Annotated in this window: 72 protein-coding genes and 1 pseudogene; 23 read left to right on the forward strand and 50 right to left on the reverse strand. The window is 60.1% G+C overall.

The genetic code is table 11. The features are described from left to right. The first annotated feature begins 138 nt into the window (after positions 1 to 138). Entirely contained in the window at positions 139 to 1,566 is a 1,428-nt protein-coding gene (locus DW037_RS00900; RefSeq protein ID WP_158571892.1) for an IS110 family transposase, read from the forward strand. Here DW037_RS00900 and groL read toward each other — a convergent pair. From groL to DW037_RS00915, 3 genes are all read right to left on the reverse strand, one after another. After that, on the reverse strand, positions 1,563 to 3,200 hold the full coding sequence (gene groL, locus DW037_RS00905; protein WP_006234938.1) for a chaperonin GroEL: 1,638 nt from the start codon (positions 3,198 to 3,200) through the stop codon (positions 1,563 to 1,565). The genes DW037_RS00900 and groL overlap by 4 nt on opposite strands. Positions 3,201 to 3,296: 96 nt before the next feature. Next, positions 3,297 to 3,590 carry a co-chaperone GroES gene (gene groES, locus DW037_RS00910; RefSeq protein ID WP_022094351.1) on the reverse strand — a complete coding sequence of 98 codons (294 nt, stop codon included), beginning with the start codon at positions 3,588 to 3,590 and terminating at the stop codon, positions 3,297 to 3,299. A gap of 918 nt (positions 3,591 to 4,508) precedes the next feature. Next, entirely contained in the window at positions 4,509 to 6,146 is a 1,638-nt protein-coding gene (locus DW037_RS00915) for an amidohydrolase (protein ID WP_233503852.1), read from the reverse strand. 168 nt (positions 6,147 to 6,314) lie between these two features. Between DW037_RS00915 and DW037_RS00920 the strand changes: the two genes are divergently transcribed. Further along, on the forward strand, positions 6,315 to 7,778 hold the full coding sequence (locus DW037_RS00920) for a M20 family metallopeptidase (protein WP_117629271.1): 1,464 nt from the start codon (positions 6,315 to 6,317) through the stop codon (positions 7,776 to 7,778). A gap of 140 nt (positions 7,779 to 7,918) precedes the next feature. Here the strand turns inward: DW037_RS00920 and DW037_RS00925 are convergent, their stop codons facing one another. From DW037_RS00925 to DW037_RS00975, 11 genes are all read right to left on the reverse strand, one after another. Beyond that, the gene (locus DW037_RS00925) at positions 7,919 to 9,331 is read right to left on the reverse strand and encodes a zinc-ribbon domain-containing protein (protein WP_118372642.1); all 1,413 of its coding nucleotides are present in this window, start codon (positions 9,329 to 9,331) and stop codon (positions 7,919 to 7,921) included. 54 nt (positions 9,332 to 9,385) lie between these two features. Beyond that, positions 9,386 to 10,408, reverse strand: coding sequence for a YitT family protein (locus DW037_RS00930; protein WP_117584120.1), 1,023 nt, complete (start codon positions 10,406 to 10,408; stop codon positions 9,386 to 9,388). A gap of 206 nt (positions 10,409 to 10,614) precedes the next feature. Further along, a complete protein-coding gene (locus tag DW037_RS00935; RefSeq protein ID WP_055251999.1) occupies positions 10,615 to 11,130 on the reverse strand; it encodes an Asp23/Gls24 family envelope stress response protein in 516 nt (171 codons plus the stop codon). A gap of 44 nt (positions 11,131 to 11,174) precedes the next feature. Continuing rightward, positions 11,175 to 11,552, reverse strand: a complete 378-nt coding sequence (locus tag DW037_RS10720; protein WP_233503061.1) for a DUF2273 domain-containing protein — start codon at positions 11,550 to 11,552, stop codon at positions 11,175 to 11,177. Beyond that, the gene (locus tag DW037_RS00945) at positions 11,545 to 12,090 is read right to left on the reverse strand and encodes a hypothetical protein (protein WP_117640268.1); all 546 of its coding nucleotides are present in this window, start codon (positions 12,088 to 12,090) and stop codon (positions 11,545 to 11,547) included. Before DW037_RS00945 ends, DW037_RS10720 begins: the two co-directional genes overlap by 8 nt. A gap of 166 nt (positions 12,091 to 12,256) precedes the next feature. After that, the gene (locus tag DW037_RS00950) at positions 12,257 to 13,063 is read right to left on the reverse strand and encodes a YebC/PmpR family DNA-binding transcriptional regulator (RefSeq protein ID WP_117584122.1); all 807 of its coding nucleotides are present in this window, start codon (positions 13,061 to 13,063) and stop codon (positions 12,257 to 12,259) included. A 164-nt stretch (positions 13,064 to 13,227) separates the two neighbouring features. Continuing rightward, the gene (locus DW037_RS00955; RefSeq protein WP_233503853.1) at positions 13,228 to 15,411 is read right to left on the reverse strand and encodes a DUF6020 family protein; all 2,184 of its coding nucleotides are present in this window, start codon (positions 15,409 to 15,411) and stop codon (positions 13,228 to 13,230) included. A 145-nt stretch (positions 15,412 to 15,556) separates the two neighbouring features. After that, complete coding sequence (gene lgt, locus DW037_RS00960; protein ID WP_117584123.1) at positions 15,557 to 16,378, reverse strand: prolipoprotein diacylglyceryl transferase; 822 nt, start codon at positions 16,376 to 16,378, stop codon at positions 15,557 to 15,559. A 109-nt stretch (positions 16,379 to 16,487) separates the two neighbouring features. Further along, complete coding sequence (locus DW037_RS00965; RefSeq protein ID WP_035137589.1) at positions 16,488 to 16,766, reverse strand: NifU family protein; 279 nt, start codon at positions 16,764 to 16,766, stop codon at positions 16,488 to 16,490. A 170-nt stretch (positions 16,767 to 16,936) separates the two neighbouring features. Continuing rightward, positions 16,937 to 17,461, reverse strand: coding sequence for a dCMP deaminase family protein (locus tag DW037_RS00970; protein WP_117584124.1), 525 nt, complete (start codon positions 17,459 to 17,461; stop codon positions 16,937 to 16,939). Positions 17,462 to 17,543: 82 nt separating this feature from the next. Continuing rightward, positions 17,544 to 18,395 carry a type III pantothenate kinase gene (locus tag DW037_RS00975; protein ID WP_117770097.1) on the reverse strand — a complete coding sequence of 284 codons (852 nt, stop codon included), beginning with the start codon at positions 18,393 to 18,395 and terminating at the stop codon, positions 17,544 to 17,546. Positions 18,396 to 18,684: 289 nt separating this feature from the next. On the opposite strand from DW037_RS00975, the gene DW037_RS00980 reads away from it, so the two are divergent. After that, positions 18,685 to 20,388 carry an OPT/YSL family transporter gene (locus tag DW037_RS00980; RefSeq protein ID WP_118372643.1) on the forward strand — a complete coding sequence of 568 codons (1,704 nt, stop codon included), beginning with the start codon at positions 18,685 to 18,687 and terminating at the stop codon, positions 20,386 to 20,388. Between the two features lie 201 nt (positions 20,389 to 20,589). Here the strand turns inward: DW037_RS00980 and DW037_RS00985 are convergent, their stop codons facing one another. Beyond that, positions 20,590 to 23,994 (reverse strand): CAP domain-containing protein, encoded by a 3,405-nt coding sequence (locus DW037_RS00985; RefSeq protein WP_118372644.1) that lies wholly within the window; start codon positions 23,992 to 23,994, stop codon positions 20,590 to 20,592. Then, on the reverse strand, positions 23,915 to 24,097 hold the full coding sequence (locus tag DW037_RS10540; protein WP_158556519.1) for a hypothetical protein: 183 nt from the start codon (positions 24,095 to 24,097) through the stop codon (positions 23,915 to 23,917). Before DW037_RS10540 ends, DW037_RS00985 begins: the two co-directional genes overlap by 80 nt. A 307-nt stretch (positions 24,098 to 24,404) precedes the next feature. On the opposite strand from DW037_RS10540, the gene DW037_RS00990 reads away from it, so the two are divergent. Next, the gene (locus tag DW037_RS00990; protein WP_117584128.1) at positions 24,405 to 25,544 is read left to right on the forward strand and encodes a DUF389 domain-containing protein; all 1,140 of its coding nucleotides are present in this window, start codon (positions 24,405 to 24,407) and stop codon (positions 25,542 to 25,544) included. A gap of 125 nt (positions 25,545 to 25,669) precedes the next feature. Here DW037_RS00990 and DW037_RS00995 read toward each other — a convergent pair whose 3' ends face one another. The 10 genes from DW037_RS00995 to DW037_RS01040 all read right to left on the reverse strand — a co-directional run bounded on the left by DW037_RS00995 (position 25,670) and on the right by DW037_RS01040 (position 38,911). After that, on the reverse strand, positions 25,670 to 26,119 hold the full coding sequence (locus DW037_RS00995) for a hypothetical protein (protein ID WP_147329328.1): 450 nt from the start codon (positions 26,117 to 26,119) through the stop codon (positions 25,670 to 25,672). Positions 26,120 to 26,600: 481 nt separating this feature from the next. Further along, positions 26,601 to 31,391 (reverse strand): 2-hydroxyacyl-CoA dehydratase, encoded by a 4,791-nt coding sequence (locus DW037_RS01000; RefSeq protein WP_117584130.1) that lies wholly within the window; start codon positions 31,389 to 31,391, stop codon positions 26,601 to 26,603. Between the two features lie 11 nt (positions 31,392 to 31,402). Next, positions 31,403 to 32,113: a TetR/AcrR family transcriptional regulator gene (locus DW037_RS01005; RefSeq protein WP_040358972.1), complete on the reverse strand. Its 711-nt coding sequence runs from the start codon at positions 32,111 to 32,113 to the stop codon at positions 31,403 to 31,405. A gap of 121 nt (positions 32,114 to 32,234) precedes the next feature. Next, entirely contained in the window at positions 32,235 to 33,098 is an 864-nt protein-coding gene (locus DW037_RS01010; protein WP_233505713.1) for an HAD-IIB family hydrolase, read from the reverse strand. A 109-nt stretch (positions 33,099 to 33,207) separates the two neighbouring features. Next, on the reverse strand, positions 33,208 to 34,470 hold the full coding sequence (locus tag DW037_RS01015; protein ID WP_117629937.1) for an MFS transporter: 1,263 nt from the start codon (positions 34,468 to 34,470) through the stop codon (positions 33,208 to 33,210). A 100-nt stretch (positions 34,471 to 34,570) separates the two neighbouring features. Then, positions 34,571 to 35,233, reverse strand: coding sequence for a TetR/AcrR family transcriptional regulator (locus DW037_RS01020; RefSeq protein ID WP_158551690.1), 663 nt, complete (start codon positions 35,231 to 35,233; stop codon positions 34,571 to 34,573). Positions 35,234 to 35,307: 74 nt separating this feature from the next. Further along, positions 35,308 to 35,646: a P-II family nitrogen regulator gene (locus DW037_RS01025; protein WP_117629936.1), complete on the reverse strand. Its 339-nt coding sequence runs from the start codon at positions 35,644 to 35,646 to the stop codon at positions 35,308 to 35,310. Between the two features lie 208 nt (positions 35,647 to 35,854). Further along, the gene (locus DW037_RS01030) at positions 35,855 to 37,132 is read right to left on the reverse strand and encodes an ammonium transporter (RefSeq protein WP_118289319.1); all 1,278 of its coding nucleotides are present in this window, start codon (positions 37,130 to 37,132) and stop codon (positions 35,855 to 35,857) included. Between the two features lie 198 nt (positions 37,133 to 37,330). Beyond that, on the reverse strand, positions 37,331 to 38,350 hold the full coding sequence (locus DW037_RS01035) for a putative ABC transporter permease (protein ID WP_233505712.1): 1,020 nt from the start codon (positions 38,348 to 38,350) through the stop codon (positions 37,331 to 37,333). Positions 38,351 to 38,353: 3 nt separating this feature from the next. Next, on the reverse strand, positions 38,354 to 38,911 hold the full coding sequence (locus DW037_RS01040) for an HD domain-containing protein (RefSeq protein ID WP_117584135.1): 558 nt from the start codon (positions 38,909 to 38,911) through the stop codon (positions 38,354 to 38,356). Between the two features lie 228 nt (positions 38,912 to 39,139). On the opposite strand from DW037_RS01040, the gene DW037_RS01045 reads away from it, so the two are divergent. The 6 genes from DW037_RS01045 (at position 39,140) to DW037_RS01070 (ending at position 45,700) form a co-directional block, all read left to right on the forward strand. After that, on the forward strand, positions 39,140 to 40,921 hold the full coding sequence (locus DW037_RS01045) for a 1-deoxy-D-xylulose-5-phosphate synthase (protein ID WP_117629934.1): 1,782 nt from the start codon (positions 39,140 to 39,142) through the stop codon (positions 40,919 to 40,921). 456 nt (positions 40,922 to 41,377) lie between these two features. Beyond that, the gene (locus tag DW037_RS01050) at positions 41,378 to 42,373 is read left to right on the forward strand and encodes a glutamate ABC transporter substrate-binding protein (RefSeq protein WP_055251966.1); all 996 of its coding nucleotides are present in this window, start codon (positions 41,378 to 41,380) and stop codon (positions 42,371 to 42,373) included. Between the two features lie 138 nt (positions 42,374 to 42,511). After that, on the forward strand, positions 42,512 to 43,171 hold the full coding sequence (locus DW037_RS01055) for an amino acid ABC transporter permease (protein WP_022094657.1): 660 nt from the start codon (positions 42,512 to 42,514) through the stop codon (positions 43,169 to 43,171). Continuing rightward, entirely contained in the window at positions 43,168 to 44,001 is an 834-nt protein-coding gene (locus tag DW037_RS01060) for an amino acid ABC transporter permease (RefSeq protein ID WP_117785903.1), read from the forward strand. Before DW037_RS01055 ends, DW037_RS01060 begins: the two co-directional genes overlap by 4 nt. 36 nt (positions 44,002 to 44,037) lie before the next feature. Then, complete coding sequence (locus DW037_RS01065; RefSeq protein ID WP_118372645.1) at positions 44,038 to 44,802, forward strand: amino acid ABC transporter ATP-binding protein; 765 nt, start codon at positions 44,038 to 44,040, stop codon at positions 44,800 to 44,802. Positions 44,803 to 44,890: 88 nt separating this feature from the next. Continuing rightward, positions 44,891 to 45,700 carry a gamma-glutamyl-gamma-aminobutyrate hydrolase family protein gene (locus DW037_RS01070; protein WP_118372646.1) on the forward strand — a complete coding sequence of 270 codons (810 nt, stop codon included), beginning with the start codon at positions 44,891 to 44,893 and terminating at the stop codon, positions 45,698 to 45,700. Positions 45,701 to 45,805: 105 nt separating this feature from the next. On the opposite strand, the gene DW037_RS01075 is transcribed toward DW037_RS01070, so the two are convergent. The 3 genes from DW037_RS01075 to DW037_RS01085 form a co-directional block, all read right to left on the reverse strand. Next, positions 45,806 to 46,162, reverse strand: coding sequence for an Hpt domain-containing protein (locus DW037_RS01075; RefSeq protein ID WP_199578285.1), 357 nt, complete (start codon positions 46,160 to 46,162; stop codon positions 45,806 to 45,808). 23 nt (positions 46,163 to 46,185) lie between these two features. Further along, entirely contained in the window at positions 46,186 to 48,066 is a 1,881-nt protein-coding gene (locus DW037_RS01080; RefSeq protein WP_118372647.1) for a diguanylate cyclase, read from the reverse strand. Positions 48,067 to 48,277: 211 nt separating this feature from the next. Continuing rightward, positions 48,278 to 49,075: an alpha/beta fold hydrolase gene (locus tag DW037_RS01085; RefSeq protein ID WP_117584147.1), complete on the reverse strand. Its 798-nt coding sequence runs from the start codon at positions 49,073 to 49,075 to the stop codon at positions 48,278 to 48,280. Positions 49,076 to 49,300: 225 nt separating this feature from the next. Here DW037_RS01085 and DW037_RS01090 point away from each other — a divergent pair, with 225 nt between their 5' ends. The 3 genes from DW037_RS01090 to DW037_RS01100 all read left to right on the forward strand — a co-directional run bounded on the left by DW037_RS01090 (position 49,301) and on the right by DW037_RS01100 (position 52,194). After that, the gene (locus DW037_RS01090; protein WP_117584148.1) at positions 49,301 to 50,077 is read left to right on the forward strand and encodes a radical SAM protein; all 777 of its coding nucleotides are present in this window, start codon (positions 49,301 to 49,303) and stop codon (positions 50,075 to 50,077) included. Between the two features lie 160 nt (positions 50,078 to 50,237). Beyond that, the gene (map, locus tag DW037_RS01095; RefSeq protein WP_117584149.1) at positions 50,238 to 51,125 is read left to right on the forward strand and encodes a type I methionyl aminopeptidase; all 888 of its coding nucleotides are present in this window, start codon (positions 50,238 to 50,240) and stop codon (positions 51,123 to 51,125) included. A gap of 133 nt (positions 51,126 to 51,258) precedes the next feature. Continuing rightward, positions 51,259 to 52,194 carry a D-2-hydroxyacid dehydrogenase gene (locus DW037_RS01100; RefSeq protein WP_117584150.1) on the forward strand — a complete coding sequence of 312 codons (936 nt, stop codon included), beginning with the start codon at positions 51,259 to 51,261 and terminating at the stop codon, positions 52,192 to 52,194. A gap of 179 nt (positions 52,195 to 52,373) precedes the next feature. On the opposite strand, the gene DW037_RS01105 is transcribed toward DW037_RS01100, so the two are convergent. From DW037_RS01105 to DW037_RS01115, 3 genes are all read right to left on the reverse strand, one after another. Then, positions 52,374 to 52,865, reverse strand: coding sequence for a PIN domain-containing protein (locus tag DW037_RS01105; protein ID WP_117629925.1), 492 nt, complete (start codon positions 52,863 to 52,865; stop codon positions 52,374 to 52,376). Continuing rightward, the gene (locus DW037_RS01110) at positions 52,858 to 53,238 is read right to left on the reverse strand and encodes a translation repressor RelB (RefSeq protein WP_117584152.1); all 381 of its coding nucleotides are present in this window, start codon (positions 53,236 to 53,238) and stop codon (positions 52,858 to 52,860) included. Before DW037_RS01110 ends, DW037_RS01105 begins: the two co-directional genes overlap by 8 nt. 215 nt (positions 53,239 to 53,453) lie before the next feature. After that, entirely contained in the window at positions 53,454 to 54,839 is a 1,386-nt protein-coding gene (locus DW037_RS01115) for a M18 family aminopeptidase (RefSeq protein WP_233503855.1), read from the reverse strand. A 161-nt stretch (positions 54,840 to 55,000) separates the two neighbouring features. Here DW037_RS01115 and DW037_RS01120 point away from each other — a divergent pair, with 161 nt between their 5' ends. The 3 genes from DW037_RS01120 to DW037_RS01130 all read left to right on the forward strand — a co-directional run bounded on the left by DW037_RS01120 (position 55,001) and on the right by DW037_RS01130 (position 58,678). After that, positions 55,001 to 56,086, forward strand: a complete 1,086-nt coding sequence (locus DW037_RS01120; RefSeq protein ID WP_117584153.1) for a carcinine hydrolase/isopenicillin-N N-acyltransferase family protein — start codon at positions 55,001 to 55,003, stop codon at positions 56,084 to 56,086. 140 nt (positions 56,087 to 56,226) lie between these two features. Beyond that, positions 56,227 to 57,306 carry a 6-phosphofructokinase gene (locus DW037_RS01125; protein WP_117584154.1) on the forward strand — a complete coding sequence of 360 codons (1,080 nt, stop codon included), beginning with the start codon at positions 56,227 to 56,229 and terminating at the stop codon, positions 57,304 to 57,306. Between the two features lie 433 nt (positions 57,307 to 57,739). After that, positions 57,740 to 58,678, forward strand: coding sequence for a helix-turn-helix domain-containing protein (locus DW037_RS01130; protein WP_117563855.1), 939 nt, complete (start codon positions 57,740 to 57,742; stop codon positions 58,676 to 58,678). Between the two features lie 514 nt (positions 58,679 to 59,192). Here the strand turns inward: DW037_RS01130 and DW037_RS01135 are convergent. Continuing rightward, positions 59,193 to 61,958, reverse strand: a complete 2,766-nt coding sequence (locus tag DW037_RS01135) for an ABC transporter permease (RefSeq protein WP_233505711.1) — start codon at positions 61,956 to 61,958, stop codon at positions 59,193 to 59,195. 5 nt (positions 61,959 to 61,963) lie between these two features. After that, positions 61,964 to 62,665 (reverse strand): ABC transporter ATP-binding protein, encoded by a 702-nt coding sequence (locus tag DW037_RS01140; RefSeq protein WP_117629924.1) that lies wholly within the window; start codon positions 62,663 to 62,665, stop codon positions 61,964 to 61,966. A 109-nt stretch (positions 62,666 to 62,774) separates the two neighbouring features. On the opposite strand from DW037_RS01140, the pseudogene DW037_RS10870 reads away from it, so the two are divergent. Next, a pseudogene (locus DW037_RS10870) lies at positions 62,775 to 62,915 on the forward strand (hypothetical protein); the annotation flags it as partial. 162 nt (positions 62,916 to 63,077) lie between these two features. Here the strand turns inward: DW037_RS10870 and DW037_RS01150 are convergent. The 5 genes from DW037_RS01150 to DW037_RS01170 all read right to left on the reverse strand — a co-directional run bounded on the left by DW037_RS01150 (position 63,078) and on the right by DW037_RS01170 (position 68,457). Continuing rightward, positions 63,078 to 63,752: a TIGR00266 family protein gene (locus tag DW037_RS01150; RefSeq protein ID WP_117629922.1), complete on the reverse strand. Its 675-nt coding sequence runs from the start codon at positions 63,750 to 63,752 to the stop codon at positions 63,078 to 63,080. A 148-nt stretch (positions 63,753 to 63,900) separates the two neighbouring features. Next, positions 63,901 to 64,401 carry an ATP-binding protein gene (locus DW037_RS01155; protein WP_117629921.1) on the reverse strand — a complete coding sequence of 167 codons (501 nt, stop codon included), beginning with the start codon at positions 64,399 to 64,401 and terminating at the stop codon, positions 63,901 to 63,903. Between the two features lie 196 nt (positions 64,402 to 64,597). Then, on the reverse strand, positions 64,598 to 65,173 hold the full coding sequence (locus DW037_RS01160) for a methylated-DNA--[protein]-cysteine S-methyltransferase (protein ID WP_233505710.1): 576 nt from the start codon (positions 65,171 to 65,173) through the stop codon (positions 64,598 to 64,600). Between the two features lie 695 nt (positions 65,174 to 65,868). Continuing rightward, the gene (locus DW037_RS01165) at positions 65,869 to 66,894 is read right to left on the reverse strand and encodes an aspartate-semialdehyde dehydrogenase (protein ID WP_117584158.1); all 1,026 of its coding nucleotides are present in this window, start codon (positions 66,892 to 66,894) and stop codon (positions 65,869 to 65,871) included. Positions 66,895 to 67,068: 174 nt separating this feature from the next. After that, positions 67,069 to 68,457 carry an aspartate kinase gene (locus DW037_RS01170; protein ID WP_118372648.1) on the reverse strand — a complete coding sequence of 463 codons (1,389 nt, stop codon included), beginning with the start codon at positions 68,455 to 68,457 and terminating at the stop codon, positions 67,069 to 67,071. Between the two features lie 104 nt (positions 68,458 to 68,561). On the opposite strand from DW037_RS01170, the gene thrC reads away from it, so the two are divergent. Next, positions 68,562 to 70,079: a threonine synthase gene (gene thrC, locus DW037_RS01175; protein WP_117584160.1), complete on the forward strand. Its 1,518-nt coding sequence runs from the start codon at positions 68,562 to 68,564 to the stop codon at positions 70,077 to 70,079. Between the two features lie 202 nt (positions 70,080 to 70,281). Continuing rightward, positions 70,282 to 71,163 (forward strand): homoserine kinase, encoded by an 882-nt coding sequence (gene thrB, locus DW037_RS01180; protein ID WP_117584161.1) that lies wholly within the window; start codon positions 70,282 to 70,284, stop codon positions 71,161 to 71,163. Between the two features lie 258 nt (positions 71,164 to 71,421). On the opposite strand, the gene yihA is transcribed toward thrB, so the two are convergent. From yihA to pflB, 11 genes are all read right to left on the reverse strand, one after another. After that, positions 71,422 to 72,012 (reverse strand): ribosome biogenesis GTP-binding protein YihA/YsxC, encoded by a 591-nt coding sequence (gene yihA, locus DW037_RS01185; protein ID WP_117629919.1) that lies wholly within the window; start codon positions 72,010 to 72,012, stop codon positions 71,422 to 71,424. A gap of 39 nt (positions 72,013 to 72,051) precedes the next feature. Beyond that, positions 72,052 to 72,792 (reverse strand): 5'-methylthioadenosine/S-adenosylhomocysteine nucleosidase, encoded by a 741-nt coding sequence (gene mtnN / locus DW037_RS01190; RefSeq protein WP_117583513.1) that lies wholly within the window; start codon positions 72,790 to 72,792, stop codon positions 72,052 to 72,054. Positions 72,793 to 72,872: 80 nt separating this feature from the next. Further along, positions 72,873 to 73,991, reverse strand: coding sequence for a serine hydrolase (locus DW037_RS01195; RefSeq protein ID WP_158571893.1), 1,119 nt, complete (start codon positions 73,989 to 73,991; stop codon positions 72,873 to 72,875). A gap of 294 nt (positions 73,992 to 74,285) precedes the next feature. Further along, complete coding sequence (pflA, locus tag DW037_RS01200) at positions 74,286 to 75,104, reverse strand: pyruvate formate-lyase-activating protein (protein ID WP_117583515.1); 819 nt, start codon at positions 75,102 to 75,104, stop codon at positions 74,286 to 74,288. Between the two features lie 186 nt (positions 75,105 to 75,290). Beyond that, the gene (locus tag DW037_RS01205; protein ID WP_233503811.1) at positions 75,291 to 76,145 is read right to left on the reverse strand and encodes a DegV family protein; all 855 of its coding nucleotides are present in this window, start codon (positions 76,143 to 76,145) and stop codon (positions 75,291 to 75,293) included. Positions 76,146 to 76,421: 276 nt separating this feature from the next. Then, positions 76,422 to 77,870 carry a glycoside hydrolase family 32 protein gene (locus DW037_RS01210; protein ID WP_117583517.1) on the reverse strand — a complete coding sequence of 483 codons (1,449 nt, stop codon included), beginning with the start codon at positions 77,868 to 77,870 and terminating at the stop codon, positions 76,422 to 76,424. A gap of 95 nt (positions 77,871 to 77,965) precedes the next feature. Beyond that, a complete protein-coding gene (locus DW037_RS01215; protein WP_117583518.1) occupies positions 77,966 to 79,417 on the reverse strand; it encodes a PTS transporter subunit EIIC in 1,452 nt (483 codons plus the stop codon). A gap of 45 nt (positions 79,418 to 79,462) precedes the next feature. Further along, positions 79,463 to 80,845 carry a family 43 glycosylhydrolase gene (locus DW037_RS01220; protein ID WP_117583519.1) on the reverse strand — a complete coding sequence of 461 codons (1,383 nt, stop codon included), beginning with the start codon at positions 80,843 to 80,845 and terminating at the stop codon, positions 79,463 to 79,465. A gap of 183 nt (positions 80,846 to 81,028) precedes the next feature. Next, complete coding sequence (locus DW037_RS01225) at positions 81,029 to 82,039, reverse strand: LacI family DNA-binding transcriptional regulator (RefSeq protein ID WP_022094949.1); 1,011 nt, start codon at positions 82,037 to 82,039, stop codon at positions 81,029 to 81,031. A 301-nt stretch (positions 82,040 to 82,340) separates the two neighbouring features. Continuing rightward, positions 82,341 to 82,592, reverse strand: coding sequence for an autonomous glycyl radical cofactor GrcA3 (grcA3, locus tag DW037_RS01230; RefSeq protein ID WP_117583521.1), 252 nt, complete (start codon positions 82,590 to 82,592; stop codon positions 82,341 to 82,343). 85 nt (positions 82,593 to 82,677) lie between these two features. After that, positions 82,678 to 84,729: a formate C-acetyltransferase gene (gene pflB, locus DW037_RS01235; protein WP_117629918.1), complete on the reverse strand. Its 2,052-nt coding sequence runs from the start codon at positions 84,727 to 84,729 to the stop codon at positions 82,678 to 82,680. A gap of 551 nt (positions 84,730 to 85,280) precedes the next feature. On the opposite strand from pflB, the gene DW037_RS01240 reads away from it, so the two are divergent. The 4 genes from DW037_RS01240 to DW037_RS01255 all read left to right on the forward strand — a co-directional run bounded on the left by DW037_RS01240 (position 85,281) and on the right by DW037_RS01255 (position 91,550). After that, positions 85,281 to 85,730 carry a MarR family winged helix-turn-helix transcriptional regulator gene (locus DW037_RS01240; RefSeq protein WP_117629917.1) on the forward strand — a complete coding sequence of 150 codons (450 nt, stop codon included), beginning with the start codon at positions 85,281 to 85,283 and terminating at the stop codon, positions 85,728 to 85,730. Beyond that, positions 85,727 to 88,093 carry an ABC transporter ATP-binding protein gene (locus DW037_RS01245; RefSeq protein WP_117629916.1) on the forward strand — a complete coding sequence of 789 codons (2,367 nt, stop codon included), beginning with the start codon at positions 85,727 to 85,729 and terminating at the stop codon, positions 88,091 to 88,093. The genes DW037_RS01240 and DW037_RS01245 overlap by 4 nt, the downstream gene beginning before the upstream one ends. After that, the gene (locus tag DW037_RS01250; protein ID WP_117629915.1) at positions 88,093 to 89,949 is read left to right on the forward strand and encodes an ABC transporter ATP-binding protein; all 1,857 of its coding nucleotides are present in this window, start codon (positions 88,093 to 88,095) and stop codon (positions 89,947 to 89,949) included. The genes DW037_RS01245 and DW037_RS01250 overlap by 1 nt, the downstream gene beginning before the upstream one ends. A gap of 569 nt (positions 89,950 to 90,518) precedes the next feature. After that, positions 90,519 to 91,550, forward strand: coding sequence for a 3-deoxy-7-phosphoheptulonate synthase (locus DW037_RS01255; protein WP_117583526.1), 1,032 nt, complete (start codon positions 90,519 to 90,521; stop codon positions 91,548 to 91,550). The last annotated feature ends 50 nt before the right edge of the window (positions 91,551 to 91,600 follow it).

Raw genomic sequence — 91,600 nt, forward strand, 5'->3', positions numbered from 1 at the left:
CCGCGGCGAGCCGAGACCGCCGCATGACCTAATAGGAGCATGGAGCGATACCGCGGACCCGAACAACCGCATTCTATCGCGCCCCGTCAGTGTGCCGTCTGCCCGGTCCAGGCGAGCACGGAAAGAACGGAGCGAGACATGAGAACCGAATCGACACCCGGCGCCCGCGGGCCGGTCTTCTGCGGGGTCGACACCCACGCCGACTCGCACTGGCTGTACGTCCTCGACTGGAGGGGCCGCAAGGTCCTGTCCCGCCAGTTCCCCGCCGACGCGGCGGGATACGAGGCGCTCGCCGGGGCGATCGCGGCGGCCGGGGAGCCGGCCTGCGTCGCGATGGAGGGGACGTCGTCCTACGGGGCGGGCCTCACCAGGCACCTCGCGTCGCTGGGGATGCCCGTGCGCGAGGCGCTCTCCCCGGCGAGGACGCAGAGGAGGCGCCCGGGACAGGGAAAGTGCGACGAGGCGGACGCGGAGAGGGCCGCCCGCGCGGCGATGTCCGGCTCAAAGCTCGGGACCCCCAAGAGCCAGGACGGGTGGGTCGACGGGGTGCGCTGCATGCTCGCGGCGCGCTCCGGGGCGGTGAAGGCGCGGACCTCGGCGATCAACACCGCGAGGTCCCTGCTCACCACCGCGCCGGAGGGGCTCAGGTCGAGGTTCCGCGGGGTGGCGGGGCCGAGGCTGATGGAGGTGCTCCCCTCCGTGCGCGCCGAGGGCGCGCTGGGCGCCGCACTCGGCGCGCTGGCGGACCTGTGGGCGGCGGCGCGCGACGCGGCGCTCGACATGGAGCGCGCGATCGAGGCGTCCCTGGAGGAGAACTGCCCCGCGCTGCTGGCTATGTACGGGTGCGGGCCCGTGAGCGCGGCCAAGCTCGCGGTCGCGGCCGGGGACAACCCGGGCAGGCTGCGCTCCGAGGCGTCGTTCGCGGCGATATGCGGCGCCTGCCCCATCCCCGCCTCGAGCGGCAAGACCGTGAGGCACAGGCTCAACAGGGGCGGCGACCGGCAGGCGAACAGCGCGCTGCACGAGATCGCGAGGCAGAGGGTCATGCGCGACCCCGAGACCGCCGAGTACGCCGAGAGGGCCAGGGCGCGGGGGAAGAGCGACAGGGAGGTCATGAGGTGCCTCAAGCGCTACGTGGCCAGGGAGGCGTACCGGGCGCTGATGCACCCGCACGAGATCAGGAGGCCCGAGGACGCCTCGGAGCTCGTGGCGGCCAGGCGCGCGGCGAAGGTCAGCCAGGTGAGGGCGGCGTCCATATTGGGAACCAGCGAGAAGTACATCTCGATGCTGGAGAGGGGCCAAAGGGAGCTCAAGCCCATAAGGAGGGCCTACGAGGCATGGGTCGAGGCCGGACTTCCGCTCGATTGGGACAGGCAAGCCTTCGAGGCCGAGCGCAAAATGGATTCTAAAAAAACACCTTGCCAAATAGGAGCGTCAGGACGCAAAGAGGCTCCGCAGCGCGAAGCGCGATGCGGAGCCTCTTTGCATGTCCGAGGACGTTCCGGAGGGAAGCCCCCGTCACGCCCCCGGATTCCCGGTGGGAGTTCTAGACCTTGTCGGCCTTAGTACATACCGCCGCCCTGCTGACCAGCGGTAGCAGCAGCGATAGCGTCCTCAAGCTGAGTGTTTTTGGGCACATCGGAGACGGTGGCCTCGGTGATGAGGATCAGGCTGGCGACAGAAGCAGCATTCTGCAGGGTGACGCGGCTGACCTTGACGGGGTCGAGGACGCCCATCTCGATCATGTCGCCCCACTCGCCGTTGGCAGAGTTGAGACCCTGGCCGGCGGGCAGCTCGGCAACCTTGTCGACCACGACAGCGCCCTCAAAGCCAGCGTTCTTGGCGATAGTAGCGACCGGAGCGGTCAGAGCCTTCTTGACGATATCGACGCCGATCTTCTCCTCGGGGTCGTCGATCTCGACAGCATCGAGCGCAGGAGCAGCGTCCATGAAGGCGACGCCGCCACCGGCGACAATGCCCTCCTCGACAGCAGCGCGGGTAGCCTGCAGGGCATCCTCAACGCGGTGCTTGATCTCCTTGAGCTCGGACTCGGTAGCAGCGCCGACCTTGATGACGGCAACGCCACCGGAGAGCTTGGCCAGGCGCTCCTGGAGCTTCTCACGGTCGAAGTCAGAGGTGGTGTTCTCCATCTCGCCCTTGATCTGAGCGATGCGGGCGTCGATGGCCTCCTTGGAGCCGGCGCCGCCGACGACGACGGTGTTGTCCTTGGAGATAGTGACGGACTTAGCGGTGCCGAGCATATCGGCGGTGATGTCAGCGACCTTCACGCCCAGCTCGTCCAGAGCAGCCTGGCCACCGGTGAGGACGGCGATGTCCTCCAGGATGCGCTTGCGGCGATCGCCGTAGCCCGGGGCCTTGACGGCGCAGACGTTGAGAGCGCCACGGATCTTGTTGAGGACCAGGGTCGGCAGAGCCTCGCCGTCGATGTCCTCAGCGATGATGAGCAGGCCACGGCCGGCGCGCTGGACAGCCTCGAGAACAGGCATGATGTCCTGAACGCTGGAAATCTTCTGGTCGGTGATGAGGATGTACGGATCCTTCATCACGGCCTCCATGCGGTCGTTGTCCGTGACGAAGTAAGCGGAGACATAGCCCTTGTCGAACTGCATGCCCTCGACGGTGTCGATGGTGATGTCGAACGTCTGGGAATCCTCGACGGTGATGACGCCGTCCTTGCCCACGACCTCCATGGCCTCGGCGATCTTCTCGCCAACCTCGGGGTCACCAGCGGAGATGGTGCCGACGGAAGCGATCTGCTCCTTGGTCTCGACCGGCTTGGCCTGCTTCTTCATCTCGGCGACGGCGGCGTTTACAGCCTTGTCAATGCCGCGACGGATGGCCAGCGGGTTGGCGCCGGCGGCGACGTTGCGCAGGCCGTCGTTGACGATGGCCTGGGCGAGCAGGGTTGCGGTGGTGGTGCCGTCACCCACGGTGTCGTTGGTCTTGGTGGCGACCTCCTTCACCAGCTGAGCGCCCATGTTCTCGATGTTGTCCTCGAGCTCGATCTCCTTAGCGACAGAAACGCCGTCGTTGGTGATGGTCGGGGCACCGAACGTGCGCTGCAGCGCAACGTAGCGGCCCTTGGGGCCCATGGTGACGGTAACGGCGTCGGCCAGAGTGTTGACGCCCTTGGCGAGCTTAGCGCGGGCATCGGTGTTGAACGTAATGTTCTTTGCCATGGTGAGTAATCCTCCAAAAGAAATGTGACTCGCGTCGCCGCTTCCGAGTCCTATGCGACGATCGCGTTCAAAGACGAATCAGAGATTCTGACGAGACTAGGCCTCGACGACGGCGTAGATGTCGTCGGCGCGCATGAGCAGATACTTCTCGCCGTCGACCTTGACCTCGTTGCCACCGAACTTGCCGTAGATGACAACGTCGCCAACCTTGACGTCCATGGGGATGCGCTCACCCTTGTCGTTGACCTTGCCGGCGCCCACGGCAACGATGGTGCCGCGCTGCGGCTTCTCCTGAGCGTTGCTGGCGATGTACAGACCAGAAGCGGTCTTCTGCTCGGCCTCGTCGGGCTTGACCAGGACGCGATCTGCAAGCGGCTTCAAAGACGACATGCTTGTTTCCTCCTTTGTGGGCCGCGCGGTCATGCCGCGCGGGTTAACCCTTTTTGTTTGCGTACGCGTTGAATGGTACCCACGAATGGCGGGTTATACAACACGGAGTCAAAAAATCTTATTTTTTGGCACTTAGATTTTCTGAATGCCGGGGGATAACTTAGCGATGCCTCCCGTGTGGCTCCGGAGGGGCGGGGCATAAGGTTTCCTGCTCGGGCAGTCCTGCTCGCACGAAGGCCACATTAAGTGGCCTTCGGCTCGTGCGGAACTCGCGATAAACCTTATGCCCCGCCCCTCCGGAGCCACACGGGAGGCAGGTTAACTAATTCGGGCCCGGCATTCAGAAAAGTCAGTGCAGCAAAATGGCGATGCGGATAGGAATGTGGGCATGGTCTTCGCTGCGCGCACGGGTCCCCTGGGGAGCACCGTGCATTTTTGGGAGTATTCAGCAAGCCAGGACGGCTGCATACGCGCCGGACATACCTTATTGGTCCCAAGAACGCCTTCAGCGGGCGGTTTTGGTCGGTGGGCAGACCCCGTTGGGACAAATGGGCGTACTTCGCGCCGTACCGGAGCCCAAAATGACGTCAATCTCCGTAACGTTACTCAGCCGCAGCGGCACCGGCAGAGCTCGCGGTGCTGAATACTCCGTTTTTTGCACGGCCCAGGCGGGGGTACATCAGGACCGGAAAGAACATCTCAGCTTTTTTATGCAATCTGCAACTGGAAGTATGCAAAACACCATGAGGTTTCACTGCTGATGTCCAAATTGAACGCACGGAGCAGCACCTCAACCCCGCGCCCAAATCCAACAGAGCAGGGACGCACATGGCGGATCCTCACCGAAACGCAAACGCGGCTCGAGCGCCATCCCAAAATAAGCTGCCCGAGCCGCGTTTAACGGTAAGACATGAATACTTAGCGCTCGTAGATCAGGTTGCCGGCTAGGTAGGTGGCTTGGACTTTGGTGGCTTGGAGTTCTTGGGGGTCGATGGTGAGTGGGTTTTGGTCCAAGACTACCAGGTCGGCGTATTTACCGGGTTCCAGGCTGCCGAGGTTTTGCTCGTCGCCCGCTGCATAGGCGCTGCCCAGAGTGTAGTTGCGCAGAGCCGTTGCCGCATCGATGCGCTCGCTCGGCAACCAGCCGCCCTCGGGCCAGTGGCTTTTGGGGTCCTGGCGCGTGATGGCCGTGTAGAGCACGTTCATGCTGGTAACGGGCGTGATAGGGCTGTCAGTTCCGAAGGCTTGGCGGATGCCGCGCTGCTTATAGGTTGCGAACGGCCACATGATTCGGCTTCGCTCCAGGCCAAAGTCGCGCTCTGGGCCACCCGGATCGAGCGTGATGTGGCAGGGCTGGCTCGAGGCGACCACGTTGAGCTTGCGCAGGCGATCGATGTCCTGGGGCAGGAGGTTCTCCAGATGCTCGAGTGTGTTATGGCCGTGCTGGGGCAGGCCGTAGAGCTCTGCCGCCTCCTCAAAGATATCGAGCGCAGCATGGATGGCACCGTCGCCGATGACGTGGATACGCACAGTGTGGCCGCGCTCCGCGGCCGCCAGAACCAGCTTACGCATGCGCTCGGCAGGAACTGTCAGACGGCCCTGGTCGCCCGGGAAGCGCGGATTGGTATAGGGCTCGGTGAGATATGCCGTGTGTTCGCTCGACACGCCGTCGAAGAACTGCTTAAAGCCTGGCGCCGAGAGCAGCGCGTTGTTCGCGTAGCGGGTCTGTAGCTCTTCCAAGCGCGATTGGTCATCCAGCAGCGTGGGAAACAAATGGGCGCGGATGCCCAGCTTGCCGGCTGCCTGCAGTTTGTCGTAGACATCGTCGCGGATAAAGTCGCAGCCCGGCATGGGCATGAGCGACATATCGCATATCGAGGTGATGCCCTGCTCGGCCATCCGCCTCATTTGATCGGCGTAAGCGCTTGCGATGCGATCCTCGCCCAGCCACTCAAGGCAGCGCGGTAGCAGCTGCATGGCAGCCGCCTCGTGAGCAATGCCCGTGAGCTCGCCGCTTGCGTCCTTGTCGTAGCCACCGCCCGCTGGCGGCTCGCTGTCGCGCGTGACGCCGAGCGCCTCGAGTGCGCGGCTGTTGAGCCACAGCGTATGGCCGTCGCCCGAATACATAACGCAGGGGCGATCGGGGAATGCCGCATCGAGCGACGCCTTGGTAGGATGCTCGGGCGGGTCCCAACGGTAGTCGCGCCAGCCCTGCGTCACAACCCAAGCGTCATCGGGCAGGTCCTGGGAAAACTCGAGCGCGTGTTGCACCAGCGCCGCCTCGGACGTGCCCATATCCATGAGCATGTACGGCGAGGAGCCGACCGAGGTATGGAAGAAGTGCAGATGAGCGTCATGGAAACCTGGGCAGACAAACTGCTCGCCGTAGTCGATAACCGGCGTGGCGGCAGGCGCGGCGGCAATCACGTCATCGGGCGCACCGACTGCGACGATACGGTCGCCTGCGATGGCAATCGCCAGCTCGCGGGCGGTATCGATGCCGTCTTGCGCGGTAAAGACGTTCTTGGAGCGGATAATCCGATCGATATGTTGCATGGGCATCCCCATCTCTGGCAGGAAATTCAACACCCCCGAGTGTACTCCCCCGCCCTTGTAACAAAACCCCAAGCGGCAAACGGCAACTTTACCAGCCCTAGCGGCAGGTGGCATACTGGAGAGAGCCTGTACGATTTTGCGATCAACCCAGCAAGGAGCAAATCGACCATGACGAAGACCAAGGCACAGCAGATTATGGCGGCGACCGAGGCTCGCGCGGCTGACGACGTCACCGCAGCCATCAAAGATATCGCTACCGAGTTTGAACCCTATATCATCAAGCAGCGCCGGCACTTCCATAAGCACCCGGAGCTGAGCCTTGCCGAGGAGCGCACGACCTCCGACATCGCCAACCAGCTCGACGCCATGAATATCCCCTACGAGCGTCCGCTCAAGACCGGCTTGGTGGCAACGCTTCGCGGTACCGCGTCGGATGCCTATCGCGAGGACGGCACGCCACGCCGCCGCATCCTGCTGCGCGCCGACATCGACGCCCTGCCCGTCACCGAGCAGACCGGCGAGGAGTTTGCCAGCGTCAACGAGGGCTGCATGCACGCCTGCGGCCACGACTGCCACATCGCCATGATGCTCGGCACGCTGCAAATCCTGCGCCATATGACCGACGACATCCACGGCGAGATCCGCATCGTCTTCCAGCCCAGCGAGGAAAACGGCCAGGGCGCCAAGCTCATGATCGGCACGGGCGTGCTCGACGGCGTCGATGGCGCCTACGCCGCGCACATCTGGAGTGAGGTCGACGCCGGCACCGTGAGCTGCGAGCCCGGACCGCGCATGGCCAATACCGACTGGTTCCGCATCGACGTCCGCGGCACCTCGTGCCACGGCGCCATGCCCCAGCGCGGTCACGACGCCGTTATGGTTGCCGCCGAGATCGTCAACGCTCTGCAGACCATCGTTTCGCGCGAGATCAGTCCCTACGAGCCGGCCGTCATTACCGTCGGCGAGCTGCACGGCGGCACCGCGCGCAACGTTATCGCCGGCACGGCCTACCTCGCCGGCACGGTGCGCACCTACGGAGATTCGACCCACGAGGAAATGCCGGAGCTCATGCGCCGCATCGTGGAGCATACCGCGGCCGCCTTGGGCGCCGAGGCAGAGCTCACCGACTACACCATCGCCAATTACAAGGTCGAAAACGATGCCGCCTCGAGCGAGCGCTGCCGCCAGGCAGTAATCAAATGCCTGGGCCCCACCGGCCAAGGCCATTATCGCGGCACACTCTCGGGTGAGGATTTTTCAGAGTACCTGCGCCGCGTACCGGGCGTGCTCGCCTTTGTTGGCACGCGCAACCCCCAGATTGGCGCCACGTACGCCCAACATTCTTGCTTCTACAAGATTGACGAGTCGGTACTGGCCAAGGGCTCCATGGTGGCCGCCCAATATGCCATCGACTTTTTGGCCGAGCCCACACAAGAAGAGCTCGACGGCCCCACGATTGCCGCGGTCGCCGAGACCAATCCCGACCTGGCAGCCAAACTGCGCTCTGCCAAGGCCACGGCCGCCGAGGCCCGCGACGCCATGCACGATGCCCGCACGGCGCGCCATGCCGCCATCAAGGGCATCCATGATGCACGTGCCGCCGCTCGCCGCGAGGAGAAGCACGACGAGTAGTCGATCCACGACCATCTCGCAGTCATAGCCGCATCGCGATATCAAAGCGGGGGCGGACGCTTCGGCACGTCCGTCCCCGCTTATTTGTCAAGCGCTATTTCTACCGTTTCTACCCCGTCCCCAAATGGCAGGTGGCAGGGTTACTCGTCCTGCGGGTCCTCGTCGGAGCTTGGCGCAGGCTCGGGCTCAGGCACGGGCTCAGGCGCAGGCTCGGGCTCCGGTTCCGGCATGGGCGCGGGCTCGGGCTCAGGCACGGGCTCAGGTTCAGGCTCAGGCACGGGCTCGGGCGCGGGCTCGGGCTCGGGCTCGGGCGCAGGCGCCGCAGCGGAATCGGATACGGGCGCTGCGTCGGTGCTAAAACCAGCCGGAGCAGACTTCTTCTCAAACGGCAGCACAAAGGTCAGGACGTCATCCTTATCCTCATCAGCCCATTCAGCTGCATAACGCGCTACCCAATAGCCAACGGCACGATGCTTGAGCATCTTGCCAAAGACCGTAAGGAATACCGTGACAAACGCCGTCAGCACCAAGAACAATACGAGCGTGATGCCACCGCCGGTAACAAGCGCCTCAATAGCCGAAGGACGGTAGTAGTAGTTATACATACCGACAGAGGCAATGGCGCCGAAGACGAGCGTCAGGATCCATGTGACAACGTTGGCGACCAGACCCGTCAAAAACTCGGGAAGGAACGAAGCGCAGAACAGCTTGGTCTTGTTGTGCTTAAACGCCGCCCAGACCTTGTCGAGCGAAAACGCGCTCTCGACACGACCGGTCACCGCAAAGTGCATCACGGCAATGTCGGCGAACATCTTAAAGAAGACCCCCAAGACCGCCGTGGCAATCATAGCCAGGACAAGCAGGCCAAGCGAGCCAAACAGCGCTGCCTCGAGTGCATAGGAGCCGTAATACGAATACGAGCCCGCGGCGCCAATTACCACGCTCTCCACCAGCGAAAGCACTACACCGATAACGGGAATGGCAGCGATAACCTCGAGCACGACCGAGATAACGCTCGAAAAGACTCCGAGGCCAAACGACGTGGAACGCATGAGTGGACGATCCATACCGCCATCAACCTTGAGCGACAGATCGCGACCCCACTCAATACCAAAGCCGGAACCACACACGCTCGCAATGCAAGCTGCCAAAAAGCCGATGGCAGCTGCAATGCCGCCAATAACGGGAATAAACAGCACGAGTACCGACACAACACAAATCAGCGCCGGTAAAAAGGCAATCTGGCACACGCGCTGCAGCACGCCCGGAGTCTTGGTCATATCCTCAAACGCCTGAGCCACACAGCCCTTGGACGCATTCGCCACGGGCGGTTGCGGAACAAACTGCTGGGGCTGACCCTGAGGGGCAGAGGCTGCGGCACCGGCATTGGGGGCACCACACGCACCACAGAACTTATCGTTGTCGCCCATGGGGGCACCACACTGCGAACAGAACATCGAGATCATCCCTTCGTATCTTGAGCGAATCATCTGGATCGCAAACGATGTCTTTAGCATCATTATCACCCAATGTGGGGACAAATACTCCACCATGACGCATTTGCAATGCGCAGGGCGCTATTCGATTGTTTGATGAGCTCGACCGCGTTAGTTCGTTCCGCGGAAACCCTTGCCGACGATCTCGGAGCTGTCGACAATCGTGATAAAGGCACCCGGATCGACTTCGCGCGCATAGCGGCGCAGCTGCACGGCCTCGCGACGGCTTAGCACGCTCATGATCACCGTCACGCACTTGCCCGAGAAAGCACCGTAGCCGCGGCTGATAGTCGCCGTACGGTTGAGATGCTTGACGATAAACTCCTCGACCTTAAGGGGCTCGGAACAAATGACCGTGCAGACTTTGCGCAGGTGAATGCTCTCGATGGCCTTGTCGACCACAAGCGTCTTGGCAAACAGGCCGAGCACGCAGTACAGACCGACGCGCGGACCGTACAAGAAGGCCGCGATGGTCACGATGCCGATATCGACCAACAGCAGCGCACGGCCGATCTCAAGCGTGGTGCGGCGTTTGAGAATCATGGCGAGGATGTCCGTGCCGCCCGTCGAGGCACCAATATCAAAGACGATGGCGCTGCCGAGCGCCGGCAGAATCACGGCAAAGCACAGGTCGAGCCACATATCGCCCGTCATCGAGACATCGGTCGGAATAAAGAGCTCAAACAGCGAAACATAGGCGGACAGCGCAAACGAGGCAAAGACACTCCACAGGATTGCCTTGCGCTCCAAAAAGATAAAGCCCAGAACGACCAGGACCGCATTGATAATCCACATAAAGACGCCGACGGGCAGGGTCGGGAACAGCGTGGACAGAATGACCGACACGCCCGAGGTGCCGCCAAAAGCAAAGTGATTAGGGGTTTTAAACGCGACGATGGCAAAGGCCGTGAGGATCAGGCCCAAATTGAGCTCGGCAAAAAAGCGCGGAAAGCCCGGCTCCTGGCTGCGCTTGCGACCAGCGCGCTCGCCCCGCTCGATAACATCGCGATCGACCACGCGTTCCATCGGCACTACGGGAGGACGATGCACCTCCTCGGCAGCACGCGACGCCGCCTCTGCCGCAGCGGCCTCAATTGCCCATGCCTTGCTTTCTGTTTCGTGCTCGTCGGCCATTACGGCAACCCCTCGTTAACAATTTGGAAACAATGCGCCCATTAGAGTAACGCGGAACGTGGGGATTGCAACCCTTAGTTAGACGAGCGGTATGACTATATCGGGAGCGTACAAAAACGGCCGGCCACGCTTTTGCTTGCGCGGTCGGCCGTTTAATGTTTTCGCAGATAAAACCTGCCAAAACAAACCTGTCCCTTTTTGGAAGGTTATTCGTGCTGGCTGGTGCGGTGCTCGTACTCCTCGGGGGTGATGACATCCTCGATGCGCAGGTTGACGCCCGCCACCTCAAGGCCAGTCATCGCGGCAAGGCGCTCGGTGACACGTGCCTTAACATCGTCGAAGATCGCGGGCGCATAGGCGCCGTACTCGATGATGACGGAGATGTTGACGACCACGCGATTATCGTCGGTGACCTCGACCGTCACGCCCTTGGTCAGATTCTCGGCACCAAACTGCTCCTGCACAAAGTGCATGAGGTTACCCTTCATGCCCAGAACGTGCGGAACCTCGCGGGTGGCCATGGCAACGATCTTCTCGATCACGCCGTTGGAATAGGTCAGCGAGTCCTCGGACTCATCCGCTTCCTCGTCGTCCTCATCCGTATCGGACTCGGCCTCGACGAGAGCCTCATCCTCGAGCGTCACATCCTCAGCTTCGGCGACGACCGCCTCGTTCTCCTCGAGCTCGGTATCGGCTACATCGACCTTCGTATTAAAAGCCATGGTTCCTCCTTATGCCCGCCGCGGATGCGACAGTCGAATACATATTAGCGGCCGCTAAACAGACGGCCGAAGAAGTTGACGATCCCGTTCTCGCCGTCGCGAATTTGGCCGATCACAGCGCCGATCAGCACGAAGAATGCAATGACGAGCGTGTCCCACAGGCCCAACGTGAGCACCAACACGGCGAGGATAAAGCCGGCGACGGCGCCGAGCGTGGTGTTGGGATGACGCACAGCATAGCTCCAGACGGCAGCGCCCGTACCCTTGATGAGACCCATAGCCTCGTCAAAATCCGCGGCTGCCGCGTCTTGTAACTCGGTTGCCTCTGCTTTGGAATCAACAGGTTCGCTCGCCGACGTGGCGCTCTGGTCAATCGTCAGGCGCGGCGTACGAGCGGTCTTATCTTGATTGGTATCACTCACCGGAAACCTCCACGGTCTGGACGGTAGTCTTGGACGGCAAAAAACGGACGCGCGCGGTCGTACCCGGCGCGCCGAGCATGGTATCGCAGGCTTCTTCGATGCGCTGCTGCATCGCGGTAGCCAGAGATGCCACGTCCTTATCGTCAAGCGCGATAGCCTCGACCTTAAAACGGACGTGCGAATCGTCGGGGCCTTGGACGCGAGCCTCGACATGCTCGACCATCACGCGGTCGTCGCGCTCGGCAGCAACCCTGGCGCACGAAGAAAGCGCCGCAAGGGTAACCTCGATATTGCGCTCCCCCGCCGGATGCACGCAGGACGGTTCGCGACGGGCGAACATCAGGCGGAAAAAGCTCAGCAGTACGCCGATCGCCACGACGCCGGCGCACGCCGTCACGACGATGCGCGGCATGGGGTCGCGCATCAGCAGCATAAAGCGATACGTATACGGCCCCCAAAACTGGCAGACAAGCGTACCCAGTGCCACGATGGTGGCGGCAAGATACACGATCGCTAGGGCTCGTTTGAGTACGCGCACGCGGCGCTCCCTTCAAATCTCGGCTCTCGAAATGCAGAACGGTTCGCATCATTATAAAAGAGCCGGGTCCGGTGCTCTACGCACGCGGATCCGGCTCATCTATTCCACGAGGCTTGCATGCTCGCTTCATTATGCCCAGATATGCACGGCTCAATCCGTGCTGGCGCTACTCCTCCTCGAGGGCAGCGATGACCTCGTCGGTCATGTCCATGGTGCTGTAGACGTCCTGGACGTCGTCGAGCTCCTCAAGACGGTCGATGAGGCGCTGGACCTTCTTGGCGTCGGCGCCGGAAACCTCGGTCGGGGTGGTCGGGACCATGGTGGTCTCGGAGCCCTTGACCTGGACACCCTGCTCCTCGAGCGCCTTGGAGACAGCCATGACCTCGTTGGCAGCAGTCCAGACGATCCACTCCTCGCCGGCATCCTCGTAGTCCTCGCCACCGGCCTCGGCGATAGCCATCATGAACTCATCCTCGTCACCGGCAGCACCGTTGGCGATCATGGTCTCCTTCTTGGCGTTCTCATCCAGGATCTCCTTGGCGACGACGATCTGGCCCTTGCGCTCAAACTGGAAGGCGACGGAGCCGGAGGTGCCCAGGTTGCCACCAGCGTGGGAGAAGGCGGAACGGACATCAGCGGCGGTACGGTTGCGGTTGTCGGTCAGGCAGTCGACGTAGACGGCGACACCGGCGGGACCGTAGCCCTCGTACACGATGTTCTCGTAGACGGCGGCGTCAGCACCCGAACCAAAAGCCTTGTCGATAGCGGACTTGATCTTGTCCTTAGGCATGGACTGAGCCTTGGCCTTGGCAACGGCAGCGGCGAGGCTGGCGTTGTTCTCGGGCAGCGGGTCACCGCCGAGACGGGCAGCAACAGTGATGTTGCGGCTGAGCTTGGAGAAGAGGGCGGAACGCTTGGCGTCCTGCGCGCCCTTACGATGCTTGGTTGTGGCCCACTTAGAGTGTCCGGACATACGTGTCTCCTATCGGTTTCGACCTAAAGCCCAGCGCAGATGCTCGGGCAATATAAACAAACGTCGTTATGATATACCTACTAGCCTGCGAGATAAACCCCAAAATGAAGGCGTCGTGATGATGTCCCCTTTGGTGCAAAGAAACCTGACCCCAATGCACCAAGTTAGGACCAGAGGAAGTCGCTGCGGGTGACGGTGGCGCCGATGGCGAAGGGCATGCAGGCGATGACCGGATACAGGTAGCGCATGTAGGTCGAGCCGTTGCACGGACCAATCAGGCACACGGCGAGCACGCCCAACAGCGGCACCCAGATCGCCAGCGCACGCCATGAATGACGACGCAGCAGGTAGACCACCACGGCAATCATGATCCACACATAGGTGGCCGAGCTCATGGTGAGCGAAATAAACGGGATGCGCTGCACCGCCACACGGTACAGATTGATCAGGTGGTCGCACCAGCGCACCACGTTGCTGTCAACCGGATGGAAGTCGAAGTACTTGAGGTTGTCGGGACGCGCCATGATCTCGGCACTACGCGCCGTGCTGTAGACCCAGGCATCGCGGGCACTCGGATAAAAGTAGCCGTAATAGTTATTGATGAGCGCCGAGATATAGCACTCGGGATCCTTTTTGAACATCTGCGCCCAGACCTCAAAATAGGCCTTGATGTCCTCCTGCGAGGCGTACTCGTTAAAGCAGTTCTTGACGGCATCGGACTTGTCAGGGTTGTAGCGGCGGCCCAGGTTCTCGTACTTGAGCACGCGATCGATCACGACGCGCTCCTCGTCGGTCACCAAGCCGTCGCAAGGAGCCTCCGCGATAGTGCCGTCCTCCTTTACCGTGGGGTTGACACCCGAGTTGAGGCCATCGTGCTTTTGAACGAAACGAGCCGTCTGCTGGAACGGAATCGAGAGAATTTCGCGCTTGGAGCCGGGCGTGATGTCGTGCGCCGGCATAAAGACCTTGGTGAAGTACATATTAGAGGCAAGGCAGAGTACGAGCACCGCGAGGACGCCAACCCAGCGGAAGCGCGGCGTGGCGCATGAGACCGCGGTGCCCGTCTGCTTAGCCGCACGACGAGCGACATGTACATCCCATGCGCAAAACGCCGCCGCAATCACGCAGGCCGCCAACGGAAAGACCAGGCCGCCATTGCGCAAAAACGTGGAACCCATGGCAGCCAGCGCAAGCAACAGCCAGTCGTGGCGCGCAAAGAGCACGGGGGCTTTCTCGCCCGCCCGCTCGACATTGGCATCACGACGGGGCAAGCCACATGCCACGAGCTTGACGGTCTGTACCAGCAGCACCAAAAACGCGTCGGCAAAGAGCACGTCTTTGGTGAGCAGGGCCGCGTAGTTAGAGAACATCGGCATAAACGCAAAGAACAGCAGGATCGCACCGCGAACCGGCAGGCTCACGCCCAGTTTGCGCAGCGACGAAATGGAATAGGCCATGCAGGCAGCCGTGATGACAAATTGAGCGCAGGTATAGATGATGAGGCCCGCGTTAGCGCTGTTGAACAGCGAAAGCCCCAGCTGCACGCACGAGCCGATGATAGCCGTGTGCACGACCGGGTGATGCCCGTTGAGCAGGACATTGGGGTTGAGCAGGCGCAGGTAGTCGCTCGTGCCGTTGGGATAGTTGAACCACTGGCGAATCTGCGCACCCGTATCTCCCATAAAAAGGCCGGGCAGCGAAGCGATGAGCGTGGGCGCCCAGGCGATCATAAGCACCAGGAAGGGCCCGGCAAAGGGATGGGCCGAGAGCACGGCGTGAGCCACACGCCATACGCGGCCAAAGTGCGCTTCGGAAAACGGAATGCGCCGAGAGCTCAGCCAATCTAGACACTCAAAAGCCAGGTAGAAGGCAACGATCGCCAAGAGCATCCAGCCCGCGCCGCCAATCCAGGCACAGATGATGCGGGCCTTGTCGCCAAGAACAATCTCGGCCGAGTCGGTGAGGTCGTAGCTGCGGCCGAACACCATGCAGATGGCGAAAAACAGCGACGGCAGAATGATCGACGGGCGCCAGGTGTCGCCACGGCCAAAGAATACGTAGCGAAACGGCAGCGTGAGCAGGCAGGCAAGCGCAAGCAGCATGACCGCGTCGGTATGGCCGGCAAACGAGAGGAGCACCTCGTAGCACACGTACAGCATGCCCGAGGCTTTGGGGTCAATCGCCAAGACTGCGTTGCTCGAGACCGGCGCGGGATCGATGGAAAACGCCGTGGTCGCCAACAGCGCGAGCAGAAATGCGATGAGCGTCTGCTTGGCGGGGTAGCGCTTAAACCAGACGATGCGGGCAGCGTCGCGCGCAGCCGTTGTGGAGAGGTCGGAATCCTTCACAGTCCGAAAGCCTTTCTAGAAACCTGCCAAAAAGGGACAGGTTTATTTTGGCAGGTTTTATCTGGGGAAACGTTACGGTTCTGTCATCGTTGCCTAGCAAAACCACCACAAAGGTGCCTGTCCCCTTTGTGGTGGTATGTGGCGGTTAGGCGTCGAGATAGATGCGCTGGGGACGGTTGCGGTGACGGGCAAAGATGATGAGCGCCAGGCCCGCAATTACGAGTGGCAGGCTCAGCAGCTGACCCATGGTGATGACGCCGCCCAGCAGATAGCCCAGCTGGGCATCGGGCACGCGCACAAACTCAACGAGAAAGCGGACGATGCCGTACCCCATCACGAACACGCCCATAAACGTGCCCTGGGGCAGCAGCGGCTTTTTGCGGCTGAGCACCTGCAAAATACAGAAGAGCACGACGCCCTCTAGGAATGCCTCATAGAGCTGGGAAGGATGGCGCGGCATATCGCCCGCGGTGCCGCCAAAGACCACACCCCAAGGCAGATCGGTCGGCTTACCCCACAGCTCGCCGTTGACGAAATTGGCACAACGGCCCAGGCATAGGGCCAGCGGGGCGCCGATCACGGCAAGGTCGGCGACGGTCCAGGCGTCGAGCTTATACATGCGGCACACGATGATGCCGCCCAAGATGCCGCCCACCAGGCCGCCGTGGAAGCTCATGCCGCCCTCGTTGGTGGCAAAGATCTCGAGCGGGTGGGTCCAATAGTAGCCATCGCCGTAAAAGACGACGTAAAACAGGCGCGCGCCGATGATGAGGCCAAAGACCGCGCCGACCACGACGCTCGTCAGGTCATCGATCGTAATGTCGAAGCCCCAACGACGCTGCGTGCGGTACATAACGACCGCCGTGAGCAGAGCACCGACCACGTAGGCCAGGCCGTACCAGTAGATGGTGATGGGGCCCGCCGAGATCGCGACGGGATCAAGCATATGGTAGAGGTCGTTGAGCATATCGATCCCCCTGCTCCCTACATACAAATGCGGCCGCGGGCCTTACGCTCGCAGCCGCATATTTGGGCGTAACGTCTATGCGAAGCGTACCGTCCGCAGCTTTCGCATCTTAGAACGGCGCGTACTCGTCGTACAGGTCCTCGGCCTCGCCGGAAGCATTGACCTGCTCAACGCGGGTAACGCCGGGCACATGCTCCTTCAGGATGCGCTCGATACCCATGGAAAGAGTTAGCGAGCTCATGGGGCAGCCGGCGCAGGCGCCCTGCAGCTCCAACTTGACAACACCCTCGTCGTCGACGCCCACATACTCCATATCGCCGCCATCGGCCTGCAGGTTGGGGCGAATCTCTTCAAGAACCTTCTTAAGCAGCTCTTCGTTAACAGCCACAGGGGCTCCTTTCTCACAATAACGCGGGCACGCCCGCGGACAGGGGCTATGTTACTACAGCCATGTACCCGCTTAGGCGCCAGCCATGCGTGCGGACACGACTTTCACGAGCAGTCAATTTGGGACGGGGCTCTTTTGGCTGTTTTGCCGCCAGCTGGCGTTGGCACGCGCTACTGCCGAGCCTGTCCCCCGGTACCAATCTGGACATCGACGATGACCTGGCGGTAGCTGATGCCGCAGGAGTCGAGAATGCGGCGGCTGATACGGCCGTCATCGGTGTCGGCATATTTATTGTCCAGGTAGACGACCTCGCCCACGCCCACCTGCGCCAGGATCTTGGCGCAGTCGTGGCACGGGAACAGCGTGACGTAAACCGTGGAACCCTCGAGGTCCTTGAGCGAGCCACGGTAGTTGAGCACGGCGTTGGCCTCGGCATGGACCACGTAGTTGTGCTTGTCCTGCAGCGGGTCATCGCTCGTACCCCACGGGAAAAAGTCGTCGTTGAGCGCCGAGGGCGTGCCGTTGTAACCCACCGAAAGGATGCGGTGGTTGGTGCTGGCGATGCACGCTCCCACCTGCGTGTTGGGGTCCTTGCTGCGGCGCTGCGCGGCGATGGCCACGCTCATAAAGAACTCGTCCCAGCTAATAACGTCGCGGCGCTTGCCCGACGCGGTTTGATGAAGATCGTCCGACATGGCAGACACCTCCGCAATCGCAATAGTTTGGCCCATTGTAGCAGGTGAAAGGTAGGGGCGCTTATCCCACCAGCCCCTCGCCCTACGCGCAGCGGGGCTTTTGGTTGATGCGGTAGAGCTCGGCGAGACCCCGCAACGTCAGCGCGTCGTCTACCGTCAGGCTATGGCCGACCAGCGCCGCAAGTGCCTCGGCATCGTCGCCGGTAATGACGATGGGCACATCGCCCTCCCCCGCGGCCTTGGTCGCGCGCATCTCGGCAAGCACCATGTCGAGCATTCCGTCGATGCGGGCTACCTCGCCCAAAACCACACCCGAGCGCATGGCCTCGCGCGTGTTGCGTCCGATGACGTGCGTTGGCGCCGAGGGCTCAACCTGGGGTAGGCGCGCTGCTGCCGCCGAAAGCGAACGGGCGCCGAGGGCCAGGCCTGGCGCGATAACGCCGCCCACAAAGGTACCGTGCACGTCGATGACCTCGATATTGGTCGTCGTGCCCAGGTCAATCACGATGCACGGCGAGCCGTAGACGGCGCGGGCCGCCACGGCATCGGCGATGCGGTCGGGGCCGATCTCGGCCGGATCGTCGTAGTGCACGGGTATGCCGGTCTTAAGTCCCGGCCCCACGGTGAGCACGCGCCCCGTGCAGGTGCGGGAAAGTGCCGCCTTCCACGGGCGCTCGAGCGCCGGGACTACACAGCTCAGCACGGCCGCGGCGGGTGCAAGCACCCCGGGCACACCTGCATCGGCGGCGAGCGCGCCCATGACCTGCATAAGTCGCATGCGCGCTTCGTCGGCCGTAATGCTCGACGGCGTCGTGATCTCGCATGTCGCAAGCGGACATTCCTGCGCCGCGGCCGAATCCTCTGCAAACAGGCCAAAGCGAATGAACGTGTTGCCCACGTCGACCGTCAATATATATGCGCACCCATTAAGCATCGTCGGCGCTCCTTTCGTCTGCCCAGCAGTATATCCCGATGATTATTCTGGGACGGGGATTTAAAAATCATTGCGTACCTGATGATTTTTAAATCCCCGTCCCAGAATAATCATCCTTCGGCTTCGTTTGGGATAGCTAAAAAAGCCCAGTCCCAAATTAACTGCCGTGCCGCTATACTGGTGCGCGGTCGTTTGCGAGTTCACGCGGCGACCCTTGGTAACCCGACTTCCCGCGCCGTATCCGTAACGGCGCTCCCGGGGGAAGCGGATATACGCAAAGGAGTTTTATATGAGCAATCCCTCGAACCGCGCTTCGATGCGCGGGCAACTCACGCTGCGCGGCGTCGTCATCGGCGTCCTTGGCTGCGTGATCATCACGGCAAGCTCGGCCTACACGGCCCTCAAGATGGGTGCACTCCCCTGGCCGATTATTTTCGCTGCCGTCATCTCGCTGTTCTTCCTGAAGCTCATGGGTGACGCCAGCCTCAACGAGGCCAACGTCACCCACACCATCATGTCCGCGGGCGCCATGGTCGCCGGCGGCCTGGCGTTTACCATCCCGGGCGCCTGGATGCTGGGCTATGCCGACCAGATCAGCTGGCTCGACATGTTTATCGTGGCACTCGCCGGCACCATCTTGGGCCTGCTGGCAACGGCGCTCATCCACCGCCACTTTATCGTGGACGCCGCGCTGGAGTTTCCCACCGGCAATGCCGCAGCTCAGACACTGCGCGCCACCGAGGCCGGCGGCAAGACCGGCAAGCAGCTCTTTGGCTCCATGGCCATCGCAGGCATCTACAGCGTGCTTCGCGACGCTCTGGGCGTGGTGCCCAGCATGCTGTGCACGCTCAATATCCCCGGCGTGACCTTTGCCATCTATAACTCGCCCATGCTGCTCTCCATCGGCTTTTTGGTTGGCTTCGCCCCGGTTGCCTTCTGGTTTGCCGGCGCGCTGCTAGGTAACTTTGGCATCATCGTGGGCGGCACCGCTGCCGGTCTATTCGACGTTGTGACTGCGCAGGGCATCGTCAAATCGCTCGGCATGGGCCTCATGATGGGCTTTGGCGTCGCCGTCGTCCTCAAGGACATCCTGCCGCAGGTCGCCGGCATCGCCCGCGGCCTCGCCGCCGACAGCTCCAGCGACACCGACGAGCAGTCGCTCATCTCGGGCTCGCTTAAGCTCGACGCCGGCATCATCGGCCTGGGTACTGCCGCCATCGCCGTGATCGTCGCCATCGCGCTCGACCTTGGCCCCGTCCCGGCCGTCATCGTCACGCTGTTCACCTTTGTCACCACCATCATGAGCGCGCAGAGCTGCGGCCAGACGGGCATCGACCCCATGGAGATCTTCGGCCTCATCGTCATGCTCATCGTGGCTGCCTTCGCACAGATCGCCCAGGTCAAGCTGTTCTTTATCGCCGGCATCGTGGCCGTGGCATGCGGCCTTGCGGGCGACGTCATGAACGACTTTAAGGCCGGCGCCGTGCTGGGCACCAATCCGCGTGCGCAGTGGATCGGCCAGGCCATCGGCGGCATCGTGGGCGCCCTGGTCGCCGCTGCCGTCATGGTCGCGCTTGTCACCGCCTATGGTCCGGATGCTTTCGGCCCCGACAAGAGCTTTGTGGCCGCGCAGGCAAGCGTCGTCGCCGCCATGGTCTCGGGCATCCCGAGCGTGCCGTGGTTCGCAGGCGGCTTTATCGCCGGCATCGTCATGTACTGGCTCGGCATTCCGGCCATGATGATCGGCCTGGGCGTGTACCTGCCGTTCTACATGTCACTCACGGCATTCCTGGGCTCCTGTATCAAGCTCGCCTACGACAAGTGGTCCGCCCACCGCGACGCCACAGCTGGTCTTTCTGACGAGGAGATGGCTGCCAAGGACGCCGCCTTCCAGGAACAGGGCTTGGTCGTTGCCAGCGGCCTGCTCGGCGGCGAGTCCATCGTCGGCGTTATCCTGGCGTTTGTCTCCGTGGGCTTAAGCCTGCTGGGCTAAGCTGAGCAGCTGCTCGACAGCAACCATATTGTCTACGATTTGCCCGGTCGGTAGCTTTCGCGGCTACCGACCGGGCTTTTTGATACCAACGCAAAGAAAGGCCGGCGCGCTGCGTATGACAGCGCGCCGGCCTTATCGGTTTAGCTATCGAAGCGTTCCTGCTATGAACCGAAGTTCGTTGCAGAATCTACGCTCGAAACGCTACATCTGCTTGCGGCGACGATCGCCCAGCGTCACACCCGCAGCCACGAGTGTAATACCGCCGATAACGAAGACCTCGCCCGCAAGCGCAGAGTCATCACCGGTCTGGGCGAGCGCGGCAGGCGCGGCCTGTTTCTTGGCAACGGGGGCCTTTGCAGCAGTCTGCGCAACCTGAGGCTTGGCCTGCGGCTCAGCCTTGGGATGATACTTGTCGTACTCGGCCTGCGCGGCAGCCAGGGCATCCTTGGCATCGCCAAGCTCGGCAAGCGCGGCGGCATAGGCGTCGTTGGCATCGGACAGCTTGGCATCGGCATCGCTCAGAGCAGCCTTGAGGCCAGCGGCGGCATCGACGGCGGCCTTATAGCGAGCGTAGGCAGCGTTCAACTTGACCAGCTTCTCGTTGCCCGTCGTGCCCGCGGCAAGGGATGCCTTGTGGTCGACAGCCTCAAGATCGGCCTTGAGTGCCTCGTCGTTGGCAAGCTCGGCCTTGGTCTTGACGATCTCGAGGTTCGCATCGACGACGGCTTCGTTGGCGGCCTCGAGCTGCTTCTGGGCATCGGCGACACCGGCGACGGCAGCGTCATAGGCGGCCTTGGCGTCGTCGACCACCTTCTGAGCGCCGGCGAAGCGCTCGAAGGCCTTGTGTGCGGTGGCAAGCTCGCCCTCGGCGGCCTTAGCCTTCTCCTGTGCGTCGGACAGGGCCTGCGTCTTGGCGGCAACTGCCTGCTTGGCGTCCGAAAGAGCGGTCGCGGCGTGCGCATCTGCGGCCTGAGCCTTGTCAACGTCAGCCTGGGCAGTGTCGTCGGCCTTCTTGGCCTCGCCTAGCGTGCCCTGCTTGTTCGCAAGGTCCGTATTGGCGGCATCGCGCTTGGCGGTAAGGTCCTTGACCGAAGCAGTGGCGTTGTCATACGCCTCATTGGCCTGATCGGACTTTGCCTTGGCGGCATCGCGGGCGCTGCGAGCCTTCGCCTTGTGAGCAGCGGCATCGGCTGCCTTCGTCTTGCTGTCAGCAAGCGCGGCGTTTGCCTTATCGAGAGCTGCCTGGGCAGTAGCGGCCTTGCTCTTGGCGGCATCGAGGTTCTGCTTGAGGGACTCGATGTCGATTCCGCCGAGTGCGTCCTTCGCGGCGTCGTATGCCGTCTTCGCGGCGGCGGTGTCGGACTTAGCCTTCTCGTACTCACCCTTGGCGGTGTTCATGTTCACATCTGCTGCGGTGAAAGCGTCCTGGGCGGCATCCTGCCCGTTTACAGCTGCGAAGTAAGCTTTCCTAGTAGTTCCAAAGTTCTTCTGCGCCTCGGCGAGCTTGCCCTGAAGCTCCTTGAGCTGCGCCTTCTGCGCCTGCGTGCCGCCAGCGTTATAGGCAGAGTCGATGTAGTCGTTCACGAGCTTCTTGAACTCGGAGACAGTGAAATCAGCCTGAGTATCATCAGCGCTGTAATCGAATACGGTTACCTCGGAATCGGTGTTCTTACCGCTACCGGTCGCGATACCGATAGCCACCGTAGCGGAATCGATAATGTTGAGATAGTGCCCGCAGGTGTCTCCTCTTTGATTGCCATTCTTATCTTTTGTACCGTGATACACATCGTAATAGTTTTGGTAGATATAGTACGAATCATAGCGATGAGCCATGAGATCTTTGCCGGCCTCGCTATCCACACCGTACTTTTTAATCCAATTCTCGTAATTAACCTTCTCCTGAGTGTAGAGGCCGGTATAGGGCCATCCGAGAGTGTCCTCAGTCTCGCCGCCGGTATATGCGCCGCCGCCGCCAGCAAGGTTTTCCCCATTGTCGAAGTAACAGTCCGAGTGTCCCCAGATGTTCGATGAATATGATGCATTAAGGGCGGCTGCCACAGTCATGCGGAGGCTGACGCTGAGCGCCGACTGACCGTTCGCCTTGCGGAGGTTGTTCTGGGTGTCGAGATATGTCAGGGCGTTGCGCATCTGCTCCAAGGAAAGCGGGTTGGTGTCGCGAGACATGTCCTGATCGACGTACTGGTCATACCATTCGGCCTTGTCAGCGGCACCGGTCAGCATCGATACGGCGTCCTGGGCGTTCTTTTTCTGCGTGGCTGTGAACTGGCTGCCGTCGCTAATATAGTTCATGAAGCCGAGTATACCTTGGCTGATGACTTCCTGGTCAACGGTCATGTTGGACTTGAGGTCAGCAATCTGCTGCTCAAGAGCCTCAACCTGGACATTAGCAGCGTCATAAGCCTTTTCCGCGGCGTTCGAAGCAGCGCAGGCTGCCTCCCACTCGCTGCGCTTCTGCTTGCGAACTTCGACAAGCTTATCGTACTCCGCCTTCTTGTCGGCCTCGGTCTGCTGGGCCTGCTCGTATGCCGTCTTCGCGGCGTCACGCTTACTGGCCGCGTCCTTGTACTCCTTGTTTGCCGCATCGTATGCAGACTGGGCAGATGCCACAGCAGCGTTGGCGGCGTTGGCCTTCTCCTGCGCGGCAGCGACGGCAGCCTGGGCGGCCTGCAGATTTGTCTGTGCGGTGGCGTCGGCATCCGTCGCGACATTGAGCTCCGCCTGCGCGGTCTTGAGCTCACCAGCAGCAGCTTTCTTGGCGGCCTCAAGCGCACTCAGGTCAACACCCGTACCCGAGACGGCAGCATCGAGCGCGGCCTGCGCCTGGTCGAACTTCTGCTGGGCGTTATCGCGCGCGGTGGTTGCGGCTGCGAGAGCAGCGGCAGTCTCCTGCTTCTTGGCCTGGGCAGTCGTCAAAGCTGCCTCGGTATTCTGCTTTTCCTGCTGGGCGCTGGCCTCGGCAGCCTTGGCCTGGTCCAGATTGTCCTGTGCAGTAGTAACGGCCTTATTGGCGTCATCGAGCTTTGCCTGCGCGTCCTCGACGGCCTTCTTGGCGGCCTCGTACTCGTCCATACCCATGGCCTCGAGCTTGGCCTGGGCATCATCGAGGGCCTTCTTGGCCTCATCCTGCTTTGCCTTGGCGTCCTTGAGCGCCTGGGTCTTATCCTCGACACTCTTGTTGGCCTGTTCGAGCTGATCGTTCAGGTTGCCCAGCTTCTTCTGCTGCTGCTCAGTCTTTTCGACGGCTGCCTTAAGCTCGTCGATCTTCTCCTGAAGCGCGGCTACCTCGGCCTCGTTCTGCTCGGCGGCGTTATCGGTCACGGCCTGCGAGGCCTGATTCTTTTGCTGCTGCGCTTGCTTTTGAGACTGGCCCGCCGCGTCGGCCTTCTTCTGGGCGGCATCGTAGGCGGCCTGAGCGTCCTTGAGCTGCTTTGCCGACTCCTCGGCCAGCTGGGCAGCCGTCTTTACGACCGCTTGGTTACCGGCGGCAACGGTGTTCTCTACAGAACTACCCCCCCTGAACAGAATCGCCGTTACCGGTTGACGGTGCGGCGATTGCCGCCAGCGGCGACATGAGCGGCTGAGCAATGAGGCCCGCCGTCAAAACGGTTGCGACGGCGCGGTTAGCAACGCCCTTGACGTTGACGGCCTTGGCCCGAGGCTCAAAGTGCTGTGGACTGTAGTTTGCCATGGCTTTCTCCCTTTGACACGGATGTATCCATACGCTTCAAAATGTAGGAGCTGATTTTTGAATTCTGTTGCGCAACATTGGTCACCAGCGGATTTTTTGAAATTCGCGCTCTCGTGCTTCACAATTTCGTCACATATGTAGGAGCTGGCGCATCATATTCTTGCGGGATCGAATTGAGCCTGTGATTTGCATTTGCTCCCGCGTCATCCGCCCTATCGGATTCCGCATCCAACAGACACCCCGCCCGCCACGGTGTAGAGTAAGGGCGACGGGCGGGATACGCGGCCCTTGCCAAAACGAGGTGGACATGGAACTCGATAAACAACAGATCAAGCGGCTGCGCGAACGCCATCACCGGCGCCACGGCATCCGCCCTGCCCATAGTGAGGCCATGGAGAACGCCACCCGCTTCCTAAAGCGCGCATTCAACATTCGCGAGGGACGCGCGCCCTATCACGTGATCCGCAAGCGTTTTGTAAACGGGGCGCGTCTGACCGGCTCCCACCTATGCATCCTCATCATCGCCATGTTGATCGCGAGCATCGGCCTCGATATCGATTCGGACATCGCCATCGTGGGCGCCATGCTCATCTGCCCGCTCATGGGCTCGGTTCTTGCCATGGCATACGGCATTGCCACGCTCGACCGCGAGATTACCGTCGAAGCCGTCGCCAGCCTTGCGCTGCAAATGGCCTTTTGCCTGGTCACATCCACGTTGTACTTTAAGCTCTCGCCCCTTGGCACCACCACGGCCGCCATTATCGACAATTCGACACCAACTGTCTGGGACCTCGCTGTCGCGCTCGCCGGCGGCTTTGCAGGCGGCCTGGGCAACTCGCGCGACCAGGAACCCGCCACGCTCATCGCCGGTGTGGCCGTGGCGACCGCGCTCATGCCACCCCTGTGCGCGGCGGGCTACGGCATCGCCATCGCAAGCGGGTCGCTGTTTCTCTCGGCGCTTTACGAGTTTGGCATCAACGTGGTCTTTATCGCACTGGCTGCCGAAGCCGTACTACTTCTATTGCGTGTGCCGCTCAAGCGCGACCTCAACGGCGACGGTATTGTGACTGCTGAGGAAAATGCCGAGGTCGACGAGCTGTCACGCAAGGTGCGCCGCCGCATTATTGTGGGCACGGTGATCTTTGCCATCCCCTGCATCGTTATGACCGCGGGGTCTATTGGCTCGGCGCAGGTCGGCGTGCAGGACGGCTACGGCGTCACCGAGACCACACGCGAGCTTGCCGCGGTGCTGCCGGGCTTTAAGGATTACACCGTCGCCGTCGAGACCTCGGCCACCGAAGGGGACGAGGAAGGCATTGTAGAGCGCGAAATCGTCGCCCACGTGACGACGAGCGAGACACTCGGGGCACACGACCGTCACGTCGCCCGCAAGCTCATTGACCTCAACGTGCCCGAGCTCGATCGCGTGGAGTTTGATGTGAAGTGATGCCGGCGCGGGATGAATGCTCGCACGGACGCAAGCCACGACAAGGCACAGACGCGATACGGACACGAGCAAATTGCGGGGTGCAGTTCACACCCGAGCCCCGCTCGCTGTTTTATTGCCGTGAATCAACTGTCCGCATCGACATCGCCAGACTCCACCGTAAACGCCGGACCGGTACTCACCAGATAAAAACGGGTCACCCTGGTATCTCTAAATAGGTAGAGCAAGCCCTGATCGCGTCGGCGTGACAAGTACGCCACGTGGACCGCACCGAATTCTTCACCGTTTTCCTTCTTTAATATCAGGATGTTGGGGTCATCCGTACGCTTAAACTGCCCGTCTGTGCAGATTCCGTCTTGGTCGACCAGCTGCCATCGACAGTTGTCCTCCTCAAGAAAAGCCAGGGTTTCCCGACTCGTTTTGTCATCCCGATAGTAACCGTCAATGGCAAAGCCTTCGGAAACGCATTCCTGCATATAGGATGTTTCTCGATTTATAGCAAACTGCCCTGCAGCGCCCAGGAGCACAGCCAGGCAAACCACCGCAAGGGTTATCGAAATAACACGGCGATCCATGTTAGCCCAACCGATAGTTGTTTAACGGAGCACAAAACATACCCGGAACCTCCGATATCAGGGCAAACGTCACCTACGGCCTGCCGGCAATCATATGTTTCCAACATCAAACCATATGGTTACAACTCGTTGGAGATAGGTTCCATGAACGGACGATAATTTGCGGCGAACGGCCACATATGTTCATTATCTCAGGGTTCTGGAGGCAATTTTTGGTGCCACCGAGACGTTGTTTTCGGAAGTATGCGGCAAATTCCGGAGCCCTCGAGCACACCCCGGTTTTTCACCAATAAAACCGCAGGTACAAAGCTTGGGCATATCCAGTGTGCTCGGCCTATTCAAATTTTGCCGCATACTTCCGAAATCCGAGTCCGCTGAAGGCGCCTGCAACGCTATTTACGCAACATATGTGCAATAAAAACGGGTGGCAGCCGGTACGGCTACCACCCGTTTGTCTCATATCCAGCACAAAGCAGGCCAGTTACTTCTTAATGCCGCGTCCCAGGCGCTCGGCGACCGATGCCACGGCCTCCTCGCTGGCCGGCCCGCAGCTCACACAGCCGTCATGAGCACGCATCTGGCCGGTGACCTCGTCCATCGCGAGCGGCGCCACCTTCTCGAGCTTAAAGCCCTTACCGGCGCGCATGTTCTCCTTGGCCACACTGATCATGAGCTTAATACGGTTGAGCTGGTTGACCTCGGATGCACCGGGGTCGTAGTCCACCGCGACGATGTTGCTCTCGGGGTGCTGACGGCGCAGCTCCTTGATCACGGCCTTACCCACCACATGGTTAGGCAGGCACGCGAAGGGCTGCGTGCAGATGATGTTGGGCGCGCCATGATCGATCAGGTCGAGCATCTCGGCCGTGAGCAGCCAGCCCTCGCCCATGTTGTTGCACACCGAAAGCACCGTGCGGGCCTTGTCGGCCATGGTGCCGATGCGCTCGGGTGCCTCGAAGCGGCGGGACTTCTCGAGCATCTCCTCCACCGGCGTGCGCATCCAGTCCACAAGCTTGATGAGCGCCTGCATGCCCGCACGCGTCGTGGCAGAGCTGCCTAGCTCGTCTTTTTGCAACTCAGCATTGCTCATGGAGTACAGAAAGAAGTCGAGCAGGCCCGGCACCACGGCCTCGCAGCCCTCGCGCTCGATGACATCGACCACGTGGTTGTTGGCCGTGGGGTGGAACTTGACCAGGATCTCGCCGACCACGCCCACACGTGGCTTGGTGCCCTCGCCCACGAGCGGCATGGTGTCGAACGCGCGGATGGCCTCGCGGCACAGCTTGGTGTAGTTGTGCCTGTTGAACTTAGGCGCCAGCTTGCGGGCGCGCGCCATGTACTCCTCGTAGAGCGCGTTGGCGGCACCGGGCGTAGCCTCGTACGGGCGGCAACGATAGAGCATCTGCATCATCACGTCACCAAAGAGCACCGCGTAGACTGCTTGCTTGAGCAGCGCCGGCGTAATCTTAAAGCCGGGGTTGTCCTCGCCGAGCGCCACGGCCGAAAGCGAGATCACCGGGATCTCGGGGTGGCCGCTCTCGCGCAGGGCCTTGCGGATGAGCGCGATGTAGTTGGTGGCACGGCAGCCGCCGCCGGTCTGGCTGATAACCACGGCCGTCTTGGACAGATCGTACCTGCCGCTCTCGATGGCCTCCATAATCTGGCCCGTTACCAGGATCGACGGGTAGCAAATGTCATTGTTCACGTAGCGCAGGCCGGCCTCGACGGCATCGTGATCGGTCGAGGGCAGCAGCTCCAAGTTGTAGCCGGCACCGCGGAACACCTCTTTGACCAGGTCAAAGTGGATCGGCGCCATCTGCGGGCACAGGATGGTGTAGCCCTCCTCGCGCATCTGCTCGGTAAAGGGCACCTTGGGCCACGCGGTCGAGGCGCTTTCACGCTGCGCCTCGAACGTGTACTTGCGGCTCGCGAACGCGGGGGCATCCTTGGAGGGAGCCACCGGCGCGGCATCGCCCTGCTCGTAGGCCTCGCCCGCGGCCGTGGCCTCGGCCAGGCGCTCGGCCTCCTGGTCCTTAAGCGCGGCCATGAGCGAGCGGATGCGGATGCGCGCGGCACCCAGGTTGGATACCTCGTCGATCTTGAGCACGGTGTAGATCTTGCCGCTGGCTTCCAGAATCTCCTGCACCTGATCGGTGGTCAGGGCGTCCAGACCGCAGCCGAAAGAGTTGAGCTGGATCAGGTCCAGGTCGTTGCGCATCGTCACAAAACGGGCGACGGCGTACAGGCGGCTGTGGTACATCCACTGGTCGACGACGCGGATGGGGCGCTCGGGCTTCACGAGATGCGCGAGCGAATCCTCGGTAAAGACAGCAAAGCCAAAGCTCGAGATAAGCTCAGGCAGGGCGTGGTTGATCTCGGGGTCGTTATGGTAGGGGCGGCCGGCGAGCACAATGCCATGGCCACCGTGGTCCTCGACCCACTTAAGGGCCTCCTCGCCCATGGTCTGGATGTCCTCGTGGAAACGCGCGTCGGCCTCAAAGGCGGCGTTGACGGCGGCATCGACCTCGGAGCGCGTGATCTTGGGTCCACGCACGCGACCGCGACCGGCTTGCGCATCGGCCACACGGTCGACGGCGAGCACCTGGTACAGACGGCGCTTGAGCTCGGTCTTATCGTGATAGGGCACAAACGGGTACAGGAACTCGATGTTCTGCTCGCGGATCTCGTCGATGTTGAGCGCCAGCGCCGTGGGATAGCTCATGACGATGGGGCAGTTGTAGCAGTTACCGGCGGTCGGGTCCTCCTTGCGCTCCCAGCGCACGCACGGCATCCAGATAAAGTCGACGTCACGGTCGATGAGGTTCATCACATGGCCGTGGCTCATCTTTGCCGGGTAGCACACGCTCTCGGACGGCATGGACTCGATGCCCGCCTGGTAGGTCTTCTTGCTCGACTGGTCGGACAGCTGCACGCTAAAGCCCAAGCGCGTAAAGAACGCATGCCAGAAGGGGTAGTTCTCGTACATGTTGAGCGCGCGCGGGATGCCGACGGTACCACGCGGGGCCTCGTCGGGGCTCAGTACCTCGCGGTCAAAGAGCAGCTCGTTTTTCTTTTTGAAGAGGTTGGGTGCCTCGGTCTTCTGCTTTTTGTGGCCGGCGCCCTTCTCGCAGCGGTTGCCGGTGATAAAGCGCCTGCCGCCGCCAAAGTCGTTGACGGTAAGCTGGCAGTTGTTAGAGCAACGGCCGCAGCGGACGTGCTTTTGCGTCACAGTGAGGTGCGCGATGTCCTCGGCCGAGAGGATGGTCGAGGTGCCGTCGGCGCCGGCGCGATCGCGGGCGAGCAGGGCCGCACCATAGGCGCCCATGCATCCGGCGATGTCGGGGCGCACGGCGTGCACGCCGGTGAGCTGCTCAAATGCACGCAGCGTGGCGTCGGACATAAAGGTGCCGCCCTGGACGATCACCTGGCTGCCGATCTCCTTGGGGTCGCGCAGCTTAATGACCTTGAACAGGGCATTCTTGATGACGGAATAAGACAGGCCGGCCGCGATGTCGCCCACCGTGGCGCCTTCCTTTTGCGCCTGCTTGACGCGCGAGTTCATAAAGACCGTGCAGCGGCTGCCCAGGTCGACGGGGGCCTTGGCATGGATGGCGGCATCGGCGAACGCGCGCACGTCCATGTTCATAGAGACGGCGAAACTCTCGATAAAGCTACCGCAACCCGACGAACAGGCCTCGTTGAGCATGATGTGCTCAATCACGCCGTCCTTGACGCGCAGGCACTTCATGTCCTGGCCGCCGATGTCCAGGATAAACTCGACGCCGGGCAGGAATGCCTTGGCGCCGCGCAGGTGCGCGACGGTCTCGATCTCGCCGGAATCGGCCTTGAGGGCCTCGATGAGCAGCGCCTCGCCGTAGCCCGTGGTGGTCACGTGGCCGATGGTGCAGCCGGCAGGGATGTGATTGTAGAAATCGGCCATGATGACCTTGGCCGTGCCCAGGATGTCGCCGTTGTTGTTGCCGTACCAGGTGTGCAACAGCTGGCCGTCCTCGCCCACGAGCGCGGCCTTCATGGTAGTGGAGCCGGCGTCGATGCCGATGAACACGCGGCCGGTGTAGCCGTCGAGCTTACCCTTGGGGACGACTTCCTGGTCGTGGCGGTTCTTGAACTCGGCAAAGTCCTCGTCGGTGGCAAAGAGCGGATCCAGGCGCTCGACCTCGGCACCCTGCGTGTCACCCAGGCTGTCGATGGCCTCGATAAGCTGCGGGAACGTGCTGAGCTTGTTGGACTCGTGCGCCATGGCAGCGCCGCTCGCCACAAACAGGTGGGCGTTTTGGGGCACAATGCGGTGCTCCTCGTCCAGGTTGAGCGTGAGGTAGAAGCGGTGGCGCAACTCGGAGAGATACTGCAGCGGGCCGCCCAGGAAGGCGACGTTACCGCGAATGGGACGGCCGCACGCCAGGCCCGAGATGGTCTGGGTCACGACGGCCTGGAAGATGGAAGCGGCGACGTCCTCGGGGCGGGCGCCCTCGTTGAGGAGCGGCTGCACGTCGGTCTTGGCAAAGACGCCGCAACGGCTGGCGATGGGATAGATGGTGGTGGCGTTGGCCGCGAGCTCGTTGAGGCCGCTCGCGTCGGTGTGCAGCAGAGTGGCCATCTGATCGATGAACGCGCCCGTGCCGCCGGCGCAGGTGCCGTTCATGCGCTGCTCGATGCCGTTGTCAAAGTAGATGATCTTGGCGTCCTCACCGCCCAGCTCGATGGCGACATCGGTGGCCGGGATAAGGGTCTCGACGGCGCGTTTGCTGGCGATGACCTCCTGGACAAACTCCAAGTCGAGCCACTGGGACAGCAGCAGACCGCCCGAGCCGGTGATGGCGCAGGTCATCTGGGCCGTCGGCAGCACAGTCGCGGCGCCCTCGAACAGATCGCGGGCGCAGGCACGGACGTCGGTGTGGTGGCGCTGGTACTTGGCGTAGACGATCTGGTTGTCATCGTTGAGCACGGCAAGCTTGACGGTGGTGGAGCCCACGTCGATGCCCAGGTGCAGGTTGCCGCGGGCGGCCTCGGGGTTGAAGATCGCGCCTTCGGGGGCGTGGGCGGCGGTGGCGGTTACGGACTCGGCAACGTTGGGCGTGGCTGCGTCAGCGGTGAGCGTCTCCCCTGCCGCGTTCTTGGCATCGGCAACTGCCTCGGCAACTTTCTCGGCAGCCGCGGTCGCGGCCTTCTGCGCGGCGTCCACCACGGCGGGCGCGGCCTCGCGTGCGGCAGCGACCATACGATCCTTGATGCCCTCGACGAGTTTGCTCATTGTCTCTCCTCTTAGTTGTTGGACTCGACGGTTGCGGCGGTGTCGGCCGCGTCCTCGAGCTGCAAGTTCAATAGCTTCATGCCGTATTCCGGCACGTTGATATCGATGGGTTGGCCATACAGGTCACCAGGGCGCACAAAAGCGAGCACCGTCATAATGCGCGCCATGGCCTCGGGCGATTCGGTGAGCCCACGCTCAAACCAGCGCTGAATCATGCCGACCTCGGCGCTCACGACGTAGGTGACGTAGTAGTCAAAGAACGTGCCCAGCGCCAGGCCCAAAATGCCCGTCTGCGCACGCGGCACCACAGCCTCACGCGCGGTGTCGATGATCCTTTTAATGAAGGCCTGGTCGCCGCCCGGACCCAGCAGCGCACCGATTAAGTCGCGGTTGGCCGCAAGATAGCGCAGCAGTTCAACCGAACCGGGCGCCGGCTCGAGTTCATCGATGTTGTGGTAGAGATCGGGCAGCTGAGCTGCGGTGATGAGCTCAATGCGTTCACGGATCTCGGCCAGCAAGCCGTCCTCGATTTGATTGATGAAGTCGGGGATATCGCGGTAGTGCGAATAGAACGTGCGGCGCGTAAGGCCGGCGCGCTCGGTGAGCGACGCGACATTAATGCGCGAAAGGTCGCCGCTTTCGGCAAGCTCGCTGGCAAGTGCCTGGCGAAGGGCACGCTGCGAGCGAAGGGACCGGCGATCGCATTTCTCGAGCTGGGACAAGCGTCCTCCTTGTTACTCAGCCTGTGCGCTATTGCACAGTGCGAGTATTATTGCACACCGTGTGCATCAACACGTAAAGGCAATATTTGGAATGTGACGAGGGGGCAGTCCCTTTGTCACATTATTCGATGATGGTGCGGGAGCTCTGCTTATGCATGGTGGCGAGCATGTGTTTGGGGACGGCGTGGACCATGCAGCTGCCGATAGTTGCGCTCGCGGCGACCTTGGCTGCATCGCTAGCGTTTTTGGTCGCGTAGCTGTGGCGGAAACGCTTGAGCATGGCGATGTCGTTTCCGCCGTCGCCATAAACCGCGACCTCGTCCTCGGCAATGCCGTAGTAGCCCGCCAGCCAGGCCACACTCTCGCCCTTGTTACACGCCACGTCCGTGATCTCGAACATCACCGGATCGAACGGCGCGTTGACCACACGGTCCGAGCGCTCGGCAAGATACGCCTTAAGGTCGCGCTCCAGCTCGGGCGAGGTCACGCGACAATTGATCTTGCATACATCGTGGCGCAGGATGTCACCGATCGACTGGTCGAAATACTGCTCCTCGTGATACCCGCCGCGCGCACGCATGCCGCGCATCACGATGCGCTTGATGGGACTGTCCTTTTTAAAGCCCGCCTGATGCATCTCGAACGAACCGCTCGAGTACATGCCATCGGGCGTGGAACAATCAAAGCAAATGTCCGGGAACGCCTTGAGCAGTTCCTCAGTGACCTGCGGATCGATGGTCCAAGTCTTGAGCACCTCGCCATGGCTGTCGCGCACGATGGATCCATTGGAGCAGCAGGCGTCAAGCGCCAAGCCCGTAAAGCCATGCTCGCCGATCGGCAACGTCGAGCGTCCAGTCGCGGGAACCACGTGCAGGCCAGCCACAGCCAGCTCGCGAATGGCGCGGCGGATGGTCCCATCCGCCTCGTGCAGGGCGTTCAGCAGCGTTCCGTCTAAGTCACTCGCGAACATCTTGATCATGGACATGCCTCTCCTTCGTCTGCCCGATATTGTAGACGAAGGAGAGGCATGTCCAAACAATGCCGTCCCGGCGCGGCGTACCACCGCCTTCACAAATTCACGGTGCCCCAGCGCGTTAAGACAATCGCCGCAATCGATTTTTCAGCCGATAAAACAGAGCCGTCGTCAACGTCAGCACCGCCAACATGGCTGCGAATACAATCGCCGGTGTCCATCGATCATATGCAACCCCGTACGTCAATTGGCCGATAGGTATTGCGCAGGAAAGGACCATGTAAACGACCGAAAGCACTTTTCCGCAGAGCTCAGTCGGCGCTGCCCGCTGAACAAACGCGATGATTTCAACCGACGCAATGCTCGCCCACACCATGACCCATGCCGAACCAACCACAAACACGGTGAGCATGCATGCATCTGCGCCGAACAGTAGCGTGACAATGATCGGTGCGACTCCAAAACAGATCATCGCAACATATCGACATATGCCATTGAAAGAAAAACGATGCGGCCAAATGCCGACCAAGCCACTGCCGGCAAGACCACCCAAGCCCATAGCCACCTCAACTATCCCAACGCAGGACGATTGCATGCCGAGATGCTTTGTAACAATAATGGGAGCGCCAATCATTAGCCCAACCAACGCAAGGTTCAAAACTGCCGCAAGCAAAATCACAGCGACCAATAATGCATTTTGCAACAGATACCGAATCGACTCCCGAAAATCGTTTCGGCATGTCGTACGAGTCGCGCCGTCTCCCATCGTTTCAAATGAGGCATTTTGCTTGAGCGCGCCCCCAAACAAGAGAGCTGAAATCGCAAACGCCACCGACGCGGTTGTGCAAAGAGCATCGATGCCAAAGTACCCATAGACTGCCGTCCCGACCACAGGGCCCAAGATATTGCTCACCATGGTCATCTGCGAAACCAATGCAGTGGCCCGCTCAACCTTCTCTTCACCCGCCATGCGCACCGTCTCAATTTGGAGCATTGGCTTCAGCAGCGATTGAGAACCATATTGAACACAAAGTATCGCTACTACGACGACCGCAAGAGGCAATGAGTGCTTCATGGGGATAGACAGCAGTGATGCAGTCATCAGAGCAATGCCGAGGGACACGAGGACCTCGCGATGTCTTCCCCTATCCGCCAAGATTCCGCCAACCGGAGTTGCAAGTACGCCGGGTATGAACGCTATCGCCGCGACGACGCCATATAACGTTGACGATCCACTGCGATCGAACAAGTAAAGTGGATACGCAAAGCACAGCGCCGACAGCATCGAATACGTGCACAGCTGCGCAACCAGAAGTTCCGCGAGCCTGATTGACCGCACTGTTTTTGATTTCAACGAGACACCGACGTCTCTCAGCCCAGCCATAAGCCCACCCCCTATACATACCACTAGTATGTATTTAATGACTTGAAAAGGGCAGCCGTGGCTACCCTCACAAATCAATTACATACCGTTGGTATCTATATTACCACCCGGCGCGGTCCCATACGCCCCAAATCTGCGCCGTTGTCTGAAGCACTTCATTACCCAAATCGAGCCCCACCGCGGCAGCCATCTGCGCCAAACATTGTGCGCGAGCGAGCATTCGCTCCTTGGGCTCGAGCGGACGGAACAATGGCAGCAGCCAAAGATTCGCCAACAACGATACGGCCTCCGCCGCTTCGCGCGGGCATTCGCACGCAATGGAGCCGTCGGCGATGCCCTCCTCGATCACTGGCAAGAGACAGCCATCGGCCGACTCGTCAAATGAGCCCTGGTACTGCATCGCCAGTAGGCGCGAGCTTTTTACCGGATCTGCTGCAGGACGCATACGTGCCCATAGCTCAATTTGTGGAACAACGGACTCGGGAGCGTACAGTCGCTTGAGCTTTTGGGCTCCGGTCATATTACCGACGCCAAGCATCGAGCGGCGGTGCTCAACAATCGGAGTCATCGCCCGATCAAACGCGGCGTTGAAAATCTCTTCTTTGCTCTTGAAGTGATGATAGACAGCGCCCTTGGTCATGCCGTCGAGACGGTCAACGATATCTTGAATACTCGTCCCCTCATAACCCTGTGCGCAGAATAGCTCCAGTGCCGCGTCGAGAATCTTCGCGACCGTCTCCTCGGGATATTTATTGCGACCCATAATCCGCCCATCCGCAACGCAAGCCTTGTGCCTCATTGCAGCATTTTAACGTTGCGGATGGCAGACGGTCGATTCTACACCGCGGCGGGGCCATGTTCGCCGGTGCGAATGCGGATGACTTCCTCGACCGGCTCGACCCAGATCTTGCCGTCGCCGACGGCGCCGGTGCGGGCGGCATTGCAGATGATGTCGACAATTCCGTCGACATGTTCATCGGCGCAGATGAGGGTGAACTGCACCTTGGGGATGGTATTGACGAGCAGTTCGTTGCCGCGCACGTATTCCTTCCAGCCATGCTGTGCACCGCAGCCCTGCACCTGGTTGATAGTCATACCGCGAACATCAGCAGCAAACAGCGCATCTTTGAGAACCTCAAGCTTCTCAGCACGAACGATCGCCGTAATTTTCTTCATAGTGAATTCCTCTCAATAATCAACGTATCCCTTTACATGAGACGCGGGTTTCCCAGGTGCCGTAAACCAACCTCAGAGATCAAAAAAGTTCAACTGACTGGTCTTAGCAGGTTTCCCAAGTGCCGCAGATTGCCGTGAAAGAGGAGCGAAGCGTACTTAAGTACGTGAGCGACGATTGAACGGCAAGGTGCGGTGCTTGGGGAAGCTGCTAATCGAGTCCGGAGAATGAGGGGTATGCGCTCTCGCCGTGCTGACTCGCATCCAGGCCCAGCGCCTCGTCGGCCTCGTCCACGCGCAGGCTACCGTGGAACAGCGCCTTGACCACCGCGGCGATCACCAAGTCGAGCATCAGCACAATAACGACCGTCACCACAATGCCCAGAACCTGCGAGACAAGCAGCGACACGTCGCCCGTGTAGAACAGGCCGCCCTTACCGGTCCACGAGAGCTCCGGCACGCAGAACAGGCCCGTGAGCACACCGCCCAAGATGCCGCCGATACCGTGGCAACCGAACGCGTCGAGCGCATCGTCGTAGCCGAACTTGGTCTTAAGATGGCTGATGGCCAGATAGCAGACGGGCGATACGATCAGGCCCATGACCAGCGCCGCCCACGGCTCGACAAAGCCCGCACCCGGCGTAACCACCACAAGGCCCGCAACCAAACCGGTGCTAGCACCCACCAGCGTGGGACGATCGGTGTGCACGCGCTCGACGACAAGCCACGAGACCATGCCCGCCGCGCTGGCCGTCACGGTGTTGAGGATGGCGAGTGCCGCCACGGCGTCGGCCTTAAACTCGCTGCCGCCGTTAAAGCCAAACCAACCAAACCAAAGTAGACCGGCGCCCAGCGCCACAAACGGCACGTTATGCGGACGGTAGCTCACCATGCCAAAGCCGCGACGACGGCCGAGCATTAAGCAGAGAATCAGGCCCGTGAGACCGGACGAAATGTGTACCACGTCGCCGCCGGCAAAGTCGAGCGCGCCGATGATGTCGCCGATAAAGGAACCATCGCCGCCCCAAACCATGTGGGCGAGCGGCGCATAGACCACGAGCAGCCAAATGCCCAGGAAGGCCGTCATGGCACCAAACTTAACGCGGCCTGCCAGACTGCCCGTAACGATAGCGGCGGTGATCATGGCAAACGCCATCTGGAAGGCGATGTTGATGATCTGAGGGTAGACGGCACCATCCGCAGCATTGCCCTCGGCCGCCTGCAGCACCTGGTTGAGCACCGGCAGGCACAGCAACTGGTCAAAGCCGCCAATAAACGGGCTAGAACCGTCGCCACCGTAGGCCAGCGACCAGCCGGCAACAATCCACAGCACACCAACCAGGCCAATGGCGCCAAAGCACATAAGCATGGTGTTGATGACATTTTTGCGCCTGGACAGGCCGCCATAGAAAAACGCCAGACCCGGTGTCATTAAAAACACGAGCATGGTGCAGATGAGCATAAACGTTGTCGATCCCGTATCGTACATTCGCTCCCCCTTGGTCGCATGAACGTTGTCGGCGCTCATGATGCGGCCGAGGGGCAACTGGTGTAGACCAGATACGGCGTTGTTAAACGCTGCGTTGTCGAATGGAAACGGCACCGCAATCTTGGAAACGGCGCGGCAACGGACGCGAAACGAACGGGAAACGTGCGAACGAGAAGGGCGCGCTTGGCTCCGCTCTGGCTAGCGCCGGAACAGCTCGCGGGCTCGGTCGCGGAGGTCGGTAGCTCGAATGACACCCTCGTAACGATTGATGCACAGACGCGGGAAGGCGTTAAAGAAGCGTAGGTCGCGGCGGCTGAGTGACACGCTCGGTACCGGGCGGCTCATGCGCTTGCCGGCAAGGCGACGACCGAGCGACGGACGCGGCATACTCGGCGCGGCATCGGCCACGCGGCGGGCAGCGAGCGCCAGGCCGCGAGCACCATCCGAGATAAACGTCGGCATCGAAGTCTTCTCGCGCAGGGCATCGAGCGCCGCGTCGCCCAGCTCGGCCAGCCAAGCGTTAACGGCGCGACCGCGGATATGCGTCTGCGCCACCGAGTCAATCGCCGAATCGGGAATACGTTCGAGCATAGAGTCGGAGGCGTCGGCAAGCGACTCATTGATGCGGTCGGCAAGGTCGGCACGCACACGCTCAAGCTGATCGGACAGACGCCGCCAGCTCGCCAACGAGCACACCGCATCGACCATCATCGCGACCGCGACGATAAAGGCGGCCAAGCGCACGATTAGCACCGGCAGATGGCCAAGCAGCCCCAGCAATGCCGGCTCCACTAAACGGCAAATACACAACGCACCCAAGCCAAACGCGCAGGCCCAGTACAGGCAGATGCGTCCGTGCAGGTTAAACGGCAGATGCGAGTAATCCCAAAACCGGGCACCCGTCGTTTTTTCCAACAGCACGCCCACGCTATATTCGATCACGCTGCATACGAGCGCGGCAGCGACAAACTGGCTCGAGGCGTCTGGGATTCCACGCAGCAGCAACCAGCACGCAATGCCGCCCGCACCGTAGATGGGACAACACGGCCCTAGCAAAAAGCCGCTGTTGGCAAAGCGTCCGTGGTTGAGCATGGCGCAGACTGTCGACTCCCATACCCAGCCGCAAAAACCGTAGAAGGCAAACGAGAGTACCAGCGCCGAGAGCGGACAGGCGGCAAGCGTCGCGCCGTCAAATGCCATGTCGATCGCGGTTCCCACCGTCTACCCACTCCTCTTTTCGTTCGATTCTTTGCTCGAGCCGTCACTCGGGCCCTCGTTCAAATCGTTCGCGCCGCCTTTGCGCGGCAGACGGCCGGCAATCGTCTCGCGCAGTGCGCACCATTTATCCGCCAGGCACACAATCCATGCCTCACGACACGTCGGCGGCACCGGTACCAGCGGAAACATATGCCGTACGATAATATTCCGCTCGCGCGGCGTCAGCTCAAAATCTTCCTCCGCACGCGCCAAGGCAAAAAACGGGTGACGAAAGCCATGCAGTCGATGGCTTGGGTCGGGATCGTGCCAGTCATAGAGAAAGTAATCGTGCAGCAGGGCCCCGCGCAGCAGCGATAAGCGGTCGACGGAGATACCGACGCGGCCCAGGCGCTCGGCAAAGGACAGACTTGCCCGCGCTACCGAGGTCACATGCGTATAGACCGTCACATCGCCATGTTGGATAAACTCATGCATCAGGTCCAAGCGGCCCGCCTGGGCAAGCTGACGGGCGGCATCGTCGACCTCGCGCGCGATTTTCTCGGCACGAACGGTATCGGACATGCGGCCTCCTTCCGGCGGCGCTCGGCGGCAAGCCGCGGCCTGCGCGCAATGAATAAAATCATCATCGAATTTACCAGTATGGCATCGGACAAAACGTTTTGCCCCACCAGTTGGCGAATTACCGCGCCGCCGTCACATATCAAACGCCAAAATGTGCGAGACTGTCTTGTGCAATTGTGCCGGCCGAGGGAGTGCCGGCGCACGATTCGCATGGAGTAACCCACAACGATGCTGCTTACGCAAACGACAACGCCCGAGGACGTCAAGGCTCTCGATCGCGCCGAGCTTCCGCTGCTCTGCGGCGAGATCCGCCACGCCATCCTCGAAAGCTCCGCCGCCGTCGGCGGGCACGTTGCCCCCAACCTGGGCGTCGTTGAGCTTACGGTTGCGCTCCATCGCGTGTTTAACTCCCCCACCGACAAAATTGTCTTTGACGTGTCGCACCAGACCTATGCCCACAAGGCGCTGACTGGGCGCGCGTACACCTATATCGACCCGGCACGCTACGGCGAGGCCTCTGGCTTTGCCAATCCCGACGAGTCCGAACACGACCTGTTCGCCATGGGCCACACCTCCACATCGGTGAGCCTGGGCTGCGGCTTGGCGCACGCTCGTGACCTGGCGGGCGATGCGTACAACGTCATCACCATCATTGGCGACGGTTCGCTTTCGGGCGGTCTGGCGTTTGAGGGCTTTAACAATGCCGCCGAGCTCGACAGCAACCTGATCATCATCGTCAACGATAACGACCAGTCCATTGCCGAGAACCATGGCGGCCTGTATCGCAATCTGGCCGAGCTGCGCGCCAGCAACGGCACCTGTGAGCGCAACGTTTTCCGCGCGATGGGGCTCGACTACCGCTATCTGGACGCCGGTAACGATGTGTTGGCCCTGGTCGACGCGCTGCAGGAACTGCGCAATATCGATCATCCCATCGTGCTGCACGTCTCCACCGCCAAGGGCAAGGGCTTTGAGCCGGCCCAGAACGACCCCGAACGCTGGCATCACGTGGGTCCGTTTGACATGGCAACTGGACGCAAGCTCTGCCCGGGCCATCCGAGCGAGCCTGCGCCGCGCACCTATGCCGACATTACGGGCGAGGCGCTCAGCGCCGCCATCGAGCGCGATTCGCAGGTCGTGGGCATCACGGCCGCCACGCCCTACATCATGGGCTTTACACCCGAGCTTCGCGCTGCCGCCGGCAAACAGTTCGTCGATGTGGGCATTGCCGAGGAGCACGCCGTGACCTTTGCCACCGCGCTTGCGCGCTCGGGCGCCAAGCCGGTCTTTGGCGTGTACGGTACGTTCTTGCAGCGTGCCTATGACGAGCTGTGGCACGACCTGTGCCTCAACGACGCCCCGGCGACCATCCTTGTATTCGGCGCGTCGATCTTTGGCACCACATCCGAGACGCATCTTTCGTTCTTTGATATTTCCATGCTGGGCGCTCTTCCCAACATGCGCTACCTGGCGCCGGCCTGCATGGAGGAATATCTATCCATGCTGAGCTGGTCGCTCGACCATCGCGAGCATCCTGTGGCGATTCGCCTGCCCGGCATTGGCCTGGTAAGCCGCCCCGACTTGGCGCCTGCCGAGAACGCCGATTACGGTGTCGCGCGCTACAACGTGGTGCGCCAGGGCCGCGACGTGGCCGTGCTCGCGCTCGGCGATTTCTTTGAGCTGGGCAAGCGTGTGGCAAACCGCTTGGCAGCCGAATACGGTATCGAGGCCACGCTCGTCAACCCTCGCTTTGCAACCGAGCTTGACCGCGAGTTCCTCGACAGCCTTGCCACCGAGCATCGCGTTGTCGTCACCCTCGAGGACGGCATCTTGGACGGCGGTTGGGGCGAACGCGTCGCGTGCTACTTGGCCTGCACGCCCGTGCGCACGCGCACCTTCGGCATCGCCAAGGGCTTCCCCGACCGCTACGACCCCAACGAGCTGCTCGCTCAGAACGGCATGACGGTCGAGAACATGGCCGCCGAGGCCGTAAGGCTACTCAACGAGTAAAAAACCTCCGCAAGGGAAGCACCCCTGCGGAGGTTTTTATTTTCGCGGCGCGATTATCTCAATCTGTAACATCTATGGCCCGAATTCCCGTCTAACTGTTACAGGTCTAGACAAGACGTCTTAGTCCCTGACGTTTGTCTCAATCTGTAACAGATAGAGACCTTTTGTCCGTCCAGATGTTACAGATTGAGACATTCGAATCCCATTAAGGAGATAATCTCAATCTGTAACAGCTAGAACCCATTTCCTCGTCTACCTGTTACAGATTGAGACAAAGCAGCGAGGCAGGCCACCACATCTGCAAGAACCACCACAAAGGTGCCTGTCCCTTTTTGGTAGGAAGAATTACCCATAAGGTAAGTATGTTTCTGAGTTATTTCGTGTTGACCCATCTGAGCGGGATAGGGTATAACTCTACTCAACCGCTAGGGATTTTATTGAGAAAGGTGTTCTACCATGAGCAAGAACCTCTCCCAGCAGGTCGTTCTCGACCGCCGCGGCTTTGTCGCCGCCACCTTCGCAACCGTCGCCGGCCTTGGTCTTGCCGGCTGCTCTGACACCAGCGCCGAGGCTGACAAGGGTTCCGCCGCTGGCTCCTCCAAGAGCTCCGAAGATACCGAGGCTTCCACCATACTCGATGCCAAGGCATTCGACAAACTCGTCGACAACGGCCCCAAGGCCGATGACGACGCCATCGCCGCCAGCACCTGGGCCACGGCCGTCAAAGACGCCGGTGTCTTTAAGATCGGTGGCGTTCAGACCTCCACACTTTTCTCCCTCCTCAACGAGAAAGACGGTCAGACCCGCGGCTTCGATGCCGGTATCGCACAGCTCCTGTCCAACTACATTCTGGGCGAGAACAAGGTCGAGATCACGCAGGTGACCTCGGACACGCGCGAGTCCGTCCTGCAGAACGGCCAGGTCGACGCCGTCTTTGCCACCTACACCATCACTGACGAGCGCAAGAAGCTCGTCTCCTTTGCCGGTCCCTATTACTACACGCAGCAGGCCATCCTGGTGCTCGCCGATAACGACGACATCAAGAGCGTCGACGACCTGGCCGACAAGAACGTCGCCGTCCAGTCCGGCTCCAACGGCCCCGCCATCCTGGAGGAGTTCGCTCCCAAGGCCAGCCAGCAGGAGTTCAAGACCGACGAGGAGGCCCGCCAGGCACTCCAGCAGGGTCGCGTTGACGCCTACGTCATCGACAACAACATGCAGCAGAGCGCCCTAGTCCGCGAGCCCGGTAAGTATAAGATCGCCGGCAAGCCCTTCGGCAGCAAGGAGCCCTATGGCATCGGCCTGCCGCTCGATTCCGACGGCGTCGCCTTCGTCAACGACTTCCTTAAGAAGATTGAGGACGACGGCACCTGGACCGAGCTGTGGCAGATCTGCATCGGTGACCGCACGGGTGACACCAATGTTCCCGAGCTGCCCGAGATCGGCGCCTAGGCAACGCGCCTAGTAACGGCCGCAACGAAACCATACGGAAACGCACGGTGCGCTTTATTGCGCTAAACTGTTTCTTCACTGAGTTGTCGGGGCTTCCGTACACACGGGAGCCCCTTTCCTTACCGGCGGGAGGTCCGCATGAGTCTCTCCGAGCTCTGGTCGCTCTATGGCCAGAACTATATCGACGCACTGCTAGCAACCTGGGGCATGACGCTTGAGTCGTTTGCCATCGCCATGGTGCTGGCCGTCGCCGTCACCGTGATGCGCGTGTCGCCGCTCAAGCCGCTGCGCGTCTTTGGCGACCTGTATGTTCAGGTCTTCCGTAACATCCCCGGCATCGCGCTACTCATCATCGTCGTCTATGCGCTGCCGCCGCTCAAAGTCGTCCTGCCCTACCGCACCTGCGTTATCGTCGCCACGGTCCTTTTGGGCTCGGCCTTTGGCTCCGAGAACTTTATGAGCGGCATCAACACCGTCGGCGTCGGCCAGGTGGAAGCCGCCCGCTCGCTCGGCATGAGCTTCAGCCGCATCCTCGCCAAGATCGTGATTCCGCAGGCGCTGCGCTCGAGCGTATTGCCCATGACGAACCTCTTTATCGCCGTCATGCTCACCACCGCGCTCGGCAGCCAGGTGCCGCTTAAACCGCAGGAGCTCACCGGCGTGGTGAGCTACATCAACACGCGCTCGCTCGGCGGCGTCGCCGCGTTCTTTATCTCGGCGCTCGGCTACCTGGGCACGGCCTTTGTGGTGAGCCACATTGGCAACTACATCGATAAGAAGGTGAGGATCCTCCGATGAGCAAGCACTCCTCCCCCGCGCTCACCATGCGCGATGCGCTCTACGAGGCTCCCGGCCCCAAGATGCGCGCCAAGATTCGCATCGGCACCGCCATCTCGCTTGTTGCCGTCGCCGTGCTCGTCGCCCTCGTGTTGCAGCGCTTTTATGTGACCGGCCAGCTTTCGGTCCACTATTGGTATTTCTTTACGCACCTCACCACCTGGAAGTTCCTGCTTGCCGGCTTTGAGGGCACCGTTAAAGTCGCACTCACCGCCGGCGCCATTGCGCTGGTGCTGGGCTTAGCCCTTATGCTCGGCCGCACGAGCGACATCAAACCGCTACAGCTGGTCTGCCGTGTGCTTACCGACTTCTTCCGCGGCGTGCCGAGCCTGTTGTTCATCTACTTCTTCTTTTTGGTGCTGCCCCAGTACAAGATTGCGCTGCCGTCGTTTTGGATGCTCACGCTTCCCGTCGCGCTCGCCGCAGCCGGTGTACTGGCCGAGATTTTCCGCGCGGGCGTCAATGCCGTGCCGCGCGGTCAGGTCGAGGCAGCCCAGGCGCTCGGTCTCTCCAAAGCTAAAATCACCTTTAAAATCGTGTTGCCGCAGGCTATTCGGTTTATCATTCCGTCCTTGATTTCGCAGCTTGTGGTCGTAGTCAAGGACACCACCGTCGCCTATGTGGTGAGCTACCCCGACCTCATGCAAAACGCCCGCGTGCTCATTACCAACTACGACGCCCTCGTGTCGGTCTACCTGGTTATCGCGGTCATCTACATCCTCATCAACGTCGCGATCAACAAGGCCGCTGTCTATGTTTCGCACAAGACCGGCGCGACCATCATCCGCTAACGCTTTACCATTTCGAGTCATAAGGAGCCGAGCACCATGGCACAGAGCACCTCTTCCACCGGCAATCAGCCGCTGATCGAGCTCAGACACGTCGATAAGCACTATGGCGATCTGCACGTCCTCAACGACATCAATCTCTCGGTCGACCGCGGCGAGGTCGTCGTTGTGATTGGACCCTCGGGCTCGGGCAAGTCGACCATGTGCCGCACCATCAACCGTCTAGAAACCATCGACTCGGGCGAGATCTTCATCGAGGGCGAGCCCCTGCCGCAGGAAGGCAAGGACCTTGCCCGTATGCGCGCCGAGCTGGGCATGGTGTTTCAGCAGTTCAACCTGTTCGCACATATGACGGTGCTGCAGAACGTCATGCTGGGACCGGTCGATGTGCTGGGTATCTCCAAGGACGAGGCCCGCGAGCGCGCCATGGACCTGCTGAGCCGCGTGGGCGTGGCCGAGCAGGCCGACAAGGTGCCCGCACAGCTTTCGGGCGGCCAGCAGCAGCGCGTGGCCATCGCCCGTTCACTCGCCATGCAGCCCAAGGCCATGCTCTTTGACGAGCCCACAAGCGCCCTCGATCCCGAAATGATCAACGAGGTACTCGAGGTCATGGTCCGTCTGGCCCAGCAGGGTATGACGATGATCGTCATTACGCACGAGATGAACTTTGCCCGCCGCGTGGCCGACCGCGTCGTGTTTATGGCCGACGGCCAGATCGTGGAAACCGGCACGCCCGACGAGTTCTTCGACCATCCCCAGACCAAGCGCGCCCAGGAGTTCCTCAACTCCATCAAGGGCCACTAACCCCATTGCCACGCGGGACAAATTCATCACCAGCGTTTGTCCCGCGTCACCCCTGTGCTATGTCCACCCGGATTCGAAAGCCACACCCATGATCGGAACTCGCACCTCATCGTCCTATACCCCGCACGTCGACGTTGCCCCCGCCGACCGTCCTCTCGTCCTCGTCGCGCCGCGTTGGGAAGAGGCAAAGCCGTTTTTAAGCGAGATGCTCTCCCCCAACGAGGAAATCGCAAGCGTCTTTGTCGATGCCATCCTTGCCGCCGGCGGCATGCCGCTGCAGATGTCTATTACCGAAGACATCGATGTTATCCGTCATTACGTGGAAATCGCCGACGGCATCGCCATTCCTGGCGGCCCGGACGTCAACCCCAAACGCTGGGGCGACGAGCGTCCTTACGACCCCACGCTGTGCTGCGAGATTCGCGACCGTTTTGAGTTTAAGCTGGTTAACGAGGTGCTTCGCGCCAAGAAGCCGCTCTTTACCACCTGCCGCGGCACGCAGCTGCTCAATGTCGCCACCGGCGGCACCCTGTGCATGGACGTGCCGAGCCTGGGCGCGCGCGAGGGCCGCACGCAGTGGCGCCATACCCACGTGCTCAACGACCCTGCGCATCCTGTCGAGGTCGTGCCGGGCTCGCTGCTGGAGCGCGCGGTTGGCGGGCACAGGTTGATCCAGACCAACTCCGCACATCACTGCTGCGTCGATCGTCTGGGTAAAAGCACGCGCTTGGTCGCCAAGGCAACCGACGGCGTGCCCGAGTGCATCGAAGTCGAGGGCCAGCCGTTCTGCCTGGGCGTGCAATGGCATCCCGAGTACACGTGGAAGATGCTCGAGACCGACTTTAACCTGTGGAAGTCGTTTGTCGAGGCAGCGGCCAAGGTAAAGCAGGCCCGCTAGCTCACGAACCGCACAACAGATAAGGGCGCCCCGCCGGCCACATGGTCCGGCGGGGCGCCCTATTACCTATATGCTGCCGGCACACAGTCCAAAGCTCGCAAGCTCTTATTCAGCCACCTCGCGCAGGGCCGACATCGTAGCCGCATATTGCTGCTGCAGTGCATGCATTCCCTCGCGAGCGCCGTCAACGGCATCGGCGCCGCGCAGCGCTTCGGTCACCACGACCGCCGGCTCGTACAGATTATCGAATCCCAGGTTCTGGCTCACGCCCTTGAGCGTGTGCGCTGCCATAAACGCACCTTCGGCGTCTCCCGCCGCCATGGCGGCCTCCAGCTTGTCCATGCTCTCGTCATCCAAAAACTTGAGGGCAAAGCGGGCAAGCATTTCCTCGCCCATCAGCCGAGCGCACGCGTCATCATAATTTGCGCCGATCTTCTCATACGCCTCACGCATGGAAATCATGGGTTAAAACTCCTTTGGTCAAACTAAATCGTGGGAAACGCAACGACGTCAGCAGGGCGTGCCAACGTCTCGGCAATTTGGTCTTGCACCTCGAGCAGGCAATCGAGCAGCAGCGGGTTAAAGGTGCCGCACTTACCGTCCAGGATCATCTGGATCGCCTCCTCGTGCGGGATAGCGTCCTTGTACACGCGCACGCTCGTCAGTGCATCGTACACGTCAGCCACCGAAACCACCTGCGCGGCGATGGGAATTTCGTCGCCCTTAAGGCCATCGGGGTAACCCTTGCCGTCCCAGCGCTCGTGATGCCAACGCGCAATCTGGTACGCATATTCCATAAGCGCATTGCCGGCGTGATGGCTACCCAGCTCAAGCAGCATGTCGGCGCCGATTGTGGTATGCGTCTTCATGATCTCAAACTCCTCGGGCGTAAGGCGTCCGGGCTTGTTGAGGATCGCATCGTCAATCGACATCTTGCCGATATCGTGCAACGCCGAAGCAAGGGCAATCGTAGAGCGTTCCTCATTGTCGAGGGAGACCGTGCCGCTACGCTGGACCAGACAGCCAAGCAGCAGCTCGGTCAGCTTCTCGATGTTCGTAACGTGTCTGCCGCTCTCGCCGTTGCGAAGCTCCATGACGCCGGCCATGATGTCGATGAGCATGCGACTGTTCTTGACGCGCTCGTTGTACTGCTGGGACAGCAGGTTCGTCAGGCGGCGCTGTTTGGCGTATAGGCGGATGGTGTTGCTTACACGGCGGCGCACGACACGGGAGTCAAACGGGCGGTTGATATAGTCCGAGGCGCCCAGCTCGTACGCGCGCAGAACCATATCATCGGAATCTTCGCTCGAGATCATGATGACAGGCAGATTGTCGATACCCGATCGGCGCGACAGATCGGCCAGTACCTCAAAGCCACTTATGCCCGGCATGATAATGTCCAGCAGCACGAGCGACAACTCATCGCCATAGCGGTCGACCATGTCGAGCGCCGCACGACCGTTATCGGCCTCGAGGATACAATACTCGTCCTTGAGCATCTCGTTGAGAATGACTCGGTTCATCTCGGAGTCATCGACAATAAGCACCAAAGGCTTTTCGCTTTGGAAGGCCTCGATGGAATCGGCATCGGTCACGACCGTACCGGCTTTTGCCTTAGCGCGGCTCAGTAACTGGGCAGCGCGGCCAACGCCCTCATCGACCGTCTCGCCATGAATGCGAACGCCACCAACACATGCCGTCAAGCTCACGTACTCATGGCCCGGAATAATCGTGGAACGAACGGCATCGGACACCTGATGCAGGCGACGGGTGAAGTCATCGGAGGGAATATTGGGCATGACAACCACAAACTTGTCGCAGCCATAGCGCACAAGCTCGTCAGTCGAACGGATTCCGCTGCGCATGGCTGTCGCCACAGCACCGAGCGCAAGGTCGCCGGCATGACGGCCACACGTATCGTTGAAGACCCTAAAATCATCAAGGTCGATCACCGCAACGCCGGCATTCACGCGGGTGCTACGGAGCTTTTCCTCGTAATATCGGCGATTGCGCACATTCGTCAGCACGTCGGTGTAGACAAGGTCCTCTTCTGCGGCCTCTTGCTCATCGATCGGACGCACCATCAGCAAGACGTGAGGCTCGCCCTCGACCTTCAAAGGGCGTAGACGGGCGCGGTACTCAGTGCCATCATTGAGCAGTTGCTCCGACACCTCATCGGAGTCTGCCAAAGCCTCAAGACTTGACTGACGCAGACAAGGACACCGATCACCGGCGAGCAGGCAGTTAGGCTCACTCTTAATCTGATCGGCCGACAGCAAACGCACCACGGGGTAGGTCTTCGCGACACGGGCGACCTCGGCGGCAGCCTCCTCGTCGGTTAGATTGACCTCGTGATTATTGAGCATATGGGGCCCTTTCGATAGTTTCGCATGGTAGCGGTGGGTTCCAAATGTTACAAGGGTAACACCTTGCCGATGCAGGTAAGCACGTGAATGCTGTTACATTTTTATGAGTTGGCAGGCGGCGCGATTGAAGCCGCAGACGTGAGGTTTTGAGCACATTTGTTAACACGGCCGAAACGTTTGCGAGTGAAGACTGTTTTGATTTTTACGGCTGCTAGAGCTCCAGGATGCTACGGACAGTCTGGGCAGCCGCTGCCGGGCGATCGCGCAGGCCGTTGTGCGCGCCCGGGATTGTCACGAGGGGGCAATCGAGATATTCGGCAGCCGCTCGCGTACCAGCCTCGCGGGATGTGCCAATCGAGAGCTCGCCCAGGAGCACGGCGGCCACCGTTTTTGACGCGCGAACGCTATCCCAATCGGGAACGCAGGTCATAGCAATCCCGTATTCGTTTGCCATGAAACTGCGGCCGTTGCGCAGGGCATGTTTGGCTTCCGCTTCGGTCGTTCCAGGAGCCTCGGGGTCCAAGTCGCCGAGGGCTCCCAAGAAAAGCCGGAGCGCCCTTGAAACCTTTCCCGCCGCAATCATATCGAGCAAAACCGGAGCTGCGCCCATACCGACGCCTTTGTCCGACACAGCCGGCTCATGCAGAATCGCACGGGCAACGAGATGGGGTTCGGTGCGAAGAAGCTCCAGCGCCACCAACGTACCGGCGCTATGCGCAAGCACATTTGCCGGAGCGCCAACGTGTTCGATCACGGCTTGCAGGTCGGCGGCCTGAGCGGCAAGATCATAGCTGCCGTCTGCCGCATCGCTGCTGCCACCGCAGCCGCGGCGGTCGTAGGCAATTACGCGGTAGTTGCGGCTGAGCTCACAAGCGATACCGTCAAAAAATGTGCCGTCGACACAAGCGCCGTGCACGCACACCAAGGCAGGAGCATCAGGCGACACATCCGGGCCGACATATTCGCGACAGGCGATCGTGGTGCCCGCATTCTCGACCGTAAAATCCATGTTGTGCCCCCGTCATCAATGCTCATCCAGTTGCACGTCAGTGCGGTTGGATAGACCCGCATTGCCTTACACCTTGTTAACAGATTAACTTTACCCGACCCGAGGCTTTTCATGGCACGGCATCATGAGCGACGTGAAAAAACGAAACTTGTAAAGCAAGAGCCCACACCTTGCTTTGGAGCCGATGCTATGCTTAGGCACAATTGTCTTGAGGAGCATATGCCTATGTCTACGTTTTTGAATGCCAGCCCCATCTTTGGGCCCGTTCGCAGCCGTCGCCTTGGTCTCTCGCTCGGCGTCAACATGATGCCGGCCAGCGGCAAAATCTGCACGTTCGACTGCATCTACTGCGAGAACGGCCTCAACGCCGAGCGCCCCTGCCATGAGCCGTATAACACGGCTGCCGTGGTACTCGAAGCGCTCGAGGCAAAGCTGCGCGAGATGGCAGCCGAGGGCGAGCTCCCCGATGTAATCACCTTCGCAGGCAACGGCGAGCCCACCGCCGCACCGGAGTTTCCACGGGCCATCGCCGGCGCCGTCGCACTGCGCGACGAGCTTGCCCCAAACTCCAAGATCGCCGTGCTCTCCAACGGCACACGCGCCGACCGCCCCGAGGTGCACGACGCGCTCATGATGGTCGACGACAACATTCTTAAGCTCGATACCGTCGACCCGGCGTTTATCCAGCTGCTCGACCAGCCTGTTGGCCCCTACAACGTCGAACACCAGATCGAGACGTTCGCAAGCTTTGACGGTCACGTTATTATCCAGACGATCTTTTTGACCGGCGAGTATCAGGGCAAGCTCATCGACAATACCGGCGAGGAGTATGTTGCCCCCTGGCTCGCGGCGCTTGAGCGCATTCGTCCGCAGGAGGCGACCATCTACACGGTCGCGCGCGAGACACCAGTCGCCGGCCTTGCCAAAGCAGCGCCCGAGGTGCTCGACGCCATTGCCGCGCGCGTGCGCGCCCTCGGTATTCCCTGCCAGGTGAGCTACTAGCAAAACCACGCAGCAGCTAGTGCCCGCCATCCCGCCCCATCAGTTGCGGTGATATAGTTCCTATTTGTGCTGTTAAACCGCTTAAATCGGAACTATATCACCGCAACTTTTATGGCCGCGTGGGTGGGCTATACTAGCTGCGAATGAAAGGAAGTTAGCCATGTATGACAAAGGACCCGTGCCCGGCCGCAACGACGCTTGCTGGTGCGGCAGCGGCAAGAAATACAAGAAATGCCATAGCGCCTTTGATGAGCGCCTCGAGCGCTTGTGGGAAGAAGGCTGGGAGGTTCTGCCTCGCACGCTCTACAAGACTCCCGCCGATATCGAGGGCATCAAGCGCTCGGCAGCCATCAACGTGGGCGTGCTCGATTATGTGGGCGAGCATATCGCCGCAGGCATGACCACCAACCAGATCGACCAGATGATCTACGACTACACCGTCGAGCACGGTGGCACGCCGGCCGACCTCAACTACGAGGGCTACCCCAAGAGCGTGTGCACCTCGATCAATGATGTGGTCTGCCACGGCATTCCCTGCGATACGGACGTGCTGCACGAGGGCGACATCATCAACGTAGACTGCTCCACGATCTTGGACGGTTACTTTAGTGATTCGAGCCGCATGTTCTGCATCGGCGAGGTCTCGGCCGAGCGCCAGCGCCTGGTCGACGTCACCCGTGCCAGCGTGGAGGCGGGTCTGGCAGCCGTCAAGCCATGGCTACCGCTCTCCGTTATGGCCGAGGCAGTACAAAAGACCGTCGAGGACGCCGGCTTTAGCGTGGTGCGCGAGTACGGCGGACACGGCATCGGTAAGGAGTTCCACGAGGACCCGTTTGTGGGCTTTACCACCGAGGCGCCCGATGTGGACACCATCATGGTGCCGGGCATGGTCTTTACCATCGAGCCCATGGTCAACGCCGGAGCGCCCGACATCAAGATCAGCAAGGGCGACGGCTGGTGCGTGCGCACCAAGGACGGCAGCGATTCGGCCCAGTGCGAGGTACAGCTCGTGGTGACCGAGGACGGCTACGAGCTGCTGAGCTGGTAGCCGTGGATGCGCCGGGCTTCACGATGGATATGTTAACCATCGCGAAGCCCGGCGTTTTTATAGCGTTTTGCCTGATAAAACCCGCCAAAATAAACCTGTCCCTTTTTGGCGGGTCAAGCGGAAAGGACTACTTGTGAACATCTTGGTTTTGCTGCCCGTCAACGACCACCATCGCGCAATTCTTGAGTCGAGCGCTCCGGGCGAGGACTTTATCTACACGAGCGCCGACGCTATCACGCGCGAACAAGTCGCCAACGCCGACGTGATCTTGGGCAACATCGACTCTGACATGCTCACGGCATGCGAGCATCTCCAGCTGCTGCAATTGCAGACCGCCGGCTATGACGACTACCTTGCCGCCGGCACCGTGCCAGCCGACGCCAAACTGTCTTGCTCGGTGGGCGCCTACGGCCAGGCCGTGAGCGAGCACATGTTTGCCATGGTCCTTTCCATGATGAAGCGCCTGCCCGGCTATCACGACTTGCAGCGCGAACATCGCTGGGAGGATTTGGGGCCAGTTACCTCGCTCAAAAACGCCAACGTGCTGGTGCTGGGCGCGGGCGATATCGGCGGTCACTTTGCCACGCTCTGCCGCGGCATGGGCGCGCACGTCCGCGGCATCAAGCGCCATCCACTCGTCTACCCCATTGTGTTTGAGGACATGGACGGCATGGACGCCCTACCTGAGCGCCTGGCAGAGGCCGACATCGTCGCATCCTTTATGCCGAGCACGCCCGAGACCCGCGGTCTGGCGAACGCCGAGTTCTTTGCCGCGATGAAACCAGGTGCCTTCTTTGCCAACGGCGGCCGCGGCGACCTTGTGGTCACCGATGACTTGGTTGCCGTTCTGGAGTCGGGACATCTCGCCGGCGCCGCGGTCGACGTCACCGACCCCGAACCGCTGCCCGCGACAAGCCCCCTGTGGGATGCGCCCAACATGCTCATCACGCCGCACGTCTCCGGCTGGTTCCACCTGGCAGCCACGCTCAACAACGTCGTCGACATCGCCGCGGAGAATCTGCGTCACCTGCAGGCCGGCGAGACCCTGCGCTGCTGGATCGAACACTAATTGTTCCGGCGTTTTGCCAAACGCCGGAACCCCTCGACGCTGCGAGCCCGCCAGAGCGGCAATCTGACGTTCAATCGTCGGGCATGGCCAAAAGGCCTATGCCCTCCTCTTTCACGTCACCTTGCTCACTCTGGCGGGCTCTCGCTGACGTTTGCTCAACCTGCAGGGTCTTCAAATTGCTAGAGCGTTGCTAAGTAATTCTTTGCGTCTTCTACGCTCATTGCTGCAACGGGTGCGTGTGAACAGAGTTTGACATCGTTGGTGACCAGTAGATCTGCTTGAGCGCGTATCGCTGCCGCAATGATTAAATCGTCTTCGTAATCGCTATGGAGCTCACGCTGTCTGCTCGCCATCCAGATGTCGCTCAGGTCACAGGGCACTGGCGTGGCAAGCTGCGACAGCACGCTAAGACAATCCCATGCAAGCGAAGTCGCTACCGTAGCGGCATACTGGGAAAGCGAACCGTGCTCTCGCCGATACCATGCCTTATGTTCGCTTGAAATCAAATAAAACAGGTCTTTGGACGATGTCGCCGCATACAGCAAATCAACCTGCGCCGTGCATGCATCGCGTAAAAACTCAATCGCCACCGAACGACCACGTCGTGAGGGAATGAAGTAATCGAGCCACACGTTGGTGTCAACCAAGATGCGCTTTGGAGTCTCACTCATAGAGCCAGCTCATCTCCTCGCCATAGCGATCCGCATAGGCATTCCGTTTGAGCTCTTCGTCGTCCGATGGCTGAGCCTTGACCATATCGATTCCCGACTCACAGCAAGCGGCAGCGAACAGCTTCGACCCCTGATCCATAAGCTCGAGCTTACGTTTGGCGGCCTTTTCGCGCTCGCGCTGTTCCGCCCGGGCACGACTGGGCAGCAGGATATCCTCGAGCGCACCGGGGCGATCGGCCAGCGATGCTGCAAGCTGCCAGAGCGCTCGCACCGCTTGGCTCGGCGTCATACCGGCCTTGGAGAGAGCGGCGTCCCCACTCCTTTTAAGATCGGCATCGAGACGTACGTTGATCTGAGCGGCTGTTGTGGTCATGACCCCTCCTTAATACTTCAAAATATCATAAAGCTCTATGGTAGATACGTAAAGCATGTATAGCATTTATAAGCATTAGCCGTACTCTGTACACAAAAAGCCGCCGAGGCGCACTGCACCTCGGCGGCCACGTATCGCAGATCTAGTTCGGTTTCACCCTTTGCATTCGCCCAGATAAAACCTGCCAAAATAAACCTGTCCCTTTTTGGCAGGTTTTAGAGCTCCACTCTTTCGGCGCCGTTGATGGTCAGGTCACGCTCGTAGAAGGCGGTGAGGGCGCGGATGGCGTACATTACGTCGCGCACGCCGCCGGTCTCGTAGCTCGAGTGCATGGCAAGCTGCGGCAGGCCCACGTCCACGGCATGCATGCTCGCCTGCATATTGGACAGATTGCCCAGGGTAGAACCGCCGGCCATATCGCTCTTGTTGGCAAAGGCCTGCGTGGGCACGTCGGCGTCATCGCAAATGGCCTGGAACACCGCGCGGCTAAAGGCGTCGGTGCAGTAGTGCTGGTTGGCGGCCTCCTTGATGACGATGCCGCCGTTAAGCACAACCTGGTTGCGGGCGTCGCACTTCTCGGCGTGGTTGGGGTGCACGGCATGCGCGTTGTCGCAGCTCACGAGCATCGAAGCGGCAAGTGCGCGGTGGTACGACTCGTCATCGAAGCCCAGCGACCCGTTGATGCGGCGCAGCGCGTCGGCCAAGAACGTCGACATGGCGCCCTGCTTGGTCTCGGAGCCAACCTCCTCGTTATCAAAGCAGCAAAAGACCGAAACGTCGTGCGCATTCTCGGCACCCAAAAATGCCTGCAGCGAGGTGTAGGCGCAGGCCAGGTCGTCGAGCTTGGGCGTCGAGATAAACTCGTCGGCCCAGCCCCAAATGCGTGCATCCTGACGATTGACCAGGAACAGGTCGCGACCCAAAATTTGCTCGGGCTCAACGTCCAGTTCGTCGGCGATCAGGGCGTCAAAATCTCCCTGCTTAAGGTCGCCGGCGCTGATGAGCGGGCACAGGTCGACAGCTCGGTTGGGCGCAAAGCCCTCGTTAACGCCACGATTCATATGGATGGCAAGGCTCGGGATAATGGCAACTTCGCGCTCGGTAGCGAGCAAGCGGCTCTCGATACGGTCGCCCTCGCGCACCAGCACGCGGCCCGCAAGTGCCAGCGGGCGATCGAACCAGGTGTAGTCGATCATGCCGCCGTAGGCCTCGGTGTTCAGGCGCAGCGTCTCGCCCGCGCCGTCGAGCTCGGGCACGGCCTTAACCTTAAACGTCGGCGAATCGCTGTGTGACGCCGTGAGTTGAAAATGATAGTCGCCGGCAACGCCGTCCTCGCCCCACGTAGCGGCCAGGTCTTCGCCCACCTTAAAGGCAACGACGCTCGAGGTGTTGCGCTGCGTGTAATAACGCCCGCCCGGCTCGATGTCCCACGCTGCGTTCTCGGGCAGGTAGGTAAAGCCCGCCTCGTCGAGTTCGGCCATAATGGTCGCTGCCGTATGGAACATGCTGGGGCATGCCTCGATAAAGTCGATAAGGTCGTTGGAGGCCTCGATATCGTCGGCCGTCACGTGCACGCGCTCGATCGTTTCCTGATCCGTCATGCTCTCCCCTTTCGCTGGGTTGATGGTCCCCTCCAGCATACCCCGCCACGCCAGCGCCGCACTCTTCATTCCGTGCTTAATTCCGCGCCGCTCACCAAGTTGAGCCATCATGTCCGCGCTCCTTTTGCGACAATTGCGCTAACAGGACGAGAGGAGCCGTCATGAAGCCACGTAACATTGCCATCGCCTGCGGTGTCGCGGGTGTCGCCGTCGGCCTTGCCGCTGCCACCGGTATCGTTTATCACAAGCAAATCAAGTCCGCCGCGTCGCTCAAACGCTTGACCGGCTACGCGGATGGCTATGACCTGTACGCAATCGACATCGCCTACGACTACGATCTTGATCGCATCATCGCCGCCGGCGTACGCGACGACCAGGCCTACATCGATGCCGTGGTGGCGCAGGTGCTGCCCGGTGTGCCGGCACATGTCCAGGCGCCCCAGTTTGCCTGCAGCGCTTTTGTCGCCGTAGATGCCGAAGGCCGCGTGCGTACCGGTCGCAATTACGACTTTAAGGACGACACCTCGGCGCTGCTGGTGCGCAATCACCCACGCGGCGGCTATGCCTCCATCGGGTTTGCCGCCCTTAACAACCTGGGCGATAACACTCCGCTTGACTCTGTCGCCGGACGCGCCGCCGCACTCATGGGCCCGTTTGCCCAGCTCGACGGCGTCAACGAATGTGGCGTGTCCATTGCCGTGCTCACCCTGGATTCCAAACCCTGTGACCAGGACACGCAGCGCCCCGTCATCAATACCTCGCTCGCCATCCGTCTGGTGCTCGACCGTGCCGCCACCACGCAAGAAGCTGTCGACCTGCTTTCCGCCTACGACATGCACGCCATGGCAGGACGCGATTACCACTTCTTTATAAACGACGCCGCCGGTGACGCGCGCGTAGTAGAGTGGGATCCGCGCGATCCGGACCGCGCTTTCAAAGCGACTCCTGTAACCCAGGTTACGAACTTCTACGCCTGCTATGGCGACGAAGTGCTGCCTAACCAAAAGAATGGCGAGCTAGGCCATGGTAAAGAGCGCGCCGCCGCAATCGCCGATGTCCTCGACGCCCATACCGGCGCCCAAGACGAGGCAGTCGCTTGGAAGGCCCTACGCGCTGCAGCGCAAGAGCCCAATCCGGAAGACATCACCAGCAACACGCAGTGGTCGGTCGTCTTTGACAACACCGAGCCTGCTGCCGCCATCACGCTGCGCCGCCACTGGGGCGACATCGACGCATTCGCACTGTAAGGAGCCAGGCCCGTCGACTTTACGCTCGCCTGGCGTTGTTTACATTTCTATACGCTTGAGCTAACACGTTTTACCCCCGTATCAACAGTGTGCGGGGGTAAACTTATGCGCATGTTATAACTTGCCCGGAAGGATTCATCATGCTTAGGATCGGTCTTCTTACCAGTGGCGGCGACTGTCAAGCGCTCAACGCCACCATGCGCGGCATTGTCAAAACGCTTATGACCAATAGCGAAGAGCCTATTGAGATCTATGGTTTTGAGGACGGCTACCAGGGCCTTATCTACAGCAGGTTCCGCGTCATGACGCCCGCCGATTTTAGCGGCATCCTCACCCGCGGCGGCACCATCCTGGGCACGAGCCGCACGCCGTTCAAGCGCCTGGACATTCCCGAGGCCGACGGCGTCGAGAAGGTGCCCGCAATGGTCCACACCTATCATAAGCTGCAGCTCGACTGCCTGTTTATGCTGGGCGGTAACGGCTCCACCAAGACCGCCAACCGCCTGCGCGAAGAGGGCCTCAACGTTATCGCCCTGCCCAAGACCATCGATAACGACACCTGGGGCACCGAGCTGACGTTTGGCTTTACGAGCGCCATCGACGTCGCCACCAAGTGCATCGACGACATCCACACCACTGCCTCGAGTCACGGCCGCGTGTTTGTCATCGAGATCATGGGCCACAAGGTCGGTTGGATTCCGCTGTATGCCGGCGTCGCGGGCGGCGCGGACGTCATCCTGATTCCCGAGATCCCCTACGACATGGATAACGTCATCAAGACCATCGAGCATCGCATGGAGACCGGCAGCCGCTTTACCATCGTAGCCGTCGCCGAGGGCGCCATCTCCAAGGAGGACGCGGCACTGTCCAAGAAGGAGTACAAGAAGAAGCTCGCCGAGCGCACGAGCCCGTCAATCGTGTACGACATCGCCAAGGAGATCGAGGCCAAGACCGGTCGCGAGACCCGCGTCGCCATCCCCGGTCACACGCAGCGCGGCGGCCAGCCCGACGCCCAGGACCGCATCTTTGCGACCCAGTGCGGCGTCGAGGCAGCGCTTGGCTGCCTACGCGGCGAGTTTGGCTACATGATTGCCCTGCGTGACGGCAAGATGTGCCACATGCCGCTCGAGGAGGTCGCCGGCAAGCTCAAGTTTGTCGACCCCCAGAGCGATCTGGTACGCGAGGCCAAGGCGTTGGGCATCAGCTTCGGCGACGAATAGCCTCGGCTGGAATCCACCCCATCGGGCCCTCCGACCCCGCCCGACGTATTTCGATTTGGCTCCTCCCTTGACTCCGTCAAAGGTCGCCAATCGAAATCGTCGGGCGGGGTCGGAGGGTCCTGCGTTTACATACTCGCCGGGGCTATTCGTCTTCTTGCTGCGGGTGCCTGGGCTGGAATTGAGTTGCGGTGAAATAGTTCCTGCTTAGTCCACAAATGGCTGAATCCAAAAACTATTCCACCGCAACTTACTGAGTGGGGGCTCTTGGCTGCTACTTGCACTGACATTTGTCCTGAAATGGCTGGTCGTTAGGGATTGCTACCGGTAGTTGCGGTAGGGTTGGGGCAGATTCTAACTAGAAATGGTGGTCGCTACCGGTTGTTCTCGGCATACTCGGCTCATTCGATTCGACCATCAAACGAAAGGAACCACCATGGATCTTGCGATGGCGCAGCGGCTCGTTGATCGCCGCAAGGCTGCCGGGCTTTCTCAGGAGGCGCTTGCCGCCCAGCTGGGTGTGAGTCGTCAGGCTGTCAGTAAATGGGAGCGCAGCGAATCCTCGCCCGATACCGATAACCTTATTGCGCTCGCCGCGCTGTATGGCGTGTCGCTGGATGAGCTGCTGTATGGGGAGGCGGTGGCTAGCGCTGATGACTCACAGGCTGATGATGAGGCGCAGAACAGCAACGCCGGCACCAAAGCTTCAGATAAGGCTGAAGAGGCTGAGGCTTCTACTGAGCACGCTGATTGCAGCGATAAGCCACTTGTCGATATTTCCCTCGCGCGCGGTATCCACGTCATTGATCCCAATAAAGGCGAGGAAGTCCATGTTGGTTGGAGCGGCATCCATGTGACCAACGAGCGCAAGGGCGAAGAGGTGCATGTGGGGCCGGACGGCGTGCATATCGATACGCTTGAGGACGATGGACATAGCGTACGCACCAATGACGACGGCACCGTCACCATCGACGGCGAGACGTTTTCCAGCTGGAAGGAAGCACACGACAAGCTCGACCATCATGGCAAGCATTTCCACACCAAGGTCGGACGTGCATGGAACAAATTCCCCTTCCCCGCACTTGTCACTCTCGCCTATCTGGTGCTCGGCATTGTCTACGGTACATGGGGCATGGGGCTTTTCCTCGTCTTTCTGGTTCCCGTCTACTACGCGATTGGTGACTTCATCGATCGGCGCCACCTGTCTAAGCTGATCGAGGCCATCTACCCGGCAGCCGCCATCGCTTGGTTCCTCTACATGTGGCTCTGTTTGGGACAGCCCCATCCTGCATGGATCATCCTCATCACGATTCCCGTCATAAAGGCGCTCATGCGCTGGTGCCGCAAACAATGGAAGCACCGCAAACAGGCCTAACACGCTCCGACCCACCAGCACCCAACCGCCCCCGCCCTTCTCCTAAGTTGCGGTGAGATAGGGACTGTTTTGAAGCTCCAAAGCGCCAAACAGTCCGTATATCACCGCAACTTACAAACAACTGGGTCAGTTCCGGCACGGAGATTAGCATTGAGCTGACCGCGCGCCAAGAAAAGGGCCTATTTACTACGTTTAACTCGAGAGGGCCGACCATACCCGCCTTTTCCGAAAACTGGCAAGCCATCTACCTGCGGTTTTAATTTCATAATCTTTGTCACGGTCGAGGGTGTGGTAGCAAACGTAGTAGATAGGCCCATTTTGTGGCATACGACCCATACAAGCCCAATCTCGAAGGCCAAAGAGAGTCTCTCATCCACGCCTGCGAGCGAAAACCAAATAGAATGAAAGGCAAATGGAAAGCCCGTTTGACGGGGCAAACGCCGGGCCACCTAATGGTTGTCCGGCGTTTGCCCCGATAAAACCTGCCAAAATAAACCTGTCCCTTTTTGGCAGGCTACTCGGCGCTCTTGAGGGCGCCGACCATGTCGATCTTATTGAGGGTGCGATTGGTAGCGAGGTTGACGATGATCGTAAAGCCGAAGGAAAGCACCACGGCAAGCACGTAGCTCAGCGGCTCGACTTCGACGTCAAAGTACAATGACGGCATCTGCAAGATGTACGTAAAGCTCTCGGCCAGCGCACCACCCAGCGGTACGCCCAGCGCGGCGCCAATCGCCGTGAGGATCAGCGTCTCCTTGTTAACGTAGTGGTGTACCTCACCACGACGGAAGCCCAGCACCTTGATAGTCGCCAGCTCGCGTTCGCGCTCCGAGATGTTGGTGTTAGACAACGTGAATACCACCACAAACGACAGGCACGCCGCCATAAAGGTCACAAGCACCACGACCGAATTGATAATCGTAAAGTTTGCCTCATAGTTTTCCCAATGCTCGGCGGTACTCGACAGCGTAATCCAACCATCGCTCTTAAGACGGTTGGTAAACGCAATCTGATCGGCCGACGAACCCTTAAGCAGCGCAAGGATGCCGTTGAGGCGCGCGCTTCGACCGAATGCGCGCTCATAGGTGCTCTGCGTCATGTAAAGCGTGTTGCCCAGATAGTTGAGCGAAATGTCGCTGACCTTGACCTTGGCAACATTGAGCGACGAATCCTGGACGTGTGCCGTATCGCCCGGCTTGATCCCCAGCACCAGCTGAGAGCTCTTGCTCAAATACACATCTCCGCCACGCAGGGCGAGCAGTTCTTTGGACTCGTCCTCGAGACACACGTAGTCGTCCAGGTCGTTCGCGCGGTCATCGGGCACCACGATCAGTTGCACGGTCTCGCTCTTGCCGCCAAATGTAAAGGTGACGTTGTCGGTCATAATCGGCAGCGTCGAAGTCACGGTCACGTCGGAATCCTTGGCTGCGCTTCGCTCGTCGAGCGCCGCGCACGTCTGCGAAAAATCGTCGGGATTGGCGACCGCCAGCAGGTCGTAGCGCGTGATATGCCCGTACTGCTTGGGCGAAAGCGCCACCGACGTATCGCGGATGCCCATACCGCAGATCACGAGCGCCGTGCAGCCAGCGATACCGAAGATGGTCATAAAGGCGCGCTTTTTGTAGCGGAACAGGTTGCGTGCAGCGACCTTGTTCAAAAAGCCCATGCGGTGCCAGATAAAGCCAATGCGCTCGAGCAGAATGCGCGAGCCGGCGCGCGGAGCCTTGGGGCGCATGAGCGAGGCAGGGGTCTCGGCCATCTCGTGGCGGCAGGCGATAATCGTGGCTCCCACCACGCCCACGGCAAACAGCGCCACCGAAACGATCGAGGACACGATGTCGTACGAAAGCAGCATCTGGGGCAGCGAGTACATGTCGTCGAACACCGTAAACAAGAACAGCGGCAGACCCACAAATCCGATGATATTGCCGAGCACGCCACCGATCAGACACGCCCACAGCGAGTAGTCCACATATTTGGACAGGATGCGCCCGCGTGAATAGCCGAGCGCCTTGTACAGGCCAATAAGCGTGCGCTCCTCCTCGACCATGCGGGTGGCGGTGGTGAGACTGATAAGCACGGCGACGATAAAGAAGATGAACGGGAACACCGTGGCGATGGCCTCGATCGAAGAACTATCGCTCTCGACGCTCGAGTAGCTTGCGATATTGCCGCGGTCCTGGATGTACCAGGTGCATTCGCCCAGGTCAGAGAGCTCGGCGCGGGCATCGGCAAACTGCTGGTCGGCGGCGGCACGGCGCTGGTCCAGGTCGGCTTGCGCCTGCGCACGCTCGTCGCTGCCCTCGGCCATGCGATTGATGTTGTCCTGCTCGATCCCAAAGACCATATTCGCCTGACGCTCAGCTGCGTCCAAGCTCGCCGGTGTGTCGACCGTCAGCTCCTGGGCGCGCGCCTTCTCACGCTCCTCGCGGATCTTCTCGATATTGCCCTTGACCTCATTGATCTTTGCCGAGTAGGCATCCGAATAGGAGTTGAGGCTCTTGGCTCCCTCGACGACCACGTGGACAGCGGAGTAGGAAGAAGATGTCGCGGCATCCTCGCTCACGTAGAACTTGTAGTCCGCAGTCGAAGCAGCGCGAAAGGCGTTGACTGTCGAGTCGGAGCTCACGTCGGTAGGATCGAGAACCTCGGCCGTGATGGTGTAGTCCCCATCGGCAAACTGGTCCTTGGCGCTTTGGTTCGACGAGCTCGCATCGTTGGCGGCAAAGCTCACCGTATCGCCGATTTTCTTGCCCGAAGCCTTCAAAAAACGTGAGGTCACTGCCACTTCGCCCGAAGTCTCGGGCAGCTCGCCGCGCACTAGCACCGGTTGGTCAATATTCTCTTTGGAGAGGCTCTGTACGACGACACGCTCGCGCGTCGTACCCACGGCGGTATAGGCGGTCTCGGTATAGATGCCCTCGGCCGTCTCGACGCCATCGACCTCTTGGATCGCGGCAATATCGTCACCGGTCAGACCATAGGTCGACTGCACGTTGATGTCATAGACATTCTGCTGGTCAAAATAGGCGTCGACCGAATCACACAGGTCCTCGCAGCCCGCCTTAAGGCCGCACATCACGCTCACGCCAAGCGCGGTGATCACAACGATAGACAAGAAGCGTTTGAGGCTGCCGCGAATCGTGCGGTAGATGCCACGGCGAAAAACCGTCGGCACCATATCGTTTGAGCTTTGGGCGGTACGGTAGGTCGTAAAATCCTGCTCGCGCTCCGTGTTCTGCGCGTCGCGGCGTTGACTGTTTTGGCGGTCCTGATTCATGGGCGCTACCACTCGATCGTCTCGATAGGCACAGGATTTTGCTGGATCGTCTCGCTCTCCACGCGGCCGCTCTTAAAGCGGATCAGGCGATCGGCCATGGGCGCCAGCGCAGAGTTGTGGGTGATGATGATGACCGTAATGCCTTGCTTGCGGCAAGTGTCCTGTAGCAGCTGCAAGATCTGCTTGCCGGTTTTGTAGTCGAGTGCACCCGTAGGCTCGTCGCACAAAAGCAGCTTGGGGTTCTTAGCCAGCGCGCGGGCGATGGATACGCGCTGCTGCTCGCCGCCCGAAAGCTGCGCCGGAAAGTTAGCGAGGCGGTCGCCCAGGCCAACCTGGCGAAGCGTTTGCTCGGCATCGAGCGAATCGGGGCAGATCTGCGCCGCGAGTTCGACGTTCTCAAGCGCCGTCAGGTTAGGGACCAGATTGTAGAACTGAAAGACAAAGCCAACATCGGCGCGACGGTATTCCACAAGCTGAGCCTCGTTGGCAGAGCTCACGTCACGCCCGTCCACCGTCACGGTGCCAGAAGTTGCCGTGTCCATGCCGCCCAGAATGTTGAGAGCCGTGGTCTTGCCGGCACCCGAAGCACCCAAAATGATGGCGAGCTCGCCGCGCTCGACCGTAAAGCTCGCGCCGTCGAGCGCGTGGATGCGGGCATCGCCCTCGCCGTATGCCTTGATGACGTCTTTGAATTCGATATAGGCCATCGATTAATTCCCATCTGGTCGGATAACTCTTTAGTATTACCCATTTCGCACCGACCAAAAAGGGACAGGTTTATTTTGGCAGGTTTTATAAGGGGAAACGTACCTCTTTGGGGGCAGCGCGGGACGCGCAGGGGCGGCCGTGCAGATCGGCACAGCCGTCTCACGTGGAATCGACCGACGCCCGCCTTTCCGTGACACCGGCAACTCGTTTTTGCTTGTTGGCATGGCCGCCATTATGACTTGGGACTGAGCACTCAAATTCTCACTCCTCATTGCCACGCTTGCCGCAAGCTATCAGGGTGACGAGATGACGACGCTCGCTGTAGCAGCGCAGCCACACTCTATAAGCGAGGCGTTTGCCAGCAAAAAAGCGCGCGACAGGGTAAGCCCGCCGCGCGCTATCCTATGCGGACTAGTTATTGTTGTTGGTCATCGAGGCCACTGCTGCCGCAAGATTGGAAATGGGCATCGTCTGCAACCAGATGCGACCGGGACCGGTGAGCACGGTGTTGAACACGCCCTCGCCACCAAACATGATGTTTTTGACGCCCTTGACCATTTGAGCGTCGATGCTCACGGTCTCCTCAAAGCCGGCCACGTTGCCGGTATCCACAATCATCTGCTGGCCAGCAGCGAGCTCGTACTCAACCAGGTCGCCGTCGATCTCGGCAAAAGCAACACCCGAGCCCGTGAGCTTCTGCATGATAAAGCCCTCGCCGCCAAAGACGCCGGCCTTTGCCTTCTTGTTAAAGTGAATGCTCAACTCGACGCCACTTTCCGCGGCAAGGAACGAACGCTTCTGCAAAATCCAGCTCTTGCCCGGACCGATCTCGATTGGCACGATGCGGCCGGGGAAGCAGGAGCCAAACGCGATCATGCCATCGCCACGCGCGGTCCAAATGTTTTGGAACAATGCCTCACCCGAAAAAGCCTTGGAGAACATCTTGCCGATGCCACCGCCCGAGGTAGACATTTCCATGTTGGGGGTCATCCAAGCCATGGCGCCGCTTTCGGTGATCATGGATTCGCCATCGCTAAGGTTGCACGTAACAACCGGGAAAGCCCCTCCGCCGATCTCGTACTGCATGACCGTCTCCTTTCCACTCAGGAGCCGAATAACGATGCCTATATTTTAGCAGGTAGAGATGCATATGTTCACACCGCCCATGCCCTCTCCTGCGGACGTTTCCCCAGATAAAACCTGCCAAAATAAACCTGTTCCTTTTTGGCAGGTTTTAAAGGCAAACGGTGAAGGTGATCTGGTTGCCGTGACCGGATACGGTGGCGGCGCCTCCATGGGCCTCGGCGATGGCACGCACCACGGACAGGCCCACGCCCGAGCCACCCGTCTTGGAGCTGCGCGACGCATCCGCACGATAGAAGCGATCGAACAATCGGTCCAGGTCGCCCTCGGGCAGCTCGTCCACGGCGTTCGATACGACAAGCTCGGCGGCGCCCTTGCCTTTGCCGTGCGAAACGGCGCACAGGCTCAGCTCAATCACGCTGCCCTCGCTCGCATAGCGCGTGGCGTTGTCCAGTAGCAACTCAACCACCTGCGCCACCGCCGCGGCATCGGCATGGGTCCGCACGCCGGTCGCAATCGACGTCGACAGGCGTTTACCGCCTGAGACCGCCACCGACTTAAACGGCGCCGCCGTCTTGTTCACCGCCTCCGAAAGATCGATCGACGCCATGGTAAAGCCCGCCGAGCCCTCGTCCATGCGTGCCAAGAACACCAAGCGCTCCGTGAGCGCCGATAATAGCGCACCCGCACTCGCCTTAGTGCTGCCTTAGCAGGTCGATGAGCATATTTAAAAAAGCAAGGTTATAGCTTAGTCGGACTTAAGGAACGGGCGGCTTCACATCTCGCCCTGCAAACAACGCCCGTACAGCGAGCGCGCTTGCCGCATGGGCGTTGCGGCCGCCTGCAGCTTATAGATAGGCACCCTCGAGGCGCAGCAGCCACTCCTTGCGATCCAGTCCACCGGCGTATCCGTTGAGCGATCCGTCGGCCGCGACCACGCGATGGCACGGCACGATAATCGAAATAGGGTTGCGAGCGACCGCAGCCCCCACCGCGCGAGGAGATACAACGGGCGCTTCATTTCCCGGCACACGATGTCGAGCCGCAACACGCTGGGCGATCTCGCCATACGTAGCGACCTCGCCACGCGGGATCGAAAGCAGCTCAAACCAAACCTCACGCTGAAACGCCGTGCCGATCATATGCAACGGCGGCGTAAACCGAGGTTCCTGCCCTGCAAAATAAGCATTCAGCCAAGCCCAGGAACGCTCAAGCACCGAAGAGGCCGCACCATTTGCCGGACTCACCGACGACATGCCACCAGTACCGGAAACCGCATCGACGCCTTCAACATGTTCGGAGTCTTCACGGAGAAGCGTGGAGCCAAAGTGCTCCTGCCCCTCAAACCAAAGCCCCGTCAGACCGCGGCCATCAGCGGCAAGCAGGATTTCGCCCAAAGGCGAAGCAAACGTCGTCGTGACCACCAGCGGCTCCTTTCAAAACTCCGCAACATAATACCGCGAATTGTGCAGACAACCCCCGCAGATACGTCCGGGCGGGCTCGCAATTACTTCAGCGAGGCTGTTTTTCCCAATCAAGCGAAGAAGACGCGGGGCTTCGACGCCAGGGCGGTACCCCCGCCAGCTGAGCTCTAATACTTTTCCCGAGAAGTGAACGAGTAAAAACGAAGTCCCGGAGCATCCACACCTTTAGACCGCAAAACCGCAGGATTCGCGCTGCAAAACCGCAGGAAATAGCGGTCAAAATATGCCAATGCTTCGGGGGTCCAAATAAGGTCCTTCACTTCTCGGGAAAGTATTAGACCTCAATTCGCACCAAGCCCAAAGTCACCCCAAGCAGCAGGCGCGAAGCGCCGCCGCTGCCGCCACGGCCCCGCAGTAGACCCAGGCGGCAGGCGCGAAGCGCCGAGGCCGCCGCCGGGACTAGGCCCCGCAACAACCACGTGCTCCCATATCAGCCCAGCGGCCCCAACCAACAACGGCCCCATCGCAAGCCGCTCGCAGCAACGTCACCGCAAGCGGGGGCCGGGCTTAGTTTTCAGAACACTCCGCAGACCAGTGTGGCGCCTTGTCCGCGGCTCCGAAGGAGCAGGACAAGGCGCCACACATGGTCGAGGACGTTCTGAAAACTAAACCCGGCCCCCGCCGGACAGGTCAACCTACTCGCAGAGCAGCTTAGCGATCTGGACAGCGTTGGTTGCCGCGCCCTTACGGATTTGGTCGCCGCAGCACCAGAAGGTAATGCCACGTGCGGCCTCGGGGTTCGAGATATCACGGCGCACGCGACCGACCCAAATCAGGTCCTGGTCGGAGGTGTCCATCGGCATGGGGAAGCGGTCGTGCGCATCCTCGGCACTCATGTCGTCAACCAGCTTGACGCCCGGAGCGGCGGCCAGCGCAGCACGGGCCTCCTCAACCGTAATGTCGCGCTCGAACTCGAGCGTAATGCTCTCGGAGTGCGAGCGCAGCACGGGCACGCGCACGCAGGTGCAGTTCACGCGCAGCTCGGGCAGGTGCATGATCTTGCGGCCCTCGTTTTGCAGCTTCATCTCCTCGGAGGTAAAGCCCTCCTCCTTGACGCCGCCAATCTGCGGAATCAGGTTGCTCGCCAGCTGGGCGGCAAAGGCGCGCGGCTCGGGAATCTCCTCACCACGGCCCAGAGCGGCCAGCTGAGCCTCGAGCTCGGCCATACCGGGAGTGCCAGCACCCGAAGCTGCCTGATACGTGGACACGATCATGCGCTTCACGCCGGCGAGCTGATGTAGCGGCCACGTGGGAACCAGGCCGATGATAGTCGCGCAGTTGGGGTTGGCGATCAAGCCGTGGTGCCACTTAATGTCATCGGCGTTAATCTCGGGCACGACCAGCGGCACCTCGGGATCCAGACGGAAGGCATGGCTGTTGTCGACCACGACGGCGCCGCGCTTGACGGCCTCGGGCAGCAGTTCCTTGGCGATATCGTCGCCGGCAGCGCCGAGTACGATGTCGCAGCCCTCAAAAGCCTCGGGGCAAGCCTCCTCAATCACAACCTGCTCGCCGCGGAACTCGACGGTCTTGCCCGCAGAGCGCGCGCTCGCCAGCAGCTTGAGCTTGCCAACCGGAAACTCCTGCTCGTTGAGGCACTCGAGCATCTGGGTGCCAACAGCTCCCGTCGCGCCCAAAATAGCAACCGTGTACTGTTTCATGCTTCCCCCTTTTAAGGTTGTGGCTTTTGCCCGCACGCCGAGCAGGCTGAATAGTCTTGCCCAGTTTATACAAAAACGGGACGGATATGAAACCCGCCCCGTCGAAACGAAACCGAAACGAAACGCCCCACGGTAGATTTTTGAGACATGACCCAAAAACCTACCGAGCAGTCACTACTTTTTGAGCGCGGCCGGGACGGGATCGACCGGCGCGGGAGCCTCCAGGTCGGAGACCTTCACAATGCCGTTCTCATCGGAGAAGGCGCGGTAAATGGTCCGAATCGCCAGGTCGAAGTCCTTCTCCTCGACACCGATAATGATGTTGATCTCGTCACAGCTCTGCGAAATCATACGCACGCTCACGCCGGCCTGGCCAAGCATGCCAAACAGGTGGCCCGAGATACCTGCGCGGCCGCGCAGGTTACGGCCGACGGTCGCGATGAGCGCCAAGCCCTCAACGACCTCGATCTCGAGCGGCTCGACCTCCTGCTGAATGTCGCCCACGAGCGAGTACAGCGAGTCGTGCACGTCCTGCTCCTGCACCACGGCGCCAAAGCGGTCGACACCGGTGGGCATGTGCTCGACGGAAACGTCATAGCGCTCGAAGACCGAAAGCGCGCGGCGCATAAAGCCGACACGCGGCTTGGTGCGGTCGCGGGCAACGTTGATGGCGACAAAGCCGCGCTTGCCGGTCACGCCGGTAATGATGGGCTCCGCCTCGCCCTCATCAGCCGTCTCGCTAATGATGGTGCCGGGGTCCTGCGGCGCATTGGTGTTCTTGATGACCAGCGGAATACCAGCCTCGCGCACGGGGAACACAGCTTCCTCGTGCAGGACGCTTGCGCCCATGTACGAAAGCTCGCGCAGCTCCTCGTAGGTAACGCGCGCAATGGGCTGAGCCTCGGGCACAATACGCGGATCGGCAGAATAGAAGCCCGAAACGTCGGTCCAGTTCTCGTACAGGTCGGCGCCCAGGCACTTGGCCAGGATCGAGCCCGAGATATCGCCGCCGCCACGATCGAGCAGCTTGATCTGGCCCTCACGCGTCGCGCCATAGAAACCGGGCATAACGAAGCCGCCCTGCTGACCGTACTCTTGCACCAGCTCGGAGGTGCGATTCATGCTGAGCGTACCGTCGTGATGGAACGCCACGACCGTCGCGGCGTCCAGGAACGGTAGGCCCAGGTACTCAGCCATCAGGCGAGCGGTAAAGTACTCGCCGCGGCTTACGAGCTCCTCAGTAGAGTAGCCACCGGAGCGAGCACGCTCGGCAAAGGCCGCAAACTCCTCACGGATGGGATAGGTGAGCTCCAGCTCGTCAGCGATATCAAAAAAGCGCTGGCCAATGTCCTCGAGCAGTTCCTCGCACGACACGTGGTACTTAACGTGCGCGTTAACCAGGTAGAGCAGGTCGGTCACCTTGGTGTCGCCCTTAAAGCGGCGACCGCAGGCGGAAACCACCACAAAACGGCGAGCCGGGTCGGCATCGACGATGGCCTTGATTTTCTTAAAGTGTTCGGCGTCGGCGACCGACGAGCCGCCAAACTTGGCAATCTTAATCATGGGCTGGAGGTTACCTTTCTAAAAAGCCTCTGCGAACCTATTTTGCGCGCTCTGATACCATGGGTTCACCGATTGGGACCAAGGTATCCGAGGAGCACTGTTATATGGGAACTTATCATAGTACACGAGGACGCACTTTATCATGCTCAAGTAAGGTGGCAATCCGCACCGGCATAGCTCCCGACGGGGGTTTGTTTGTCTCGGACGAGCTTGGCACCCAGCAGGTCGATATCAGCTCGCTTGCAGATAAATCGTACTTTGAAATCGCTCAAAATGTGTTGGGAATGTTACTGAACGATTACACGGACGAAGAAATTTCGGCGTGTGTCGACGAGGCATATCGTGGCACGTTCGCAAGTGAAGAGGTCACACCGCTCGTCAAACTCGATACAGCGCCGGGCACCGACGTCCCTCAAACCTATGTGATGGAGCTCTTTGGCGGCCCCACGAGCGCCTTTAAGGACGTCGCCCTGCAGATGCTCCCCCGCCTCATGGCCCGCACCTCCGCCAAGGACGGCGGCGCCGAGCGCATCATGATCGTCACCGCCACGTCGGGCGACACCGGCAAGGCCGCACTCGCCGGCTTTGCCGACGCCCCGGGCACGGGCATTACCGTCTTTTATCCCGAGGGCAAGGTCAGCCGCGTCCAGAACCTGCAGATGTCCACACAGGAGGGCGAAAACGTCGCCGTCTGCGGTATCCGCGGCAACTTTGACGACGCCCAGAGCGCCGTCAAGCGTATCTTTGCCGATAAGGAACTGGCCGAGCGCCTGAAGGCCGCCGGCACCGTGCTTTCGAGCGCCAACTCCATCAACGTCGGCCGCTTGGTGCCGCAGGTCGTCTACTACTTTGCCGCCTATGCGCAACTGCTACGCGCCGGCGCTATCGAGGCTGGCGACGCCGTAGAGTTCTGCGTGCCCACCGGCAACTTTGGCGATATCTTGGCCGGCTACTACGCCAAGCGCATGGGTCTGCCCGTCGCCAAGCTCGTCGTGGCGAGCGACAAGAACAACGTGCTTGCCGACTTCCTGACCACCGGCGTCTACGATCGCAACCGTCCGTTCTTCACGACCATCTCGCCGTCGATGGACATCCTCATCAGCTCTAACCTGGAGCGCATGCTGTACTTCCTGTCCAATGGCGACTGCGAGCTTGTTGCCGGCCTTATGGAGCAGCTGGCACAGACCGGCCGCTACGAGGTGACCGCCGAGCTGCTGGCCAAGATCCAGAGCGTGTTTGGCTGCGGCTGGGCCACCGAGGACGAGGTCCGCGCTGCCATCAAGAGCTGCTGGGGTGCGAACGGCTACATAATCGACCCGCACACCGCTTGCGGCTATCACGTCTTTGAGCAGGTCGCCCCCGCCGAGGGCGCCAAGGCCCGCGTGCTGCTTTCGACCGCCAGCCCCTACAAGTTCCCGCGCGCCTGCTGCGACGCTCTGGGCCTCAACGTTCCCGAGGATGATTTTGAGGCTATGCGTGTACTCGAGCAGGCCACCAACACGGTCGCCCCGACCCAGCTCGCCGAGCTCGAGTCCAAACCCGTCCGTTTCGAAGACGTCTGCGACGTAGCCGATATGGCCAACTACGTAGAGTCTGCAGCAAAAAAGATGACTTCCAACTAAAACCCCTTATTAAGCGCCGGCGAAAGCCGGCGCACCTTCTTTCATCAGATAACCCTCGGGATGATGGCGAACTGACATGCGGGTCTGCCTGTTTAGTTCGTCGCGAGTTCCGCACGAGCCGGAAAGCACTTAATGTGCTTTCCGAGCGAGCCAGGACTGCCCGAGCAGCGAACTAAACAGGCAGACCGCCCAGGAGATTCCCATGATCAAGATCACCGTCCCAGCAACAAGCGCCAACTTGGGCATTGGCTACGATACCCTCGGCATGGCCGTCAGCCTCTACTCGCACTTCACCTTCGAGCGCGCCGACAAGCTCACCATCACGGGCTGCCCCGAGGAGTTCCAAAACGAGAGCAACCTAGTCTACGTGAGCTTTGTGGATGCGCTGGCCGCATGGGGCGAGCCGGCCTTCCCCGTCGCCATCGACATTCAGACTGACGTTCCCGTCGCTCGTGGCCTGGGTTCCAGCTCCACCTGCGTTGTCGCTGGTATCATGGCCGCCGCCGCTTTAACGGGCCACACCGTCGACCGCGCCGAGCTCGTCCGCATTGCCACCGAGGTCGAGGGCCACCCCGATAACGTCGCCCCCGCTATCCTAGGCGGCGCCGTCTGCTCCTTTACGCCGACCGACTCGCTCCCCCAGTGCCTTCGCTACGAGGTGAGCGATCGCTTGCGTTTTATTACCGTGATTCCGCCCTACGAAGTACACACGAGTGAGGCGCGCAAGGTCGTGCCGCAGGAGATCCCGCTCTCCACCGCCGTGTGGCAGATGGGCCGCATCGCCGGCATGACGCGCGGTTTGGAGACTGGTGACCTGGACCTGATTGCCGCCGCTAATGACGACCGCATCCAGGAGCCCTATCGTCGCCGCCTGATTCCCGACTACAACGCTGTGCGCGACACCTGCCTTAACGGCGGCGCCAAGACCATCTGGATCAGTGGCTCCGGCTCGACCCTCATGGCCGTAACTGATGACACCATCGTGGCAAAGTTCCTGCAGGTCAAGCTGCGTGAGCAGTTCCCCAAGTGTGACACGCATATTCTGACGTGCGACACCGAGGGCGCTCAAATCGAGTACCTGTAGACATCGCCGATCGGTCTGTCCGGGCCACCCGGGGGCATCCCCTTAAAAACGTCCTCGCACTTGAGGCCCGCTTATCCTGCTCCTTCGGAGCATCGGATAGGCGGGCCTCGTGCTGCGGAATGTTTTTAAGGGGATGCCCCTGGGTGGCCCTATGGTAACGTGACTAGCGATGTCTACAGGGACCCACGCTTTGAAGGGGCGCCGGGCTGAAATTATGGCCTTTTATTGGTAGGGGCTCTTGCTAGGCTGGAGCCCTTACTAGAGGCAGGCCTCGGCGATGCGGCGTTTGAGTTCGTCGATGCCGGTGCCGGTTTGGGAGCTTGTGATGATTACGTTCTCGGCCGGGACGTTGAGCTGCTTTTTGATGGCTGCTGACTGGCGGGCCTGCTGGGTGCGGCTGAGCTTGTCGGCTTTGGTGAGGCAGACGATAAAGTTGAACTCGTTGCCTTGCAGGTAGTCGATCATGTCATGATCGAGCTTGCTGGGGTCGTGACGAATGTCAACCAGTGATACAACCAGGTTAAAGCTGCGCTCGGAGTCAAAGAAGTCGCCGATAAGCTCGGCCCAGCGATCGCGCTCAGCTTTGGAGCGACGGGCGAAACCGTAACCCGGCAGGTCGACAAAATGCACGTCATCGGCCTCAAAGAAGTTGATGTTGCTCGTTTTGCCCGGCGTACTCGAAACCTTGACCAGGTTCTTGCGGCCAAAAAGCTTGTTCATAATCGACGACTTGCCCACGTTGGAGCGGCCGACAAAGCTCACCTCGGGGCAGGTGGACTCGGGAATCTGCGAAACCTTGCCATAGCTGGCGACGAACTTGGCAAGCTGATAGTTAATGGAATCGGCCATGGACACTCCTTGGTCGTAGGTTTTTACAAAACGGGCGCGCTATTGCGCGGCGGCAATACGACGAACGATGTCAAGCGTGATGCCGCTCGCGGTGCGAGCGTACTCATCCAGATCGAACTCGCGCTCACAAAACGCGTCATATGCCTCGTCACAATTATCGCTGATAGCGCGCAGCACCAGGCAATCGACACCATTCTTGGCCGCGATGTGCGCAATTGCCGCGCCCTCCATCTCGACGCAATCGGCATGCGTGGCCTCAATCGCAGCGTTACGCATGGCGTCACCCGTAACAAAGCGGTCACCCGTGGCGATAGTGCCACACAGGAACTGCTTGGGGTCCTTCTCCGCAGAAGTCTCCTCCGTCGAGGCATCCACAAATCCATGCTCGGCAAGCACGGCGGCAGCAACATCAACCAACGCCGGCGTCGAGACAAACTCCTCGAGCCCCGGCGCCGACTCGGCAATGAGTGCCGTGTCAGTATCCAGATAGCGCAGGCACTTGCCAATAATCACGTCGTTAATATGGAGCTTAGGGTTTAGGCCGCCCGCGATACCCGAAAACACAACTGCCCGCGGGGCGTATTTGCTGATGAGATGCTGCGTTGCGGCGGCGGCATTCACGGTGCCCATGCCAGCGGTCGTGGCGACTACTGTCAGACCGTCAAGCTCGCCGCTTACAACGGTCAAGCCCGCCTCTTGCGACACATGAGCGCCGTTCAGTTCTTCTTTAATCTGCGTAACCTCTTTTTCGAGTGCGCCTATGATCGCGATGGTTGCCATGCCATCCCCCCAAATTCGTGCAAATTGCTTATCCACGGTATGGTACCAGCATTTTGGTTCTTTCACTTTTTACGAAGTCGCTAGGCCAACGAGGACCGCACATCATAGAGCGCCTTTGCAATCGCAGCCGTAACCTCGCTCGAGCGATCGCTCCACGGCATCGACGTCATGACGCTCATAACATAGCTATGGCCGTCGACGTCGATCAGTCCGGCATCGCATGTCGAATAGCAACCGTCCTCGCTGATCCAACCCGCCTTGTTGCGCACCAAGACCTGATCGTCCGCAATGCCATCGCGAATAAACGATCGGGTCGTAGAGGTCAGAAGGCCCGACAGCCATTGCGACGTCTCGGTGTCACAGCTCAAATACTCACTCATCTCGCACCACAACTTGGCCGAGGTGCGCGGGCAGTAGGTCGGAAAATCACTCATCGGATCCAGTGCCGTTTCGTTATCAACACCCAGGTTGGCAATCCAATCCTCATAGCCATCATGGTCAAACGCCGCGCGTAACGCGATAAACGAATCGTTGTCCGAGTTGACGACGGCATTCTCGATAAGGTCGCGTACCGTCTGCCAGCCCATGCTGTAACCACCATACGTGGCTAAAGCCCAATCGAGCGACACCTGCCCCGATTCGACCAACGTCTCGCAAATATAGAGCGCATACAGCGCCTTGTAACTGCTCGCTCCATACACCGCGACATCGGCGTTATACGTCACGCCCCTACCGCTCGATAGGTCGTAGAACACTACGCCTACGTCGCCCAGCTCCTGCGCCCGACTCAGGGCATCCTGGAGCGAGGTAAGGCTCTGATCCTCCAAGGTAGGAGTCTTGTTATCCACCAACGAGAAGGTTTGAACGGTATCACCCGAAGGGATATCGTTGAAGTCCGCCTTCGAAAGTCTCGTCTTGAGATCTGCCGTCGACAGAGCTTGATCTGCCGACGCTTTGGACTTTGAAACCTTCTCGTTTTGCAGCTGTACCGTTGACGCATCTGAGCGCACCGTTCGCTCCAAGGCGTGGGTTTTAACGGCAATTCCGAGGATAAAAACCGCTAACGCTAGCATTCCTATGGCGGCAATCTTCGCCCCGCGAAAGCGAGCGTCGGCAAGGCCGCGCGAAGACATGCCCTTCGTCTCATATCTGCTGCCATGCTGCGGCACATACTCGTCCCGCGATTTGCCCTTTCGCACGTGGTCTCCTGATTGTGCCCGTTCATATACGAGCAGCATAATACTGAGCAGCCATTTCTTTCCCAAATTGTTTGACACCGTTTAAGGCGTCTTTAAAGAAACCACAGGCGTATTTATCCAAATGGCACGATTCTGTTGCGCATCTCTGCCCAAAACGCAGTTGCGGTGAAATAGTTCCTGTTTGGACGGCATAGGCCGATACACAAGAACTATTCCACCGCAACTTGACGGGGCTCTTTAGCGATCAACTATGTGCCCGGGGCACTCATTTAAGTCTGTCCCCAATGAGTGCTGCTAGCCGATGGCGTTTTTGAGTTCCGCACGGCGCTTTTTCATGCCGGCCATGACGGCGTTGCGCAGCTCGGGCATGCGCGCGGTATCCATCTGGGGCACGCCCTCGAGCTTATAGGGAATACCCAGTTGCTCGTACTTGACGACACCCATCGTGTGATACGGCAGCATTTCCAGGCCCACCACGTTGTGCCATGGAGCGATCAGGCGACCGAGCTTCTCGCATTCCTCCGCCGTGTCGGTGATACCCGGCACCACCACATGGCGAATAACAACCTTAATCTTGCGACGGGCAAGCTCATCGCCAAACGCCAGGATGCGCGCAGGATCGCAACCGGTCAGCTTTTTATGCTCAACCGGATCGGCATGCTTGATGTCGAGCAGCACCATATCGGTCTCGTTGAGAACAGCATCGAACTTCTCCGGATGCTTGGGATCAAATGCATAGCCACAGCTGTCTAGGCAGGTGTGTACGCGGCCATCGGGGTTGTTGTGCATCACACGGAACAGGTCGGCCAAAAACTCGGGCTGCAGGAGCGGTTCGCCGCCCGAAACGGTAATGCCGCCGCTACGGTAGAACTCATGGTTGCTCTGGAACTCGTCCATGAGATGCTCGACGGTCACCATCGTGCCACCGTTAACAGACCAGGTATCGGGATTGTGGCAATACGCGCAGCGCATGGGACAGCCCTGAACAAACACCACAAAGCGGATGCCGGGACCGTCGACCGTACCCATCGTCTCAATCGAATGCACGCGGCCCAGGGCAAACGCAGAGTCCTCGGGACGAGCGTCCACACCCTCGAGCGTCATCTCAGCCATTCCCGCTACCTTGCCTCTCATTGGTTTTAGTTACATAAATGTCAGAGCCATTCTAGCCCATACGCATGATGGCAAAACGGTTTAGGGGTCAATTAGGTCGTCCTATTTTACTTCACGCAAAAGCGGCGGGAAGGTTGTCACAACCCGCCCGTCGCCGAGGCAATAGAAATCGATAGACGCCAGGCCTTACGCCTTAAGCGTGAGCACCGCACCGAAGGCGGTCGGGCCGCAATGGCTCGAGATGACACCGCCAACCTGAGTCCAGGTAATATCCTTAAAGCCCAGGTCATGCGCATAGACCTCCATGTCGTCGCGCAGCTCCTGGGAAAGGCCCACCGAATACGCCAGGCCAATGTGCGAGTAGTCGATCTCGCCCTTGGCAACCATGTGGTCAATAAAGGCGCGGGCGCACTTGAGCATAGAGCCGCGGAACTTCTTAGTCGCCACGAACTTGCCGCCCGTCACCTCAATGCAGGGCTTAATCTTGAGCAGATGGGCGCCTAGGAACGCGACGTTGGACAAGCGACCGCCCGCCTTAAGGAAGGCAAGGTCCGTAGGAACAAAGCCCAACAGCACGCGGTCCATGACGGAGTTCGTAAATGCAAAGATCTCGTCGACGGTGGCATCGGGGTGAGCCTCGATGTATTTGGCGGTCTCGACGACAACGAGCGACTGGCCCACCGAGACAAAGCGCGTGTCCATGGAGAACACGTAGTCGCGCCCCTGGGCCGCAATCTTTGAGGACTGATGCGAGCAGGTCGTGGCCTCGGAATACGCGAGATGCAGAATAGTCGCGTCGGGCTGCTCGGCGTGAATGCGGTCGTACACACGGGAGAAATCTGCCGGTGCGCAGCCACTGGTCTTGGGCATCACGCCAAACTCGTTGCAGCGCGAATAAATCTCGAGCGGATCGATCGAGCCGTCCTCGACGGTCTCGTCACCAATCGTGACATGCATGGGCACGCGCACGATGCCGTAGCGTTCGCAGAGCTCTGGCGTCACATCCGAACCAGATTCAACCACGATTACGTACTTGCCCATTCTTATCACGACCCATCTCGACATTGGTTTTTCAATACATGGCACGCGCCGCCGCACTGTTGCACAACGGCGTCCAAGCGCCAAAGAGACGCCGTCCCTTGCACATAACAAAGGACAGCGTCTCCCTGGAAAACTCCGTGCTTGGCTGAGATTTTACACGGTTTATAAATGAGTGTTACTTATCCCGCAAACGGTAGCTATACGCGATAAACGGTAGTTCGCTGCGGCAACTGCAACACATTCCGCCCAGCAAGTCCAATCGTGCCTCACGCATGGTTAATGCGCGAGGCGGTAGAAATCCATCGACGCCGCGCTCTCGGCATGCAACCCCATCGCCGGAACCGCCGGCGAATAGGTACGGCTCGTAAGTGCCGCCTCGCCGCCATTTGCAAAAATCTCGACCATCGTAGTGTCCGAAAGCACGCGCAGGTCGCGAAGCTCGCTGAGCTCGATCGACCTCTGGTCGCGCCCATAGCCTTCGTCACCCATGTCGAGGGTAAGCATCCCGTCTGCATAGCGCACAAAGACACCCTTGCGGATTTCGAGCTCGACCATCTTGGCGCCCTCACAGGAAACCACAACATCAAACAGGCGGCCCGGCTCCTCAACGGTTTCACCGCCTGTCGCGCGAACGCAGTCGCCGCGCATCCTCTCAATCTCGTGCGCCGGCTGCTGGCAGAGCTTACCATCGCGCATGCTCAGCTCTCGCGGCACCGTCAACGCGCACTGCCACCCGCGCGCCACCGTCGGGTTTTCTGCCGTCGCGTCGGGGCAACCCGACCATCCGATCATCAAACGCCGGCCTGCAGCATCCTCAAAGGACTGCGGAGCATAGAAATCAAAACCGGCATCGACCATCGGGGGCATGCCCTGCCCGACGATTTTAAAGCTCGGCGCCTCCCAATCGGCCTCGATGGAGAACCACACGCACTGATGCGGATTGCGGTAACGCCATCCATCGGCAGGCACACCCTGCGGACAGCAAACGAGAATAAGCTCACCATCGAGCTCGAACAGATCGGGGCACTCCCACATAAAGCCAAACTTCTCGCCCAGCTCAATACGCGTCGCATAGTTCCAGTCCTCTAGATCGCGCGAGGTATAGACAAGCACGCAGCCGCGATCGTCTTTCGTACGAGCGCCCAGAACCATGTAGTAGATACCGTCGTGCTCAAGGATCTTGGGGTCGCGCACGTGCGTACCGATATCGTCGGGGTAATCGACCGGTCCAACAGCTATGCACTTCTCGCCCAATTCGTCGGGATTCTCGGCAACCATATGAATCTGGTTTTGCTCACGACCCGTCAACACGTAGTCGTAATCATCGCGGTCAAAATGCTTGACGTTGCCGGTATAGAAGTAGTGAATCTTGCCATCGCGTACAAAGGCAGAACCAGAATACGCTCCGTTCGAATCCAAATCGGAATCGGGGAACAGCACGGAGCCATGATTCTCGTACGTCACAAAATCCTTTGTCGTCAGATGGTTCCAAAGCACTGGACCGCCATGCGCAGCATCGAACGGATCGTATTGATGATAGATGTGATACGTATCACCAATCTGAACCAAACCGTTGGGGTCGTTGAGCCAGCCAAGCTCAGGCTCCACATGGAACAGGAGCCTATCGGGGTCGGACGCGATGCGACCAGCCGTCTCATCCTGTCCGGCACGCCACTGCTCATAGTCCGCGCGTGTCACCTTATTTTTTTGATTAAACATCGCCATTGACTTTCTCGTCTATAGGGAAGGACGCTCGACTCGCACGAGCCGAGCGCCCTTCCTCAAATGGACTTATCCGCACATTACGCTGAACGGCTCAACTAGAAGCTGACATCGAAGCCAGCACCAGCGCCCTCTTCATCGGTGGTCGGAACGCCCTTTGCCTTGTTGTAGGCAAAGATCAAGACGATCGGCACGATAAAGGCGATGAGATTACCAGCCACATACCACACGAGAGTCTCGGGCGTAACGATGAGCAGGCCAAGCACACCGGTCAGACCCTGACCGATGGCGCGCACCTCAAAGAACTTCACGAAGGCACCGCCGCAGCCTGCACCGATGCATGCGCAGATGAACGGAATGATCGAATAGCGCATGTTTGCAGCGAAGATAGCGGGCTCGGAGATACCGACCAGCGTCGGAATAAAGGACGACATGCAGATGTTGCGCTCTTTGGAGTGCTTCTTGTGAATGAGGTACATGCCGATGGCGCCGCCGCCCTGGGCGATGATGGAGACCGACCAGATGGCCTGGATGTAGTTGAAGCCAGTCGTGGCAACGAGGTTTGCCTCGATACCCTGGATGAACTGATGCGTACCGGTAACGACGAGCGGCTGCAGGAACGCGGCGAAGACAAAGGCACCAAAGACGCCCATCCTGTTGTACAGGACATCGATTACGCCAGCGAGGACGTCGCCGATCAGGTTGCCGAGCGGGCCGAACACGGTGAACAGGGCAACGTTAGCAAGAATCAGGGTAACGGTCGGGACAAAGACAAACGAGACGACCTCGGGGATGTACTTCTGGGCAATCTTTTCGACCTTGGCCATAAACCAGGCAGTCAGGATTGCAGGGAACACGCCGCCCTGGAAAGCAACCATGGGGATGGAGAGCGGACCGAAGTTCCAGTACTCAGCACCCGTCGGGTCCATAACGAACGTGTTACGGTTCATAAGACTCGGGTGAACCATGACGATACCGACGAGGATGCCCAGGATCGGGTTGCCGCCAAAACGCTTGACCGCGCTATACATAACCAGGACAGGCAGGTAGTCAAAGGTGGTGGCGATAATGGCAAAGAAGCTTGCGAGGTTCTTGAGGAACTCGCTGTGATCGGCGAGGCTGCCCTCCATGCCGAAGAGGCCGTTGGCAACGATCAGCGACTTAAGGCCGATGATGATTGCAGCGCCGACGAAGGCGGGAATGATGGGGATAAAGATGTCCGAGAATACCTTGAGGACCGAGAAGAACTTGCCCTTCTTGTCCGCCTCGGCGCCCTTGACCTCGGAAGCGCTGATCTCCTTAACGCCCGTCAGAGCCATAAACTTATCGTAAACCTTGTTGACGGTACCGGTACCGAAGATGATCATGAGCTGGCCGCTGTTGTACAGCACGCCCTTGACGCCATCGATGTTCTCGAGCTCGGCCTTGTTGTATTTGCTCGTATCCTTGAGCACCAGACGCAGACGGGTCACGCAATGCGTGGCGCCCTCGATGTTCTCCAGTCCGCCGACGTTGTCGACGACTTGCTGGGACACTGCCTTGTAGTCCATGTTCCTCTCCATTCCTTTTCTAAATCATAAAACGGTTCGTTGCCGCTACAGAGACGCGATCGTTGCGTTTGCGCACTTGAGCGCACCGTCGGTGACGGTAAGCGCCACACCCTGGCCCTGCTTGTTGCAGAAGCGAGCGTTGAGCGCAACATCATCGACAAAGATGGTCGCGATATCGTCGTCAACGACCAGGCGCACATGATGAGTGCCCTCGCCCTTAAAGAACAACGGACGCTCGAGGCCCATGTTGTTGACCTGGAACCACGGGTACTGGGGAGCCGGCGTGAACTCGAGCTTGCCCTCGCGCAGGTTGGCGCGGAACTCATAGGCAAGACCGGTCTCGGCGTCCTCGGCGAACTTGACCGAGAAGCCGGCAGCGTTACCGCCGAGCTCAATGTCGGTATCGAGCAAGTAGGTGGAGCCGGCGTCTGCAGACAAAACCTGCTCGACCTTGCCCGACTCGCAGGAGAGCTCGAAGGCTTCGACAGCCTTGCCCTCGCCAAAGGCGCCGAGCATGCTGTCGGGAAGCTTGGTGCCGAGCGTTCCGTCGGCACGCTGAACGATCTCGAGGGGCATGAAGGTACCACCCCACAGGTAAGAGCTGGGGTCGTCGCCCTCGTCACGCGTAGGAACCCAACCAAAGAGAACGCGACGCTCGCCATCGAATGCGGTGCGAGCGGCGTAGTACGCGCGGCCGTCGAAGGAGTCGTCAGCGGGGGTAATCCAAGGACCGTTGATGGACTTGGACATGCGGTAACGGGTCTTGTTGCCGTCGCTGTACTCGGAAAAGACGAGGTACCACCAGTCGCCCATCTTAAAGAGATCAGGCATCTCAAACATTGTGTACAGGCCTGGGTTCCACCAGTCGCCCTGGAACTCCCAGTTGGTCAGATCCTTGGAGGTGAACTTGACCAGGCGGCCGGTCATCAGACGCTTGTCCTCGCCCACACGCGTGCCGAGGATGAGCATGTACTCTTCGTTCTCCTCATCCCAAAGCACAAAGGGATCGCGCCAGTTGCGGTCATCGTAACCCTCCTGGGGCGGAAGCAGCGTCTCGGCGATGTTCTTCTCCCACTTGACGGCGTCGTCGCTCGTTGCGTGAAGAAGAACCTGCTTCATCAAACGTGCGCGGACCTTATCGCGATTGCAACCAGTGTAGAGCGCATGGTACTTGTCGCCCACCTTAAACACCGTGCCGGCATAAATGTACTGGTCGACTTCCTCGTCGCCGCCGCGCTCAAGGCTCTCGCCAAAGTCCTTGTAGTTGACGAAATCCTTGGTCGTAGCGAGTGCCCAGCCAAACGGCTCTCCGAAAGGTTCGGGGTTACGCGTGTCACGCTGATGATAGAGATAGAACGTGCCGTCCTCGCCGTACGGCATGATGTCGCCTACCCAAATTCCCTCAGGCTGGTAATACACCTTGTGCATCCGAGACTTCCTTTCCACGACATACTAACTCGGTACAATGGCAAGATATGTCAATCGTTTTCATATGTCAAACGTTTTCATATCAATACGTCTTTTCGCAGTTCCAGTCGTCGGTAAACGGTTGACATATGCCGGCGAACGGTCATCGGAGGCGTTTGAGGAATTCTTTTGGCACAGGATGAACTACGCGGTTTTGCCCTCAATGAGTTCAACGGGGAGCTTGATATTCGATTCGGGATTATCGCCGTTAATAAGAGCGATGATGGATTGCGCCGCGAGCTCTCCGATGCGATCGATATCTTGACGTACGGTTGTTAAGTCAGGCATAAACGTCATAGTTCGGCGGGCACCATCCGCGCCCACGACCTTAATATCGTCTGGAGCGCTCAAGCCGCGCTGCTTCATCACGTTGAGACAGATGGCCGCCATCGTATCGTCTCCCGCAAAGATGCCGTCAATATCGGGGTTCTCATCGAGGATCTTCGCAACGACCGCGCCCTTTTCGTCGTCGGGCTTAACGAACTCAACCTCACGGACAAGCGCGGACAAACCGGCCTGCTCAACAACATCGAGGTAGGCATCGGTACGCTTATTGGCGGGCATGCGCATGCGGCTATTGCTGCGCAGGCACAGGATACGCCTGCAGCCGTCATCAATCAGACGGCGCGTGGCGAGCTCGCCAATGCCATAGCTGTCACTTGCAATCTGGACAGAGCCCTCGCCAAGATCGCAGTCGATGCCAACCAGGCTCAAGCCCATCTCGGCATATGCCTCGGCACCGATATTGAGGGAGTTGACGATGACGCCGTCGACCATATTGCGGCGGAGCATGTCAATATAGGAACGCTCAAGATCGGGTCGATTGGCACTGTTGCACAGCAACATCTTAAAGCCGTTTTCCGCTAACGTGCGCTCGACCGCCTGCACAACCTGAGCATGGAACGGGCTGCTCACAAAGGGAACGATCATGCCGATAAGGTTCAGACGGCCGTTGAGCATGGCACGGGCGATATCGTTGGGCGTATAGTTGATGCGCTCCATCGCGGCATGGACCTTATCGCGGGTCTCTTGGCTAATATAGCCGCGATTATTAAGCACGCGAGATACCGTAGTAGGCGAAACCCCCGCCACCGCTGCAACTTCCTTGATGCCAGGCTTAGCAGAATCCTTAGAACGAGCGCCCTCGCGAGCCATAGCACCCTCCCCCATCAACATGTCATACGTTTACATACGAACAAAGCATACCCCAACAACAGCGGGAAGACGGTAACGGCACAAGTAAGTAGACGACTCATCCAAATAATTAGGAGAGTTCCGCCTAAAGGGTGACTACACAGGACCCCCGCCGGGCCGCTTTGGGTTACTTTCCAAAACATTTCCGCAGGACGCAAAGGGCTCCGCCGCGCGAAGCGCGCAGCGGAGCCCTTTGCATGTCCGAGGACGTTTTGGAAAGTAACCCAAAGCGGCCCGGCGATCCTGCGGGAGTTAAACCCCTTTAGAACTTGTCGTGGAAGGTACGCGAAATGACCTCGTCCTGCTGCTCCTTGGTGAGCGTGTGGAAGTTCACGGCATAGCCGGAAACGCGGATGGTCAGCTGCGGGTACTTCTCGGGGTGAGCCTGAGCATCGAGCAACGTCTCACGGTTGAAGACGTTGATGTTCAGGTGATGGCCACCCTTCTCGGCGTAAGCGTCGAGCATGTGGACCAGGTTATCGGCCTGAGTCTCGGAAACTTCAGAAACCTTCATAATGTGTCTCCTTCGATCGATAGGCGCCGGCCGAAACCGGCGCGCTAATCAGTAATCGTTATTGTTAGTATAGCACTAACAATAGTTACTCGCCCAGCTGATCAAGGTCGATATCGCCAAAGAACACCTGGTCCTCCTTGCCGAGCGCACCCGGGATGATGGAGAAGGTGTTGGAGATGCCGTCCTGAGCATCGCGGAACGGGAGCTTGGAAACCGAAGACAGCGAAGCGATGGCGCCGTGGCTATCGCGCTTGTGCATGGGGTTAGCACCCGGGGCGAACGGCTGGCCGGCCTTGCGGCCGTCGGGCGTGGAACCGGTCTTCTTACCGTACACGACGTTGGAGGTAATGGTCAGAACCGAGGTCGTGGGCACGGAGTTGCGGTAGGTGTCGTTCATGCGGATGTACTCCATGAACTGGTGCACAACGTCGTGAGCGATCTGGTCGACGCGGTCGTCGTCGTTACCGTACTTGGGGAACTCGCCCTCGGTCTCGAAGTCGACGATGATGCCGTTCTCATCACGGACGGGGTGGACCTTGGCGTACTTGATGGCGGACAGGGAGTCAGCCACGACGGAAAGGCCAGCGATGCCCGTAGCGAACCAGCGGTGCACGTGCTTGTCGTGCAGAGCCATCTGGATGCGCTCGTAGCAATACTTGTCGTGCATGTAGTGAATGATGTTCAGCGAGTTGACGTACACGCCAGCGAGCCACTTCATCATGTCGTTGTACTTGGCCACAACGTCGTCGTAATCGAGCGTATCGCCCTCGACGGCGCGATACTTGGGGCCGACCTGCTTCTTGGAGACCTCGTCAACACCGCCGTTGAGTGCGTACAGCAGGCACTTGGCCAGGTTGGCGCGGGCGCCGAAGAACTGCATCTCCTTGCCGATGCGCATGGAGGACACGCAGCAGGCGATGCCGTAGTCGTCGCCATGGTAAACGCGCATGAGGTCGTCGTTCTCGTACTGGATCGAGGAGCTGGCGACAGAAGTCTTGGCGCAGAACTTCTTGAAGTTCTCGGGCAGACGGGTCGACCACAGAACGGTCATGTTGGGCTCGGGGCTGGTGCCCATGTTCTCGAGCGTGTGCAGGTAGCGGTAGCTCATCTTGGTAACGAGCGTACGGCCGTCAACACCCATGCCGCCGATGGACTCGGTGACCCACTGCGGATCACCGGTGAACAGGGCCTGGTACTCGGGGGTACGGGCAAACTTGACCATGCGGAGCTTCATGATGAAGTGATCCACGAACTCCTGGATCTGCTCCTCGGTGAAGGTACCGTTGGCAAGGTCGCGCTCAGCGTAGATGTCGATGAACGTAGAGGTACGGCCGATGGACATAGCGGCGCCATTCTGCTCCTTGACGGCAGCGAGGTAGGCGAAGTACATCCACTGGATGGCCTCCTGCGTGTTGGTAGCAGGGTTGGAAATATCGAAACCATAGGTCTCGGCCATCATCTTGAGCTCGCCGAGGGCGCGGATCTGCTCCTGCAGCTCCTCACGGTCGCGGATGTTGTCGGCGGTCATGACCGTCGGGGTGGAAGCCTTCTGGGCCTCCTTGTCCTTGATCAGGTAGTCAACGCCGTACAGGGCGACACGACGGTAGTCGCCGATGATGCGGCCGCGGCCATAGCCATCGGGCAGACCGGTGATGATGTGAGCCGAACGGCAGGCGCGCATCTCGGGGGTGTAGACATCGAAGACGCCGGCGTTGTGGGTCTTGCGCTCGAAGGTGTAGCGCTCGACAACGTTCTCGTCGACCTTGTAGCCGTGCTGGCTGGCGGCCTGGCAAGCGATGCGGATACCACCGTTGACGTGCAGAGCGCGCTTGAGCGGCTTGTCGGTCTGGAGGCCGACGATGGTCTCCTTCTCGCGGTGGGCGTTATCGATGTAGCCAGCGGGGTGGCTCACGATACCCGTGACGGTCTTGGTGTCCATATCGAGGACACCGCCCTGCTCGCGCTCCTTAAGCAGCAGGTCGAGAACCTCGCCCCACAGCTCCTTGGTACGCTCGGTCGGGCCGGCGAGGAACGACTCGTCGCCCTCGTAGGGGGTGTAGTTCTTCTGGATGAAGTCTCGGACGTCAACCTCTCCCGTCCAGATGCCTTCCTTGAAGCCTTCCCATGCCTCCTGCATTGTGTAACCACGCTCCTAGTTACGTGTAATGCGGCGCTCTCTCACACCGCTGCTTATTGAATTCTTGAATGTTCGGCTTGCACCACCGGCTTCATTCGCCTTCCGTCGCGCGTTAGCGCAGGGAAAAACGTTTATTCACCTTGGTCTTGCAACCCTAAACCCAAGATTTCACCCGTTAGTGAAGGATAACATAGCCACCCCCTTCATCAGGGCTGTTATATGTTCCTTTTTTTGTGTCATTAGAGCGTTTTCAACAAATCCGCAGGAAACGCGCCCGCCATCAGCTACCGTTCACCGAATTATTTGATATTTCCCCTTGCCTTTATACGTCCTTCACTCTAGCTGTTATGCCAGCTTTAGCAGGGTAAAGTACCCACCGATAGATTTTTGGGACCTGCCTAAAAATCTACTTTTTCGCCGCGACGGAGGCGGTGGCATGAAATGCCCACGAAGGTAGATTTCTAGGCATGTCCCAAAAATCTACTGTATGAGGCGTGCATACAGGGGTATCATCTTTCACCGAAAATAGTTTCTAGTGTTAGGGGTTTTCGGTGGAAGATACCGATTTCCATGAGCTTGGACGTCAGCTCTTAACTGAGTTTGGCAGCATGCATCAGCGCATTTCGCGCTTTGTGGACAAAGCCCTCAGTGGTGAGATGGCCGTCATGCGCGCCCTCATGCTCGCCGGCGGTTCGCTCACGCCGAGCGAACTCGCTGATCGCGCCTGGGTTTCGAGCGCCCGCATCGCCAACATCCTACGCGCCCTCGAAACCAAGGGCTGGGTCGAGCGCGAGCACTCAAAGACCGACCGTCGTCGCGTACACGTCACGGTGACCGACAAAGGCCGACAAGATCTCGAAATCAAACGTCGGGAATTCGAGAAACGCACCGCGGCCTTCCTCGAGCAGCTCGGCGAAACAGATACCCAAGAGATGGTGCGCCTCCTAAGGCGTGCCAACGAAATTATCGATCGCAATCAAGAAAGGAGAGATGCCGAGTGAGGATTCTCAAGCTCTTTAAAAAGCATATCCTGGCACTGCTTACAGCTATCGTGCTCATCGTGATCAGCTGCAATGCCGACCTCGCGCTACCTACGTATATGAGCGACATCGTCGACGTGGGCGTGCAGCAAGGCGGCATCGCCTCGCCCGTACCCGACACCATTCGTGCCGAATCGCTCGACGACCTCGAACTCTTTATGAACACCAAGGACGCCAAAGCTGTGGAGGCCGTGTTTAGCAAGGCTGACAAAAACGGCATTCGAACGTACAAGGGCACCGAGGAAGGGCGTGCCGATGGCGGCAAGATTGCCGACATTATGAGCCTGCCCGAGACCGTCGTCCTTTCTCTCAACCAGGGCATCGACGCCAGCTCCATGGGCGATATGATGGGCACGTCCAGCGACCAAGACAGCAGCGCCGCCCAGGCCATGCCCTCCCCCGAGCAGATGGCAGCGATGACGCCCGAGCAGCTCGCCGAGATGCAGCAGAAGGCCGCAGCGGCGCAGAACATGCAAAAGCAGATTGATGCCGACGGCGGCAAGATCACCATGAAGAGCCTGCGCCTAGGCGTTGAAGGCGGCCTCATCGACCAGGGCAAGCTCGTCGAGGGCGCCAACGATATGGCGGACAAAATGGGCTCCATGTCGGGCTCTATCGTCACGCAGCGCGCCGTGACCTACGTGCAGGACGAGTACAAAGCGCAGGGCATCGACCCCGCCGACGTGCAGAACGCCTACCTGGGCCGCATGGCGACCACGATGTTTGGCCTGTGCCTGGTGTCGCTGGTCGCCACCATCCTGACCGGCGCCGTGGCGTCGCGCACCGCCTGCTCCATCGCCCGCGACCTGCGCCGCGAGACCTTCAACAAGGTCATGCACTTCTCGCCGGCCGAGGTGGGCAAGTTTAGCCAGGCCTCGCTCATCACCCGCTGCACCAACGACATTCAGCAGATCCAGATGGCAGCGACTCTGTTCATTCGCATGTGCCTCATGGCGCCTGTCATGGGTATCGTCGCGGTCATGCGCGTCCTGGCCAACCACACCGGCCTGGAGTGGACCATCGCCGTGGCCATCGTCGCGGTCTCGGCCGTCGTCGGCGTGCTCATGGGCCTCACCATGCCCAAGTTCAAAAAGATGCAGAGCTTTGTGGACCGCGTGAACCTTACCGCGCGCGAGCTGCTCGACGGTCTTATGCCCATCCGCTCGTTCAACCGCGAGGAGCACGAGCTCGAGCGTTTTGACAAGGCATCGCTCGATCTGATGACCACGCAGCTCTACACCAACCGAGCTATGAGCTTTATGATGCCGCTCATGATGCTCGTCATGAACTGCATCACCGTGCTTATCGTCTGGTTTGGCGCGCAGGGTGTGTCCGACGGCGTGATGCAGGTCGGCAACATGATGGCGTTTATCTCCTATACCATGCAGATCGTCATGGCGTTTATGATCCTCACCATGGTTTCGGTTATCCTACCCCGTGCCGAGGTCGCAGCCGAGCGCGTGGAAGAGGTCATCACTTGCCCCACGAGCATCAACGACCCCGCCTCGCCCAAACTGCCCGCGGCCAGCGCGCCGCACGGTGAGCTCACTTTCCGCGACGTGAGCTTCCAGTATCCCGATGCCCGCGCCGATGTCATCAGCGGCGTGAACTTCACCACGCACGCCGGTCAGATGCTCGGCATCATTGGCTCCACGGGCTCGGGCAAATCCACGCTCGTGCAGCTGATTCCGCGCCTGTACGATGTCACGGGCGGCAGCATTTCGCTTGACGGCATCGACGTGCGTGACATGACCCTTTCCGAGCTGCGCCGGCGCATCGGTTACATCCCGCAGCAGGGGCGCCTGTTCTCGGGCACCGTCGAGAGCAACCTTAAATTTGCCGGCGACATGGTGAGCGATGATGACATGCACCGGGCGGCACGCATCGCCCAAGCCGAGGACTTTATCGCCGAGCGCGAGGGCGGCTACGACTCCCCCATCAGCCAGGGCGGCTCCAATGTCTCGGGCGGTCAGCGCCAGCGTCTGGCCATCGCCCGCGCGTTGGCCAAAAAGCCCGAGGTCGTGGTGTTCGATGACTCGTTTAGCGCACTCGACTACAAGACCGACGCTCGCCTGCGCGAGGAGCTGGCCAAAAACGTTACCGACGCCGCACTCGTGGTCGTGGCCCAGCGCATCGCGACCATCATGCACGCCGACCAGATCATCGTGCTCGACGACGGCCACGTGGTGGGCACCGGTACGCACGAGGAGCTGCTGCACAGCTGCCCGGCGTACCTGGAGATCGCACAGTCACAGCTTTCCGCCGAGGAGCTGGGGCTTACCCAAGAAGAGATTGAAGCCGTTATGGAAGGAGGCGAGCGCTAATGGCAGACGAAACCAAGACTCAGATTCCCAAGCCCACCCGCCAGCGTGGACCCATGGGCCGCATGGGCGGCATGCGTCGCGGCGAAAAGGCCAAGGACTTTAAGGGCACCATGAGGCAGCTGCTCGGCTATATCGGCCAGCACAAGATTGCCGTGTTTGCCGCCGTCGCCTTTGCCGTGTGCTCGGTCATCTTTAACATTGTGGGGCCCAAGGTGCTTGGCCAGGTTACGACTAAGCTGTTCGAGGGCTTGGTTGCCAAGGTCAACGGCACCGGCGATGTCGACTTTGCCTGGATCGCCAAGACGCTCGGCTTTTTGCTCTGTCTGTATCTGGCGAGCTCTGCCTGCAGCCTGATCCAAGGCTGGCTCATGACCGGCGTCACGCAAAAGATTTGTTATCGCATGCGCAAGGAGATCGCCGCCAAGATCGCTGTCGTGCCGATGAGCTACTTCAACGGCCACAGCAAGGGCGACGTGCTCAGCCGCATCACCAACGATGTCGACACGCTGGGTCAGTCACTCAACCAGAGCGTGACGCAACTCATCACATCGGTGACGCAGATTATCGGCGTGCTCGTCATGATGCTGTCGATCAGTCTGCCGCTCACCGGCGTCACCGTGCTCACGCTGCCGGCAGCCGCGATTATCCTGACCGTGATGATTCACTTCTCGCAGCCGTACTTCCGCGAGCAGCAGCAGGTCCTGGGCGCCGTCAACGGCATCATCGAGGAGGACTTTGCCGGCCAGAACGTCATTCAGGTGTTCGACCGCGCCGTGGCCTCGATCGAGGAGTTCGACAAAGAGAACGACCGCCTCTTTATGAGCGGTTGGCGCTCTCAGTTCCTGTCGGGCCTGATGATGCCGCTTATGAGTCTGGTGGGCAACATGGGCTACGTGGGCGTCGTCGTGGTGGGCGCGCAGCTCGCGCTGACCGGCAATGCCACACCCGGCGACATCCAGAGCTTTATCCAGTACGTTCGCAACTTTACGCAACCCGTGCAGCAGCTGGGCAACGTGAGCAACACGATGCAGTCGATGGCCGCCGCCACCGAGCGCGTCTTTGAGTTCCTGGCCGCGGCCGAGGAGGAGCAGAAGGCCGACGCGCAGATTCCCGAGAAGCGCCCCGGTCACGTGGAGTTCGACCACGTCAAGTTTGGCTACACGCCGGACAAGACCATCATCCACGACTTTAGCTGCGAGGCGCAGCCCGGTCAGACCATCGCCATCGTCGGCCCCACCGGCGCTGGCAAGACCACGCTCATTAAGCTGCTGCAGCGCTTCTACGACGTGGACGGCGGTTCGCTGCGCGTCGAGGGCATCGACGTGCGCGACTGGGACCGCGCGGCACTGCGCGGCGAGTTTGCCATGGTGCTGCAGGATACCTGGCTGTTTAACGGCACCATTCGCGAGAACATTCGCTACGGACGCCCCGATGCGAGCGATGCCGAAGTCGAAGCCGCCGCACGCGCCGCACGCTGCGACCACTTTATCCATACGCTCGCCGGTGGCTACGACTTTATGATCAACGAGGAGGGCACTAACCTGTCGCAGGGTCAGCGCCAGCTCGTGACCATCGCCCGTGCCATTTTGGCCGACCGCCCGGCGCTGATTCTAGACGAGGCGACTTCCAACGTGGACACCCGCACCGAGGAGCTCATTCAGCGCGCCATGGATGCGCTGATGCAAGGCCGTACAAGCTTTGTCATCGCGCACCGCCTGTCCACGATCCGTAACGCCGACGTGATCTTGGTGATCCGCGACGGCGACATCGTCGAGAAGGGCACACACGACGAACTGCTCGCCCAGGGCGGCTTCTACGCCGACCTGTACAACTCGCAGTTCGACGAGGCGGCGTAAAACCGGCGGCAAACAACCGCAATACCCAAAGAATGGGGGCGCAGGACAACCAGCGCCCCCATTTTTCGTTCTGCGGCCCTTGGACCGCATCCCCTGGAGCCGAATTGACGGTCCTTTCCAGCCCCTGTGGGCAAAAAATGGCAAATATGAGTACTGTCACCTTTTTAGTAACAGCCAAAACTGCCCCAAACGACCTCATTGCGGCCTAGATATGCCTTCAAATTGATCAAAATGCCCGGTAGCATGCTTCTGTGTGCCAACGTTAATGAACATATTTACTGTTGTGTCTATTATCTTGTAAGATCGATATGATACTACGCTAGCAACAGTACTCATATTTGCCATTTTTTGTCCATAGGGTATGCCGCAGAAGATCCAACTTGCTCCAGCGTGCCGTACGTTGGCCCTCCCCTTCCGGCGAGCGCCGACATTTCCCCAGATAAAACCGACCAAAATAAACCTGTCCCTTTTCGGCAGGTTTCACTTGCACTTTAGCGTGCGACAGCGGATAATGCCGAGCATTCGAGAATTCGCCAATTGTTGCCGTTAATTGATAAAGGAGGCCCCATATGGCCATGGAATTCAAGCGCAGGCTGCCGATCCCCATGGAGATCCGCGAGGAAATGCCGCTTCCCGCCGAGCTTACCGCCAAAAAGCAGGCATTCGACGCCGAGGTCGCCAAGGTCTTTACCGGCGAGGACGCACGCAAGGCGCTCATCATCGGCCCGTGCTCTGCCGACCGCGAGGACTCGGTGCTTGAGTACATGAACCGACTGGCCAAGGTCGCCGAAGAGGTCAAGGACAAGCTCATCATCATTCCGCGTGTCTACACCAACAAGCCGCGCACCAAGGGCACCGGCTACAAGGGGCTGCTGCACAACCCCGACCCCGAGGCGCCCGATGACCTGCTTGAAGGCGTTAAGGCCATCCGCCACATGCACCTGCGCGTTATTGAGGAGACTGGCTTCTTTACCGCCGACGAGATGCTCTACCCGTCCAACTACCAGTACCTCGTCGACCTGCTGAGCTACGTCGCCGTGGGCGCGCGCTCGGTCGAGAACCAGGAGCATCGTCTGGTGTCGAGCGGCATTTCGGTGCCTGTGGGCATGAAAAACCCCACCGCCGGTTCCACCACCGTTATGCTCAACTCCATCTACGCCGCCCAGGCACATCAGAGCTTTATCTTCCGCAACTGGGAGGTCGAGTGCGACGGCAACCCGCTCGCGCACGCCGTTATGCGTGGCTACATCGGTCTCGACGGTCGTACCTACCCCAATTACCACTACGAGCACCTAGAGCGCCTGGCCGAGCGCTACACCGAGCATGCCGGTTACGCCAACCCGGCGGCGGTCATCGACTGCAACCACGACAACTCGGGCAAGCGCCCGCTGGAGCAGTACCGCATTTGCAAGGAGGTGCTCGACAGCTGCCGCCGCAACGAGTCCATCTCCAAGCTGGTCAAGGGCTTTATGATCGAGTCTTACCTTGAGGACGGCAACCAGCCGGTCGATGGTGGGGTCTTTGGTAAGTCGATCACCGACCCGTGCCTGGGCTGGGAAAAGACCGACTACCTCATCCACGAGATCGCAGAGCGGGTTTAGTTACGCGGGCCGCATTTGGACAATCTGACGTTCAACTTCAAGGGCGCGAC

Source organism: Collinsella sp. AF39-11AT, from assembly GCF_003474585.1.
Classification (GTDB): domain Bacteria; phylum Actinomycetota; class Coriobacteriia; order Coriobacteriales; family Coriobacteriaceae; genus Collinsella.

Excerpts from the sequence above, each read along its gene's own strand:
- DW037_RS00990 (WP_117584128.1), top strand. The coding sequence starts at position 24,405 with ATGGAACTCGATAAACAACAGATCAAGCGGCTGCGCGAACGCCATCAC.
- DW037_RS10540 (WP_158556519.1), bottom strand. The coding sequence starts at position 24,097 with ATGGCAAACTACAGTCCACAGCACTTTGAGCCTCGGGCCAAGGCCGTC.
- DW037_RS01075 (WP_199578285.1), bottom strand. The coding sequence starts at position 46,162 with ATGATTTCCATGCGTGAGGCGTATGAGAAGATCGGCGCAAATTATGAT.
- DW037_RS00925 (WP_118372642.1), bottom strand. The coding sequence starts at position 9,331 with ATGGTGGAGTATTTGTCCCCACATTGGGTGATAATGATGCTAAAGACA.
- DW037_RS01210 (WP_117583517.1), bottom strand. The coding sequence starts at position 77,870 with ATGGCGATGTTTAATCAAAAAAATAAGGTGACACGCGCGGACTATGAG.
- pflB (WP_117629918.1), bottom strand. The coding sequence starts at position 84,729 with ATGCAGGAGGCATGGGAAGGCTTCAAGGAAGGCATCTGGACGGGAGAG.
- DW037_RS01090 (WP_117584148.1), top strand. The coding sequence starts at position 49,301 with ATGTCTACGTTTTTGAATGCCAGCCCCATCTTTGGGCCCGTTCGCAGC.
- DW037_RS01040 (WP_117584135.1), bottom strand. The coding sequence starts at position 38,911 with ATGTCCGATACCGTTCGTGCCGAGAAAATCGCGCGCGAGGTCGACGAT.
- mtnN (WP_117583513.1), bottom strand. The coding sequence starts at position 72,792 with ATGGCAACCATCGCGATCATAGGCGCACTCGAAAAAGAGGTTACGCAG.
- DW037_RS01055 (WP_022094657.1), top strand. The coding sequence starts at position 42,512 with ATGAGTCTCTCCGAGCTCTGGTCGCTCTATGGCCAGAACTATATCGAC.
- DW037_RS01020 (WP_158551690.1), bottom strand. The coding sequence starts at position 35,233 with ATGGGTCGCAATAAATATCCCGAGGAGACGGTCGCGAAGATTCTCGAC.
- DW037_RS01110 (WP_117584152.1), bottom strand. The coding sequence starts at position 53,238 with ATGACCACAACAGCCGCTCAGATCAACGTACGTCTCGATGCCGATCTT.
- DW037_RS01205 (WP_233503811.1), bottom strand. The coding sequence starts at position 76,145 with ATGGGCAAGTACGTAATCGTGGTTGAATCTGGTTCGGATGTGACGCCA.
- DW037_RS00980 (WP_118372643.1), top strand. The coding sequence starts at position 18,685 with ATGAGCAATCCCTCGAACCGCGCTTCGATGCGCGGGCAACTCACGCTG.
- DW037_RS00915 (WP_233503852.1), bottom strand. The coding sequence starts at position 6,146 with ATGCAACATATCGATCGGATTATCCGCTCCAAGAACGTCTTTACCGCG.
- map (WP_117584149.1), top strand. The coding sequence starts at position 50,238 with ATGTATGACAAAGGACCCGTGCCCGGCCGCAACGACGCTTGCTGGTGC.
- DW037_RS01220 (WP_117583519.1), bottom strand. The coding sequence starts at position 80,845 with ATGCACAAGGTGTATTACCAGCCTGAGGGAATTTGGGTAGGCGACATC.
- DW037_RS01130 (WP_117563855.1), top strand. The coding sequence starts at position 57,740 with ATGGATCTTGCGATGGCGCAGCGGCTCGTTGATCGCCGCAAGGCTGCC.
- yihA (WP_117629919.1), bottom strand. The coding sequence starts at position 72,012 with ATGGCCGATTCCATTAACTATCAGCTTGCCAAGTTCGTCGCCAGCTAT.
- DW037_RS01085 (WP_117584147.1), bottom strand. The coding sequence starts at position 49,075 with ATGGATTTTACGGTCGAGAATGCGGGCACCACGATCGCCTGTCGCGAA.
- DW037_RS01050 (WP_055251966.1), top strand. The coding sequence starts at position 41,378 with ATGAGCAAGAACCTCTCCCAGCAGGTCGTTCTCGACCGCCGCGGCTTT.
- DW037_RS00995 (WP_147329328.1), bottom strand. The coding sequence starts at position 26,119 with ATGGATCGCCGTGTTATTTCGATAACCCTTGCGGTGGTTTGCCTGGCT.
- groES (WP_022094351.1), bottom strand. The coding sequence starts at position 3,590 with ATGTCGTCTTTGAAGCCGCTTGCAGATCGCGTCCTGGTCAAGCCCGAC.
- thrC (WP_117584160.1), top strand. The coding sequence starts at position 68,562 with ATGGGAACTTATCATAGTACACGAGGACGCACTTTATCATGCTCAAGT.
- DW037_RS00970 (WP_117584124.1), bottom strand. The coding sequence starts at position 17,461 with ATGTCGGACGATCTTCATCAAACCGCGTCGGGCAAGCGCCGCGACGTT.
- DW037_RS01250 (WP_117629915.1), top strand. The coding sequence starts at position 88,093 with ATGGCAGACGAAACCAAGACTCAGATTCCCAAGCCCACCCGCCAGCGT.
- DW037_RS01150 (WP_117629922.1), bottom strand. The coding sequence starts at position 63,752 with ATGCAGTACGAGATCGGCGGAGGGGCTTTCCCGGTTGTTACGTGCAAC.
- DW037_RS01165 (WP_117584158.1), bottom strand. The coding sequence starts at position 66,894 with ATGAAACAGTACACGGTTGCTATTTTGGGCGCGACGGGAGCTGTTGGC.
- DW037_RS01060 (WP_117785903.1), top strand. The coding sequence starts at position 43,168 with ATGAGCAAGCACTCCTCCCCCGCGCTCACCATGCGCGATGCGCTCTAC.
- DW037_RS01215 (WP_117583518.1), bottom strand. The coding sequence starts at position 79,417 with ATGGACTACAAGGCAGTGTCCCAGCAAGTCGTCGACAACGTCGGCGGA.
- DW037_RS01000 (WP_117584130.1), bottom strand. The coding sequence starts at position 31,391 with ATGAGCAAACTCGTCGAGGGCATCAAGGATCGTATGGTCGCTGCCGCA.
- DW037_RS00935 (WP_055251999.1), bottom strand. The coding sequence starts at position 11,130 with ATGGCTTTTAATACGAAGGTCGATGTAGCCGATACCGAGCTCGAGGAG.
- DW037_RS01120 (WP_117584153.1), top strand. The coding sequence starts at position 55,001 with ATGAAGCCACGTAACATTGCCATCGCCTGCGGTGTCGCGGGTGTCGCC.
- groL (WP_006234938.1), bottom strand. The coding sequence starts at position 3,200 with ATGGCAAAGAACATTACGTTCAACACCGATGCCCGCGCTAAGCTCGCC.
- DW037_RS01025 (WP_117629936.1), bottom strand. The coding sequence starts at position 35,646 with ATGAAGAAAATTACGGCGATCGTTCGTGCTGAGAAGCTTGAGGTTCTC.
- DW037_RS01045 (WP_117629934.1), top strand. The coding sequence starts at position 39,140 with ATGCTGCTTACGCAAACGACAACGCCCGAGGACGTCAAGGCTCTCGAT.
- DW037_RS00930 (WP_117584120.1), bottom strand. The coding sequence starts at position 10,408 with ATGGCCGACGAGCACGAAACAGAAAGCAAGGCATGGGCAATTGAGGCC.
- DW037_RS01065 (WP_118372645.1), top strand. The coding sequence starts at position 44,038 with ATGGCACAGAGCACCTCTTCCACCGGCAATCAGCCGCTGATCGAGCTC.
- DW037_RS01080 (WP_118372647.1), bottom strand. The coding sequence starts at position 48,066 with ATGCTCAATAATCACGAGGTCAATCTAACCGACGAGGAGGCTGCCGCC.
- DW037_RS01070 (WP_118372646.1), top strand. The coding sequence starts at position 44,891 with ATGATCGGAACTCGCACCTCATCGTCCTATACCCCGCACGTCGACGTT.
- DW037_RS01015 (WP_117629937.1), bottom strand. The coding sequence starts at position 34,470 with ATGGCTGGGCTGAGAGACGTCGGTGTCTCGTTGAAATCAAAAACAGTG.
- DW037_RS01140 (WP_117629924.1), bottom strand. The coding sequence starts at position 62,665 with ATGGCCTATATCGAATTCAAAGACGTCATCAAGGCATACGGCGAGGGC.
- DW037_RS01010 (WP_233505713.1), bottom strand. The coding sequence starts at position 33,098 with ATGTCCATGATCAAGATGTTCGCGAGTGACTTAGACGGAACGCTGCTG.
- DW037_RS01170 (WP_118372648.1), bottom strand. The coding sequence starts at position 68,457 with ATGATTAAGATTGCCAAGTTTGGCGGCTCGTCGGTCGCCGACGCCGAA.
- DW037_RS01225 (WP_022094949.1), bottom strand. The coding sequence starts at position 82,039 with ATGGCTCGCGAGGGCGCTCGTTCTAAGGATTCTGCTAAGCCTGGCATC.
- lgt (WP_117584123.1), bottom strand. The coding sequence starts at position 16,378 with ATGCTCAACGACCTCTACCATATGCTTGATCCCGTCGCGATCTCGGCG.
- DW037_RS00975 (WP_117770097.1), bottom strand. The coding sequence starts at position 18,395 with ATGCTTAATGGGTGCGCATATATATTGACGGTCGACGTGGGCAACACG.
- DW037_RS01105 (WP_117629925.1), bottom strand. The coding sequence starts at position 52,865 with ATGAGTGAGACTCCAAAGCGCATCTTGGTTGACACCAACGTGTGGCTC.
- grcA3 (WP_117583521.1), bottom strand. The coding sequence starts at position 82,592 with ATGAAGGTTTCTGAAGTTTCCGAGACTCAGGCCGATAACCTGGTCCAC.
- DW037_RS00920 (WP_117629271.1), top strand. The coding sequence starts at position 6,315 with ATGACGAAGACCAAGGCACAGCAGATTATGGCGGCGACCGAGGCTCGC.
- DW037_RS01125 (WP_117584154.1), top strand. The coding sequence starts at position 56,227 with ATGCTTAGGATCGGTCTTCTTACCAGTGGCGGCGACTGTCAAGCGCTC.
- DW037_RS00900 (WP_158571892.1), top strand. The coding sequence starts at position 139 with ATGAGAACCGAATCGACACCCGGCGCCCGCGGGCCGGTCTTCTGCGGG.
- DW037_RS00950 (WP_117584122.1), bottom strand. The coding sequence starts at position 13,063 with ATGTCCGGACACTCTAAGTGGGCCACAACCAAGCATCGTAAGGGCGCG.
- DW037_RS01030 (WP_118289319.1), bottom strand. The coding sequence starts at position 37,132 with ATGTACGATACGGGATCGACAACGTTTATGCTCATCTGCACCATGCTC.
- DW037_RS01135 (WP_233505711.1), bottom strand. The coding sequence starts at position 61,958 with ATGAATCAGGACCGCCAAAACAGTCAACGCCGCGACGCGCAGAACACG.
- DW037_RS01255 (WP_117583526.1), top strand. The coding sequence starts at position 90,519 with ATGGCCATGGAATTCAAGCGCAGGCTGCCGATCCCCATGGAGATCCGC.
- DW037_RS01115 (WP_233503855.1), bottom strand. The coding sequence starts at position 54,839 with ATGACGGATCAGGAAACGATCGAGCGCGTGCACGTGACGGCCGACGAT.
- pflA (WP_117583515.1), bottom strand. The coding sequence starts at position 75,104 with ATGGCTGAGATGACGCTCGAGGGTGTGGACGCTCGTCCCGAGGACTCT.
- thrB (WP_117584161.1), top strand. The coding sequence starts at position 70,282 with ATGATCAAGATCACCGTCCCAGCAACAAGCGCCAACTTGGGCATTGGC.